99 protein-coding genes, 12 tRNA genes, 1 other RNA gene and 1 other annotated feature (1 of these 113 only partly in view) are annotated in these 102,824 nt (G+C 39.8%); of the genes, 94 read left to right on the top strand and 18 right to left on the bottom strand.

Annotation, left to right across the window (positions count from 1 at the left end; all coding sequences use genetic code 11):
• Positions 1 to 82 precede the first annotated feature (82 nt).
• From IV80_RS05520 to IV80_RS05420, 21 genes are all read left to right on the top strand, one after another.
• Positions 83 to 155, top strand: a tRNA-Thr gene (locus IV80_RS05520).
• Between the two features lie 112 nt (positions 156 to 267).
• Positions 268 to 1,758: a peptide MFS transporter gene (locus IV80_RS05515; RefSeq protein WP_236699574.1), complete on the top strand. Its 1,491-nt coding sequence runs from the start codon at positions 268 to 270 to the stop codon at positions 1,756 to 1,758.
• A gap of 112 nt (positions 1,759 to 1,870) precedes the next feature.
• Positions 1,871 to 2,695, top strand: a complete 825-nt coding sequence (locus IV80_RS05510; RefSeq protein WP_057750694.1) for a metallophosphoesterase — start codon at positions 1,871 to 1,873, stop codon at positions 2,693 to 2,695.
• A 143-nt stretch (positions 2,696 to 2,838) separates the two neighbouring features.
• Positions 2,839 to 2,928, top strand: a tRNA-Ser gene (locus IV80_RS05505).
• Between the two features lie 14 nt (positions 2,929 to 2,942).
• A tRNA-Glu gene (locus IV80_RS05500) sits at positions 2,943 to 3,015 on the top strand.
• A 4-nt stretch (positions 3,016 to 3,019) separates the two neighbouring features.
• Positions 3,020 to 3,092: transfer RNA gene (locus IV80_RS05495), tRNA-Val, on the top strand.
• 11 nt (positions 3,093 to 3,103) lie between these two features.
• Positions 3,104 to 3,178, top strand: a tRNA-Asp gene (locus tag IV80_RS05490).
• Between the two features lie 35 nt (positions 3,179 to 3,213).
• A tRNA-Phe gene (locus IV80_RS05485) sits at positions 3,214 to 3,286 on the top strand.
• A 6-nt stretch (positions 3,287 to 3,292) separates the two neighbouring features.
• Positions 3,293 to 3,375 (top strand) — tRNA-Tyr (locus IV80_RS05480).
• A gap of 10 nt (positions 3,376 to 3,385) precedes the next feature.
• Positions 3,386 to 3,459 (top strand) — tRNA-Trp (locus tag IV80_RS05475).
• A gap of 6 nt (positions 3,460 to 3,465) precedes the next feature.
• Positions 3,466 to 3,538, top strand: a tRNA-His gene (locus tag IV80_RS05470).
• 54 nt (positions 3,539 to 3,592) lie between these two features.
• Positions 3,593 to 3,678 (top strand) — tRNA-Leu (locus IV80_RS05465).
• Positions 3,679 to 3,954: 276 nt separating this feature from the next.
• A complete protein-coding gene (locus IV80_RS05460) occupies positions 3,955 to 4,335 on the top strand; it encodes a hypothetical protein (RefSeq protein WP_057750692.1) in 381 nt (126 codons plus the stop codon).
• Positions 4,336 to 4,781: 446 nt separating this feature from the next.
• Positions 4,782 to 4,853 (top strand) — tRNA-Gln (locus IV80_RS05455).
• Positions 4,854 to 5,105: 252 nt separating this feature from the next.
• Positions 5,106 to 5,513, top strand: coding sequence for a GNAT family N-acetyltransferase (locus tag IV80_RS05450; RefSeq protein WP_057750690.1), 408 nt, complete (start codon positions 5,106 to 5,108; stop codon positions 5,511 to 5,513).
• A 278-nt stretch (positions 5,514 to 5,791) separates the two neighbouring features.
• Positions 5,792 to 7,567 (top strand): SLC13 family permease, encoded by a 1,776-nt coding sequence (locus IV80_RS05445; RefSeq protein WP_057750687.1) that lies wholly within the window; start codon positions 5,792 to 5,794, stop codon positions 7,565 to 7,567.
• A gap of 21 nt (positions 7,568 to 7,588) precedes the next feature.
• Positions 7,589 to 9,091 carry a sulfotransferase family protein gene (locus IV80_RS05440; protein ID WP_057750683.1) on the top strand — a complete coding sequence of 501 codons (1,503 nt, stop codon included), beginning with the start codon at positions 7,589 to 7,591 and terminating at the stop codon, positions 9,089 to 9,091.
• Between the two features lie 18 nt (positions 9,092 to 9,109).
• Positions 9,110 to 10,276 (top strand): sulfate adenylyltransferase, encoded by a 1,167-nt coding sequence (sat, locus tag IV80_RS05435; RefSeq protein ID WP_057750682.1) that lies wholly within the window; start codon positions 9,110 to 9,112, stop codon positions 10,274 to 10,276.
• Positions 10,269 to 10,883: an adenylyl-sulfate kinase gene (gene cysC, locus IV80_RS05430; RefSeq protein WP_057750680.1), complete on the top strand. Its 615-nt coding sequence runs from the start codon at positions 10,269 to 10,271 to the stop codon at positions 10,881 to 10,883. The genes sat and cysC overlap by 8 nt, the downstream gene beginning before the upstream one ends.
• Positions 10,884 to 10,902: 19 nt before the next feature.
• Positions 10,903 to 11,832, top strand: coding sequence for a DHH family phosphoesterase (locus IV80_RS05425; protein WP_057750678.1), 930 nt, complete (start codon positions 10,903 to 10,905; stop codon positions 11,830 to 11,832).
• Positions 11,833 to 11,885: 53 nt separating this feature from the next.
• On the top strand, positions 11,886 to 13,628 hold the full coding sequence (locus tag IV80_RS05420; protein ID WP_057750675.1) for an aryl-sulfate sulfotransferase: 1,743 nt from the start codon (positions 11,886 to 11,888) through the stop codon (positions 13,626 to 13,628).
• 249 nt (positions 13,629 to 13,877) lie between these two features.
• Here the strand turns inward: IV80_RS05420 and IV80_RS05415 are convergent, their stop codons facing one another.
• From IV80_RS05415 to IV80_RS05400, 4 genes are read right to left on the bottom strand one after another with little or no spacing between them, the layout of a single operon-like run.
• Positions 13,878 to 15,746, bottom strand: coding sequence for a CDP-glycerol glycerophosphotransferase family protein (locus IV80_RS05415; RefSeq protein WP_057750673.1), 1,869 nt, complete (start codon positions 15,744 to 15,746; stop codon positions 13,878 to 13,880).
• The gene (locus IV80_RS05410; RefSeq protein ID WP_057750671.1) at positions 15,743 to 16,873 is read right to left on the bottom strand and encodes a CDP-glycerol glycerophosphotransferase family protein; all 1,131 of its coding nucleotides are present in this window, start codon (positions 16,871 to 16,873) and stop codon (positions 15,743 to 15,745) included. Before IV80_RS05410 ends, IV80_RS05415 begins: the two co-directional genes overlap by 4 nt.
• Positions 16,861 to 17,886, bottom strand: a complete 1,026-nt coding sequence (locus IV80_RS05405) for a ribitol-5-phosphate dehydrogenase (protein ID WP_057750669.1) — start codon at positions 17,884 to 17,886, stop codon at positions 16,861 to 16,863. The genes IV80_RS05410 and IV80_RS05405 overlap by 13 nt, the downstream gene beginning before the upstream one ends.
• Positions 17,886 to 18,596 (bottom strand): IspD/TarI family cytidylyltransferase, encoded by a 711-nt coding sequence (locus IV80_RS05400; protein ID WP_057750667.1) that lies wholly within the window; start codon positions 18,594 to 18,596, stop codon positions 17,886 to 17,888. The genes IV80_RS05405 and IV80_RS05400 overlap by 1 nt, the downstream gene beginning before the upstream one ends.
• 205 nt (positions 18,597 to 18,801) lie before the next feature.
• On the opposite strand from IV80_RS05400, the gene proC reads away from it, so the two are divergent.
• From proC to IV80_RS05385, 3 genes are all read left to right on the top strand, one after another.
• The gene (gene proC / locus IV80_RS05395; RefSeq protein WP_057750664.1) at positions 18,802 to 19,593 is read left to right on the top strand and encodes a pyrroline-5-carboxylate reductase; all 792 of its coding nucleotides are present in this window, start codon (positions 18,802 to 18,804) and stop codon (positions 19,591 to 19,593) included.
• Between the two features lie 71 nt (positions 19,594 to 19,664).
• On the top strand, positions 19,665 to 20,810 hold the full coding sequence (gene nagA, locus IV80_RS05390) for an N-acetylglucosamine-6-phosphate deacetylase (protein ID WP_057750662.1): 1,146 nt from the start codon (positions 19,665 to 19,667) through the stop codon (positions 20,808 to 20,810).
• 66 nt (positions 20,811 to 20,876) lie between these two features.
• A complete protein-coding gene (locus IV80_RS05385) occupies positions 20,877 to 21,578 on the top strand; it encodes a GntR family transcriptional regulator (RefSeq protein ID WP_057750660.1) in 702 nt (233 codons plus the stop codon).
• An 80-nt stretch (positions 21,579 to 21,658) separates the two neighbouring features.
• Here the strand turns inward: IV80_RS05385 and IV80_RS05380 are convergent, their stop codons facing one another.
• Positions 21,659 to 22,384: a WecB/TagA/CpsF family glycosyltransferase gene (locus IV80_RS05380; protein WP_147186306.1), complete on the bottom strand. Its 726-nt coding sequence runs from the start codon at positions 22,382 to 22,384 to the stop codon at positions 21,659 to 21,661.
• Between the two features lie 115 nt (positions 22,385 to 22,499).
• Between IV80_RS05380 and IV80_RS05375 the strand changes: the two genes are divergently transcribed.
• The 7 genes from IV80_RS05375 to IV80_RS05345 all read left to right on the top strand — a co-directional run bounded on the left by IV80_RS05375 (position 22,500) and on the right by IV80_RS05345 (position 31,197).
• Positions 22,500 to 23,972, top strand: coding sequence for a nicotinate phosphoribosyltransferase (locus IV80_RS05375; protein ID WP_057750656.1), 1,473 nt, complete (start codon positions 22,500 to 22,502; stop codon positions 23,970 to 23,972).
• A gap of 15 nt (positions 23,973 to 23,987) precedes the next feature.
• Entirely contained in the window at positions 23,988 to 24,809 is an 822-nt protein-coding gene (gene nadE / locus IV80_RS05370) for an ammonia-dependent NAD(+) synthetase (RefSeq protein ID WP_057750654.1), read from the top strand.
• Positions 24,810 to 25,056: 247 nt separating this feature from the next.
• A complete protein-coding gene (locus IV80_RS05365; protein WP_057750653.1) occupies positions 25,057 to 27,720 on the top strand; it encodes a cation-translocating P-type ATPase in 2,664 nt (887 codons plus the stop codon).
• 23 nt (positions 27,721 to 27,743) lie between these two features.
• Positions 27,744 to 28,181 (top strand): hypothetical protein, encoded by a 438-nt coding sequence (locus IV80_RS05360; RefSeq protein ID WP_057750651.1) that lies wholly within the window; start codon positions 27,744 to 27,746, stop codon positions 28,179 to 28,181.
• Positions 28,182 to 28,406: 225 nt separating this feature from the next.
• Positions 28,407 to 30,581, top strand: coding sequence for a Tex family protein (locus IV80_RS05355; protein ID WP_057750648.1), 2,175 nt, complete (start codon positions 28,407 to 28,409; stop codon positions 30,579 to 30,581).
• A 4-nt stretch (positions 30,582 to 30,585) separates the two neighbouring features.
• Positions 30,586 to 31,053, top strand: coding sequence for a SprT family protein (locus IV80_RS05350; protein ID WP_057750645.1), 468 nt, complete (start codon positions 30,586 to 30,588; stop codon positions 31,051 to 31,053).
• A gap of 58 nt (positions 31,054 to 31,111) precedes the next feature.
• Positions 31,112 to 31,197, top strand: a tRNA-Leu gene (locus IV80_RS05345).
• Between the two features lie 66 nt (positions 31,198 to 31,263).
• On the opposite strand, the gene IV80_RS05340 is transcribed toward IV80_RS05345, so the two are convergent.
• Together IV80_RS05340 and IV80_RS05335 are read right to left on the bottom strand one after the other, a co-directional pair.
• Positions 31,264 to 32,052: a D-alanyl-D-alanine carboxypeptidase family protein gene (locus IV80_RS05340; protein WP_236699576.1), complete on the bottom strand. Its 789-nt coding sequence runs from the start codon at positions 32,050 to 32,052 to the stop codon at positions 31,264 to 31,266.
• Positions 32,053 to 32,072: 20 nt separating this feature from the next.
• Positions 32,073 to 32,417 (bottom strand): hypothetical protein, encoded by a 345-nt coding sequence (locus IV80_RS05335; RefSeq protein ID WP_057750639.1) that lies wholly within the window; start codon positions 32,415 to 32,417, stop codon positions 32,073 to 32,075.
• 225 nt (positions 32,418 to 32,642) lie between these two features.
• On the opposite strand from IV80_RS05335, the gene IV80_RS05330 reads away from it, so the two are divergent.
• The 12 genes from IV80_RS05330 to accA all read left to right on the top strand — a co-directional run bounded on the left by IV80_RS05330 (position 32,643) and on the right by accA (position 44,572).
• The gene (locus tag IV80_RS05330; RefSeq protein WP_057750637.1) at positions 32,643 to 35,573 is read left to right on the top strand and encodes a sigma-54-dependent transcriptional regulator; all 2,931 of its coding nucleotides are present in this window, start codon (positions 32,643 to 32,645) and stop codon (positions 35,571 to 35,573) included.
• Positions 35,574 to 35,825: 252 nt separating this feature from the next.
• Complete coding sequence (locus IV80_RS05325; RefSeq protein WP_057750634.1) at positions 35,826 to 36,806, top strand: mannose/fructose/sorbose PTS transporter subunit IIA; 981 nt, start codon at positions 35,826 to 35,828, stop codon at positions 36,804 to 36,806.
• 25 nt (positions 36,807 to 36,831) lie between these two features.
• Positions 36,832 to 37,638 carry a PTS mannose/fructose/sorbose transporter subunit IIC gene (locus IV80_RS05320; RefSeq protein WP_057750631.1) on the top strand — a complete coding sequence of 269 codons (807 nt, stop codon included), beginning with the start codon at positions 36,832 to 36,834 and terminating at the stop codon, positions 37,636 to 37,638.
• 21 nt (positions 37,639 to 37,659) lie between these two features.
• Positions 37,660 to 38,574, top strand: coding sequence for a PTS system mannose/fructose/sorbose family transporter subunit IID (locus tag IV80_RS05315; protein WP_057750629.1), 915 nt, complete (start codon positions 37,660 to 37,662; stop codon positions 38,572 to 38,574).
• Positions 38,575 to 38,783: 209 nt separating this feature from the next.
• Entirely contained in the window at positions 38,784 to 39,164 is a 381-nt protein-coding gene (locus tag IV80_RS05310; protein ID WP_057750626.1) for a DUF956 family protein, read from the top strand.
• 58 nt (positions 39,165 to 39,222) lie between these two features.
• Positions 39,223 to 39,633, top strand: a complete 411-nt coding sequence (locus IV80_RS05305; RefSeq protein WP_057750624.1) for a PTS sugar transporter subunit IIA — start codon at positions 39,223 to 39,225, stop codon at positions 39,631 to 39,633.
• Positions 39,633 to 40,133, top strand: coding sequence for a PTS sugar transporter subunit IIB (locus tag IV80_RS05300; RefSeq protein ID WP_057750622.1), 501 nt, complete (start codon positions 39,633 to 39,635; stop codon positions 40,131 to 40,133). The genes IV80_RS05305 and IV80_RS05300 overlap by 1 nt, the downstream gene beginning before the upstream one ends.
• A 166-nt stretch (positions 40,134 to 40,299) precedes the next feature.
• A complete protein-coding gene (locus IV80_RS05295; RefSeq protein ID WP_057750619.1) occupies positions 40,300 to 41,280 on the top strand; it encodes a beta-ketoacyl-ACP synthase III in 981 nt (326 codons plus the stop codon).
• 13 nt (positions 41,281 to 41,293) lie between these two features.
• On the top strand, positions 41,294 to 41,686 hold the full coding sequence (locus IV80_RS10185) for an acetyl-CoA carboxylase biotin carboxyl carrier protein (RefSeq protein ID WP_057750616.1): 393 nt from the start codon (positions 41,294 to 41,296) through the stop codon (positions 41,684 to 41,686).
• On the top strand, positions 41,679 to 43,022 hold the full coding sequence (locus IV80_RS05285; RefSeq protein WP_057750613.1) for an acetyl-CoA carboxylase biotin carboxylase subunit: 1,344 nt from the start codon (positions 41,679 to 41,681) through the stop codon (positions 43,020 to 43,022). Before IV80_RS10185 ends, IV80_RS05285 begins: the two co-directional genes overlap by 8 nt.
• The gene (locus IV80_RS05280) at positions 43,006 to 43,794 is read left to right on the top strand and encodes an acetyl-CoA carboxylase carboxyltransferase subunit beta (RefSeq protein ID WP_057750609.1); all 789 of its coding nucleotides are present in this window, start codon (positions 43,006 to 43,008) and stop codon (positions 43,792 to 43,794) included. The genes IV80_RS05285 and IV80_RS05280 overlap by 17 nt, the downstream gene beginning before the upstream one ends.
• Before the next feature lie 4 nt (positions 43,795 to 43,798).
• Positions 43,799 to 44,572, top strand: coding sequence for a carboxyltransferase subunit alpha (gene accA / locus IV80_RS05275; RefSeq protein WP_057750605.1), 774 nt, complete (start codon positions 43,799 to 43,801; stop codon positions 44,570 to 44,572).
• A gap of 111 nt (positions 44,573 to 44,683) precedes the next feature.
• Here the strand turns inward: accA and IV80_RS05270 are convergent, their stop codons facing one another.
• Complete coding sequence (locus tag IV80_RS05270; RefSeq protein WP_236699573.1) at positions 44,684 to 45,817, bottom strand: LCP family glycopolymer transferase; 1,134 nt, start codon at positions 45,815 to 45,817, stop codon at positions 44,684 to 44,686.
• A gap of 159 nt (positions 45,818 to 45,976) precedes the next feature.
• Between IV80_RS05270 and IV80_RS05265 the strand changes: the two genes are divergently transcribed.
• Genes IV80_RS05265 through IV80_RS05255 form a run of 3 tightly spaced genes read left to right on the top strand, consistent with a single transcriptional unit; the run spans position 45,977 to position 48,701 of the window.
• A complete protein-coding gene (locus IV80_RS05265; protein ID WP_083490521.1) occupies positions 45,977 to 46,930 on the top strand; it encodes an AEC family transporter in 954 nt (317 codons plus the stop codon).
• Positions 46,931 to 46,983: 53 nt separating this feature from the next.
• Complete coding sequence (locus tag IV80_RS05260; RefSeq protein WP_057750598.1) at positions 46,984 to 48,027, top strand: DMT family transporter; 1,044 nt, start codon at positions 46,984 to 46,986, stop codon at positions 48,025 to 48,027.
• A gap of 2 nt (positions 48,028 to 48,029) precedes the next feature.
• Positions 48,030 to 48,701: a 2,3-bisphosphoglycerate-dependent phosphoglycerate mutase gene (locus IV80_RS05255; protein ID WP_057750595.1), complete on the top strand. Its 672-nt coding sequence runs from the start codon at positions 48,030 to 48,032 to the stop codon at positions 48,699 to 48,701.
• A gap of 427 nt (positions 48,702 to 49,128) precedes the next feature.
• Here the strand turns inward: IV80_RS05255 and IV80_RS05250 are convergent, their stop codons facing one another.
• From IV80_RS05250 to IV80_RS05240, 3 genes are all read right to left on the bottom strand, one after another.
• Positions 49,129 to 50,472, bottom strand: a complete 1,344-nt coding sequence (locus IV80_RS05250) for a C1 family peptidase (RefSeq protein WP_057750592.1) — start codon at positions 50,470 to 50,472, stop codon at positions 49,129 to 49,131.
• Positions 50,473 to 50,557: 85 nt separating this feature from the next.
• Positions 50,558 to 51,244, bottom strand: coding sequence for a ribose-5-phosphate isomerase RpiA (gene rpiA / locus IV80_RS05245; RefSeq protein ID WP_057750589.1), 687 nt, complete (start codon positions 51,242 to 51,244; stop codon positions 50,558 to 50,560).
• Positions 51,231 to 51,554, bottom strand: coding sequence for a GNAT family N-acetyltransferase (locus IV80_RS05240; protein WP_057750586.1), 324 nt, complete (start codon positions 51,552 to 51,554; stop codon positions 51,231 to 51,233). Before IV80_RS05240 ends, rpiA begins: the two co-directional genes overlap by 14 nt.
• A 196-nt stretch (positions 51,555 to 51,750) precedes the next feature.
• Between IV80_RS05240 and IV80_RS05235 the strand changes: the two genes are divergently transcribed.
• The 16 genes from IV80_RS05235 to IV80_RS10090 all read left to right on the top strand — a co-directional run bounded on the left by IV80_RS05235 (position 51,751) and on the right by IV80_RS10090 (position 63,867).
• Positions 51,751 to 52,287 (top strand): dCTP deaminase/dUTPase family protein, encoded by a 537-nt coding sequence (locus tag IV80_RS05235; RefSeq protein ID WP_057750584.1) that lies wholly within the window; start codon positions 51,751 to 51,753, stop codon positions 52,285 to 52,287.
• 76 nt (positions 52,288 to 52,363) lie between these two features.
• The gene (gene radA, locus IV80_RS05230; protein ID WP_057750581.1) at positions 52,364 to 53,734 is read left to right on the top strand and encodes a DNA repair protein RadA; all 1,371 of its coding nucleotides are present in this window, start codon (positions 52,364 to 52,366) and stop codon (positions 53,732 to 53,734) included.
• Positions 53,735 to 53,768: 34 nt separating this feature from the next.
• Positions 53,769 to 54,884: a PIN/TRAM domain-containing protein gene (locus tag IV80_RS05225; protein WP_057750578.1), complete on the top strand. Its 1,116-nt coding sequence runs from the start codon at positions 53,769 to 53,771 to the stop codon at positions 54,882 to 54,884.
• An 86-nt stretch (positions 54,885 to 54,970) separates the two neighbouring features.
• A complete protein-coding gene (gene gltX / locus IV80_RS05220) occupies positions 54,971 to 56,458 on the top strand; it encodes a glutamate--tRNA ligase (protein WP_057750575.1) in 1,488 nt (495 codons plus the stop codon).
• 154 nt (positions 56,459 to 56,612) lie between these two features.
• Positions 56,613 to 58,019, top strand: coding sequence for a cysteine--tRNA ligase (gene cysS / locus IV80_RS05215; RefSeq protein WP_057750572.1), 1,407 nt, complete (start codon positions 56,613 to 56,615; stop codon positions 58,017 to 58,019).
• A gap of 4 nt (positions 58,020 to 58,023) precedes the next feature.
• The gene (locus tag IV80_RS05210; RefSeq protein ID WP_057750569.1) at positions 58,024 to 58,437 is read left to right on the top strand and encodes a Mini-ribonuclease 3; all 414 of its coding nucleotides are present in this window, start codon (positions 58,024 to 58,026) and stop codon (positions 58,435 to 58,437) included.
• Positions 58,424 to 59,212: a 23S rRNA (guanosine(2251)-2'-O)-methyltransferase RlmB gene (rlmB, locus tag IV80_RS05205; protein ID WP_057750564.1), complete on the top strand. Its 789-nt coding sequence runs from the start codon at positions 58,424 to 58,426 to the stop codon at positions 59,210 to 59,212. Before IV80_RS05210 ends, rlmB begins: the two co-directional genes overlap by 14 nt.
• A gap of 195 nt (positions 59,213 to 59,407) precedes the next feature.
• A complete protein-coding gene (locus IV80_RS05200) occupies positions 59,408 to 60,004 on the top strand; it encodes a sigma-70 family RNA polymerase sigma factor (protein WP_057750563.1) in 597 nt (198 codons plus the stop codon).
• A 141-nt stretch (positions 60,005 to 60,145) separates the two neighbouring features.
• The gene (gene rpmG / locus IV80_RS09995; protein WP_083490520.1) at positions 60,146 to 60,295 is read left to right on the top strand and encodes a 50S ribosomal protein L33; all 150 of its coding nucleotides are present in this window, start codon (positions 60,146 to 60,148) and stop codon (positions 60,293 to 60,295) included.
• A 12-nt stretch (positions 60,296 to 60,307) separates the two neighbouring features.
• Positions 60,308 to 60,475 carry a preprotein translocase subunit SecE gene (gene secE / locus IV80_RS05195; RefSeq protein WP_057750562.1) on the top strand — a complete coding sequence of 56 codons (168 nt, stop codon included), beginning with the start codon at positions 60,308 to 60,310 and terminating at the stop codon, positions 60,473 to 60,475.
• Positions 60,476 to 60,575: 100 nt separating this feature from the next.
• On the top strand, positions 60,576 to 61,121 hold the full coding sequence (gene nusG / locus IV80_RS05190) for a transcription termination/antitermination protein NusG (protein ID WP_057750561.1): 546 nt from the start codon (positions 60,576 to 60,578) through the stop codon (positions 61,119 to 61,121).
• A 128-nt stretch (positions 61,122 to 61,249) separates the two neighbouring features.
• Positions 61,250 to 61,675, top strand: coding sequence for a 50S ribosomal protein L11 (gene rplK / locus IV80_RS05185; protein WP_057750558.1), 426 nt, complete (start codon positions 61,250 to 61,252; stop codon positions 61,673 to 61,675).
• 88 nt (positions 61,676 to 61,763) lie between these two features.
• On the top strand, positions 61,764 to 62,453 hold the full coding sequence (gene rplA, locus IV80_RS05180; protein ID WP_057750555.1) for a 50S ribosomal protein L1: 690 nt from the start codon (positions 61,764 to 61,766) through the stop codon (positions 62,451 to 62,453).
• Between the two features lie 50 nt (positions 62,454 to 62,503).
• Positions 62,504 to 62,624: a sequence feature (ribosomal protein L10 leader region), on the top strand.
• A 23-nt stretch (positions 62,625 to 62,647) separates the two neighbouring features.
• The gene (gene rplJ, locus IV80_RS05175; RefSeq protein ID WP_057750552.1) at positions 62,648 to 63,154 is read left to right on the top strand and encodes a 50S ribosomal protein L10; all 507 of its coding nucleotides are present in this window, start codon (positions 62,648 to 62,650) and stop codon (positions 63,152 to 63,154) included.
• A gap of 33 nt (positions 63,155 to 63,187) precedes the next feature.
• Positions 63,188 to 63,556 carry a 50S ribosomal protein L7/L12 gene (rplL, locus tag IV80_RS05170; RefSeq protein WP_057750550.1) on the top strand — a complete coding sequence of 123 codons (369 nt, stop codon included), beginning with the start codon at positions 63,188 to 63,190 and terminating at the stop codon, positions 63,554 to 63,556.
• A gap of 137 nt (positions 63,557 to 63,693) precedes the next feature.
• Entirely contained in the window at positions 63,694 to 63,867 is a 174-nt protein-coding gene (locus IV80_RS10090; RefSeq protein WP_157048828.1) for a hypothetical protein, read from the top strand.
• A 433-nt stretch (positions 63,868 to 64,300) separates the two neighbouring features.
• Here the strand turns inward: IV80_RS10090 and IV80_RS05165 are convergent, their stop codons facing one another.
• The 4 genes from IV80_RS05165 to IV80_RS05150 all read right to left on the bottom strand — a co-directional run bounded on the left by IV80_RS05165 (position 64,301) and on the right by IV80_RS05150 (position 68,487).
• Complete coding sequence (locus IV80_RS05165) at positions 64,301 to 64,879, bottom strand: LOG family protein (RefSeq protein ID WP_057750546.1); 579 nt, start codon at positions 64,877 to 64,879, stop codon at positions 64,301 to 64,303.
• A gap of 63 nt (positions 64,880 to 64,942) precedes the next feature.
• The gene (nrdF, locus tag IV80_RS05160) at positions 64,943 to 65,956 is read right to left on the bottom strand and encodes a class 1b ribonucleoside-diphosphate reductase subunit beta (protein ID WP_057750543.1); all 1,014 of its coding nucleotides are present in this window, start codon (positions 65,954 to 65,956) and stop codon (positions 64,943 to 64,945) included.
• A 25-nt stretch (positions 65,957 to 65,981) separates the two neighbouring features.
• Positions 65,982 to 68,147 (bottom strand): class 1b ribonucleoside-diphosphate reductase subunit alpha, encoded by a 2,166-nt coding sequence (gene nrdE / locus IV80_RS05155; protein WP_057750540.1) that lies wholly within the window; start codon positions 68,145 to 68,147, stop codon positions 65,982 to 65,984.
• Positions 68,148 to 68,256: 109 nt separating this feature from the next.
• Positions 68,257 to 68,487 (bottom strand): redoxin NrdH, encoded by a 231-nt coding sequence (locus IV80_RS05150; protein WP_057750537.1) that lies wholly within the window; start codon positions 68,485 to 68,487, stop codon positions 68,257 to 68,259.
• 252 nt (positions 68,488 to 68,739) lie between these two features.
• On the opposite strand from IV80_RS05150, the gene IV80_RS05145 reads away from it, so the two are divergent.
• The 17 genes from IV80_RS05145 to IV80_RS05070 all read left to right on the top strand — a co-directional run bounded on the left by IV80_RS05145 (position 68,740) and on the right by IV80_RS05070 (position 81,520).
• Positions 68,740 to 69,348 (top strand): class I SAM-dependent methyltransferase, encoded by a 609-nt coding sequence (locus IV80_RS05145; protein ID WP_057750535.1) that lies wholly within the window; start codon positions 68,740 to 68,742, stop codon positions 69,346 to 69,348.
• 1 nt (position 69,349) lies between these two features.
• Positions 69,350 to 69,880, top strand: a complete 531-nt coding sequence (gene tadA, locus IV80_RS05140) for a tRNA adenosine(34) deaminase TadA (RefSeq protein ID WP_057750532.1) — start codon at positions 69,350 to 69,352, stop codon at positions 69,878 to 69,880.
• A 12-nt stretch (positions 69,881 to 69,892) separates the two neighbouring features.
• An RNA gene (gene ffs, locus IV80_RS09990) (signal recognition particle sRNA small type) lies at positions 69,893 to 69,979 on the top strand.
• A gap of 82 nt (positions 69,980 to 70,061) precedes the next feature.
• A complete protein-coding gene (dnaX, locus tag IV80_RS05135) occupies positions 70,062 to 71,831 on the top strand; it encodes a DNA polymerase III subunit gamma/tau (protein WP_057750529.1) in 1,770 nt (589 codons plus the stop codon).
• 24 nt (positions 71,832 to 71,855) lie between these two features.
• On the top strand, positions 71,856 to 72,170 hold the full coding sequence (locus tag IV80_RS05130) for a YbaB/EbfC family nucleoid-associated protein (protein WP_057750526.1): 315 nt from the start codon (positions 71,856 to 71,858) through the stop codon (positions 72,168 to 72,170).
• A 16-nt stretch (positions 72,171 to 72,186) separates the two neighbouring features.
• Positions 72,187 to 72,786: a recombination mediator RecR gene (gene recR, locus IV80_RS05125; protein ID WP_057750524.1), complete on the top strand. Its 600-nt coding sequence runs from the start codon at positions 72,187 to 72,189 to the stop codon at positions 72,784 to 72,786.
• A gap of 27 nt (positions 72,787 to 72,813) precedes the next feature.
• Entirely contained in the window at positions 72,814 to 73,455 is a 642-nt protein-coding gene (gene tmk / locus IV80_RS05120; protein WP_057750701.1) for a dTMP kinase, read from the top strand.
• A 25-nt stretch (positions 73,456 to 73,480) separates the two neighbouring features.
• A complete protein-coding gene (locus IV80_RS05115; protein WP_057750521.1) occupies positions 73,481 to 73,810 on the top strand; it encodes a cyclic-di-AMP receptor in 330 nt (109 codons plus the stop codon).
• Positions 73,811 to 73,838: 28 nt separating this feature from the next.
• A complete protein-coding gene (gene holB / locus IV80_RS05110) occupies positions 73,839 to 74,843 on the top strand; it encodes a DNA polymerase III subunit delta' (RefSeq protein WP_057750516.1) in 1,005 nt (334 codons plus the stop codon).
• Between the two features lie 39 nt (positions 74,844 to 74,882).
• Complete coding sequence (locus tag IV80_RS05105) at positions 74,883 to 75,227, top strand: DNA replication initiation control protein YabA (RefSeq protein ID WP_057750513.1); 345 nt, start codon at positions 74,883 to 74,885, stop codon at positions 75,225 to 75,227.
• A gap of 11 nt (positions 75,228 to 75,238) precedes the next feature.
• Complete coding sequence (gene rsmI / locus IV80_RS05100; protein ID WP_057750511.1) at positions 75,239 to 76,114, top strand: 16S rRNA (cytidine(1402)-2'-O)-methyltransferase; 876 nt, start codon at positions 75,239 to 75,241, stop codon at positions 76,112 to 76,114.
• Positions 76,115 to 76,154: 40 nt separating this feature from the next.
• On the top strand, positions 76,155 to 76,910 hold the full coding sequence (locus tag IV80_RS05095; RefSeq protein ID WP_057750509.1) for an acyl-[acyl-carrier-protein] thioesterase: 756 nt from the start codon (positions 76,155 to 76,157) through the stop codon (positions 76,908 to 76,910).
• Positions 76,911 to 76,975: 65 nt separating this feature from the next.
• Positions 76,976 to 77,965, top strand: a complete 990-nt coding sequence (galE, locus tag IV80_RS05090; protein WP_057750507.1) for a UDP-glucose 4-epimerase GalE — start codon at positions 76,976 to 76,978, stop codon at positions 77,963 to 77,965.
• 209 nt (positions 77,966 to 78,174) lie between these two features.
• The gene (tsaB, locus tag IV80_RS05085; protein ID WP_057750505.1) at positions 78,175 to 78,900 is read left to right on the top strand and encodes a tRNA (adenosine(37)-N6)-threonylcarbamoyltransferase complex dimerization subunit type 1 TsaB; all 726 of its coding nucleotides are present in this window, start codon (positions 78,175 to 78,177) and stop codon (positions 78,898 to 78,900) included.
• Positions 78,884 to 79,459: a ribosomal protein S18-alanine N-acetyltransferase gene (gene rimI, locus IV80_RS05080; protein ID WP_057750499.1), complete on the top strand. Its 576-nt coding sequence runs from the start codon at positions 78,884 to 78,886 to the stop codon at positions 79,457 to 79,459. The genes tsaB and rimI overlap by 17 nt, the downstream gene beginning before the upstream one ends.
• A gap of 7 nt (positions 79,460 to 79,466) precedes the next feature.
• Positions 79,467 to 80,504: a tRNA (adenosine(37)-N6)-threonylcarbamoyltransferase complex transferase subunit TsaD gene (gene tsaD, locus IV80_RS05075; RefSeq protein ID WP_057750492.1), complete on the top strand. Its 1,038-nt coding sequence runs from the start codon at positions 79,467 to 79,469 to the stop codon at positions 80,502 to 80,504.
• Positions 80,505 to 80,524: 20 nt separating this feature from the next.
• The gene (locus IV80_RS05070; RefSeq protein ID WP_057750489.1) at positions 80,525 to 81,520 is read left to right on the top strand and encodes a serine hydrolase domain-containing protein; all 996 of its coding nucleotides are present in this window, start codon (positions 80,525 to 80,527) and stop codon (positions 81,518 to 81,520) included.
• A 213-nt stretch (positions 81,521 to 81,733) separates the two neighbouring features.
• On the opposite strand, the gene IV80_RS05065 is transcribed toward IV80_RS05070, so the two are convergent.
• A complete protein-coding gene (locus tag IV80_RS05065; RefSeq protein ID WP_057750487.1) occupies positions 81,734 to 83,671 on the bottom strand; it encodes an ABC-F family ATP-binding cassette domain-containing protein in 1,938 nt (645 codons plus the stop codon).
• A 112-nt stretch (positions 83,672 to 83,783) separates the two neighbouring features.
• On the opposite strand from IV80_RS05065, the gene IV80_RS05060 reads away from it, so the two are divergent.
• On the top strand, positions 83,784 to 84,407 hold the full coding sequence (locus IV80_RS05060; RefSeq protein WP_057750484.1) for a redox-sensing transcriptional repressor Rex: 624 nt from the start codon (positions 83,784 to 83,786) through the stop codon (positions 84,405 to 84,407).
• Between the two features lie 2 nt (positions 84,408 to 84,409).
• Here IV80_RS05060 and IV80_RS05055 read toward each other — a convergent pair whose 3' ends face one another.
• Positions 84,410 to 85,072 (bottom strand): CPBP family intramembrane glutamic endopeptidase, encoded by a 663-nt coding sequence (locus IV80_RS05055; protein WP_057750481.1) that lies wholly within the window; start codon positions 85,070 to 85,072, stop codon positions 84,410 to 84,412.
• 196 nt (positions 85,073 to 85,268) lie between these two features.
• Here IV80_RS05055 and groES point away from each other — a divergent pair, with 196 nt between their 5' ends.
• The 4 genes from groES to IV80_RS05035 all read left to right on the top strand — a co-directional run bounded on the left by groES (position 85,269) and on the right by IV80_RS05035 (position 90,702).
• Positions 85,269 to 85,553, top strand: coding sequence for a co-chaperone GroES (gene groES, locus IV80_RS05050; protein WP_057750478.1), 285 nt, complete (start codon positions 85,269 to 85,271; stop codon positions 85,551 to 85,553).
• Positions 85,554 to 85,583: 30 nt separating this feature from the next.
• The gene (gene groL / locus IV80_RS05045; protein WP_057750475.1) at positions 85,584 to 87,212 is read left to right on the top strand and encodes a chaperonin GroEL; all 1,629 of its coding nucleotides are present in this window, start codon (positions 85,584 to 85,586) and stop codon (positions 87,210 to 87,212) included.
• Between the two features lie 297 nt (positions 87,213 to 87,509).
• Complete coding sequence (locus tag IV80_RS05040) at positions 87,510 to 89,345, top strand: APC family permease (RefSeq protein WP_057750472.1); 1,836 nt, start codon at positions 87,510 to 87,512, stop codon at positions 89,343 to 89,345.
• Positions 89,346 to 89,520: 175 nt separating this feature from the next.
• On the top strand, positions 89,521 to 90,702 hold the full coding sequence (locus IV80_RS05035) for a glycosyltransferase family 4 protein (protein ID WP_057750469.1): 1,182 nt from the start codon (positions 89,521 to 89,523) through the stop codon (positions 90,700 to 90,702).
• 86 nt (positions 90,703 to 90,788) lie between these two features.
• Here IV80_RS05035 and IV80_RS05030 read toward each other — a convergent pair whose 3' ends face one another.
• Complete coding sequence (locus IV80_RS05030) at positions 90,789 to 91,433, bottom strand: YigZ family protein (protein ID WP_057750467.1); 645 nt, start codon at positions 91,431 to 91,433, stop codon at positions 90,789 to 90,791.
• Between the two features lie 46 nt (positions 91,434 to 91,479).
• Here IV80_RS05030 and IV80_RS05025 point away from each other — a divergent pair, with 46 nt between their 5' ends.
• The 10 genes from IV80_RS05025 to pstA form a co-directional block, all read left to right on the top strand.
• On the top strand, positions 91,480 to 92,814 hold the full coding sequence (locus IV80_RS05025; RefSeq protein WP_057750464.1) for an ATP-dependent helicase ComFA: 1,335 nt from the start codon (positions 91,480 to 91,482) through the stop codon (positions 92,812 to 92,814).
• The gene (locus IV80_RS05020; RefSeq protein WP_057750460.1) at positions 92,795 to 93,484 is read left to right on the top strand and encodes a ComF family protein; all 690 of its coding nucleotides are present in this window, start codon (positions 92,795 to 92,797) and stop codon (positions 93,482 to 93,484) included. Before IV80_RS05025 ends, IV80_RS05020 begins: the two co-directional genes overlap by 20 nt.
• Before the next feature lie 140 nt (positions 93,485 to 93,624).
• Positions 93,625 to 94,191 carry a ribosome hibernation-promoting factor, HPF/YfiA family gene (hpf, locus tag IV80_RS05015; RefSeq protein ID WP_057750457.1) on the top strand — a complete coding sequence of 189 codons (567 nt, stop codon included), beginning with the start codon at positions 93,625 to 93,627 and terminating at the stop codon, positions 94,189 to 94,191.
• 277 nt (positions 94,192 to 94,468) lie between these two features.
• Positions 94,469 to 96,835, top strand: a complete 2,367-nt coding sequence (gene secA, locus IV80_RS05010; RefSeq protein ID WP_057750455.1) for a preprotein translocase subunit SecA — start codon at positions 94,469 to 94,471, stop codon at positions 96,833 to 96,835.
• 83 nt (positions 96,836 to 96,918) lie between these two features.
• Positions 96,919 to 98,035, top strand: a protein-coding gene (prfB, locus tag IV80_RS05005; protein WP_147186303.1) for a peptide chain release factor 2 whose coding sequence is annotated in 2 segments (ribosomal slippage) — positions 96,919 to 96,990 and positions 96,992 to 98,035 — 1,116 coding nt in all. Because the reading frame shifts where the segments join, the coding sequence is not laid out codon by codon here.
• 28 nt (positions 98,036 to 98,063) lie between these two features.
• Positions 98,064 to 98,783, top strand: coding sequence for a response regulator transcription factor (locus IV80_RS05000; protein WP_057750450.1), 720 nt, complete (start codon positions 98,064 to 98,066; stop codon positions 98,781 to 98,783).
• Positions 98,752 to 100,182 (top strand): sensor histidine kinase, encoded by a 1,431-nt coding sequence (locus tag IV80_RS04995; protein WP_057750447.1) that lies wholly within the window; start codon positions 98,752 to 98,754, stop codon positions 100,180 to 100,182. The genes IV80_RS05000 and IV80_RS04995 overlap by 32 nt, the downstream gene beginning before the upstream one ends.
• 201 nt (positions 100,183 to 100,383) lie before the next feature.
• Entirely contained in the window at positions 100,384 to 101,250 is an 867-nt protein-coding gene (locus IV80_RS04990) for a phosphate ABC transporter substrate-binding protein PstS family protein (RefSeq protein ID WP_057750444.1), read from the top strand.
• A gap of 5 nt (positions 101,251 to 101,255) precedes the next feature.
• The gene (pstC, locus tag IV80_RS04985) at positions 101,256 to 102,179 is read left to right on the top strand and encodes a phosphate ABC transporter permease subunit PstC (protein ID WP_057750441.1); all 924 of its coding nucleotides are present in this window, start codon (positions 101,256 to 101,258) and stop codon (positions 102,177 to 102,179) included.
• Positions 102,176 to 102,824 carry the 5' portion of a phosphate ABC transporter permease PstA gene (pstA, locus tag IV80_RS04980; RefSeq protein ID WP_057750439.1) on the top strand. Its footprint extends 239 nt past the window's final position, so the window shows 649 of its 888 coding nt (coding positions 1–649); its start codon is at positions 102,176 to 102,178; its stop codon lies off the right edge, out of view. The genes pstC and pstA overlap by 4 nt, the downstream gene beginning before the upstream one ends.

Below are 102,824 nucleotides of genomic sequence, written 5' to 3'. Positions count from 1 at the left end.
TTGTCGACGGTTCGAGTCCGCCTGCCGGAGTAGTGATAGATGTTAACCTTCTCAACAGAAAGTTAACATCTTTTTCTATAGTGCCGGCTTAGCTCAGTTGGTAGAGCATCGGTATCGTAAACCGAGGGTCGGGTGTTCAAGTCGCCTAGCCGGCATTTAAAAGACACCATTAATGGTGTCTTTTGTTGTTTTTGGGAGGATTTGGGAAGCTGTACCTCTAAAAATGACTTTATTGTTTACCAAGAGATGTTTGGAGGAAGAAATAAATTGAATAACGCAAATGATGTGAATAATGATAAATCCTTCTTTGGACAACCAAGAGGACTTTCTACATTATTCTTTACTGAAATGTGGGAACGTTTTAGTTACTATGGAATGCGCGCCATTCTACTTTTCTACATGTATTATGCTGTGTCAAAGGGTGGATTAGGTTTTAGCCAGACAACATCCGCTTCGGTGATGTCCATTTATGGCTCACTGGTTTATCTCACTAGTGTTATTGGTGGCTATGTCAGTGACCGGATTCTAGGACCAAGAAAAACGGTCTTTTGGGGCGGGGTTTTCATCATGTTTGGTCATATTGCTTTGGCCTTGCCATTTGGAGCACCGGCATTATTTATCTCTATTGCCTTGATTGTGATTGGAACTGGTCTTTTAAAACCAAACGTTTCTGAAATGGTCGGTGGCTTATATACAGAAGAAGACATTCGTCGTGATTCTGGGTTTAGTATTTTTGTTTTTGGTATTAACCTAGGTGCTTTAATTGCACCATTACTTGTTGGTTGGGTGGGCTCACATGTTAACTTTCATGCTGGCTTCTCATTAGCCGCTATCGGAATGTTCTTTGGCTTGCTTCAATATTACTTAGGTGGAAAGAAGTACCTGAGTAAAGATAGTCTATATCCTTCTGATCCAATTGAACCTAAAGATGCACGTAAACTTGGTTGGCAAATAGGGATTGGCGTAGTTATTTTAGCGTTAATTCTTGGTGTGATGGCCTTAGCTAATGCTATGACAGTGGATAACGTAGTTCTGTTGTTAAGTATTGTTGCTGTGGCAACGCCTGTGGTCTATTTTGTTTTAATGTTTTCTAGTAATAAGGTCACTAAAATTGAGCGATCACGTCTTTGGGCTTATGTGCCACTATTCATTGCAGCAGTTATTTTTTGGGCCATTGAGGAACAAGGATCTGTTGTCTTAGCGTTATATGCTGCACAAAGAACGCAACTACATTTACATTTAGGACCATTGGCCATTAATTTGGCGGCTTCCCAGTTTCAGTCATTAAATCCGTTATTCATCATGTTATACACACCGTTCTTTGCTTGGATGTGGATTAAACTCGGAAGTAAACAGCCAACTTCGCCACATAAGTTTGCCTATGGTTTAGCATTTGCCGGCATTTCATATTTATTCATAGCTTTACCTGGAATATTATTCGGTACAGCTGGGAAAGTAAATCCATTATGGTTGGTCGGTAGTTGGGCAGTGGTTGAAATTGGTGAAATGCTTATTTCTCCAATTGGTCTTTCCGTGACAACAAAATTAGCACCCAAGGCTTTCAGCTCACAAATGATGAGTATGTGGTTCTTGGCAGATGCAGCCGGACAGGCGATTAATTCTCAGATTGTTCGCTTCTACACAAGTGCTACAGAAGTTTCATACTTCTTAATTGTTGGTGCTGTAAGTATTGTCTTTGGTATTTTATTATTGTTATTATCTAAATGGATTTCATCTAAGATGGTTGGTATTAATTAAATTTGATGTAAAGAATGACTTTTATTTTAGTCGTTCTTTTTTTATGCTCTGAAACAGACAGCAATGTTATTTTAAGTTAGAATGAAGATTAGTTAAGAAAAGAGGAATCCCTATGAAAGTTGCGGTGACGAGTGACAACCATTTTGATGTCAATCGATTAGATGTTGGCGAAACGATCAAGTATCAAGCAGCGTATTTGGCGCAACAGCATGTGGATATTTATTTGATAGCGGGCGATCTATTTAATGATTTTCAGAAAAGCTTGGATTATGTCCGTCATCTCCAACAGGAGTTAGGCAACCAGACGATAGTTAAATTTATCGCAGGTAATCATGATATGGTTCACGGTGTCAGTTTTGAGGAATTAGAAGCGCCATTGGACAAAACTTATATGCATAACCAGTATTTGGATGTTCCACAGACCAACTGGCGCATTATTGGCAATAATGGCTGGTATGATTATCAATTTGCGGATAATCTCCCTGAAAAGACAGAAGCTAATTTTTTGACCTGGAAACATGCTTACTGGATAGATGGGTCTATTAAGCAACCAATGCCCGATAGCAAACGAATGGACTTAGTTTTGAATGAGACTACCCAGCAGCTTAAAAGCGCTCAGAAGGCTCATAAACATGTTCTGTACTATACCCATTTTGTACCACGCAAGAATTACATTCGTTATGCCCCAGCTGGAAATCTATGGAATATGGCAAATGCGTATATGGGTAGTCCACGACTTGGAAAATTGTTGGAAGACTTTTCAACTGATGCTGTAGTTTTTGGACACATGCACATTCATCCACGTCCCCAGCAGTTTCAAAAAACGACTTATTACAATCAAGCGGTAGGCTATCACACACATCGTATAAACGAATGGCAGTACCAAGATTTCTTGAGTGAATGGCAATCAAGATTGGCTTACTTACAGCTTTCGTAAAATAATTTTAAAAAAATTTACTCAAAACCCTTGATATTTGTCCGAATTTTCGTTATTATATTTTAGTCGGATGCGTTAGAACTTCTGATGTTAATGATTAANGTTGTCGACGGTTCGAGTCCGCCTGCCGGAGTTAAGGATATGGAGAGTTGTCCGAGCTGGCCGAAGGAGCATGACTGGAAATCATGTAGACGGATTTATCCGTCTCAAGGGTTCGAATCCCTTACTCTCCGTTGTAATTAAGTATGACCCGTTGGTCAAGTGGTTTAAGACACTGCCCTTTCACGGCAGTAACATGGGTTCGAATCCCGTACGGGTCATTATGGAGGGTTAGCTCAGTTGGGAGAGCGTCTGCCTTACAAGCAGAGGGTCACAGGTTCGAGCCCTGTACTCTCCATTCAAAGTTTTGGTTCCATGGTCTAGTTGGTTTAGGACGCCTGCCTGTCACGCAGGAGATCACGAGTTCGAGTCTCGTTGGAACCGTTAAAAATGAATATTTTTATTAATGTCATTTTTATGGCGCAGTAGCTCAGTCGGTAGAGCAACGGATTGAAGCTCCGTGTGTCGGCAGTTCGATTCTGTCCTGCGCCATATTATGGAAGGGTAGCGAAGTCTGGCTAAACGCGGCGGACTGTAAATCCGCTCCTTCGGGTTCGGTGGTTCGAATCCACTCCCTTCCATTTTAATGATAGGGATATAGTTTAATGGTAGAACTACGGTCTCCAAAACCGTCGGTGTGGGTTCAACTCCTACTATCCCTGCCATTGATGGCGGTAGTGGCGAAGTGGTTAACGCACCGGATTGTGGCTCCGGCACGCGTGGGTTCGATTCCCACCTACCGCCCTAAGGATTACGTTAAGTTTTCCTTGAGGTTTTGTATTTCACAATAAGTTAGATGCCGCTGTGGCGGAATTGGCAGACGCGCTGGACTCAAAATCCAGTTCCCTTTACCGGGAGTGTGGGTTCGACCCCCACCGGCGGCATTTTAGCTCCCCTGGGAGCTTTTTTTTTACATCAAAAGCCTATTAAACCGGATTTTTGTTTTTGTGGGTAATTGAAAATCACCTAAAAACCCTAAAAGATCAATTAAGTGTGTGAAGTGCTTCATAATTGTTAGACAAACAGTCTAATGATTGTGGGGCACTTTTTGTATGGTCAAATATAATCCCGAGTTAAAAGCACAAGTCGTGGTCAATATCCTAACGACAAGATAATATTGCTCGACTAACTATTATGAATTCCATTGATTTAAAGAAGTATTGGAATCACAACTACAGAATATTAATGCAGATAATACCTACAATGTAGGCACAGATGCTGATACAACAACTGCTATGAACAATGACTTAAATCGACAACCGGTGTTGTTTAGCAGTAGTCAGTTAGATCAAAATGCGTTTATGCAAACTGTCGAGGACGCCTATTTAGATGCACTGAGCCAAAAAGATACTGACACAACACTTTCAATCAAATTAAACAAAATATTCGAGACGAACGTGGACATTTCTTTACGGTCCCGCCACATAATTAAATTAATTGGTTACAAAATCAATTGGGTACTAATTATGAAAGTTTTGTGGACATTGTTAATAATACGACATAAAAAGGCTATAAAAGGAACGATAAGTTTAAGAAAATGAACTTAAAAAGTATTAATTTTAACTCGGAAGAATATGTAAATGTTCTTCTATTTTTTGCCAATCTTTAAATCATGACTACTTTAGTAATGAAATCCTTTTAGAAAGGAACGTGATCTACTGATTAATCAATTATTATTCAAATTTACATCGTATAAAGTTTGCTTGTGGCAATGCCAACAGGTTTAAAGGGTGCGAACAATTCAAAAGGTGCCATTCAATTCTATACAGAATAGAATCATTATCTAGATCCGGCGACCTCTATCATTGCAAAAATTATTAATTACTTATTGGGTCACTTATTGATTTTTGTATACGGCTTGGTTAGTTCAACTGAGAAAGTTTTTTCTGGCTACATTTAAACTGATCGGTTTAACTGACAAGTTTAATGATTAAGGATCGGTGGTGTGNTTCGGTGGTTCGAATCCACTCCCTTCCATTTTTATGAATGGGCTATAGCCAAGCGGTAAGGCATCGGGTTTTGATCCCGTGATGCGCTGGTTCGAATCCAGCTAGCCCAACTTATATTAAAACTGTTGTGATGACTGTCAAAAGTCACTACAACAGTTTTTTTTTACAAAAAGAAAGTTTTGCCTTAGAAAATGTTATTTATTGTCAAAAGTAGTTCGAAGCGATTTAATATAGAGTTAACGAATGTTTTGGAAAAAAGCGCTAGCGTGGAGGTTTACAAATGGCAAAAATTGGGTTGTGAGATGCACTGATATTAAAAGATAACCGTAACTTTTGATAGAGGAAAGCGTGAAAATACAAAAATGATCACATATTCAAAACAAGTACCTAATCAGACGCAACTTGTGAATTTGTATGCTTCTGTTGGATGGCTAGCTTATACGAAAGATGCAAACAGTTTAGTTCAAGCTGTTTCCCATTCGGTATTCATTTCAGCTTGGCAGGAAAATACGTTAATCGGATTAATTCGTGGCGTTACTGACCAACATAGCATTTTGTTTGTGCAAGATTTATTGGTGTTGCCTGAAGTTCAGCGTCATGGTATTGGCAAACGCTTGATGGAGGAGTTAGTTAAGGCGTATCCCACTGGACAACTGGTATTGATTACAGACGATGAACCTGCCACTAAGGCCTTTTACCAAAAGATTGGTCTTTTAGACACAAGGCAAAACCATATTTGTGCCTTTTTTAAGGATACACGTTGGTCGTGAGTCGCAAGTCCTAATTGCCACGTAATTGAAATAAATAACTGAATCCCATAAAATTTAAATAAACCATACAGCCTAATCAAGGTAGATTTTATATCTGCTGCGATTAGGCTTTTTTTTTCGAAAATTTTCAACTTAAAAAATTATGCCAAAAAGTTGCGTGATATTTATCTTGATTTAATCTAAGCAAGTTAAACTTTTTTTCGTATTAGTAACACACATCAGTTTTTTTAGGTTAATTGTTAAGTTTGTAAATTTCTGAAAATAGAGGTGATTAATAAATGACGTTACAGATTGCAATTGTGTTGGCCACATTGGCCGTGACATTTGTTCTAATGGCTTTAGAGGTCACGACGCCAAATGCCGTTATCTTAAGTGCACTGGCCTTTTTTATGATTATCGGTATTCTGAGCCCGAGCGATGCGTTATCCGGATTTGCCAACGAGGGGTTAGCCACGATTGGATTAATGTACATTATGGCCCATGCAATTGCCAAAAGTAACGTCATGACTCATTTTTTTACGCATACCCTGGGTTCCGGAAAATCCGAAAAAAAGTCCCTTTTGCGCTTGTTAACTACGGTTAGTTTATTTTCACCCTTTATCAATAATACGCCAATTGTGTCTACCTTAACGCCCATGATCCAGAAGTGGTGTAAAGAGAAGAACTTGGCCATTTCAAAATTTTTGATTCCTTTATCTTACGTCACCATTCTAAGTGGTCTGATTACTGTTTTGGGGACTTCCACAAATTTGGTTGCACAAGGATTGCTTTCTAAATATCATCTTCATCAATTTGGCTTTTTTGATTTTGCTGTCATTGGTATTCCCATTACACTGGTCGGCATCGTGTACTTAATGACAATCGGCTATCGACTATTGCCTCGTTATAAAAATAATAATGTGGATAGTATCATGCAATCTCATAGCGATTATTTAATTGAACTCTCAATTGGCCCAAATTTTCCTTACCTAAATCAGACCGTGACTCAAGCGGGCCTAGGAAACTTGGAACATGTTTTTTTGGTTGCAATTAACAGAAAAGGTCATCCAATGGTACCTGCGACTGAAAATATGACGCTTAAAAAAAATGATCGTCTTTATTTCACCGGTTCTGTAAATGAAATTAATGACTTATTGCAAATTCCAGGCTTGCAACCCAGTACCCAACAAATTGATATGAGAGATGTGACAAATGAGCACGCGCATCTCGTAGAACTATCTATTCCGGATAGTTCAGCACTTATTAACCAAACCGTCAAATCGGCCCGTTTTCGTGATGCTTACGGTGGTGTCATTGTGGCTATTCACCGCGATGCAGCTAAACTGAATGGTCAAATTGGTCGGATTAGTTTGAAAGCTGGTGATGATTTAGTAGCGATTACGACCAATGAACCTAAACAGCTGGATGCCATGAAAGATTTACATGTCTTCAATGCCCAGTTAGCACGAGCTGTCAAAAAAAGCTATAAAGATTTTTTGCCCGTTTTATTACTAATGGGCGCAATCCTGATCGCAACACTCAAAATGACTGATTTATTTGTGGCTTTGGCAGCAGCTTGTGTCATTTTGTTTTTAACTAAGTGTGTGACGGTTCAAGACATCGTTCAGGCGGTAGATATGAATGTGTTACTGCTGGTAGCTAGTAGTTATGGCCTGGGGTTGGCCATGTCAAACGTAGGAGCTGACAAGTTGATTGCACATCAACTGGCAGTGTTGACTGGCACCTCAAATCCTATTTTGTACATGTTTTTGTTGTATTTTATTACTAACTTTTTAACGGCTGTTTTATCTAATGCAGCCTCACTATCCTTGATGTTTCCCATTATCGTTTCTGCAGCAGATGATATGAATTTACCGGTCATGATGTTAGCCATGCTGATTACCATTGCGGCGACCGCAGATTTTTCTACACCGATCGGCTATCAAACTAACCTCATTGTTTATGGACCGGGCCATTATAAATTTACGGATTATTTTAAGGTAGGCATTCCACTAAATGTGATTTGTATGATTATTTGTGTTTTTGTGACATATACCGTATATGTCGTTTTGTAAGGCAAAGAAAGGAAGTTGTAGATGAACATTCATTTTTTAAAACGATTTTTTTCTAGGGCTCAACATCCCAAGCAGGCTGTATTGGTATTAGGAAGTGGTCGCTCGGGCACGTCAGTCCTAACTAAGTGTATTAATTTTATGGGAATTTCGTTAGGAACAGATAACCTGTTGGCTCCCAGTAAAAAAATTAATCCTAAAGGCTATTTTGAAAACAAAGATATTATTAATATTCATAAAGCCATTGGGAGCAAAATTCGTTATCGTCCAGCTTTTGAAGGGTATTATGATAGTCCCAAAATTAAAAAAGATCGGGCCAATTTAACGAAGTACTTAACTGATAAATTTCATGAAGCGCAATATCTAGTAATTAAGGATCCGCGAATGAACGACTATATCGAGTTGTGGCAACATGTTTTGGATGACATTCATGTGAAACCAGCTGAAATTATTTTAATTCGTAATCCGTTGGACGTGGTCGCTTCTAATTCAAGAGCTTGGCATCGTGATAAAACGATGGCGCTACGGCAATGGCAAGTTCGAACCCTGCTTTCTTTACGAGATACTAAGGGACAACCAAGATTGGTTGTGAGTTATGAAGATTTATTTCACAAAACGCTCCCAACCCTTAAGCGGGTTGCCACTCAACTAGATTTACCCTGGCCCAAAGATGAAAATGAATTACAAAAAAAGATCGATGGTTTTATTGATCCCAAATTGCAAAAAAGCGACAGTGGTGGAAGTCTGGAAGCTTTTAAAGCTGAAAAAAATCTGACCGATGACGTAAAAAATTTGTATCTGCTGGCAGTTAAGGCGTCAAATGATGATCACTTTTTGGCTTCAAAAGAATTTGATGACCAAATTAAACATTTAACAACACGTTATGTTGAAAAGTATGGTTCATTATATCGAGATTTCAATACCAACATTCCAGGGAAGACAGTTTACGTTTACGGGACTGATACCCAACAAGTTAATTCAGTAAATGAGTTATTAGCTGAAAAAGGAATTCCTATGGACAATGAAAATACAAAGAGAATCCATGATTTGTTAAGTCAAGTAAGCCAACAACTTGAAAACAATCCTCAAGAAACAGATACCTATGCCGATGATTTTGCCTATTTAGAGGAAAAAGAAGATATCAATAATTATGTCCGAAAATCAGCTAAAAAGAAGGTGGTCTGGGGAATTGGAGATGTCTTAACGAGTAAAGTGATTGAAATGTTAATGACGGTGAGCGAAGAAATGAATCTTAATACCCGCAATATTTTAATTGTTGATGATAAAAAAATGGCACGTGATACGCGGCAAAAAAGCCAACTTCTCGAGACGTACGAACGAATTTTGAAGCGGTTGAACAAGCACCCGCATTTGGTTATTTACGCTTCAGAACTCACTAATCCAGGAATTAAGCAGCAAGTTAGTGAGTTCGTAGAAAGTAGTCAGGAAGTGGCGAAAGGCTTCGATTACCAACAGCGCGTCACTCATGAAGTCGTCCAGTTAAAAAAACTGGGATCAGCATTATAAAAAAGGATGGTAAATGAAATGGAAAAAGTATATGGCATCACACCTCATGGCGGTAAGTTAGTAAATTTAAAAGATTTATCAGTATCAAGTTTAGAGGCGGCTAAAAAATTGCCTAAATTGACTATTAATAACTGGACCATTTCAGATATAGAGCTTTTAGCCATTGGTGGTTTTAGTCCACTAACTGGATTTATGTCGAAAACTGATTACGAAGCGGTTGTCAATCATATGCATTTGGCAAATGGAATCATTTGGAGTATTCCCATTACCTTACCAGTTAGCGAAGAAGATGCCGAAAAAATTGAAGTAAATGAAAAAGTTACTTTAGTAGATGCAGATGGTGCAATTTATGCGACGATGACCGTGACCGATAAGTACCGGCCGGATAAGACTTTGGAGGCTCAAAATGTCTATGGGACAACTGAAGAGGCTCATCCTGGTGTTAAAAAAATGTACAGTACCGGTCCCGTTTATTTAGGGGGACCGATCAATCTTTTAAAGATGCCGTCTCATGGTGACTTTAATGATTACTATATGGAACCAATTGAGACGAGAAAGTTATTTCATGATTTGGGCTGGCAGACGATTGTTGGTTTTCAAACACGAAATCCGATTCACCGCGCACATGAATTCATTCAAAAAACAGCACTGGAAAGTGTCGACGGTTTACTTCTCAATCCGCTGGTTGGAGAAACCAAAGCTGATGATATTCCAGCCGATGTCCGCATGAAGAGTTATGAAACAATTTTACATTATTATTATCCTAAAGATCGTGTCAGATTAGTCATTTACCCAGCGGCTATGCGGTATGCAGGTCCTCGAGAAGCCATTTTACATGCCATTGTACGAAAAAACTATGGCTGTACACACTTTATAGTCGGTAGAGACCATGCTGGTGTGGGTGACTATTATGGCACGTATGAAGCCCAAGAGTTAATCACTTCAGTTGAAGATGAGATGGGGATGCAATTCTTTAAATTTGAAAATGCCTTTTACTGCAATAAATGTGGTTCTATGGCCACTAACAAAACCTGCCCACACGATGAGAAAAACCGTATTTCATTAAGCGGAACTAAAGTTCGTAAAATGTTACGTGATGGGATTGTGCCACCTAAGGAAGTTTCACGTCCCGAAGTGGCAAAGGTATTAATTGAGGGAATGCGAAAGCAGGTGGCACATGAATAAAGCAACCAATATTACTTGGCAGACAACCAAAATTGATAAAAAACAACGACAAGCATACTTTGGTCATAAAAGTGCCGTGCTGTGGTTCACTGGGTTATCTGGTTCTGGAAAATCAACGCTGGCCGTTGAGGTAGAGCGACAGTTATTCGAACACCATGTGAACAGTTATGTACTAGATGGCGATAATGTCCGTTTTGGGTTGAATCAGAATTTGGGCTTCTCTGCAGAAGATCGAACCGAAAATATTCGGCGCATTGGCGAGGTTGCGAAGCTATTTGTCGATGCGGGGACAATTGTTTTAACGGCGTTCATTTCACCTTATCGTGAAGATCGCAGACGCGTCCGTGAGCTATTGGATGACGGTGAGTTCGTTGAAATTTTTGTGAATACACCGATTGAAGTATGCGAAAAACGTGATGTAAAGCAGTTGTATGCTAAAGCACGTCGAGGTGAAATTAAAGGATTTACGGGAATTGATGCGCCTTATGAGGCACCACAAAAACCTGAACTTACAATTGATACCTCTACCCAAACCTTGGAAGAATCGGTGAAGCAAATTATCGATTATTTGAGCAGTCATCATTATGTGCCATCTTTCCAATCATGATGAAAAATGAGGTGATGCAATGATTTCAAAAATTATGGCCTTAATTCTACAACATCAGCGTATTTTTGTGTATCGACACGTTAACCCCGATTTTGATGCCATTGGCACTCAATCAGCCTTGACGGCTATGTTACGTCTTTCATTTCCAGAAAAACAGGTCATCGCTGTTGGTTTGCCTAAGCCATCTTTAGCCTGGATAAGTGAGGATATGACGGTTGAAAAATTGCCCAGCACAGTAGATTTGACCATAGTGGTTGATTGTGCAAATCGTGCGCGGATTGCGGGACCATTACCAGTATCACCCACCGTTAAAATTGATCATCATCCTGATTTAGATCCCTATGCCCAACTCAATTGGGTTGAGCCACAGATGGCTAGTTGTGCAGAGATGATCTATAAGTTATATCAAACTTATCCAGAAAGATTAAAAATCAATGCAGATATTGCCGGCAAGTTATATGCCGGCATTATTGGAGATACGGTTAATTTTTCAACGACAGATACCACTAGCCAAACGTTTGATGTGGCTTCAAAGTTGTATCAATTGGGAATAGATGGGGCCAAAATTAGTCAACAAGTTACAGCAGTTGATCTTAAGCTCAGTAAACTGATGGGGTTTGTTTTCGAAAATATCAAGATTAATCAGCGGGGGCTGGCCACCTTAGTGATCCCCCAAGCACTTTTAAGGCGGCTGCAGATTCCTTGGGGTTCAGAAGACAGTATTGTCGCTTTGCCTGCTAGGCTAAAGGAAGTCAAAATATGGTTGCTGTTTATTGAGAGCCCAGAAGGCCAGTATCGTGTACATCTACGTTCAAAATTTGTGCCAATTAATGCCGTTGCACAACAATTTGGTGGTGGGGGACATTTACTGGCAAGCGGTACCTATGTGAAGAATTTGCAGGTAGGTGAGCAGCTAATTGCAGCAACCAATCGCTTACTAGTGATGTAGGCAACTTGTCCACTACTTTAAATAAAGATGACAAAAAGAAGAGAGGTCATGCCATGCGCAAAAAAATTAAATGGCTATTGGTTACGATTGTGGCTGTCATGGTGGCTGGAGGGGTTATTTACGATAAAATATCCCAGACCCAGGCTACAAGTACCACTGAAACCACCGGGAAAGTTCGTTCGGCCAGTGCAGTAAAAAAGGATATCAATTCTCGATTCAGCTATGGTGAAAAGAAGGCGCAAAAATCTGTGACGACGCGTCTGAAACAGAAAGCGTCAAGTAGCCAATACACGCTTAACCATAGTTATACAAAGCTAAATCCATACAAAACGTCACCGTTAACAGCAGTCACAATTTTTCAGACCAAAAGTGCGGCCAAGGTTTCATACACGGTGGTGGGAAAATCTAATAAAACTTCGATTACACATCCGACAAAGACGTACACGAAAAAACATACGTTACAAATTTTAGGCCTTTACGCCGGTTATAATAATAAAATCAAAATCAAAGTGACGTACAAGAATGGACAATCAGTAACGAAAACGATTCGAATTAAAACAGCCAAGTTACCTAGTTCTTTAGCTGCCATTAATGTTAAAGTGACCAAGGCAAATAAAAAGAAAATGGCACTCGGAAAAGGAAATGCCAAGTTAACTTTTATGGTGCGAACCACGATCTCTGGGAAAAATGAATCCAAAAACTTTTCTTTTGGGATTGATGCGGACGGGGCGATTCGGTGGTATACTACACGACCAACGTCACATATCTTTAAGCAACTAACTAATGGTCATTTACTGATTTGGACAAAATCCAAGGCCGCGAATTCATACTTTAACGAATTAGTTGAAATGGATTATACGGGTAAAATTAGTCGTGTTTATCGGTTAAATCACAAGGCTTGGGGAAAAGCCAAAGGGTCCAAAAAACAAAATCATAATCAGATTCATCATGATGTGACCGAATTGCCTAACCAAGATTTGATTGCGACAGTATCGGATGGTGGGCGTACCTATGTGGAAGATACGATGATTGTGATTTCTCATAAAACAGGAAAAATCACTAAGGTTATTAACATGAAAAATATTTTACCAAGTAAATTTTATAAGTTTTACAAGGCAACCAAGAGTCATAAATACATGGGTAAACGCGATTGGTTCCACCAAAACTCGGTTTACTATGACAAAACGGACAAAAGTTTGATCATTTCCAGTCGAAATCAAAATTTAGTCATGAAAATCGATTATAAGACTCAAAAAATCAAATGGATTTTATCTGGTAAGAAACGTTCAGCTTGGCCGAAAGCGTATCGCAAATATTTGTTGAAGGCTTCGGGAAAGATTTCTTGGCCAGGTGGGCAACATGCAGCAATTGTGACGCCTGATTCATTAAAAAAGAAAAATAGATTAAATGTGTTAATTTTCAATAATAACATTGCAGTTGGTGAAACCAAAAAATCACTGTCACAATCCTCTGGAAAATATTCAGAAGGGGTTGAGTATGAAATCAACGAGAAGAACAAGACCATTAAACAGGTCGATAGTTTCGGTAAATCATTAGGAAAACAAAATTTTGCAAATATCATCGGTTCTAATCGTTATTTAAATAAAACTAACCGATTAATAGATTTTGGTTGGTTAGACAATGGGGATGCGGCTAATGTGATTGAATATAATCGTAAAACGAATAAACAAATCTTTAATGTAAAGCTAACTAATCTTGGAACAGGGGGTTACGTGTACCGTTCAGAACGTTTTTCGTTGTTTCCAAGCAAACATAGTTATGGCATAAATGAATAAGAAAGATCGAAAAATGATAGGAGTGACAAAAATGCTTTAACTTTGAGCCTGTGACGCTGTCCAGACAACCAAAATTACGTTGCCATGGCAGCGTAGGAAATCGAATGAATCGCCCTTTGAAGCGTTTGGTTTTCGTAGCTAAGCAGAAAAGTCATCATTTTTCTTGATTACGACTCTTAAAGTTCAGAGACAAAAAGAGGCTGGAAATTTTTCCAGCCTCTTTATTTATCTATTTGGCGGTGCTACAAGTTATTTCTGTTGACCCCAGTGAGGAACTACTTTTCCGTCTGGGGAAACTTCAGGGTCGTTTGTTTTGTTGACTGACACGGGTTCTTGATCGGCAAATCCATTGATTAAGTTATCTACAAAACGTTCACTTGCTTTTCCATCAGGTTGATCAAAGAAGTAGTTCACGAAGGTGTCGAGCTTGTGACGATTGAAGTTGGGCTGTTTAATTTGTTGGATTAACTCAGGCGTATTTTCTGCTAACGGTCCTGGAATAAAGTCTAAGTAGTCAAAATAAAAACTACGCTTTTGCATATAATCAGCTAAATCAGGGGCAAAGAAAATTATAGGTCGCTTCAAAAGGGCATATTCGAAGCAAACGGATGAGTAATCAGTGATGAGTTCATCTGCAATTAATAAAAGATCATTAATTTCACGGTAATCAGAAACATCGTGGAAGAAATCAGCATATTTATAAGGTATGTTGGGCTTATTTTGCACAAATGGATGAATTTTTAATAGAAATACGTAATCCTCATGCAGTGCCTCATAGATTTTTCTGAAATTAATTTCCTCAAACGGATAGTAGGCTGATTGCTGTCCATTTCCACGGAAGGTTGGTGCAAAAAGAACCACTTTTTTACCTTTAATAAAAGGAAGATCCTTCTGCAATTTCTGGCGAATCTGAGTTTCGTAATCATGGTCGAAAAAGATGTCCGTGCGTGGAATACCAGTGGTTACAATATTGTTTTCCGAGATACCGAATCCTTCAGCATACTTATCTGCCACATGCGTGGAAGAAACTAAAGCCTTTGTATAATTACGATGATTTAGTGAATCCAACTTTGGACCACCAGGCATCCCCACACGACTATAACCAAAAGTCTTAAAAGCACCAACTGCATGCCAAACTTGAATAAGATCGGTATTTTGCCGGATTTTTAACGGATAAATGAGTGGATAAAAATCATCAAGAAGGATATAGCGACTGGTGGCGAAAGCTTTGGCTAGTGTGAAAACTTCGTGCCAAGATTTTCGTGCCTTGATACTGGGTTTCAGATAGAAGGAAATCTTAAAGTTTGTATGCCGTCGCAATAACTCCTTATAAATAAACTCAAAATTGCCGGAGATGCTCGTGCGACTGTCTGAAACAAACGAAATTTTCTTTGGGTTGACTGGAAGCAAGTGGTACCAGTTGTAAGCAAGTTTCAAGACGCGCCGCTTTAGAGAATGCATGAATGGACTTTCTAAAACGAATTCGGTATCCAGTTCATTGGTTAAGGGATCAATTTCGCTGAGAATGTTTGATTCGACTCTTAGCGCATTGGCAGCAAAATTATATTTAAAAATTAAACGATATTCGGAATTCTTTTTGGCCGAGTAACTTGTCATCTTGGTAATATAGCTTAGATCATGATCACAATTGGCAATTTTTCCTAAGGTGGTCCGCTGGATTAGCCATCCGTCTGACAAATATTGCTTGAGTTGGATTTGAATGTCATATTGACCAGGGGCGAGCGGTTTACCATGATTGAGAACAGAAAAATTGACGACTCCCGAATAACCGGCCACTGGAAACCGGTTATCTTCATTTGAGCGGTTAACTAAAGGAATTTCAATTTCTGGACTATCTTCTGTAGAGAGAATCAAGCTTTTAATAATTTTCTCTTCATCCTTTTCAGGGAATTTTTCAAAATAAGCGATTCCTTTGATGGTTAAGTAAGCACCGTTAAAGTCTATTGAAGAAACCTGTCTTTTAATCAAAGAATCCACGCCCTCAACAAGGTGAGGCGTGGTATAAGTAGGCGGAGTAACTTCAGACGTTTGGGTAGTTGCGGGCGCTAGGAACGTTCGCCGAATTCTGTTTTTGACTCTTCTTAATATATGTTTCATTTTTCTTTTTCACCATACCTATTAATTGATGTTAAAAACCGATAAATACGATCGCTGTTATGACCGTCTCGGTTGGGGAAATTTTTTTGTTTTAATTGGCGCACATAAGTTAAGTCTAAGTGTGCTAAATCTTGATTGATAAAGGACACTAAGTTTTCTGCCGATTGAAAATGAGGCGCCTTCAAATAGTTAAAGTAATCCACATAAAATCCCTGTTGTTGCTGATATTGCTCGTAATCTGGTGTAAATAATAAAATCGGACGTTCAAAATAACTAAAGTTAAGCAAAAGTGACGAGTAATCCGTAATAAAAACGGCTACGGAGGGTAACAGTTTCTTTACTAAGCCGGGGTCTTGAAAAAGATGAATATTTTTAGGCAGTTCCCGCATATTTATTTTCATATTAACATAAGGATGCACCGAAATATAGATTTCCCAATCACTGTTTAGGGTGCCTGAAGCCCGAATGAATGCGGAAATGGCCGCCTTAACTTGCTGAACATTATTTGCGCGGTATGTTGGTGAATAAAGAACCCGTTTTTGAATACCTTCGGGCAAATTTATTTGGCAATCCGCAAACGAATCTAACATGGGTTCTCCTAGGGCCAAGACGTGACTTTTTTTGATGTCAAAGGCTTCTGAATACGCTTGACGGTCAGTTTGCGTATTGACCATTACCCAATCGTAATTTGTGTGCGGTTTAATGACACTTTGCTGAGCGGTGGGTAGGCTTAAGCCGAATTTCTTAAGCGTCCCAATAGCATGCCACAATTGGATGACTACGTTTTTACGGTGCTTAGTGATCGCGTACAAGGGGAAAAAGTAGTCATCAATGATGAACAGATGTGAAGTGGCGATATAATATACTGAGATTAAAGAATACCAAAAGAATTTGAGACGACTGAACCAAGAGCGATCATAGTGAAAGCAAAAGACTTTAAGTTCATAGTTACCATTTTTCTCAAAAGTGTCATGAACTTGCTGTAAGTTATCCACAAGTTGGGTGTTGCGCATTGTTGCAAATGTGACCCGTTTTGGTCGTGGTCGGAAAGCAAGGTAACAGAATTGATAGCTAATATTATATAAATGTTTTAAAAGCTTGAGTTTGAATACTTTTAGACTTCCCACCGCATCACGGCCTTTCCCCAGGAGCTTGTACTGTCTTTTTCAAAGAAAGAGACAACCTCTCTAATAGATGTGACTTTTTGTGTAGTCCCAATTAAGTTGCACAAACGGTCATAAGTTTGACGATCTTTCGACAAAATATCAATGACTGTTTGAAAATCATGGTGCCCACTACGACTGGATCCTCTTAATGTAAGCCCACGCTCTAAGACTAAACGTGTGTTAATTTCAATTGGATTTTCGGAAACACCCAACAGGATAATAGTTCCCATCGGCTGAATATGATCAATAATTTGATCGATGGCAATTTGACTTCCAGAACCACCCGTACATTCCAATGCTTGGCTGACTTTTAATTCAGGTGGAATGTCATTGACAAGATAAGTTTGATCCGCAAATGAAAAATAATCTAATTTGTATTGATGCCGGCCAAACACGATCAGTTGGCTGTTAGGGAAAAATGCTTTAGCCAGCGAGGCAATGATATAGCCGAGATTGCCATCTCCCCAAATTCCTAAAACGGATTCATCGTTGTCCATGGTTTCTTTTAAATTGGTAAGTGCTTGAACGCCTACTGATATCATTTCGGTAAAAGCTGCCATGTGCGGTTCAAAGCTTTTAGGAACCTTAACGGCGCGGTCACGCCGCAGAAAAACATATTCTTGCATAAAACCGTCATACCCGCTGGAACGAAAGTGACTATTTGTAAGGTAATTTTCTTTAATAGTTGAACTTTTCTCATGTGGGGTATTTGGCACCATGGCCACGGTATCTCCAACAGCAAATTGGTTTTGTGGGTCAAAAACGACTTTCCCAATTGCCTCGTGAATAAGCGCCATTGGTAATTTTTTGTCCAAAACGGTTTGTGAGCGATTGCCAGAAAAATAGCGTTGATCAGCTTTGCAAAGGGATAGATAGGTTGGACGCACAATAATTTCGTCAGAGCTTAAATTCTCATCAATTGTTTGCGCTTCAAATTGGTGGGCACTAACGAGTCGATAAACTTGATTCAACATTAAATATTCACCCGCGTTTCTATAATAGCTCGTGCAATTTTGAGATCATAAGGAGTCGTGATTTTGATGTTGGCGAGTTCACCACGGACCACATGAACGGCCTCACCGGCTAAAAGACAGATTTTACACGAATCTGATAAGATGGCTTTTTGCTGATCTGTTAATTGATTGAAAGCTGCCTTTAAGTGTTTGATATTGAAGCTTTGTGGTGTCTGTCCTTGATACATATAATCACGAATCGGAATTTCTTCAACCTGGTCATCTTTCCCGCGAACAATGGTGTCAATTGCGGGGACCACGGTGTCAACCGCAGGGTACTTCATAACGGCTTTAATATTGTCATCAATAATTCGTTTCGTAATAAAAGGGCGAACCGCATCATGGGTGACAACTGCATCGTCATCTTGTAATCCAAAATTTTCCTCAATGTATTTAATTCCGTTCATTAAAGTATCATTTCGCTCAGCACCACCGGTAATGACAACCACCCGTTGATCCGTTACATATTTGTGAACCAGATCTTGTGTGTGTGTTAACCAGTCGACTGGGCAAACAACAAGAATTGCCTTGAACCGCTCTTCTAACACGAATTTTTCAATAGTTTGAATAAGAATTGGCTTTTTGCCAAGGGGTAAAAATTGTTTGGGCATTGCGGTGTTTCCCATGCGAGTGCCCTTACCACCTGCGAGTATTTGTGCATAAACTGTCATAAGCTTGAGCTCCGTTTCTTTGGTTAATTTTAAATTAATTTTAAGTGTCTAAAGACTTTAATAATGGCGTCTACTAGCACTATAAAAGGGACAGATTAAATCAACTTTAAATTGGTCAAAAGAAATGAACGCTTCACATAGATGAAGGTTTTAAAGGGAAGCATGCTAAAATGGAACTAAATAAAGAAGAAAGTGAGCGAATGTTATGAAAGTTGGTTTTATTGGTGTCGGTAATATGGCAAAGGCAATCATTGTGGGACTACGCAAAGCAGGATTCAAAGGAGAAAATATTTTGGTACATAGTGGTCACTTGGCCCATTATCAAGCCTTTGCAACTGAGCAACAGTTAGTCATTGAAGAGAGCAATGAAGCGGTGGCCAGCAAAGCAGATGTCGTGATTTTGGCAGTGAAGCCTGATATTGCTGAAAAAGTACTTAGTTCGATTAAATCAGAATTGCGTGGCACGTCTCAATTACTGGCGTCGGTGGTATCTGGATTAAGTATTGCGCAAATTCAGCATGTGATAGGCCAGAGACCGGTATTGCGGGTGATGCCAAACGTGAACGTCGAAATTGGTGAAGGAATGACGGCTTTAGCAGCTAGTGGTGATTTACAAGAGACACCCTATAAAGATGGCCAAAAAGTTTTTGAGCGGGTGGGCAAAGTGATGGTCATTTCAGAAACTGATTTTCCAACGTTCAGTGCCATTGCTGGTAGCGCCCCGGCGTACGCATATTTCTTTATTGATGCACTGTCGCGTGCCGGTGTGAAATATGGGTTGACCAAAGAAGCCGCAACGGACATTGCTGCACAAGTTGTTAATGGCAGTGCTCAAATGGTGCTACAAGCAAATGAAAATCCAGCTGCTTTAATTGATAAAGTTTCATCGCCAGGAGGCACAACAGTTGCTGGTTTTTTAGCTATGGAAGAAGCTGGGTTCATGACAGCGGTGGTCAAAGGAATTGATGCGACGATTGCCAAAGAACGAGAAGACTAAATTTTGGCTTGAAGTTTTGGTCTATACCGATTATAATGAACTTAAACAAAATTGAGGAGGATTTTTATCAGATGAGTACTGTATTGAAACATGCCACAATTTATACGGGTTTAGAAAAAATCGATGACGGCTTTATTCGCTTTGGTAAACAGATTGAAGCGGTTGGCCCAATGAGCGAATTTCGGCCATTGCCTGATGATGAAATTCACTTTGCTGCAGAGACCATTGTGACACCAGGATTTATTGATGTGCACAGTCATGGTGGTTATGGATTTGATGCCATGGATGGGGATGCTGATCAAATTAATGAAATGGTCACTAAAATGACCCAAAATGAAGGAATTACCACTTATTTCTGTACCACAATGACACAATCAAATGAAAATATTGATCATGCCATGAAAGGTGTCGCAAAAGCAGCAGCTGTCAACCCAGTGATTAAGGGTGTGCATTTGGAAGGACCTTTCATTTCAGCAACATTTAAGGGTGCTCAACCAGAACAGTACATTAAAGATCCTGATATCAGTTTGTTAGAACAATGGAATAAGTCATCAAATGGCTTAGTCAAATTGATTACAATGGCACCAGAAGACAAAGGTGCTGACGAATTTGAATCTTACTGTTTAGCACATGGAATTGTGCCATCTGTTGGTCATAGTAATGCTAAGCGGGCTGACTTGTTGAATAGTAAAGTGAGTCATGGGACACATTTATACAACGCACAACGTGAGTGGAAACATCGCGAACCTGGTGTGACAGGACACGTGATGTTAGAAGACAACATTTATGCCGAACTCATTTGTGATGGCTTTCATATTGTGCCTGACATGTTACGCCTCGCTTTTGAAGTGAAGGGACCAGAACGCATTGAATTAGTCACAGACTCCATGCGTTCTAAGGGAATGCCAGAAGGTGAAAGCGAGCTTGGTGGTCAAAAAGTTTACGTGAAGGACAAACAGGCACGTTTAGCAGATGGCACTTTGGCAGGCTCAGTATTGGAATTTACAGATGCCTTCAAGAACGCCATGAAGTTTATGGGATGCAGTATTGAAGATGCTGTTCAAATGAGTTCTGTCAATCAGGCTGCTGAATTTGGGCTCGATAGCAAGGGAACCCTTGAAGTCGGTAAAGATGCTGACCTGAACTTATTTGATGATAATTTGAATAAATTGGCAACTTACAGTTATGGCCGCGAATTTTCAAATGCCAAAAAATAAATTTCACGTTTTGACACGATAATTCGCTATAATAGACTTAACAGAGTCTTCTCAGGAGGTGGCATTATGGGATCCCCCATTTATATACAAATTCATAATGAAATCAAAAAAGCAATCGAAGCGGGTAAATGGACAGTTGGTGACCGGATTCCAGCAGAGCGTGAGTTGGCTGAACAATTCAATGTGAGCCGAATGACGCTTAGGCAAGCTATTCAGACCTTGGTTGATGAAGGAATTTTGGAACGCCGCGTGGGTTCTGGAACTTTTGTGGCCAACCAAAAGGTACAAGAAAAGATGTCGGGGGTTACGAGTTTTACAGATTTAATGTTGGCCCAAGGGAAAACACCTTCTAGTAAAACAATTTCGTATCATGCTGGACAACCTTCGATGAGTGAAAGCGAGAAGCTGCAGTTAAAAGATGGCGAATTAGTGTTGCGCATGGAGCGAATTCGGTATGCAAATGATGTCCCCATTTGTTTTGAGACAGCTACGGTTCCTGAGAGATTGGTGAAGGATTTTAGTAAGGCTGAAGTGACCAGTTCCTTGTACGGAACATTAGAAAAAAAGGCAGGACTAATTCCTGGTAAGGCGACACAGACCGTTTCGGCTATGTTGGCTTCGGAAAAAATTGCCGAATATTTAGACATTAAACGTGGTGAAGCCATTCTACGTTTACGACAGGTTTCTTACTTACAGGACGGACAGCCGTTTGAGTATGTACGGACACAGTATGTTGGTGAACGTTTTGAGTTTTACCTGAATCGTTAATAAAAACTGAAGCAAAATTAGGTTCGAATTCATAATCCAGGATGTGGATATGAGATTTGAATGCCAATTTTGCTTCAGTTTTATTTTTTTAATTTATGAATGGCCCACATGAATTTAGGGATCACAAGTTGACGTTTTAGACGTTTAGGGTCAGTAAGGAGTCGATAGAACCACTCTAAGTGATGCTTTTGCCAAAATTCAGGGGCACGTTTAACAGCTCCCACAAAGACATCAAAACTACCACCAACTCCCATCCAGAGCCCATTGGTTAACTGGCGATGCTGAGCAATAAATTGTTCTTGTCGTGGAAACCCAGTTGCGACAAAGACGATATCGGGCTGGCTTTCTTGAATGGTTTTTGCGACTTTGGTGTCATCGTTGAAATAACCGTCTTGAGCCCCAACTACCTGAATGTGCGGATATTGGGTAGCAACTTTTTTAGTTAAAGCCGCAATTACAGCTGGTTTAGCTCCAAGAAAGTAAATTTTTCGGGATTGTGATTCAGACCACGACATGAGACTTGCAAAAGTTTCATAACCTGTAACGCGTTCTGGCAAGGGGGTATGGAGCGTTTTAGCAGCTTGCACAATGCCAATGCCGTCTGCAGAAATATAATCTGCTGTTAACACGATGTCACGATATTTTTGATTTTGAGCTGCGTACATGACAATTTCGGGATTTGCAGTGACAACGAACGTATTCTGCTGAGCCACAATTCGTTTTTGCAATTGACGCACAAATTGTTGTTGCGTGGCATTAGCAAATGGAATTCCCATGATTTCAACGCTGGAAAATGAAGCGTTTATCATAAAATCAATCCTTTCGGGTAATGAAAATGACGCACCATAGAAAAAATGATAAAATAGGTGCAACTACTGTTAATAATATTAAAACACTAACTAACTGAGGAGTACACTCGTCATGACTAAAAAATATCCGGATGACAGTTTAACGTTACATACGGATGCTTACCAAATTAACATGATTCAAACATATTGGGAACAAGGAATTCATAACAAGAATGCTGTCTTTGAAGTATTCTTTCGTGACATGCCATTTCACAATGGGTACGCTATTTTTGCCGGTTTAGAGCGCGTGGTTAAATACGTGCAGCAATTGCATTTTACTGATTCGGATCTGGACTATTTAAAAGAATCAGAGCACTATCCTGATGATTTTTTAGACTACTTAAGGCATTTTAAGTTCAGTGGCACGATTCGTTCTGCCGTAGAAGGTGATTTGGTCTTTAACGGTGAACCTATTATGCAAGTAGAAGGGCCGCTAGCAGATTGTCAGTTGGTGGAAACGGCTATTTTGAATGTTGTCAATTACCAAACTTTAATTGCGACGAAAGCCTCACGCATTAAATCAGTTGTGGGTAATGATGCGTTACTAGAATTTGGCACGCGTCGTGCGCAAGAAATGAGCGCCGCAATTTGGGGCACACGTGCAGCTTATATCGGTGGTTTTGATGCTACTAGCAATGTCCGTGCAGGAAAGATTTTTGGCATTCCGATCAGCGGGACGCATGCGCATGCGCTTGTTCAGTATTATCGAAATGATTATGATGCATTTAAAGCCTATGCACAAACGCACCACGATTGTGTTTTCTTAGTGGATACTTATGACACACTAAAAAGTGGCGTACCCAATGCCATTCGGGTGGCTAAGGAAATGGGAGACCAAATCAATTTCTTGGGTGTGCGAATCGATAGTGGTGATATGGCCTACTTATCAAAACGTGTGCGTGAACAGTTGGATGAAGCTGGCTTTCCCAATGCAAAGGTGTATGCCTCTAATGATTTAGATGAAAAAACTATCCAAAACTTAAAAATGCAAGGAGCAAAAATTGATGTTTGGGGAGTTGGCACAAAGCTAATTACAGCTTATGACCAACCGGCATTAGGTGCGGTTTACAAAATGGTTTCAATTGAAGGTTCAGATGGTAAGATGGTGGATACCATAAAGCTATCTAATAATGTAGAGAAAGTTTCAACTCCTGGAAAGAAACAGGTTTGGCGCATTTCAAAGAATGCAGATGGCAAGTCAGAGGGGGACTATATTACGTTGTGGGAGGAAGATCCCCGTAAACAACCTTCCATTTATATGTTCCATCCAAACTATACTTACATTAATAAAACGGTGAGTGATTTCAATGCGCGCCCATTACTGCATAAAATTTTTGAAAACGGAAAGCTTGTTTATCAACTGCCTGAACTAAAAGATATTAAGGCATATTCTAGGAAGATGCTTGATTCTTTGTGGGATGAGTATAAACGTGATTTGAATCCTCAAGATTATCCAGTTGATTTGTCACAAGAGTGCTATGACCGTAAAATGGCCAGCATTAAGGGTGTTCGTGATTATGTTAATTCCTTAAAATTTGGGGAATAAGAGAGGAAGATACGATTGAGACCTTTACAAAAAGAGATTATTGCAAATTTGAAAGTAGCGCCAGAAATTGACCCGGAGAAAGAAATTCGCCGAAGCATTGATTTTTTGAAGGCTTATTTACACAAAAATACTTTTATTAAAAGTTTAGTATTGGGGATTTCTGGTGGACAAGATTCCACTTTAGCTGGTAAGTTGGCTCAAATGGCAATCACTGAAATGCGTGAAGATACCGGTGATCGCAGTTACCAATTTATAGCTGTTCGATTACCCTATGGCGTTCAGGCGGATGAATCTGATGCCATGGCGGCCATCGAGTTCATTCAAGCAGATCAAGTAAAAAGAGTGGATATTAAACCAGCAGCGGATGCCATGGTGCAGGCACTGGAAGCAAATGATTTAAAGATTAGTGATTTTAATAAGGGAAATATCAAAGCACGGCAGCGAATGATTGCCCAATATGGAATTGCGGGTGCTATGTCAGGTATTGTCATTGGCACAGATCATGCAGCGGAAGCCGTGACTGGTTTTTACACTAAATTTGGTGATGGCGGGTCTGATGTGACACCAATTTGGCGTTTGGATAAACGGCAAGGCAAAGCGCTTTTGAATCACCTTGGGGCGCCTAAACATTTATATGAAAAAGTCCCAACAGCTGACCTTGAGGATAAGCGTCCTGCATTGCCGGATGAGGTGGCCTTGGGCGTTACGTACGATGATATCGATAACTATTTAGAAGGTCATGAAGTAGCCCCACAAGCAGCTGAAAAGATTGAAAATTGGTACGCAAAAACAGCACATAAGCGCCATTTGCCTTACAATGTGTATGACCATTTCTAAGCTGTATTTCGTAAAAGAGACGATAAAAGGTGCTTAATTGCTTGCTATTACGTTTGCTTATAGTTATAATAAATTAACAACAAAACATGAGGGAGTAACTAGCAGTTATTTCTGCGGTAACGTCATCAACAAGATTAAATCTGGTGTTGCCTGAAAAAGTGAGACTCGTGGATGTTCGCATTTTAGTGTGGGCATGCATGAGTCTCTTTTTTTAAGACATGTGTGCCAAAATATGAGGAGGAAAGTAATGAAAGAGACTAAGATTAATTATTACAATCAAAGCGTGTCAGAAGTTCTTAAGGGTCAAGAAAGTTCTCAAGATGGTTTATCCCATACACAGGTTGAAGAGAATCTGACGAAATATGGTCATAACCAATTGGAAACCAAAAAGAATACAACTTTGTTACAAAAGTTTATCGCCCAGTTTAAAGACTTAATGATCATTGTTTTGATTGTGGCAGCCGTCATCTCGGTTTTCGTGGGTGAAGGGGTTGACGCCATTATTATTTTGTTAGTGGTCGTTTTGAATGCTATTTTCGGTGTTTTTCAGGAAACAAAAGCTGAGGAAGCGATTGCGGCTTTAAAGGAATTATCGGCGCCACAAGCACATGTCAAACGTGATGGTAAAGTCGAAACAATTAAAAGTGAAGATGTAGTACCAGGTGATATTGTCTTATTAGAAGCAGGTGACATCATTCCTGCTGACTTGCGTTTGCTGGAATCGGCCGGATTAAAAGTCGAAGAAGCTGCTTTAACCGGTGAGTCCGTGCCTGTTGAAAAGCAAGTTAATGTCTTAACTGATACAAATTTGCCAATTGGCGATCAAAAAAATATGGCGTTTATGAATAGTAACGTCACATATGGGCGTGGAAGTGGCGTTGTGGTTGGCACGGGGATGAAGACCCAAGTTGGGCAAATTGCTAACATGATCAATAACGCGGAAGAGACAACGACACCACTTCAAAATAACTTGACTCAATTGAGTAAGGTTTTAACGGGCTTAATTTTAGTTATTGCGGCTATTGTATTCGTTGTGGGTATGGTACGTGGTAACGAGAGCTTGATTAACATGTTCTTGACCGCTATTTCGTTGGCAGTGGCTGCTATCCCAGAAGGATTACCTGCCATTGTGACTATTACTTTGGCTCTTGGAACCCAACGAATGGCCAAACGACATGCCATCATTCGAAAATTGCCAGCTGTGGAAACCTTAGGAGGCACGCAGATTATTGCTTCTGATAAAACGGGAACTTTGACCCAAAATAAAATGACGGTAGAAAAAGTTTTCGTGAATAATCAGTTGCATGATACTGCTGATGTGCAATTTAAAGACTATCCTTATAATCATTTATTTGAACTTATGGTACTGAATAATGACTCCAAGCAGACCGGTGAAGGCTTGATTGGGGACCCGACCGAAACAGCTTTGGTCCAGTTCAATTTGGATAAGGGCGAAGATGTTGACAAGCTTGTCCAGGCTGAAAAGCGGGTAGCTGAGGTTCCTTTTGATTCAGAGCGAAAATTAATGTCTACATTTAATGAATTACCTGATGGTCGTTATTTGCAAACAGTGAAAGGGGCTCCTGACGAACTATTACAGCGTGCTACCTTTTATGAATTTGAAAATGACGTTAAGCCAATGACCGATGAAGAGCGCAACCTGATTTTAAAAACCAATCATGATTTAGCGACGCAGGCTATCCGAGTACTTGGTTTTGCCTATCAAATTGTTGATGAAGTACCAACTACATTGACGTCAGAGGCAGTGGAACAAGAACTGACTTTTGCTGGGTTGATTGGGATGATTGATCCTGAACGACCAGAAGTGGCACAGGCCGTTGAAGAAGCAAAACAGGCTGGAATTAGACCGTTAATGATTACTGGTGATCATCGAGATACGGCCGCAGCAATTGCAAAACGGTTGGGAATCATTGAAGAGGGACAAGATGACGCAGTGATTTCTGGTACTGAGTTGGATGCTTTGGATGATGAGACATTTGCTAAGCAAGTCAAGCAATATTCTGTATATGCCCGTGTAGCACCAGAACATAAAGTTAGAATTGTAAGTGCTTGGCAAAAGCAAGGAAAAGTTGTGGCAATGACTGGTGACGGTGTAAATGATGCCCCATCTCTCAAGCAAGCTGATATTGGAATTGCAATGGGGATCACGGGTACCGAAGTTTCCAAAGGTGCCAGTGACATGATTTTAGCCGATGATAATTTTGCCACCATTGTGGTTGCGGTTGAAGAAGGGCGTAAAGTATTTGCCAATATTCAAAAAGCTATTCAATATTTATTGTCAGCTAACTTAGGGGAAGTCTTAACCCTGTTTGTTATGACGATGATGGGTTGGCAAATCTTGGCTCCGGTTCACATCTTATGGATTAATTTGGTCACAGATACTTTTCCTGCCATTGCGTTAGGCTTAGAGCCCGCAGAAAAAAATGTGATGAAGCAAAAGCCACGTGGACGCAAGAGTAATTTCTTGTCTGGTGGTGTGTCCACCAATGTGATCTATCAAGGTCTTTTAGAAGGTATAATTACTTTAGCTGTTTATGGCATTGCAATCTGGTTCCCAGTGCATGCTTCATATGCGCAGTCACATGCAGATGCTTTGACGATGGCTTTTGCTACGTTGGGACTTATTCAACTATTTCATGCCTTCAACTCTAAATCGATTCATGGCTCAATTTTCAGTGCAACCACTTTGAGAAATAAGTTCTTTAACTGGTCAATTGTGGTATCGTTTATACTGTTAGCAGCCACAATTGTCATTCCTGGGTTAAATGACATTTTCCACGTAAGTCATTTGGATCTTTATCAATGGGCAATTGTTGGTGGCGCATCGTTATCGATGATTGTAATCGTTGAAATTGTAAAATGGTTCCAACGTCGATTTGCGACCCGCTAATCATTAAGATTGGAGATTTAAAAATGCGTAAGAGTAATCCACAAGGTTATGCAAATTTATTAAGTCGTGTCATGGAATCCTCCGAAGAAATGGGCGAGCAAGTTGATCCCCATTTTCAGGATTTTAAGAAAGCTATTACTTTAAAAGGAATCGAATCCTTAGGGAACCGTGAGTTGCATGAAACGGTACTAGCCTTTAAAAAAGCGGTAGATTTGTATCAAAAAAATGCCGTCAGTTTAAAAAATGCTAAACCGCCCGTTCAGGTTTTGGGACGACACAAGCAATTAGTTGCCGCTTATCAAAAGTACGCGGCAGACTGCGCACTCATGTTACAAAGTGTTGATGAAGACAAACATAGTGTGAATGCGGATCAGTTTAGTAAAGCAGAACAAGCGCAAGATAAGGATATGGATTTGGTATCCAAATCCTTTGATCGCATTATGGCGCTATTGATGCGCTAATCTTAAAAACAGCTCGTTTTAATCATTTTAGTCACCTACCTGGAGACAGGGGGAAACTAGTTCGGTGATGAAGCGCGTTGTTTTTTTATTTGCCTAATTTGCAAAAAGACACGTCTTAAATCTTGGGGTGTTACAAAGAAGCGTGATACTTTTAAGATGAGTAAATATGCTATACTGAGAGGGATGTCTTGAAGAAAGTAACGTTTAGATTTGGAGTGGAATTTTTTGGAAGATCGCATTGTAAAGATTGTCGAAAAACAGTTGTCAGATTTACGGCCTAAACAGATTCATGCTGTGTTAGATCTTTTGGGTGAAGGAGATACGGTCCCTTTTATTGCCCGTTATCGAAAAGAACGTACCGGCAGTTTAGATGAAGTACAAATTCGTGATATTCAGAGCAGTTATAATAAAGCCGAAAGTTTAGAGAAGCGACGCGATGAAGTTTTAAAATTAATTTCGGAACAGGATAAACTGACGCCAGCTTTGGAAAAACAACTTAAAGCAGCTGATAAACTTCAAACTATTGAAGACTTGTATTTGCCATACAAACAAAAACGGCGTACCAAAGCAACTATTGCAAAGGAGAAGGGGTTAGAACCATTTGCTTATTGGTTATTAACTTTTCCACAGGATGGGCTGAAAGAAAAAGCGGCAGCATTTCTCAATCCTGAAAAAGAAGTTGCCTCAATCGAAGAAGTATTTTCCGGGGCCCATGAGATTTTAGCTGAAGCCTTTGGAGACAGCGCAGGATTTCGGGACTGGATTCGTAACCATACGAGAAAAAATGGGCGATTTGAGTCCAAAGTAAAAGCAAAAGGTGAACAGAAAGATGAACAAGGGGTTTATCAACTCTATTACGATTTTGATGAATCACTTGCGAATATGGTGTCACACCGGGTGTTAGCGATTAATCGTGGTGAAAAAGAAGGTGTGTTAAAGGCGCAGATCAAGGTCGACGATGCTGCAATTATGCGTTATTTGCATTTTCGTATTATTGGTAGCCATAATGGGCCAGCTGTATCGTATTTGGAAGCAGCCTATGAGGACGCCTATAAACGTTTTATTGGACCGGCAATTGAACGCGAATTACGTAATGAATTGAGTGACGAAGCAAATACGCAAGCAATTCATGTTTTTGGCGAAAACTTGTATCATTTATTAATGCAAGCGCCAATTAAAGGCAAAGTGGTATTAGGCTTTGATCCAGCCTATCGGACGGGCTGCAAGTTAGCCATAATGGATCCTAACGGGAAATTTTTAGCGAAAAAGGTTATTTATCCGCACAAACCAGCATCAGATGCCAAACGAAAAGCGGCAGCTGGTGAATTTAAGCGGTTCTTGGAAGACTATCATGTTGAAATGATTGCCATTGGAAATGGGACAGCCAGCCGAGAATCAGAAGAGTTTGTTTCTTCGGTTTTAAAAACAATTGATCGTAAAATTTATTATGTCATTGTTAATGAGGCAGGTGCTTCGGTATATTCTGCAAGTAAAGCAGCACGTGATGCTTTTCCAGAATTGCATGTTGAAGAACGCAGTGCCATCAGTATTGGTCGGCGGCTGCAGGATCCACTTGCGGAATTAATTAAAATTGATCCTAAAGCTGTCGGGGTTGGACAGTACCAGCATGATGTGCCTCAAAAGGAACTAACCTCTCAATTAGATACTGTGATCGAAACAGCGGTTAATCAGGTGGGTGTCAATTTAAATACGGCAAGTCCGCAGTTGTTGGCACATATATCTGGTTTAACCAAGACAACGGCTCAAAATATTGTCACCTGGCGCGATGAAAATGGGAGCTATGAGGCTCGAAACCAGCTAAAGAAAGTCCCACGTTTAGGACCGAAAGCATATGAACAATCAGTCGGTTTTTTGCGAATCGTTCAAGGAAAAAATGCACTTGATAATACGGATATTCATCCCGAAAGCTACAAAGCAGCTAAAAAATTATTGAAAAAAGTGGGCCTTTCAATCGATCAGATTGGCACGCAAAAAGCTGTCGAAACCTTTAAATCAATTGATCTAACTAAAACAGCCACCGAACTAGAGGTTGGATCAGAGACGTTAAAGGACATCATCGCTGGCTTGGAAAAGCCTGGCCGTGATTTACGTGATGAAATGCCGGCACCACTGCTAAGAAGCGATGTTTTGACATTAAAAGACCTAAAGCCTGGCATGAAATTACAAGGGACCGTCCGTAATGTGGTTGATTTTGGGGCCTTTGTGGATATCGGTGTCAAACAAGATGGGTTAGTGCACATTTCTAAACTGACTAAGAAGTATATCAAAAATCCTGGTGATGTCGTCTCGGTTGGTGACGTGGTTACGGTTTGGGTGGAAAGTATTGATTTGGATCGTCAACGTATTCAACTCACAATGCTGGATCCGGAAGAAAAATAAGGCGATGACAGATAATGAACTGCAAAAGCTAGTGACCGATATTTCGCTCACAACGTTCCACCAGCCGTTTAAACACCGAGCTTTTTTTAACAGCCGATTGAGAACAACGGGCGGCCGTTATCAGCTGCAAAGTCACGATATTGATATCAATCCACGTATGTTAACAGAACATGATATGACAACTTTAATTGGTGTTGTGAAACACGAACTGTGCCATTATCATCTTCATTTACACCATTTGGGTTATCAGCATCGAGATCGAGATTTTAAAAAATTACTGAGCCAAGTTGGTGGGTTACGTTACGCCCCGGCAGGCCCTAAAACGCGTCGAAAGAAAACAATTTTGACTTATCAATGTCAGGATTGTGGCTTAGTTTTTCAACGCCAACGCCACATTAATTTACAAAAATACCGATGTGGAAGATGCAGAGGAAAACTTCACCTTATTCAGGAAACCCATGGTGTTTTTTAAGAAAAAGGTTGTAACTATTACCGTTTTTTGCTAATATAGTTTAGGTAATAGTTTTGTTGCACCCATGGCGGAATTGGCAGACGCGCAAGATTAAGGATCTTGTCGGGAGTTTTCCCGGTGGAAGTTCGAATCTTCTTGGGTGCATAAAATAAGATAGACAAAAGGAGCTAGGAATAAAATCCTAGCTCCTTTTTCGTATGGTGCGTCAGTTTACCGTAAGCGATGGGTCTTATAAATGTGTGTCATTAATGCGGTAGTATCACTACTCATATCGTCATCATGAATGATGACAGTAATAAGCTTATGATAGCCTGGTTTACAACTCGAACCAACTAAGCAGTAGCCAGCTCGTGGAGTATAACCATTTTTAAGACCGTTGATGTGTAGCGACGCGACATTATATTTTCGTCCTGGGAGTGTGGTGTTCACATTGTGAATCCATTGTCCGTGGACCCTTGCGTGATTAATTTTAGTGGTGTTTGTCACTTCTGGATATTTGTAAACCAAGTTTCTTGCCACAACCGCTAAATCTTGTGCAGAAATTGTGTTCTGTGCGTAATATCCAGAACCGGGGTAACGATAGCCATACCGGCTTAAGTCACCATTGTCTAGGCCGCTCACTGAAATTATATAGTTGCCACGAAGTCCCCAACTGCTGAGTTGTGTCCGCATTTTACGAATTTGCTTGGCATTGCTTCCAGCTACCCAGCGCCCTAAGGCAATTGTGGCGGCATTTGAAGAATCAATTAAAGCTGCCTGATACAGTTTCCGTACGGTGTATTTTACGTGATGTTTAAGGACAAAACCACCGCAAGCTTGACTTTGAGACATTTGATACAATCCCGTGCCCGAAGTATTAACAATGGAATTCCAGGTGTATTTCGCCGTGTGAACCTTTTGTAAAACGTTATAGATCGTTAATAACTTGATGCATGAAGCAACTGGCACCTTTGCTGTGGCATTTTTAGTGTATAAAAGATGCCCTGTCTTGACATCAATAGCGGCCGCGTGAGTGGCTTTTATCCAAAAAGGGGCTGCTCCTTTTTGCAGGTAGTGTCGCCATACCCAACCGGCATATTTTTGTTGCCACTTTTAACATAATAGTAGACGGCATTTTTTCCGTGATAACGCAACGTTTCTTGATAGGTGACATGCCAGGTCGTGTGGGGATGTTTTCTAAGATAGAATAATCGCTTAGAATGTGTTCGATTATAAACAGCGCCTGTATTTTTAGCATTGTGGAAAGTTTGTGAACGGACTTTGGTTACAGAAATGCGCTTATAAGTCGATTTTGCGTTTGCCGTTGTCGTTGAAACAACACACAAACAAAGAATAGTTAAAGTTAAAAGAACTTTGCGAAACATAGGTAAGCTTCTCCCTTAATAATAGATTTTATAATTTTAGTTAACCGTCTAAAACTGTATTTTAGGCGTGATTTGTTCGAATGACAAATTCACATAATTTGGCCACATCACGAATTACTTTTTTAAAACGATTGCATCAATTCTGTATAAATGAGTAGTGTATGTTAAACTGATACTGTATTTAAGTGTATCAACACAGTATCAGTAAAATTGGAGACTGGTAAAATGAGAAGAAAAGAACGTATTCATCAGTTTGTGCTAGAAAAAACACAGACGAGTACAGTGACTGAATTGACCACTGGAAAGGCGCTGACCACTGAAGAAGTCGCTAACGCCTTAGATTTAATTCGGTCAAATGTTAGTAAGGAATTAAACCAATTAGTGCGTGAAAAAAAGCTGAGTAAAATACCCGGTCGCCCAGTGCGATACTGCCGATTAATTGATGCCGGAACAGACCAGGAAAAAGAAGTAGACTTTTCTCCTCTTGTGGCGGGAAAAAGACGCATTCATAGTGGCTTGGAAAAGCCCAGTCGTGTCTCGCTAAGTGAAACGTCGAACGAAATAAGCGACGTTTTTGAGCATATGATCGGCAATAGTTCTAGTATGCACAACCAAATTGAACAGGCTAAGGCCGCCATTTTATATCCACCACGTGGTTTAAATACGCTCGTGATTGGACCGACTGGTTCGGGGAAAACCTATTTTGCCAATGCCATGTTTCAGTTTGCTAAAAATCAAAATCTGATCAAAAAAACCGATGAACTTGTGACCTTTAATTGCGCTGACTATTCCCATAATCCAGAATTACTGATGTCACATCTATTTGGTTATGTCAAAGGAGCCTTTACTGGCGCTAATGAAGATAAAGACGGTCTGATTCAAGAGGCCAATAATGGCATGCTTTTTTTGGATGAAGTCCATCGATTGCCCCCGGAAGGTCAAGAAATGATCTTTTATTTCATGGATCATGGGACATACAGTAAATTGGGTGAAACGTCAAAAATTCACCATGCCAATGTTCGTTTGGTATGTGCTACCACCGAGGATCCGGAAAGTTCTTTGCTCAAGACTTTTGTACGGCGCATTCCTATTACGATTCAGTTACCGGCGTTTAATAAACGAAGTCCTAAAGAGCGGATCGAACTGCTAAAGGCGTTGTTAAGCATTGAAGCGAAACGAACCCATAAACAAATTACGTTGACTGAAGACGTGGTTCAGTCCTTATTAGGCAGTGTGACTTATGGCAACGTAGGACAATTAAAATCAAATATTCAGCTAGTATGTGCCCGAGGGTTTTTGAATAATATTGAAAACAAGGGCGAAATTATGATTACAGTGGATGACTTGCCGGCCAATATTAAAGACGGACTGGTTAATTTGGCATCTAATCGAAGGGATTCGGGAGACATTTCCAAATTGTTGGAACCCTATATGACCATTCGACCGGATTCTGATAATCATGTTTTACCAAATCGTAATGATAGTTATGAGTTGCCATATAATCTTTACGAAATCATTGGGGATAAAGCCACCTTGCTGCGCCAACAAGGTCTAGATCAAGAACACATTAATCATTTTATTACCACGGATATTAATTTACATTTGAAGACCTTTACGCCCGATGAAAATGAAGGACGTTCGGAAACAAAATTGGCTGAGATTGTAGACCAAGATATTATTGATTTTACAAAGGCTATTCAAACTAAGATTGAGCAAGAATTAGAGTATCATTTTCGGGATAACTTTTTATACGCAATGAGTTTGCATATCAGTTCATTTATCAAACGGATCCAGTCTGGAAAACCAATGCGGACGATGAGCCGTGACTTGGTGGCCATGGTGGATGAGTATCCACATGAAATGCAAATTGCTCAGAAAATAAAGTCAAAACTAGAAAATCGCTATAACGTACCTATTCCAGAATCCGAGAGTTATTATTTAGCAATTTTGTTGGTTTCTTTAAAAGACGCGCCAACATCTGGAAAAGTGGGTATTGTGGTTGCCGCTCATGGTAGCAGTACAGCAACCTCAATGGTACAAGTTGTCTCTCAACTGTTATCTGACAACACCATTCAGTCCTTTGATATGCCTCTAGACATGGAACCAAAAGTGGCCTATAAAGAAATTGAAAACTGTGTGAAACGAGCAGACGAAGGTAACGGTGTGTTACTTCTTGTGGATATGGGATCTTTAAGTACATTTGGACATAAAATTACGGATGAAACCCATATTCCGGTGAAAACCATCGATATGGTCACAACCGCTATGGTTTTAGAAGCCGCTAGAAAAGCCTCTTTTATTGATACCGATTTGGCTGCCATTTATTCTGAGTTACGTGAATTTCGCGGTTATTCTCGAATCAATGCTACGGAATCTAATGAAGCCGAGTCCGCGGCCGTTAAGCAGATGGATGGTGTTCCAGAAGTGGCGCGTCCCAAAGCCATTATTGCGATTTGTTCAACTGGTGAGGGGACGGCTAAAAAAATCAAGCACGTTTTGGATCAACTTTTAGTCGAAAACTTAATTGATGACATTAAGGTCATCCCAATTTCCTTAGTGGGAATGGCACATCATTTGGAACAAATTCAACAAAAGTACCAAATTATTGCAACGACAGGGGTCACTCATCCAAAGATTCAGGTGCCTTTTATGCCGTTACAAAAGGTTTTACAGGGTGGCGGTGAAAGCTTTATCCATAAAGTCATTGAAAGAGACTCGTTGAGCGTCTTGGATGACCATCAGGATTTAAAGTTAACTAAAGAACTGTGTTGGCAGTATCTGGATGAATTTTATACATTTATTAATCCACACAAAATTACAGATGTGTTGTGGCAATACATTGATGAGTTACAAAATGATACACAAACCAAGTTTACAGGGTCCTTCAAAGTGAACTTAATTATGCATATCGCAGGTGCCATTGAGCGCACATTGACGCATGGTGAAATATCAGCTCCTCAAGAAGAACTGAAGAAAATTAAGCAATCAAATTGGTACAAACCGGTTTTGGCAGCCAATGAAACGTATTTGAGAAAGATTCGTATTACTTTGGCACATGCCGAAACGTATTATGTTGTAAAACTGTTAGAAACTTGGCAACTGAAGAGTGTGACTAAAACAAGCGAGTCAAAGTCGGTTATGGGCCAAAATAATTAAATATTGACAAAATGACACACAAAAGCTGATACACTATTTCTGTATCAAAGATTGTGTGTCATTTTTTTAGTGTTGAAGTAGGCGTTTTCACGTAGTGTATCTTGGCACGGTTTTTGCATATATAAGGGTGAGTGCAAAAATGATGGTCTTGTACTTAAGTATCAACGTCTGATTCAAAAATTAGTTACAGGGTATAGAGAACTTATTTATTAATTTTATTTACTGTAACAATCAAAATTAGGAGGTATAGAAATGGTAGGGATTATCATTGCTAGTCATGGTGAATTCGCCAATGGTATTTTGCAATCCGGATCAATGATTTTCGGTGAACAAAAAGACGTCAAGGCTGTTACGTTAAAACCCAGCGAAGGACCTGATGACATTAAAGGAAAATTGGAAGCGGCGGTTGCCACTTTCGAGAATCAAGATGAGGTATTATTCTTAGTTGATCTATGGGGCGGCACACCTTTCAACCAAGTTAATAACTTATTTGAAGCTCACAAAGATACGTGGGCAATTGTTTCTGGATTGAATTTGCCAATGTTAATTGAAGCATATGCTTCCAGAATGTCTATGGATAGTGCGCGTGACATCGCAGCTCATATCCTCGAAACTGGTGTAGAAGGAATCAAAATTCGACCAGAAGAATTACAACCAAAACCAAAGGCAGCTGCTAAAGCAAACGCACAACCATCAAATGCAGGCGCGCCTGGCAAGCTTGAATATGTTTTGGCACGAATTGATTCTCGTTTACTTCATGGTCAGGTTGCAACAACTTGGACAAAGACGACGAATCCAACACGGATTATCGTTGTTTCCGATAATGTGGCACACGATGAATTGCGAACCAATATGATTAAGCAAGCTGCTCCTTCTGGTGTTAAGGCTCATGTGGTTCCAATCAATCAAATGATTAAGTTGGCTAAAGATGATAAGCATTTTGGTGGTCAACGAGCTTTATTACTTTTTGAAACTCCACAAGATGCGCTTAAGGCCATTGAAGGTGGCGTGCCAATTAAGACTTTAAATATTGGTTCTATGTCACATTCTGTAGGAAAGGTTCAACCTAACAAAGTTTTGGCTTTTGACCAAGATGATATTGATACGTTTGGAAAATTAAAAGCTGATGGAGTGACATTCGATGTTCGTAAGGTTCCTGCTGATTCAAAGGAAAATATGGATGCAATTCTTCAAAAAGCTCAAAATGAGTTGAACAAACAAAAGAAAGCTTAAGTTTTAAGAAATTGGAGGAATAATCATGACTTTAAACGCTATTCAAGTGGTATTAGTTATTTTAGTATCATTTCTAGCTGGTATGGAAGGAATTTTGGATGAATTCCATTTTCATCAACCAGTAATTGCTTGTACTTTAATTGGTTTGGTAACAGGAAACTTAGTTCCTTGCATGATCTTAGGTGGTTCACTTCAGATGATCGCTTTGGGTTGGGCAAATATCGGTGCTGCTGTCGCACCTGATGCTGCTTTAGCATCTGTTGCATCTGCAATTATTCTTGTTCTTGGTGGACAGGGCAGAGCCGGAGTTTCATCAGCGATTGCGATTGCAATTCCACTATCTGTTGCCGGATTACTTTTAACTATCATTGTTCGTACCATTGCAACTGGTGTTGTTCACTTGATGGATGCTGCAGCTAGCCGTGGAAGTATTCGTGGTGTTGAAGGCTGGCATTTATTTGCTGTTTGTTTACAAGGTGTCCGAATTGCAGTTCCTGCCGCATTAATCTTAGCAATTGGTGCTGGTCCTGTTAAGGGAATGTTAGATGCAATGCCAAGCTGGTTAACAGATGGTTTATCAATCGGTGGTGGTATGGTTGTGGCCGTTGGATATGCAATGGTTATTAACATGATTGCTACCCGTGAAGTTTGGCCATTCTTTGCCATTGGTTTTGTTTTAGCAACCATTAGTCAATTAACTTTAATTGCACTTGGTGCTATTGGTTTGTCCCTCGCTCTTATTTACCTTTCACTTTCACAACAAGGTGGATCTAATAATGGTGGCGGTTCAAATACTGGCGACCCTGTTGGCGATATTATTGATCATTATTAGAGAAAAGGAGGAGCATAGAAAATGGCAGATAAACAAATAAAATTAACACGTGGCGATCATATTTCTATCTGGCTACGTCAAACATTCATTCAAGGTTCATGGAACTACGAACGTATGCAAAATGGTGGCTGGTGTTATTCATTAATTCCAATGATTAAACGCTTGTATAAGACAAAAGAGGAACGCTCTGAGGCCTTGAAGCGTCATTTGGTATTCTTTAATACTCATCCTTACTTGGCTTCACCAATTATTGGTGTCACAATGGCCCTTGAAGAGGACCGTGCAAATGGTGCTCCAATTGATGATGCCACGATCCAAAACGTTAAAGTTGGTATGATGGGTCCTTTAGCTGGTATTGGTGATCCTGTGTTCTGGTACACTGTTAAACCAATTATTGGTGCCGTTGCTGCTTCACTTGCAATGGGTGGAAATATCATGGGACCAATTCTTTACTTTGTCGCATGGAACGTCATCCGAATGGGCTTTATGTGGTATACACAAGAGTTTGGCTACCGAGCAGGTAGTGCGATTACGAATGATTTATCCGGTGGCTTATTACAAAACGTCACTAAAGTTGCTTCCATCGTAGGTATGTTTATCATTGGGGCGTTGATTAACCGCTGGGTAGTTGTGAAGTTTACGCCGATTGTTTCAACAGTGCGTCAACAAAAAGGTGCCTACATTGACTGGAGTCATCTTCCATCAGGAGCTGCTGGTATTAAGGAAGCCTTGATTCAACAAGCTGCAGGTCGTTCATTAACACTTGATAAGGTGACTACCTTACAAGATAACTTGGATCTTTTGATTCCAGGTTTAGCAGCTGTTCTTTTAACTTTCTTATGTATGTGGCTCTTAAAGAAGAAGGTTTCTCCATTAGTTGTCATTCTTGGCTTGTTCGTTGTCGGTGTTGTATTCCACGTTATTGGTTTAATGTAAAATTAATCACTATATTGGGATAGGCTGATAACCAGTCTTAAGGAAAAGACAAATTTAAAATAAGTAAAGTCAGAAATGATTTTACTTATTTTTTTAAATTTTAAGTGATGCAGGTAAAACAATTTGATTGAATCATAAATTATTTTGCTTAAATGACCGAAACGCCTTATAATGGTGGTCATTAAGAGGAAGAAATGGAGTAAAATTAAATGCCACAATCGATTAATACAAAGGTTGATCTCGTAGTAGAAGGCACTTCTTTTTTAGGAATGACAGACTATGGAAAAATTATGATTGGCGATCGCGGGTTCGAGTTTTTTAACGATCGAGATGTCAGAAAATTTGTCCAAATTCCTTGGGATGAAGTGGATTATGTGATCGTTTCTGTGATTTTCAAGGGCAAGTGGATTCCTAGATTTGCTATGAAGACAAAAAAGAATGGCACGTATTCTTTTGCAGCAAAGGATCCTAAGCAAGTCTTACGTGCGATTCGCAATTATGTAGACCCAGACCGCATTGTACGTTCATTAGGAATGTGGGATGTGATTAAACGCGGGGTCAAGCGCCTAGTTACACGGAAAAGTCATTAATCGAGACAACTGACAGACTTGAGCATCAAGAGACAAGCAGACAAGGGGAGTGAAGTGTATGATCGCATATATTGTCGCCAGTCATGGTGAATTGGCGGAAAGTATTTTAAAATCGTCTTTTATGATCTTTGGAGCACAAGAAAAAATAGTTGCAGTCAATTTTCAACCTGGTGAAGATCCAGAGAAACTAATGCAAGATTATCAAAAGGCACTTGCTGGTTTTTCAAAACAGGACCAGGTTGTCTTGCTGGTCGATTTATATGGTGGCACACCCTTTAATGTGGCTACCCAAATTGTATCTGAACATGCAGAGAACATGGCGTTACTTGCGGGCCTGAATTTACCCATGTTGGTTGAAGCTTATACGGTGCGCGATCGTACATTATCAGAAGTTGTCATGCACTTGGAGGCAACTGCCAAAGCTGGCGTGCGTCACTTGGAAATTCAAGATGACGGAGACGGTAGGTAATGGCAATGGAAATTTTATTAGCTCGGGTGGATAGTCGTTTACTACACGGACAAGTTGCGACCTCATGGACAAAAAATATTCATCCAAACCGCATTTTGGTGGTATCTGATAATGTTGCCAATGATGCGTTACGTAAGACGTTAATCACGCAGGCTGCACCGATGGGCGTACCGACTAATGTGATTACGATTGAAAAAATGTTGCGTCTCTATCATGATCCTATGTTTGATTCATTTAAAATTCTTCTGTTAACGGAGACGGTCCAAGACATGTTAAGGTTGGTTCAGGGCGGTGTCAATCTAAGCCATTTAGGTATTGACATTGGTAGCCTGGCTTATTCAGAAGGAATGACCATGTTAAATGAGACCATTGCAGTGGGTCCTTTGGAAGTGAAGGCCATTCGTACTTTGCATGAATTGGGGTTAGATGTTTTTGCACAGAAAGTTCCAAGTGACGGCAAAAAAGAAATTTTACCGATGTTAGAAAAATATCATCTTTAATCAATAAATAGTGACATCTGGGAATGTTCATTTCTGGGTGTTACTATTTTTTATTGGGCCAAAAACTAATAAAGTGTAAAAATTTAACGTGGAAGCCATTCCAAATTACCCAAGAATCGCAAAGATTGTTAAAATAAAGAAAACAGGAATAAGTGAGGAAGTTAGTATGACGGTGAACGTTAAGATTTCAGCAACTGGTCATTATGTCCCTAAACGGGTTGTGGACAATTTTGAACTAAGTAAAATCATGGATACCAGTGATGAATGGATTCAAACGCATACGGGTATTCAAACACGACACTATGCGATGAATGACGAAGATACTTCTGATTTGTGTACGCAGGTTGCTCAGCAATTACTTGAAAAAAGTGGCTTACAAGCGGCCGACATTGATTTAATTTTGGTTTCAACAATCACACCGGATAGCTTAACACCGGCTACGGCTTGTATAGTTCAGGACAAGATTGGCGCTAAAAACGCGTTTGCAATGGATATTTCAGCAGCGTGTGCTGGATTTGTGTTCGGCTTGAGCACAGCGGAAAAATTTCTGCGTACAGGACGCTATCACAATGCCATGGTGATTAGCGGGGAAACAAATTCTAAAATGATGGATTTTACAGATCGAACGGCAGCGGTTTTCTTTGGTGACGGAGCTGGTGGGGCACTTTTAGAGGTCACTGAAAATTCAAACGAAGAATTTTTAATTGATGAAAAATTACAAAGTGTAGGTAGTGAACACCAAACTATTCATAGTGGCCGGGTGCAGCCAATCAAAGAAATTGCCGCAACAAATTATCCAAAAATGGATGCCTTTTTTCAAGATGGCCGCTCGGTGTTTACATTTGCAACTGAAAAAGTACCCGTTCAGATGCAGCACATTCTTGCCAAAAATCACTTGGATGCTACGACCATTGATGCTGTGATTTGTCATCAAGCTAATTTGCGTATCATTGAAAAGATTAGCCAGACTCTAGGCATTCCGATGCAGAAATTTCCGGTTAATGTTGTGCAATATGGCAACACTTCTTCAGCGGGAATTCCTATGGCACTGGACCAATTGAAACGAGATGCACAGGCACCGAAAAAAATTCTTTTAACAGGATTTGGTGCTGGGTTGGATTATGCAAGCATGCTTATCAATTTCTAGGAGGTTGATTAGTTTGAATATAACGGATGTTGATCACTTACTGGACAAATTAGAGAAAATGAATTTCAGTGAAGTGGATTTAGAATTTGATCAAGTCAAAATACATGTCAAAAAAGAAAAATCAGGTGTTTCTTCAAATACTGAGAGGACTGTTAATCTTCCCAATACGAATGAGGTCGTTATTAAAAGTCCCATGGTAGGGGTTGTTCACCTTGAAAAACAACTTAAGGCAGGAAAAGCGATCAAACAGGGTGAAGTAGTCGCACAAATTGAAAGTATGAAGTTGTTTAATGACGTTACCAGTACACAAGCCGGGACCATCGCGACTATTCACGTTAAGAACGGCGATCCAGTCGCTTATGATCAGCCCCTCATGACTTTAGTAAAAGGAAATCAGAATGTTTAAAAAAGTATTAATTGCAAACCGTGGCGAAATCGCGATTCGTATCATTCGTGCCTGCCAAAAAATGGATATTGCGACTGTTGCCGTCTTTTCAAAAGCTGATCAGGGCGCAATGTTTGTTCAGCTGGCCGACGAGGCTATTTGTATTGGTCCGGCAGCGGCTAAGGATTCCTATTTAAATCGTGAAGCCATTTTGATGGCAGGCATTAATATACATGCAGATGCGATCCATCCTGGATATGGATTTTTATCTGAGGATGAACTGTTTGCTCAGATGTGTGAAGAGTGTGGTATGACTTGGATTGGCCCACAAGCAACACACATTCGAGATTTTTCTGATAAGACGCATTCCCGAAAAATTGCCCTAAGCCGGGGACTCACGGTTATTCCGGGTTCTGAGATGATTTCAAGTGAACCTCAACTCTATGCAGCGGCTAACAAACTAGGATATCCAGTACTCTTAAAAGCCAGTCATGGTGGCGGTGGCAAAGGCATTCGCAAAGCTAACTCAGCAAAAGAATTATTAGCCAAATACGAAACCGTTAAAGAAGAAGCAGGAATGTCCTTTTTGGACAGTACAGTATACTTAGAAAGAGATTTTGAAACCGCTCGTCATATTGAAGTGCAAGTGTTGGGGTGGCGTGACCACTTGATGATTCTAGGTGATCGTGATTGTAGCTTACAAAAACATCGTCAAAAAATCATTGAAGAAAGTAATGCGAGCGTTTTGAATCAAGCCGAACGTCAACAACTTTATCAACTTGTTCATCAATTATTGGATGGTGCCCATTATGAAAGTCTTGGTACAGTTGAATTCTTATTTGTGCATCATCAATTCTACTTTTTGGAAATGAACACGCGTTTACAAGTGGAACATGGCGTTACTGAAGAAACTAGTCAAGTTGACATCGTGCAAGCACAAATTCAGGTGGCGGCTCGTGAAACACCAAATTTGCGAACGATTCATTTTAAAGGACATGCCATTGAATGCCGGTTAAATGCCGAAAATGACTTAGAGGAAGGTCAGTTTGAAACGGGGCGTTTGGATCAATTCTGCCTTCCTGAAAAAGCACGAGTAGATACCGGCTTAAAGGCAGGCGATCAGGTGACGCCATATTATGATCGCCTACTTGCGAAAATTATTGTGAGTGCTAAGACCAGAAAAATGGCCATTCTAAAGATGCAAGATGCTCTTGAACAAGTGAGAGTTGAAGGCATCGGGAGCAATCTGAGTGAGTTGAGACAACTCGTTCACAGCAAGGCTTTTATGGAAGATCACTATACAATCCATTCAGTTGAAGAATTAATGGGAGAAACCAAAAATGAGTCATATGCCTAAAAAAAATCGCTGGCAAGTTTGTAAGCACTGTGGCAAGCATGTCCATGAACTTCAGTGGGCACCGTATTTTCGGTGTCCTTTTTGTCATTACTTGCAACGGTTAAGTGTCCCTCAGCGCTTAAAAATCAGCGTGGATCCAGAGAGTTGGCAGCCAATGGTATTGCCAAAGCAGACATCAGATTCTTTGCAGTTTCCTGGATATCAAGACAAACTTAAGGATGCTAAAAAGATATCCGGTGAATCAGAAGCAATCGAAATTGGCACGGCAAAAATTGACAACTATCCGGTGGCGCTAGGAATTATGGACAGCCACTTTATGATGGGAACACTGAATACCGCGGTAGGTGCAGCGCTAAAACAGATTATGCAGGTTTCTTTGACACAAAAAATACCGTTGATATTGTTTGTTGCATCTGGTGGGGCACGCATGCAAGAAGGCATTTATTCGCTTTTGCAGATGAATTCAATTTTAAACGAGTGGCAAGCGTTGTTAGATGCAAAAACCCTCGTTATTAACGTTTTAACGGATCCTACGATGGGTGGTGTTTCTGCGAGCTTTGGATTTAAAGCAGATTATGTGTTAGCCGAGGATAAGGCTCAGATTGGGTTTGCTGGTAAACAGGTGATTGCCCAAACTTCGCATGAAATTTTGCCAGCCAATTTTCAGACGGCTGAAGATTTACTGACGCATGGTCTGGTTGACCAAATTGTCCCACGTGAGCGCCTGCGCAGTAGTTTAGCTACTTTGTTGAAATTACATCGGGGGAAATGAAAGCATGCCAAAAAAGTTAGAAGAAAAAATAGCCCTTGTGCGTTCTGCCAAGCGCCTATCTGCACAACAGGTGATTAGTCAGTTAATAACCGATTTTTTCGAAATCCATGGGGATCGGCAATTAGGGGATGACAGGGCACTTACGGCCGGATTGGGCTTCTTTCACGGGCGACCGGTCACACTTTTAGGGGTCAACCGTGGGGCCAATATTCAACAAAGGCAGGAAATGAATGCAGGCGCGGTTCGCGTGACAGGGTATCGTAAGGCCTTAAGGGTGATTAAAACTGCTGAAAAGTTTAAACGACCAGTTATTTCGATGCTCAATATGCCAGGAGCTGACGCCAGTGTTTTCTCTGAACAGCATGGTCAAAGTCAAGCCATTGCAGATTTAATTTTGGCGATGGGTCAGCTGACAGTTCCTAATGTGACACTCTTTTTAGGTGAGGGACATAGTGGAGGAGCTTTGGCATTTAGTAATGTTAATAAAATTTTGATGCTAGAAAATGCCTTGTTTTCGGTTGCCTCTCCGGAAGCCGTTCAAGCTATTTTAAAAAATCAGAACCAGACCCGTGATGCTAGCGAATATATGCCGATGACGGCACAACAGTTAGCGGGTATAGGGCTGGTTGATGGAATTATTGCTGAAACGCCGGCTAAAACACTTTATGAAAGAATTGATGCGGGATTGCTGGCAGCACTTAAGCGTCTTGAAAGCTTGGATGCGGATGCGTTGAAACGGCAAAGACAGCAGAAGTTTGCTCGCCTTTTGTCATGTTAGCACAATATTGATTATGCCAAAATAGAGTTAATTGGCGGGTTAGACGGAAAGTAACACATAAAAATAGGAGCCTTGGAAAAGATATCAATTTCCAGGCTCCTATTTTGAATTTTAAGGTGTTGCAGGCGGTGTACCAGAGTTATTGTATTGATTGGTGGTATCCGTTGTTGTACTGTATCCATAACTTGATGAATCAGAAGTTGTTGTCGTGTCTGTTGTGGTTTGCGTACTTTGGTCAGACGTATTTGTTGAGGAACTTGCCGTTGAAGAACTAGTTGAAGTCCCATTTTTTAACTTGGTTGTTTTGGATAGTCCCAACTCTTGGCGAATTTTATTAGACACGCGGCGCCTTTCCGTCATGGAAGCAACCTGATAAGAAAGGCCATCAATCATTTCGCCATCACCTTCTAATGTGGTCGATTTGATGTGGTGAGAAGCATTTTTATAGCTAAAACGTAATGCCAGCATATCATTAAATGTAAGGTTGGTTTTCATATTTTTCTGAACAGAGTTTAGAATGGTTTGGAAACGCGTCACAGAACTAATTGAGAGGGCCTTACGTACAACGGCTAAAATGACTTGTCGCTGTCGCTTTTGACGACCATAGTCGCCGTTAGGATCGTCATAGCGCATTCGCGAATAAGACAGCGCTTGTTTTCCAGTTAGATGCGTTTTAACACCCTTTTTCACATTGGCAGAACCATATTTAAAGGTTAGGGGTGGTGTAACGTCAACGCCACCGACAGAATTCACTAGTTCTTTAAGCCCTCCCATGTTCATCACAATATAAAAATCAATGGGAACATCTAGCAGGTTTTGGACAGTTTTAATGGACTGTGATGCGCCGCCGATCGTATAAGCCGCATTTATTTTTTGCGAAGTATTATTAATGGTGACTTGAGTATCTCTTGGAATACTTGTCATATAGGTAGTTTCTTTTTGTGCATTTAATGAAGCTACGATCATTGTATCGCTCAGGCCTTTGGTTTTGCGTCCTAAGGCTCCCGTGTCCGTTCCCAAAATTAAAACATTCAGGGGCTTTTTATTTTTAATCACTTTTGAAACGTTACGTGCAGTTGGTGTTTTGGCTTTTTGGTAGGTTTGTTTAGCCACGTGTTGGGCACCTGTATACATGGTGTAGGCTTTAATGCCGCCAGCAATCACTAAAATTAAAGCCACGATTCCTGCAATTATCCAAATCTTTTTGCGCGAGAGCTTGGGCGCTTTCATGTGTTTTTCGCTCACTAACAGAGACCTCTTTTCGGTTAATAGTTTTTTAAAAATTAAAACGTTTTCCCTATGCTTACATCAGATTTCATAGGCCAAATCATGAAAATGGACTATGAAAATATGCTATACTAATCATTGTTGCACTTATCATACACCAATTAGGGAAGCGATAAAATCACAATTTTCTTACATAGTATTCAAGGGGTCATTATTATCATTGTGATGATTGCCATTGGCTATATGCTGTCATGGCGTAAATGGTTTGATGAGCAATCCTCACGTTTAATAGCTAAATTAGTTACCCAAATAGCACTGCCAGCTTATATGATTAGTACGATTACTCATGATTTTACTGCAAAAAGACTTTTAAGTACACTACCAGATTTACGTTTTCCAGTTTTGTCGATGTTAATTTTATTTGCATTGGCGGCTGTGTTGATACGTGTCATGCAAATTAAAGAGGAACATCGCGGGCTATTTGAGTCTATGTTTTTAAACTCCAATACCGTTTTTATTGGTTTGCCAGTCAACATGGCATTGTTTGGAAACCAAAGTTTGCCCTATGTTTTAGTTTATTATATGGCCAACACGACCATTTTTTGGACACTAGGTGTTTGGCTTATTCAACGCGATGGGACACATAAACAAGCATTTAGCCTGAAAACAACTTTAGAAAAGATCTTTTCGCCGCCACTACTGGGATTTATTGTGGGGGTTTTATTGGTTCTTTTTCATATTCAACTGCCGCAGTTTATTTTGACAGATTGTTCGTATATCGGTGGATTAACGATTCCACTTTCGATGTTTTTCATCGGGATTGCGATTCAACGTGCTGGCATTCAAAACGTATCGTTAAATCGTGATAGCTTAGGTGTGTTGTCAGGTCGATTTATTTTTGCTCCGCTGTTGATGACACTATTAGTGCTTCCAATGCCCGTGCCGATCTTAATGAAGCAGGTATTTATTTTACAGTCTGCCATGCCGGTCATGACAAATGCACCGGTGGTTGCCAAATTGTATCATGCTGATGAGCAGTATGCAGCAATTATGGTGACGGAAACGACTTTATTAAGTCTAGCCGTAATTCCGTTGTTGATGATGTTTGTGAAATCAGGATTCATAACTTAAAGAATTATTTGTTGGTAAGAACTTAGTTATAAGATTTGGAGATAATAAAGAAATTGAAAAAAACAGTCGCTTATATTAGTTTTTCTACTTTAATGTTTAGTTTAATGGAAATTGCCCTTAAACTAGCTGGAGGTGCATTCGACCCCATTCAGTTAAATCTCATTCGTTTTGCTGTCGGGGGAATTGTTTTACTGCCCATTGCCTTATCGGCATTAAAAAAGCAAAAACGACAACTCAACTGGAAAGATTTAGGATTATTTACCATTACGGGATTTGTTTGTGTCATCATTAGTATGACCCTGTACCAACTTGCAATTGTCTATTCACCAGCAGCGACAGTTGCGGTGTTGTTTAGTTGCAATCCCGTTTTTGCCTTGATTTTTTCTTACTTAATTTTGCACGAACGTTTAGGACGTGCTAATTTAATTTCGGTAGTAGTCTCAGTAATTGGTCTTTTGATTATTGTCAATCCTGCTCATTTAACAAATGTCGTAGGATTAACGTTGGCAGTTACTTCAGCATTAACGTTTGGTTTGTATAGCATTATTTCTCGTTATGGTTCACAGAAACGGGATTTAAATGGTATTGTAATGACTTGTTTTACTTTTTTGACCGGAACTGTAGAGTTACTTGCCATTGTGTTAGTGACACATATTCCTTTGATTAGCCAGTCTATGAAACAAGTGGGTTACCTAAAACCGTTCGCTAACATTCCGATTATTCAAAATATAAGTTGGCAATATGCACCGTTACTATTCTTTATTGGTGTGTGTGTGACTGGTGGTGGGTTTGCTTTCTACTTTTTGGCTATGGAAACTTCCGATGTTTCAACTGCTTCATTGGTCTTCTTCATAAAACCGGCTTTAGCACCGATTTTAGCAGCATTTATTTTAAGCGAGCAAATTAACTTACCAACGATTGTGGGAATTGTTATTATCTTATTGGGATCAGTGATTACCTTTATTGGGAATCGTTCAAAATCTATTCGTTCAGAAATGGGACAACCTGTTTATCCTGAAAAACAAACAGATCTTGAAGCTTCGAAGATACTTGATAAAGTTAAGGATCTTAATTCAAATATTGAAGATGAGGACTAAAAATGACGTACTTAGTTTTGTTACGACACGGACAAAGTGTTGCCAATCGCGACAATGTGTATACGGGATGGAGTGACGTCCCACTAACGGAGCAGGGGAAAAAAGAAGCTCAGCAGGCTGGTAAACTGATTTTGCAGACACAGATTCAATTTAGTGCTGTGCATACTTCATTACTCAAACGAGCGATTGTAACGGCTAATATTGTGATGGACCAAATTCACCAAAATTGGTTGCCAGTTCATAAAGCTTGGCGGCTGAATGAACGCCATTACGGGGCTTTACGTGGGCAAAACAAGGATGAAACCAGAAAAACATACGGGACACATCAGGTAGCCCTATGGCGACGTAGCTTTAAAGCTGTGCCACCTTTATTGAAAGAAACAGAATCAGACAGGCGATACATGGAATTAGGGGATATTGAGCCACGCGGCGAGAGCTTAGAAATGGCTTATCATCGTTTACTTCCTTATTGGACAGATCACATTGCCCCCCAATTGCTAGCAGGTAAAAACCAGTTGATTGTCGCACACGGAAGTACTTTGCGTGCATTAATCAAATATCTAGAACAGATTAGTGATGAAGGCATTGATGGTGTGGAAGTCGCCAATGGAGAGCCAATTGTTTACCAGTTTGATGAACAATTAAATATTATTAGTAAAGAGGTTTTGGTGTAACGTTCACCGCGTTCCTTGTTTTGATGTTAAAACAGGACCGGTGGCTTGATTTTTAAGTGATGGTGAACGAACTAGGCTTTATTAGTTGCATTTCATACAGTTTTGAACTAAGATGCAATTATTAAAACGAAAGGGGGTGATGCTTTTTGAGTACCAATGGTAATCTTAAAGTATCAGCCTTGCCCCTTAATGGAGACAAGTTCTGATACCTCTAAGAGAAAGCTGGCCAGTAAAATGGCTGGCTTTTTTGTTTGGAAATGTTTTTAGCATAAAAAGGTAAACAAATTGGGTAATTCCATGCCTATCAAGGCATAAAGTATAAAGGCTCAGTTGAGTCTTATTTTGAATTACAGTAATTTTAATAGGCATCCAAAGCAAAAACAGGGTCTCATCCGATTTGGATGAGACCCTGTTGCGTTTTGAATAATTAGTCTTTATATGCCAAGGCACCCATTGGATCCCATGGTAATAATTTTGTTGGTTCTTCGGCTTGTGCTTTACGTTGGTCTTCGGTCAAAAATTGCTTGTCCACAACAACTTGGTAGCAGTATTCGCTCATCCATTCATCTGTCATGACCATGTAACCTTTTGTGCCGACTTTTTCGCCCCAACTGTTTTCAACTTTCCATTTCTTAGGTTCGCCGTCAACAAGGTCTACACCAGTGATGACCATGGCATGAGTCATTAAACTTTCACTGTAATCTAAACGTTCAGCTTTTGACATCGAAAGGTCAATATCGAAAAGAGATTCTTCATCGTAAACGCCGAGATCTAACAAGCCACGTTTTCTTGGCTCTGAGTGTTGGCCAACATCACAACCAAACCAAACACTGTGTCCAGCTTTGAGTTGGTTGATAGCAGCTTGTTTAAAGTCATGCATATTCAAGTTTAAATGTTTAACCTGACGACCGCCCACAACGTTACCTAACATTTCAATAGTGTAAGTGTGGTTAAATGGTTTGTCATCTGTAGGAGCATTGATGATTGAGACATAGTTTTCAAGATCCCAACCAACAAACTTTTCGTAGAAAGATTTAGGAGTTAATCCAGCTTCACGATGGTAATTCTGATCATCATCACGATATTCCCAATCAAAAGTTGTTGGTGGCTCACCGAAGCTGTATGAAGCCATTCGGTAAACTTCTTCCAACATTTTTTCTTTACGTGATTGGATTTGTTCCTCAGAAGTCTTTGCATTCACAAGTTCACGTAATTCAACGGCATCTTTACGTAACTTTTCGTTAAATAAAGTGTTGAATTCGTTGGACTTGTTACTGTTATAAGTTTCTGGATAAACAGATTCCGGTACGATACCATACTTATCAATAATGGCACAAAGCATATCCCATTGGCCACCATCACCTTGAGGTTCATTTAATAACCATGAAACTTTGCGGTCAGAGGTTGGTTTGTCCGCAGTTGTAATGATATTTTCATAAAACCAGTTGGCTTTTTCAAATTTATCCCAGAAAAAGGTATAGTTTTGAGAAAGTTCAAAATCCTTTAGCTTAAATTCATCAGAAAGATGATGACGCATCGTGTTCAATGCGGCAAACATCCAACAACGACCACTTTGTTTTTGGTTGGCAACGGCGCCAGTCTTTAAATCAATAGAAAAGACGGGACTGTAATCAGCACCACCACGAAGGCCTTCGCTAGCAGCTAAAATACCATTTTTAGTAACCGCGCGTTCAAGGACTTTTGATTTGTTTTGATCGTTATAATGTTTTGCGTAACGGTCAATTTGTTCTTTAGAAATACTATTACTCAATTTATTCACTCCTCACCTAAGTTATATAAACATTGTAGTCGAAAACGAATAATTAGTAAATGCTTAAATATTGATTAAAAAAGGTTTAGGGACGAGCTTGAATGACTTCCGGTCCATTTTGACGGCCGACGATGATTGTGTTGACCATATCTAAAAAGAGACCCTGTTCAACGATACCTACTTGTTTAATTAAATAATCGGCTAATTTGTGAGGATGCTCAATTTGTCCTAAATGAAGGTCAATGACATAGTTTTTTGAATCAGTCAACACGTGGTTGCCGTTCTCATCTAAGCGGAATTCTGGATGTAAACCTTTAGCTGCAAGTTTTTTTAAAACTTGTTGACTCCCATAAGGAATGACTTCCAAGGGTAGTGGAAATTTGCCTAATGTTTTTACCATTTTGGATTCGTCTACAATCCACATGACTTTGTCTGAATTGGTCGCTACAATCTTTTCGAATAGATGAGCGGCACCCCCACCCTTGATACCTTGGTAGTCTGCACTGATTTCATCAGCACCATCAATTGTCAAATCGATGTGGTCTACTTCATCAACAGATTTGACTTCAATGCCAAGTGCTTTGGCTTGTTCTGCGGTTCGATTGGAAGTCGGAACACCTACGATATGCAGATGTTCGTTTTTGACACGTTCACCTAACGCATCTACCATGAACTTGACAGTGGAACCGGTACCAAGTCCGACAACAGTATTATCTTGAATAAAGGTGACAGCTTTACGACCGACTAATTTTTTTAATTCATTTTGATCCATTATTTTTCTCCATTTCTGTTTGAATATCATTGGTCTGCAGATCAACTAAATTATGGTATTCGGGATGCTGCTTTAAGAATGCTTGTGCGTAGGGGCACAGAGGATAAATGAGTTGACCTTGTTTTTTGGCGAATCGAATTGCGGCTAACATTAATTGCTGGGCAAAGCCTTGTCCTCTCAAGTCAGGATTCACAAATAGGTGTTCAATCACCAAAGTCTTCTCATTTCGAATTGGAAAATAGGTTAAGCGACCACCTAAATTATCTTGATAGTCAAAGCTGATTTGATGACCATCATTGCTAAATTTCATCTCTTCACTTCCTTGTATAATTGGTTTTCTGTCTTCAATTGTCGCCTCTGTTTTTTGGAAAGTCAATTAGATTCTTAAGTTTATCTATTTACCTAGCTGAATTGGTTTACAAAGTGCGCTTATAAACGGATAATATAACAAGATTAACCTTTTTAGACGTATTTACATGATAGGGAGTAGGAAAGGATTTGAACTTATGAAACGTGGCTTTGAAATTGTTTCAAAATATAAGCATCAAGATTTAACGTTGCCTTATCGATCTACAAAACATGCTGCGGGTTACGATTTTGAAGCAGCTGAGGATTTTGTATTACCTTCAATTTGGAAAACCAATTTTTTGAAGGTGCTTTGGCAACTGCATCATAATCAATCCGTTAGTGAAACGGATCTTATTAATGGTAGTCGCGATTTAAAGCCCTTTTTAGTTCCTACTGGCATTAAGGCATATATGCAAGATGATGAATATTTGTTGATGGCAAACCGGTCGAGTAATCCCTTAAAACGGAATTTAATTCTGCCAAATGGTGTTGGAATCATTGACGCAGATTATTATAATAATGACGCGAACGAAGGCGAAATTTTTGTTCAACTTATTAATATGGGATTGAAGGATCTCACCATAAAGAAAGGTGAGCGAATTGGTCAAGGTATTTTTATGCCTTATCTACAAGCTGATGGCGAAGATGAACGCGCGATCAAACGGACAGGTGGGTTTGGATCCTCAGGACGCTAAATGATGTCTTAAAAAAGTGATGAGATCTGTAAGCGTTGTGTGAACAGTATGCTAAAATTAAGGAGGACTATACCAAATGGCAAAGGCGAAAACACAGTTTGTGTGCCAAAATTGTGGCTATGTATCCCCACGCTTTTTGGGCCGGTGTCCCAGCTGTGGTCAGTGGAACACTTTAGTTGAAGAACGTGTTGAAAGTGAAAAAGAAAACCATCAGGCGCGTGTCAGTTTTGAAGGACAACATGCAAAACCTCAATTAATAAGTCAAGTTGATATGAGTGAAACACCACGTGTGAAGACGGGATTAGAGGAATTTAATCGTGTTTTAGGTGGTGGCATCGTTTCGGGTTCCCTGGTTTTAATTGGTGGGGATCCTGGAATTGGAAAATCGACCCTTTTACTGCAAATTTCTGGCCAGTTAAGCGAAACAAAGCATCGGGTTCTTTACGTTTCGGGTGAAGAAAGTGCGGCTCAAATCAAGATGCGAGCGGATCGATTGCATGTTGCGAGTGAAAACTTTTATTTGTTTCCAGAAACAGATATGACGAGTATCAAAGCGGCTATTAAAGAACTAAAACCTACGTATGTGATCATTGATTCCATCCAAACAATGCAAGAACCTGATATTCAGTCAGCAGTCGGAAGTGTGGCTCAGGTTAGAGAAGTGACCTCAGAACTCATGCAAATCGGCAAAACTAACAATATTACGATTTTTATAGTGGGCCATGTGACAAAGGGCGGTGCCATTGCGGGACCAAAGATTCTGGAGCATATGGTAGATACTGTTTTGTATTTTGAAGGGGATTTGCATCATACTTATCGAATTTTGCGAGCTGTTAAAAACCGGTTTGGTTCTACTAATGAATTGGGTATTTTTGAAATGCGTGAAACAGGTCTGCATGAAGTTGCTAATCCTTCGGAGATTTTCTTGGAGGAGCGTTTAAAAGATGCGACAGGTTCAGCAATCGTTGTTTCTATGGAAGGCACACGACCAATTTTGGTTGAAGTTCAGGCCTTAATTACGCCCACAACATATGGAAATGCCAAACGGACTGCAAGTGGGCTGGATCATAATCGCGTTTCTTTACTGATGGCAGTCCTTGAAAAGCGAGCTAATTTCTTACTGCAAAATCAAGATGCTTATTTAAAAGCAGCTGGTGGCGTGAAATTAGATGAACCGGCGATCGATTTAGCGATTGCCATGAGTATCGCATCTAGTTACCGTAATAAAGGTACGGATCCTATGGATGCATTTGTGGGCGAAATTGGCTTGACAGGTGAGATTCGCCGCGTGAACCGAATTGAACAGCGGGTAGCCGAAGCACAAAAGTTAGGTTTTAAGCGGATTTATTTACCTAAAAATAATTTGCAAGGCTGGACACCACCAAAGGGGATTCAAGTTGTCGGCGTAGCTACTTTGAGCGAGGCTTTGCGGAAGGTTTTCAATTAATCTAAAGTGTCGAAGTTGAGAGGAGGGAAGTTTAATGAAAAGAAGAATCATTAAAGCAGTCTTTGCGTTGGCAGGTGGGGCACTTGGTGTCATTCTCTTGCCACCGCTTTGGATTTTACTATCGTTGGGGAATCATTGGTGGCTAAGCAACTCAGTAACAAATTTTTTAGTCGGTGCAATTATTTTCTTTATTATTTCATTGTTCTTAGCCGGTTATGTGGAACGATTAGTAAGTCGCTTAGAAAAGCAAATTTCTAAAATTCCACTAGTTAAATTATTGTACGGAAGTATGTCGACGGGGATAGGCTTGATTTTAGCAATCTTAATTTCGACCTTATTTTATCGACAACAAATCTTCTTTTTAAATACAGTAGTACCGATTATTTTGATGCTCATTTTAGGTTATTTAGGATTTCGAATTGGGACGACGCAAGCAGATGAGTGGCGCAAGCTCTTTACGAGACGTAAAGAACCAGAAAGTGCTAAAAATGTGTTGGATCGAAAAGTTTCTGATAATTTTCACCACTATAAGATTCTCGATACCAATATTTTAATTGATGGTCGTATTTACGACTTGATCAAAACGGGATTTATTGAGGGCACCTTGTTGGTTCCTAATTTTGTGCTTTATGAATTGCAGTATATCGCAGATTCATCCGACAGTATTAAACGGGTTCGTGGCCGTCGTGGCCTAGACATTTTAAATAAATTGCAAAATGAGCGTATTGTGCCGATTGAAATGTACGAAGGCGATTACGACGAAATCGAAGAAGTTGACAGTAAACTGATTCAACTTGCTAAAGATAAAGACGCGGTGATCGTGACGAATGATTTTAATTTGAATAAAGTCAGTCAATTTCAAAATGTACAAGTCTTAAATATTAACGCGTTGGCGAATGCTTTGAAGCCTCGAGTGATTCCTGGTGAGGGGTTGCACGTCATGGTCGTTAAAAACGGAACTGAACGGCAACAGGGAGTTGCTTACTTGGATGATGGCACAATGGTTGTGGTTGAAGAAGGTAAGTACTTTATTAATCAAGAATTAGATGTTGTTGTCACCAGTGCGCTTCAAACGGATGCAGGAAGAATGATTTTCGCCAAACCGGCGCATTCAACTAGAGGAATTACCGATCAGCATTCAGAAAAATAGCGTGATTGTACCTTTATTTATTTGAATGGCAATTGTACAATTGATTAAGCAATAAAATGTGAAAAATGAAGAAAGAGGCGTTAATTTTGGCAAAAAGTAAGATTCGTGTTCGTTATGCACCAAGTCCTACTGGTCATTTGCATATTGGTAATGCGAGAACAGCTCTATTTAATTATTTGTTTGCGCGACATTACAAAGGCAAGTTTATTATTCGAATTGAGGATACGGATACCAGCCGCAATATCAAGGATGGGGAACGTAGCCAGCTTGAAAATCTGAAATGGTTGGGTCTTGATTGGGATGAAGGTCCTGATAAGCCAGGTGATTATGGTCCTTATCGTCAATCTGAACGAAAAGCAATTTATGAACCCCTAATCCAAGAATTAATGGATAAAGATTTGGCTTACGAATCTTATGAGACCGAAGAGGAACTTCAAAAGCAACGTGAAGCTCAAAAAGCACGTGGCGAGATGCCTCACTATGAGTATGAGTATGCGGGAATGACTAAAGAACAAATAGCCGCTAAAATTGCAGAATCAAAAGCCGCTGGTTTAGAGCCTGTTATTCGTTTCCGGGTCCCAGAACATAAAACATATAGCTGGGATGATATTGTTAAAGGCAATATTTCCTTTGATTCTAGTACCATTGGTGGCGATTTTGTGATTCAAAAACGCGATGGTATGCCAACATATAATTTTGCGGTTGTCGTTGATGATCATAAAATGGAAATTTCTCACGTTTTCCGTGGCGATGACCATGTTGCCAATACGCCAAAACAATTGATGATTTATGAAGCGTTTGGCTGGCAACCACCTAAGTTTGGTCACATGAGTTTAATTATTAATACTGAAACCGGTAAAAAGCTAAGCAAACGAGATGAAAGTGTGCTTCAGTTTATTGAACAATATCGTGACTTGGGTTATCTTCCAGATGCCATGTTAAACTTTATTGTCTTACTAGGCTGGTCACCAGTTGGCGAAAGTGAAATCTTTACGCAACGTGAATTAATTAAGATGTATGATGAAAAACGGTTGAGCAAATCCCCTGCTGCTTTTGACGGTAAAAAACTGGAGTGGATTAATAACCAGTATGTAAAAGCTGCAGACGAAGACCGCGTTATGGATTCTGCATTACGTCAGTTAATTAAAGCGGGTAATATTGAAAAGAATCCGGCACCGGAACGTGTGGAATGGGCTCGAAAGTTAATCAATGTGTATAAACGACAAATGAGTTATACCGCACAAATTAACGAAATGGCTGATTTGTTTTTCAATGGACCAGATGAGATTGATGAAGAGTCACGTCAGGAAATTTCTGCGGATACAGCTTTACCAGTCTTAAAGGCTTTATATGCCAAGTTTGAACAAATGGTTATTTTTGATACGGTTGAAATTTTGGCAGCAATCAAGTCCGTTCAAAAAGAGACGGGCGTAAAGGGACGCGCGCTTTGGATGCCAATTCGAATTGCGATTACCCATGAAATGCATGGCCCTGAATTACCAGAAACAATTGAGTTATTAGGCCAAAAAACGGCTATGTCACATCTTAAAGCTATGATTGATGAATTGGCATAATGATTCAAGAAGAACAACTGATTTAAAGGTACAAACCTTTGAATTAGTTGTTTTTTTAAGTGCTTTGAATTTGAAAAAGGGAGTTTTCTATATTGCATATTGCGATATGTGATAAAATCAAAGCAGAATGAAAACAGGAAAGAGGGCCGCTTTTATGATAACTCTATATAATACGATGACGCGCAAAAAGGAGGTTTTTCAACCGATTACACCTCATATTGTGAACATGTATGTGTGTGGACCCACAGTCTACAATTATATTCATATTGGCAATGCGCGTAGTATCATTGCGTTTGATACTATTCGGCGCTATTTTGAGTATCGAGGTTACAAAGTAAATTTTGTGTCTAATTTTACAGATGTTGATGACAAAATGATTCATACAGCCAAAAAAGACCATACAACTGTACCTCAATTAGCTGAAAAATATATTAAGGCGTTTATGCAGGATAGCCAAGCAGTTAATGTGGAACCTGCAACGGTTAATCCGCGGGCAACCGAAAATATTCCGGAAATCATTGATTTTATACAGGTTTTGTTGGATAAAGGCTATGCTTATGTTTCAGAAGGGGACGTTTACTATCGCACCCGGAAGTTTCAGCATTATGGTGAACTGTCAGGTCAGAATATTGACGATCTTGAGCAGGGGGCCAGTGAGCACGTGAGCGATGAAGAAACAGCCCGCAAGGAAGATCCCATTGATTTTGCATTATGGAAAGGGGCAAAAGGAGACGAGATTTCCTGGCAGGCACCTTGGGGAAAAGGCCGACCGGGTTGGCACATTGAGTGTTCTGTAATGGCCACCAAGTATTTGGGAGAAACAATTGATATTCATGCTGGTGGTGAAGATCTTGAATTTCCGCATCATGAAAATGAGATTGCCCAAAGTGAGGCAAAAACAGGTAAAACTTTCTCAAATTACTGGATGCACAATGGTTTTGTGACCGTTGGTGATGAAAACGAAAAAATGAGTAAATCGCTTGGTAATTTTGTGACTGTTCATGATATTGTACAGCAAATGGATCCTCAGATTTTACGATTGTTTATGGCGACGACACAGTATCGTCGACCTATTCAATATACGAAGGCAAACTTAGCAGAAGCGGGCAACAACTTAGCCAAATTAAAGAACGCCTTCACAAATCTCAATTATCGTTTTAAAGATGCCACACCTGGGACGGATCCTGAAGTGACACAACAAGTTGAGACGTTAGTGGGGCAATTTAATCAGGCCATGGATGACGACTTTAATGCTCAAAACGGGATTGCTGTGGTTTATGAACTAGCTAAGGTTTTAAATGTATACAGTGAGCGTGTAAACGTGAAACAAGACACATTGGCCTTTTTGAAATCGAAATTTACGCAATTAGTTGGTATTTTTGGAATTCAATTAGCTGATGATCATTTGGAAGATGACACCATTAAAGCACTCATTGAACAGCGAAATGCGGCTAGAGATAATAAAGATTTTCAACGCAGTGATGAAATTCGTGATCAACTTAAAAGTCAAGGGATTGTCTTAGAAGATACGCCTCAGGGCACAAGATGGAAAAGGATATAGGTAAATGACAGAAGATTATCGACAACTAAATGGTATTGCGCTCGCTTATTTAGGAGATGCCGTGTACGAAGTTTATATAAGGAGACATTTGATCCAAAAAGGGTTAACTAAGCCTACTAAACTGCATCATACGGCAACCAATTTTGTTTCTGCTAAAGCACAGGCAGCGTTGATTGGCGCCATGACAGAGCAAAAAATTTTGACGGAAACCGAACAAGAGTATTTTAAGCGAGGACGAAATGCCAAAAGCCACACATCGGCCAAAAATACTTCGGTGCTGACTTATCGAATTTCAACAGGATTTGAAGCACTTATGGGCTACCTTTCGTTGAGCGGTCAGCAAGAACGATTAGATTGGCTAGCCAATTGGTGTATCGACCAAGTCGAGGAAGGAATTATCACGCATGACACAAAATAAACAAAATGAGCAGCAGACTTCTAATGAAACATCTGAAGCATCAGGTGATTTTATCATTGGCCGGCATCCTGCTGTGTCCGCTCTAAAATCACAGCAAACGATTAATAAAGTGTTTATTCAAGAAGGATTGAAAGCGGACGCTATCCACGACATTGTGAAGTTAGCGGAAAAAAGAAAGTTAATTGTGTCGCAAGTTCCCAAACATAAATTAGACCATTTAGCTGATGGACAAAATCATCAGGGTGTTGTTTTGGCAATTGCAGCTTTTGAATATGCAGACTTGGAAGACGTGTTCAAAAAAGCGGCCGCTAAAGATGAAGCCCCGTTTGTCCTCATTTTAGACAGCATTGAGGATCCTCATAATTTGGGATCAATATTACGAACAGCTGATGCAGCTGGGGTGCATGGCGTTATTATTCCTAAGCATCGTGCGGTTGGATTAACCAGTACGGTTGCAAAAACATCTGCCGGGGCCATTGAACATGTGCCGGTGGTTCGGGTGACCAACTTGGTTAATACAGTCAAAGAATTAAAGAAACGAGGCATGTGGATATTCGGGACCGATATGAACGGGACCGATTATCGACGTTGGGATGCCACAGGCTCGGTTGGCTTGGTGATTGGCAATGAAGGAAAGGGAATTTCACCACTATTGAAAAAACAGGTGGATGAGACCTTAACGATTCCAATGGTTGGCCAAGTGCAAAGTTTAAATGCCAGTGTTGCAGCTAGTTTATTAATCTATCAGGGATTTTCAACTCGGCATTTATTGTAGAAGTAGGAAGTTTTTGAAAAATAGTACGCAAAATTAACGAAAAACTGCGAAAAAGGTTGTTATTGAGCACCTTTTTTCGCAGTTTTATTTTCTGTAAAAAACAACATAATTCTCCCATTTAAACGTACGTTCTCTTGATGTATGAGCAGCTATTTTGGTATATTATTTTTCGAGGAGGCTGGTTAGGAGCCTTAAATGACTAACAATGTACGTAAAATTGAATATGCACGTGAACAAAAACTAATTGAAGCCAGTAGAGCAGGCGATTCAGATAGTTTTGAGTATTTATTTCAGCAGTATCTCCCAATCGTCATGCGTGTCAAAGCCAAGTATTTTTTGAGAGGTTATGATCGTGACGATTGGTTGCAAGAAGGCCGAATCACTTTTTTTAATACGATTGCTAATTTTGATGGTCAGCGCCATATCACTTTGGGAAAATTCTTTCAAACCAACTTTCAAAATCGGATTTATAGTTTGATTCGCCGAGAAATGGCGTTTAAGCGGCGGTCGAATTTACTTTGTAGTTCACTGGATGCCATGCAGAATGAAAGCAGTGAATATGAAAGGTTATTTGTGACCAAGCACGGTGGTCCGCATGAACTTGCCGTTTTGAAAGAGGATTGTCGGAATTATTGTGCGGATCTTTCTAAGTTTGAGTCGCAAGTGTCAGGACTTTTTTTCGCGGGAAAAACTAGTGCTCAGATTGCAAAGATTTTAAATTGTGAAGAGTCACAAGTATTAAACGCGATTAATCGGTGCCGAAATAAATTTACACGACGTGTGTTTCAATGATATGTGATTAAAATAGGGCTTCGGCTCTATTTTTTGATTACTCAGTTTATTTTGATCAGGTCTAGTCACAAAGTAATGAAATTGACATGCTGACAACGGCATGATAAAGTTAGGTTTGATTAATTAGGGAGATATATAATAATGGCGCAAAAACAAATTGCCTTAGCATGTTCGGTTTGCGGATCACGAAATTATACAGTGGCCGCAAACCCTAATCGTACGACAAGATTAGAAGTTAAAAAATACTGTAAACATTGTAACAAACACACGCTACATCGAGAAACTCGCTAGGAGGAAAGTTCAATGAAATTTATAAAAAGTGTTATTCATGAGATGCATGAAGTTACTTGGCCAAACGGACGTCAATTACGTAAAGATTCTTCTTCTGTCATTGGACTGTCCGTATTCTTCGTGGCGTTTTTCGCTTTAGTAGATTGGTTAGTTCAACTTTTTCTTGGTTTATTCCAGTAAATCGATGGCACTAATTGTTTTTTTTTGATACAATACTTGTGATGGAACTTCGTGGAGACGGAGTTTTTTTATTTTGGTCAACATTCAAAGGAGAAATAAATTGGAATCTGCAGCAAAAAATTGGTATGTGCTACATACGTATTCAGGTTATGAAAACAAAGTAAAGGCGAATTTGGAGTCTCGTTCTCAATCAATGGGGATGCAGGATAACATTTTTCGAGTGGTAGTACCTGAAGAAGAAGAGCATGAAAATAAGAATGGTAAAGATAAAGTTACAATGAAAAAAGAGTTTCCTGGATATGTACTTGTAGAAATGGTCATGACAGACCAGTCTTGGTATATTGTCCGAAATACGCCTGGTGTAACAGGCTTTGTCGGCTCACATGGTTCAGGTAGTAAACCATCACCATTATTACCAGATGAAGCAGAGCGTATTTTAAGACATTTAGGGATGTCTGTACGGCATGCTGATATTGATGTTGAAGAAGGCGAGACGGTTAAAATTGTTGATGGTGCCTTTTCTGGCTTAACAGGTAAAATTACTGAAGTTGATAATAAGAATATGAAGTTAAAGGTCAACATCAATATGTTTGGACGAGAAACAAGTACTGAGCTTGATATGGATCAGATCGATAAGCTTGATTAAATCTGTGTTTGTTCTTTTGAACATTACATGGTATACTCTTGGGGTATGCTTTTGTGCATATATAAGCGTGGGAGAGGAAATTTAAATCCTCATCATACCACACACGGACTTATAAGGAGGTATGTCTCGTGGCAAAAAAAGTAGCAAACGTTGTTAAATTGCAAATTCCCGCCGGAAAAGCAACTCCGGCTCCACCAGTTGGTCCTGCATTAGGGCAAGCAGGTATTAATATCATGGGATTCACAAAGGAATTTAATGCACGTACAGCTGACCAAGCTGGCATGTTAATTCCTGTCGTAATTACAGTTTATGAAGATCGTTCATTTGACTTTATTACAAAGACTCCACCTGCTTCTGTTCTCTTGAAGAAAGCTGCCGGTGTTGAACATGGTTCTGGTGAACCTAACACGAACAAGGTTGCAACTGTAACCAAGGATCAAGTTAAGGAAATCGCCGAAACAAAAATGCAAGATCTAAACGCTGCAAATGTTGAATCTGCAATGCGCATGGTCGAAGGTACTGCACGCAGCATGGGCTTTGAAGTTAAAGACTAGGTTGTTGTAGTCGGATACTCCATTAAAGTGGATGTATCAAGTGGGAGGAAAATCCGATAAAACCACATTTGCAAGGAGGAAAACACAGATGGCAAAAAGAGGTAAAAAGTATCAAGACGCTTTAAAGCAAGTTGATACCACAAAAGCATATGCACCAAAGGAAGCTTTGGAATTAGTCAAAAAGGTTGATTTCGCTAAATTTGATGCAACTGTTGAAACAGTTTTTAAATTAAATGTAGATACAAAACAAGCAGACCAACAATTACGTGGTGCGGTTGTTTTACCAAATGGTACTGGTAAGGAACAAACTGTAATCGTATTTGCTAAAGGTCAAAAAGCTAAAGACGCACAAGCAGCTGGTGCTGATGTTGTGGGTGATGATGATTTGGTTCAACGCATTCAAGACGGTTGGCTAGATTTTGATGTTGCTATTGCAACACCTGATATGATGGCTCAAGTTGGTCGTTTAGGCCGTGTCCTTGGACCTAAAGGCTTAATGCCTAACCCTAAGACTGGCACAGTTACTATGGATGTAACTAAGGCTGTTGAGGAATCAAAAGCTGGTAAGGTTACTTACAGAACAGACCGTGACGGTAATGTTCATGTGCCAATTGGTAAAGTATCATTTGATGCTGACAAGTTGTTAGGCAACTTGAATGTGATTGAAGATACAATTGTACGTGCTCGTCCAGCATCTGTTAAAGGAACTTATGTGAAGAACGTTTCTGTAGCTTCTACATTTGGTCCTGGCGTTCATGTTGATTTGGCCCAATTCTAGTTTGAATTGTAGGTTGACATGTATTAAACGCTATGGTAACTTGGATAAGTAAATTATAATAAAATTTGCCTAAGACTCAGGTGACGATTTCGTCTTAATATTACCTGCCGAGGAACGTAGAAATGTAAATTTCCGTATCCCAGGTCTGGGTGCGGATTTTTTTATAATTAAAAAATTGCTGGAGGTGAAAATTAATGAGTAAAGAAGCAATCGCTAAAAAAGCAGCAATTGTTGATACAGCTGTTGATTATTTTAGCAAAGCCGCTTCCGCAATCGTTGTTGATTCTCGTGGATTAACAGTTGCAGAAGACACTGAGTTACGTAAGGAATTACGTGATGCTGGTGTTACATTGCATGTGATTAAAAACAAGATTTTGACTCGTGCTGCAGAAAAAGCTGGTTATAAAGACTTAAATGATGTCTTTGTTGGACCAAGTGCTGTTGCATTCTCTGATGAGGATCCAGTAGCTCCTGCAAAGATTTTGAAGAAATTTGCTGATGAACATGACGCACTTACACTTAAGGGTGGCATGATCGAAGGTAAAGTAGCTTCAATCGAAGAAATCAACACATATGCTTCAATGCCAAGCCGTGAAGACTTGCTCAGCATGCTTGCTAATGTATTACAAGCACCTGTTCGTAATGTGGCATACGCTGTTAAAGCTGTTGCAGATAAAAAGTCTGAAGAAGACGCTGCATAATTAAATTAGACATACAAATGGAGGAAACAAAAAATGGCATTAGATAAAGACCAATTTATTGAAGACTTAAAAGGCGCTTCAATTACTGACTTAAATGACTTAGTTAAAGCTATCGAAGACGAATTCGGTGTTTCTGCAGCTGCTCCTGTTGCAGCTGCAGGTGCTGCAGGTGGCGATGGTGCTGCTGCTAAGACATCATTCACTGTTGAATTAACAGAAGCTGGTTCAGCTAAGGTTAAGGCTATCAAGGCAGTTCGTGAAATCACAGGACTTGGCTTGAAAGATGCTAAAGACCTTGTTGACAAAGCACCTTCAGCAATCAAAGAAGATGTTTCTGAAGAAGAAGCAAACGATGTTAAAGCTAAGCTTGAAGAAGCTGGCGCATCAGTTACAATTAAATAAGCACTTTACATTTGAAAAGAACTCACTTTACGGTGGGTTCTTTTTTTATCTTCAAAAGGACGTATGTACCATTTTTGTTATTGTGATTGAATTCAATGTGCAAAAGCGAACTTTGCTTTGGAAAAAACTTGAGATTTATGAGACAAACTAATTCGAATACAAAAGTTTGCTGGTTACTGGTTTTGAACAAAATCAGAAAGCTGATTATGCAGCAGTCACGTTATATAAATAGCGAGCAATTTGATGCTGTCATTGTGAGTGCAAGTAATTTAAAAATTGGGTCGATGGTTATGAGCGAGCCACAGCGTTAGGCCTGACGATCAAACTAACTGTCATAGCACAGAAAAAGATTCAGGCTCTTTATACATTGGTATGCCCAATTGCAGTTGTGAAACACCATCTTTTAGTAAATATGAGCGGTGCTGACGACGGTATTGAAAAGGGAGTACCGTAGAAACCGCAGCCTTTACAGAGGCTATAGTGTGGGTCTGAGCCCATCGCCAATAGTATCCTGATGATTTATCGCGGTTTATGCGAATAGAGTGGTGGAAATTTTAACTTTTTCTCAAGTAGTGTTATGAAGCACTTACAGCTGAACAAAAGGTAAAAATTTTTTGCCACAGAAGTGTGAGAATGGTCAAGTTTATCCAATTCTAAATAAAGTTGTTTCAAAAAAATACCGATAAAGCCCTAAATTAGTAGGTAAATATCGGTATTTTTGTTGTGCTATAAAAGTATGAGTCGCTAATTAGTCCATTTAGTAGGCTGGGTATGACGAAATGATCCCATCTTTTCGAATAATTCTGGAATGTGCTTTGCAGTCACAAATAGATCTAAGTTTTCCTTGGGTGCAAAACCAGCCTCTGCAGCTTGGTTGAGTAATTGAATCAATGGCGCGTAAAAACCATCTACATTTAAGAGCGCGAGTGGATTCTGGTGGAGATTGATTTGGCTCCAAGATAACATGGTGAAAAATTCTTCGAAGGTACCAAAGCCACCAGGTAAGGCGATAAAAGCATCTGAGGCATCCAACATATATTGCTTACGTTCTGAAATATCGGCAGTGGTGATAATCTTGTCGTTCGGAATCCGAGCTAATTTTTCATTTACAAGTACTTTGGGAATGACACCTAAAACATCGCCACCCTTATCAAGCATCTCGTTACCCAAAACACCCATTAGACCCAGACGGCCACCACCATAGACTAATCGATAGTGATGAACGGCCAGGTAGTCAGCTAATTCAATGGTTATTTTTTTAAAATTATCGTCATAACCGGTATTCGAGCCACAAAATACGCAAATTGATCGAATCGATTTCATCGTTTTTACCTCCTAATAAAAAAACGCCAATAAGTTCGCAAACTTATAGACATTTTTTAGAATTTATTTGTGATCTTTAGGTTCCCCAATATTATAATCTTTATCAGACATGGTTTCGAGTTGTCCCAGGCGGTAACCATTACCAACCTGTGAGAAGAAGTCATGGTTGGCCGTCCCAGTTGAGATACCATTCATCACGATGGGATTTACATCGGCTTCTGTATCAGGGAAGAGTGGGTTTTGTCCCAAGTTCATTAAGGCTTTGTTGGCGTTGTAACGTGTGAAAGTTAGAACTTGGTCTGTCCAACCAACTTGGTCATACAGAACGTGTACATACTTTTCTTCGTTATCATAGAGTTCATAAAGGAAATTAAACATCCAGTCCTTCAACTCCTGTTGTTTACTTTCTGGGAGTTCTTTCATAGCTAATTGGAATTTATAACCAATATAAGTGCCATGAACAGATTCATCACGTAAGATAAGTTTGATGATTTCAGCAACATTTGTTAGTTTGTTGTGGCCCAAATAGTAAAGTGGGGTAAAGAAACCAGAATAGAACAAGAAGGTTTCCAGAAAGACACTTGAAATTTTCTTCTTCAAAGGATCGCCGTCATCATGATAAAGGGTGTAAATTTTTTTCGTTTTATTTTGCAAAAATTCTTCGGTGTCGCTCCAAGAGAAAATTTCGTCAATTTCCTCAGGTGTATTTAAAGTTTCAAAAATAGAAGAGTAACTCTTAGAGTGAACAGATTCCATAAATTGGATATTGTTTAAGACGGCTGTTTCATGTTGGGTACGGACGTCTTTTCGTAGGGCTGCCATTCCGTCTTGTGACTGAAGTGTATCAAGTAAGGTCAAGCCACCAAAAACATGGCCTACAACCCACTTGTGATCCTCGTCTAAAGTTCGCCAGTCGTCAAGATCGTTTGAAATAGGAATTCGGGTATCTAACCAAAATTGTTCGGTTAATTTTTCCCAAGTAGCCTTATCAATTTCATCAGAAACTTGATTCCAATTAATTGCCTTGTAATTACCTTTGGGAGTCCATTTTAATGGATTTAGCTTTGCATCTGCCATAAGTATTGTTCCTTTCTCACTTTAATTAAATTGAGCAACTTTCGCATTGATTAACACCAACTTCGCCATCATTATCAGTAAACGTCCGAATATAATAAATTGATTTAATCCCCTTATTATAAGCATAATTACGTAGAATGTTCAAATCGCGTGTTGTCATTTTATTAGTACGGCCATCTTTCCATTCGTAAAGGCCTTCTGGAATGGTAGAACGCATAAAGAACGTCATACTCATCCCTTGGTCAACGTGCTGTTGAGCTGCAGCGTATATGTCCACAACTTTACGCATATCAATGTCGTAGGCGGATTGATAATATTTTAAAGTACTGTTATCCAAATATGGAGCTGGAAAATAAATTTTACCAATTTTCTTTTCTTGGCGTTCCTCAACCCGATTGACAATGGGTTGTAAACTAGCAGTGGCGTCGTTAATGTATGAAATGGAACCTGTTGGTGCGACGGCCATCCGGTTTTGGTGATAAAGGCCATCTTTCATAACAGCTTCTTTTAAAGCTTGCCAGTCTTCTCGGCTTGGAATGGTAATACCCGCAAAGAGATCTTGAGCCTTTTTGGTTTTAGGTCCCCAGTCTTGAGAAGTATATTTATCAAAGTAACTACCATCGGCATACTTACTCTTTTCAAAATTATGGAAGGTAGTCTGACGTTCTCGAGCGATTTTGTTGGAGGCTTTTAAGGTCCAATAATTGAGAAGCATAAAATAAACACTAGTGAAATCCAAAGAATCTTGATTTCCATAATACATATGATTTTTTGCTAAATAACCATGTAGACCCATAGCACCTAAACCAATTGTGTGAGCAAGTGAATTGCCATTTTGAATAGATGGGACCACATTAATATTGGAGTGGTCGGTCACAAAGGTAAGTGCGCGTACCATTGTTTCCACAGAATGCCCAAAGTTAGGCGTATTCATCATATTTACAATGTTTGTAGAACCTAAATTACAACTAATATCAGTTCCAAGCTCGGTATATTCCTGTTTATCATCAATTTGTGAAGGTGTTTGCACTTGCATAATCTCGGAACACAAATTACTCATTACAATTTTTCCGTAAATTGGATTATCACGGTTTGCGGTGTCCACATTAACAATATAAGGATACCCAGACTCTTGTTGGAGTTTTGAAAGTTCATTTTCTAGATCACGAGCCTTTAATTTGGTCTTTGTAATGGCGGGGTTGGCCACCATATTATCATATTCGGCCGTAATGTCGACGTAAGAAAATGGTTTGCCATAATACTTCTCTACAGAGTAGGGACTAAAAAGATACATGTCTTGATCCTGACGGGCAAGTTCATAAAATTTATCGGGGACAACAACTCCAAGCGATAATGTTTTAACCCGAATCTTTTCATCTGCATTTTCCTTTTTAGCTGATAAGAAAGCAATAATATCTGGATGAAAGACATTTAGATAAACTACGCCGGCGCCTTGACGCTGACCCAATTGATTTGCGTAAGAAAAACTATCTTCTAAGAGCTTCATAACAGGGACAACACCACTTGCAGCTCCTTCAATCCCCTTGATTGGGGCACCTGCTTCACGAAGATTACTAAGGTTAATGCCAACACCACCACCCAATTTGGATAGTTGTAGCGCAGAGTTGATCGTTCGACCAATGGCGTTCATGTCGTCTGTGGCTTGAATAAGAAAACAAGATACGAGTTCACCACGGTGTTTTCGACCAGCGTTTAAGAAGCTCGGTGTTGCTGGTTGATAACGCTGATGAATGATTTCATCGGCAATATCTAACGCAAGTTGTTCATCGCCTTCTGCAAAGTAAGTTGCATTCATAGCCACACGATCGATGAAATTTTCGAGATAATAACTATTATCATTCGTTTTTAAGGCGTACTGGGCATAAAATTTGTAAGCTGCCATAAAAGAGCGGAAATGAAAATCTTGTGCTTTTAAAAATTTGTACAGCTTTTCTAAAAATGCCAGCGAATATTTCTTGATGGAGGCTTCGTCTATGTAATCGTTTTGTATAAGATAGTCAAAACGATCCTGTAACGAAGCAAATTTCATCGTATTGGGTTTGACGTTTTGCTCTAAAAAAGCAGCCAGAGCTTCATGATCCTTATTTAAAGGGATTTGGTTATCAACGGGGATGTTGATTTCGTTATTTAAGTCATAATAAGTGACATCTTTAAGGTTTTTAAGACTCATAATTTCCACGCCTTTCTGTGATTATCATAAAAATAAGCAAAAATAAAAAACGCCTAGCTGTAATAGGCAGCATGATGCGTTTTTGTTATCCTGATAATTGATGCTTCTACTAGATAGCAAGTTGTTTCAAAATATCAGGCCGGAAGCCAGCGATAGGCTCATTGCCATTTGATTCGACAACCGGAACCGCTTGAAAGCCTTGAGATTTCAAGTAGTCAATATAAGCTGGGTTCGTATTAATATTACGTTCTTTAAAAGGAATATTATGTTCACTTAGGAAACGTTTTGTCATCTTGCATTGCATACAGTTGTTTTTTGTATAAATTGTTACTTCACTCATACTATTCACCCTCAGTTCTCTGTTTCTTTTATGTTTAACGAATAAATTCAGTATACAGCATATAATGTAAATTTCAATGAAAAGACCACCATATTTAGTATTTTTTTTGATACTCATACTAAATATGGTGGTCTGATAAGGTTTTGAAGAAAAACAATTTTGGTTCACTTTTTAGTAATCGACCTAACGCTAAGTTAGTTATGTATTTTGATTGATAATTCGATATAATAGGTTCAAAAGAGGAGCTTATTTATGACTGAATATTATTATACACAAAATCCAGAAGTTTTACATGAAAAAAGACAGTGGCAATTCACATTATTAGGACAAAATCTGACTTTCCATTCGGATAACGGTGTTTTTTCAAAGGATACAGTTGACTTTGGCACACGCGTTTTATTGGAAACACTGAATTTGAAAAAAATTGATAAGGGGCCAGTTTTAGATGTGGGTTGTGGTTATGGTCCCATTGGCTTAGCCCTGGCCAAAGTTTTACCACAAATATCGGTTGACATGGTAGATGTGAATCGCCGTGCTTTAGAATTGTGTCAGCAGAATGCCCAACAGAACCAGATTGAAAATGTCCGCATTTGGGAATCTAATGTGTATGACACAGTGAAGTCCGCAGATTATCAAACGATTATTTCTAATCCTCCCGTACGAGCTGGGAAGGAAGTTGTGTCCAAAATATTGGTTGAAGCTAAAAATCATCTTCAAATCGGTGGGACGTTAACGATTGTGCTTCAAAAAAAGCAGGGTGCACCGTCGGCTAAAAGAACCATGACTAGTACTTTTGGAAATGCCGAAATTCTCCGTCGTGAAAAAGGCTACTATATTATCCAGAGTGTTAGGGAGGCGTAATATGCCAAGTTTAGCTACTAATCAAGAACTCTATTTCATGAGCTTGGCCCTAGAAGAGGCTCGGAAAGCCAAAGAAATGGGTGAGGTCCCAATAGGTGCGGTCGTCGTCTGCCAGAATCAAGTTATCGGACGCGGACATAATTTGCGTGAGCAAAATCAAGATGCTACGGCACATGCTGAAATCATTGCCATTCAACAGGCTTGCCAAAAAATATCAAGTTGGCGGCTGTGGGAGTGCCAATTATTTGTTACCATTGAGCCGTGTATGATGTGTAGTGGGGCAATTATTAACTCACAAATTCCTGAAATTTATTTTGGAGCTCGTGATCCGAAAGCTGGTATGGTACAAAGTTTATATCAGTTGTTATCTGATCAGCGTTTAAATCATCAAGTTACAATTCACGAGGGACTTTTTGGGCGTGAGGCGAGTCAGATTATGCAGGATTTTTTCCGTGAAATACGGGCCCAAAAAAAAGTCGCAAAAAAAATAAACAAATTAGTAGAAATTTTGAGTGAATTCGAGTATTATTAATAGTGCCGAGAGGCCTTAAGGCAAGGGTGGACTTACGAATTGTGTCAGGTCCGGAAGGAAGCAGCACTAAGTCTGTTCTGTCTTGTGCCTTAAGTTATTAGGAAATTGAGAAACTCTTAGTCACTACTATGGCTAGGAGCTTTTTATTTAGTTTGCAAAAATGATTGAGGGGAAATTCAAAATGAGCTATCAAGCTTTATATCGCGTTTGGCGGCCCCAACGGTTTGATGAAATTGTTGGGCAACAAGTTATCACCCAGACCCTAAAAAATGCGCTCATTACCGGGCAAACCAGTCATGCCTATTTATTTACCGGCCCACGAGGCACAGGTAAAACGTCGGCGGCTAAGATTTTTGCCAAGGCAATTAATTGCCATCACCTTAAAGATGGAGAACCGTGTAATGAGTGTTCAACGTGCAAGGCGATTACGCAGGGACGTTTAAATGATGTCATTGAAATCGATGCGGCTTCCAATAATGGGGTTGAAGAAATCCGTGATATTCGTGATAAAGCTAAGTATGCCCCCACAGAAGCGGATTATAAGGTTTATATTATTGATGAAGTTCATATGTTATCGACCGGGGCTTTTAACGCACTGTTGAAGACTTTAGAAGAGCCACCAGCAAACGTTGTCTTTATCTTAGCCACAACGGAGCCACAAAAGATACCATTGACCATCATTTCTAGAACCCAACGATTTGATTTTCGACGCATTTCAACGCAAGATAGTTACAAGCGAATGGTTTACATTTTGCAACAGAAACAAATCACTTTCGATGAAAAAGCGTTAATGATTATCGCTAAAGCAGCTGAAGGTGGCATGCGGGATGCACTTAGCATCTTGGACCAAACCTTGTCTTTTGGAGATAATGAAATCACTTTAAAAAATGCCTTGCAAGTGACAGGCAGCGTGAATCATGAGTTGCTGAATACGTATGTTGATGAGATCAGCAGTCAGCAAGTTAGTCAGGCACTAGAGACTTTAGAGAAAGTTTTGGCTGAGGGTAAGGACGCTAATCGATTTATCGAAGATCTCATTAATTTTTGTCGCAACTTGCTTTTGTATCAGCAGGATCCGGCTTTGATTGTGGACCAGTCATTGGGCGATGTGGATGATCAGTTTAAGACGTTTGCCAAAACACTGAGTGCTGAACAGATTTATCAAATGATTGATTATTTGAATGAAACTCAACAGCAAATGCGTTTTACCACTCATCCGGATGTATATATGGAAGTCTTGACGATTAAGCTTGCGAAACCCCAAACGCGTAATCAGCCACAAAAGACTGAGCTACCAGTTGAAGGTGAGACCAATGCAGAAATAAATCAACTCCAAAATCAGGTTAAAAAGTTAACTGACCAGATTAAACAACTTGAAACTAAGACGATTTCTAACACTGGATCGCAACCACAAAGCCAAGCTGTGGCACGTGTAAATAAGGCACGTAGTCATAAAGTTAAACCAAATCTTTCCAAAATATATCCGGTCTTAGCCAACGCAACAAAGCAAAATTTGGTACAATTAAAAGAGATTTGGCCAGACTTAATGTCTATGTTGGATGTAACGCAAAGGGCCCTAATGCATGTCGCGCAACCTGTAGCGGCGAGTGAGGAAGGGGCTGTTATTGCCTTTAATTATGCCTTTTTGTATGAACGTGCAGCTGATGATGGCGAATTACGTGACTTGCTGAGCAAAGATATCGATCAATTGGTTGGTCATGATCTCAAGATTGCTTATGTAGATGCTGAACAGTGGCCAGAAATCCGGCAGAGCTATATTCATCAACATAAAGAGGATTTACAAAATAATGAAGGTACTACCCAAGAAGAAAATGGGAATCCTTCAGCAGATGAAGTTAAAGAATCAAGTGAAAACCAAGAGCCGGATCCAATTGTTCAAAAGGCACAAGACCTATTTGGCACGGATACGGTGGAAGTCAAAAATGATTAGTCAAAAATGAAAGGTGGAACTAAAATGCGCGGCGGAATGGGAAATATGCAAAATATGATGCGCCAAATGCAAAAAATGCAAAAAAAGGTGACTGAGGAACAGAATACATTAGATGCAACTGAGTTTACCGGTGTAGCTCCTGATGATATGGTCAAAGTTACTTTTACAGGTAATAAGATTATGAAAGATATTGCCATCAAGCCTGAAGCGGTAGATCCAGATGATGTAGACATGCTCCAAGATTTAGTTGTGGCAGCTGTTAATGACGCCATGAAGCAAATTGATGAGCAAACTAGTAAAACGATGGGTAAGTACACAAAGGGCCTACCTAGAATGTAAGAATGAGGGCTTTTAAATGCAGTATCCAGAGCCAATAGCAAAATTAATTGATAGTTATATGAAATTACCGGGAATCGGTGAAAAAAGTGCCACACGATTGGCCTTCTTTACGATTGACATGCAGGCAGACGACGTGACGGAGTTTGCAAAAGCGCTAGTTTCTGCCAAACGTGACTTACATTTTTGTAGTGTTTGCGGCAATATCACTGAGGAGGATCCTTGTGAAATTTGCCGAGATAAGTCGCGTGATCAATCAACAGTATTAGTGGTTGAAGATCCTAAAGATGTGATGTCCATGGAAGACATGAAGGAGTATCATGGCCTCTATCACGTGTTACAAGGTGTTCTTTCACCAATGGAAGGTAAAGGCCCAGAAGATTTGAATATTTCGAGCCTTTTGAAACGCTTGCAGACTAATCAAGCAATTAAAGAAGTTATTGTGGCAACAAATGCAACACCAGAAGGGGAAGCTACAGCCATGTATTTATCACGACTGATTAAGCCGGCGGGTATTAAAGTAACACGTCTGGCTCATGGCTTATCTGTTGGTAGTGATATTGAGTATGCAGACCAAATGACCTTGTTTAAGGCTGTTGAAGGCCGAACGGAAATGTAGTAAAAATAGGTGAAACGAGATGGCATTGTGAAAGGAAAGTTTATTTCATTTGAAGGACCAGATGGGGCGGGAAAAACAACTGCGCTAAATAAGGTAGTTACCGATTTAACACCTGTTTTAAAAGACAAATTAGTGGTCACAAGAGAACCTGGTGGCAACCGAATCTCAGAAGCAATTCGTCACATTATTTTGGATCGCAAGAACACTGAGATGGATGACCGAACAGAAGCTTTATTGTACGCAGCCGCTCGCCGTCAGCACATTGTAGAAACCATCCAACCAGCATTAGATGAAAATAAATTGGTTTTGTGTGATCGTTATATTGATAGCTCGGTGGCTTATCAAGGGGCTGGTCGTCAAATTGGAACAACTGAGGTTTATCAAATGAATCTGTTTGCCACAGGGGGACTGTTGCCCAATCTGACCATTTATTTTGATGTCCCGTCCGAGGTAGGTTTGCAGCGCATCATGACCCACCGAACTGATGAAATTAATCGTTTGGACGTGGAACAACTCTCGTTTCATCAACGTGTCCGTAAATCTTATTTAGAAATTGCTAAGGCACAACCGCAACGAATTAAGGTTATTGACGCCACCAAAAGTAAAGATCAAGTTGTTCAGGATGTTGAAAAGATAATCTATGCTGCAAATCAAGAATTTTTTAATTAGTTAATTAGATGGGAGCGCGAATGTTATGAAATTAATTATTGCCATTGTACAAGATAAAGATGCGAGTCAATTGAGTGACCAATTTATTGATGCCAATATTCGAGCAACAAAGCTATCTACAACTGGCGGCTTTTTAAAGTCAGGTAATACCACGTATATGATTGGGATTGATGATCAGCGAGTGGATGAAGTTTTAGCAATGATCAAAGAAGCTTCTCACAGTCGTGAAGAATTCATGACACCACCTGTAAATCTAGATGCTAGTATGGAAGGGACGACAGCTTATCCAGTGAAAGTCCAGGTTGGTGGTGCAACCGTGTTTGTGATGCCAATTGAGAAATTTCAGCAGTTTTAAAGCTTAGCAATAAAGGAGCAGCAACTAAATGACGGCCGATGATATCAAAACGGTAATTTTTAACAAACAGCCCGCCTTGGTGCAACACTTTGCTAAGGTGATTGAAAACCACGAATTGGCGCATGCCTATTTATTTGCAGGTGAAACCGGGATTGGAAAAGACGAGTTGGCAACATGGATTGCAATGCGTCTTTTTTGTTTAAATCTTCAAGATGGGCAACCGTGTGGGGTGTGTCAAGAATGTCGTCGAATTAGCACAGGACAGCACCCGGATGTCGTCATGGTAAAGCCTGATGGACAAAGTATCAAGGTCGACCAAGTGCGATTTTTGAAGGCTGAATTTACTAAGAGTGCAGTTGAAGGAAATCAAAAGGTTTTTATAATTTCTGATGCAGATAAAATGACTGCTGGGGCAGCTAACAGCCTCTTAAAGTTTATTGAAGAACCAAGCCCAAATGTGACGGCCTTCTTGTTAACAGCTAACAAAAATTTAATGTTACCAACCATTATTTCGCGAACTGAAGTGGTTGAGTTAAAACCGCTATCACAGGATCAATTTCAAACAGAATTGCAAAGCCAGAACATTGCGCCGAGTTTAATTGCCATGGTAATGAACTTGACGAATAGTGTGGCAGAAGTGGAAAATTGGGTGAAGGATGATTGGCTGTCCCAAGTTCAAACGGCATTAAGTCGTTGGTTTTTAATGAGTTATCAAAAAGACATGCGTGCTTTTGTAGAGGTACAAGCCAAAATTGTTGGTTTAGCTAAAACCAAAGACAATCAACAATTGATTCTGGACGTTGTGATGCTCTTTTGTCGAGAGGCACTGATTTTAAAAGTGAATCCACAAAGCACACGTCTGAGCTTCCCTAATCAAGACCCGCAAATTAACGCGAAATTAGCAACGAAATCAATGTCGTCGTTACTTCTGGCCACTCAAAAGGCGCTGGAAGCAAAAAATCTATTGAATCGAAATGTCAGTTTTCAAAATGTAATGGAAGCCTTGACAATTCGATTATGTCAAATTTACTGATGCATTTTAAGCGTAGTGATTGTGCAATGAGGTGAAATTGTGAATAAACGGGAGATATACGAAAGTTTCAGTGGTATTCAGGATGAAACTCAGCGAATGTTGGATCAAATCAAAGAGCTTCAAAATGGAATGACAGAAATATTAGAGGAAAATGCTGAACTCGTGATTGAAAACGAGCATTTACGTGAGCGTCTCAGTAAATATGAACAGCCTTCCAAAAAAGAAGAGCAAAAAAGTACGAAACACGGCCTTTCAAAATCACGGAAAAATTTAGAAAAGTTGTACGGGCGTGGTTATCATGTGTGCAATGAGTGGTTTGGCAAGCACCGTGAAAACGATGAACCATGTGCTTTTTGTCTTGATGTAATTTATGGAGACCGGTAAGGAGTAAGACAGTGCAATCACAAAAAAGTTTTGCAAAAAATCAAGCAACCGGTACGTTGTATTTAGTGCCAACTCCAATTGGTAATCTGGGAGATATGACTTTTCGCAGTGTGGAAATTTTAAAAACGGTTGATTTAATTGCTTCTGAAGATACACGAAATACACAAAAGCTGCTGAATCACTTTGAAATCGAAACAAGGCAAATTAGTTTTCATGAGTACAATACCAGAGAACGGGTTCCGGAACTGGTTTCTAAATTAGTGCAAGGAACAAATATTGCTCAAGTGAGTGATGCAGGAATGCCCTCGATTAGTGATCCTGGGCACGATTTAGTGGTTGCTTGTATTAAAAATCAGGTTCCAGTTGTGCCCTTACCGGGGGCAAACGCCGGGTTGACGGCTTTGATTGCTTCAGGTTTAAGTCCACAGCCGTTTTATTTTTTTGGCTTTTTAAATCGCAAGCCCGCAGAGCAAAAACGACAATTGGAAAAACTGGTTCCCAAAAAAGAAACGCTTCTATTTTATGAGGCACCACATCGATTGAAAAAAACTTTGAAAAATATGGTGGCAATTTTTGGTGGCGAGCGTCAGGCCGTGCTGTGTCGGGAACTCACTAAGAAGTTTGAAGAGTTTTTGCGAGGAAATTTACAGGAATTATTGACGTGGGCCAGTGATAATGAAGTTCGTGGTGAATTTGTGGTTATCGTTGAGGGTAATCAACAAGAAGAGCGTTTGACGGAGTCTCTGCCTGAGATGTCTGTTGAAGACCAAGTAGCTAATTTAATTAGTACTGGTGAAAAGCCTAATGATGCGATCAAACAGGTCGCAAAGTTACGTGGACTTAAAAAGCAGGATGTTTATAATAATTACCATCATCTAAAAGAATAAAACATTAACAAATAAATTCGACAGAGGGGAAGAATGACCAGTGGCAGGAAAAAAATTTAGCGAAAAACATCGTCTTGTTTATTATGATGGTGATCGTACTTATCACGCTTCGATCCCCATGCTCGTTAATTTAATGGTTTTAGCATCTGAAGATCAAAGCGAACAGTTAGGTGTTGGAACCAGTGAAGTCATGAAATACGGAGTGGGCTGGGTTGTCACCCAGTATGTGATGGAAATTGCGAAACTTCCTAAAATTGGAACAACCATTCAATTAGGGACAGAAGCCACAGCTCGTAATAAGTTCTTTTGTGAACGTCACTTTTCAGTAACAGATGATCAAGGTCAAACCTTAATGCGAGTTAATAGCAATTTTGTTTTGATGAATCATAAAACACGTCGAATGGGAAATTTGATTCCAGAATTGGTTGATCCATACGGTAGTGATGAAGTGAAACGATTGGCGCGTTTGCCGCGTGTTCGCAAAATACCAGATGATCAACAAGAAGTGATGGTTAAAACGTACCCAGTTCGATATTTTGATTTGGATACCAATGGTCATGTCAATAATTCTCATTATTTTGAATGGTTACTTGATGTGTTACCGGCCGATTTTTTACAAACGCATATGCCTACCCGGCTTAATATTCAGTACCACAAAGAGATTCAATATGGACATGTGGTCACTAGTCAGGCGATTAAAACGACTGATGAAAAAGGTAACATGCAAACCTTACATAAGATGCTGGTTAATGGTGAAACTTACTGTGAAGCTGAGTGTACTTGGCAATCGCTATAAATCAGGATTTGGCGGAGGAGCTATGCTATAATAGGGGCATGTATACAGATTAGAGGAGGCATATCATGGCGGTTTTGGTACTTGGTGGCGCAGGATACATTGGTTCCCACATGGTAAAAAGATTGGTTGAACAAGGTGAAGATGTGGCAGTGGTTGATAATTTAGTAACAGGTCATCGACAAGCTGTTTCCAAAAAAGCACGCTTTTACAAAGGTGATGTACGTGACCGGGCCTTTTTGGATGATGTTTTTCAAAAAGAATCAATTGATACGGTGATTCATTTTGCGGCATTTTCAATTGTTCCGGAGTCCATGAAGGATCCGTTAAAATATTTTGATAATAACACGGGTGGTGTGATTACTTTACTCGAAGCAATGCATGCTAACCATGTCAACCGGATTGTCTTTTCATCAACGGCTGCTACTTATGGGAATCCTGAAAATGCAGTCATTAAAGAAACTGATGTACAAAATCCGATTAATCCATATGGGGAAAGTAAACTCATGATGGAAAAAATCATGCATTGGGCGGACGTGGCCTATGGCATTAAGTTTGTAGCCTTACGTTACTTTAATGTTGCGGGTGCAGCGGAAGATGGCACAATTGGTGAAGATCATCATCCAGAAACCCATCTGATTCCGATTGTTTTGCAAGTGGCTTTGGGAAAACGATCTGAGCTACAGATTTTCGGGGATGACTATCAGACCCCGGATGGTTCAAATGTGCGGGATTATGTTCACGTCATGGATTTAGCAGACGCCCATATTCTTGCCATGAAATATCTACAGGCAGGGCATGAAAGCGCCGCATTTAATCTAGGCTCATCAACAGGATTTTCAGTTAAACAAATTGTTGCAGCAGCTCGGGAAGCAACTGGTGAGCGCATTCCGGCAAAGGTGGCTCCTAGGCGCCCTGGAGATCCTGATACCTTAGTTGCAAAAAGTGATAAAGCACGTGAGATTTTACATTGGCAACCTAAGTATGATGATGTTCATGAAATCATCAAAACAGCATGGAATTGGACGCAAAAGCATCCAAATGGTTTTGAAGACTAGTTAAGTTTGAGGAACTCGTGAATCTTAAGTGATTTCCGAGTTCTTTTTTATGGGTGCTTACCCAAACGTAAAATTGTGATAAGATATTTAGGGAAAAGCATTACTTGATTCAAATGATGTGTGATTAATGCTGTGAAGTTGAAACGCTGAAAAAAAGCGTAATTATTTAAGTGACAGCTACAAAAATTTATAAATGAGGAAAATGAGTAATGAAATTATTGGCATTAGACACTTCGAATCGACCACTAAGCGCTGCGGTCTTAGAGGATGATCGCTTGTTGGCAATGACTACCACGAACATTGGGCGCAACCATAGCGTGCAATTACTTCCAGTTGTTGAAACTCTTTTGCAACAAGCCGGCGTGCATGCAAGTGATTTACAGCGGATTGTTGTGGCTGAAGGCCCAGGATCATATACAGGTTTACGGATTGCAGCAACCACCGCTAAAACACTAGCTTATACGTTAAATATTGATTTAGTTGGTATCTCGAGTTTAACTGCATTGGCTGCAAATGTGAGTGATGAAGGCCGCTTAATTGTCCCAATGTTTGATGCTAGACGCCAAAATGTTTTTGCTGGTGTCTATCGTCGCACTAAAAATGGGTTAGAGGCGGTAATGGCAGATCGTCATATCTCGATTGAAAAACTGGTGGCACAATTGGCTAGTCAACAAGAACCTGTTTGGTTTGTTGGTCAAGATGTGGCGGTGTACGCCGAGATTTTACACGAAGCACTCGGAAATAATTTCAGACGGGTTGCCGACGCACAGAATTTACCAAATGCATTTGTACTTGGACAGCTTGGTTTAGATGCCAAACCAGTTGCACATCCGTTCAATTTCATTCCAAAGTATTTACGTCTTACACAAGCTGAGGTTGAATGGAAGAAACAACATCCACAAGAGGATACGAAGCCGTATGTTGAAAAAATTTAAAGCAATTATTAAAGACCGATTTTTTAATCGTACAAAACAATTAAGAGAGCAAGCTTTTGAGATTCGAGATCATGTCATTCGCATTGAAGATGACACTTACTTTATCGCCAAAGCCATGATACCTGACATTCCTGATATTTTAAATGTGGAACGCTCGGTTTATGAAGGGCAAACACCCTGGGACAGGACGGCATTTGCTAATGAACTACGTCGAAAGTATGACCGGCTATATTTGGTAATTCGATATCATGATCGTATGTTGGGATTTATTGGCGCATCGTTTGATGATCGGAGTAAAACGGCTCATATTACGAATGTGGCTGTTGTAGAAGATAAACAAAATCGCGGCATCGGTGGTTATTTGCTTGATACAATGATCAAGAAAGCCAAGTATATTGGTTATCAAAAAATGACCCTTGAAGTAAGACGCAGTAATTTGCGTGCGCAGGCATTATATTTGAAGTTAGGCTTTGAGAAAACAGGCGTTAAAGCTCATTACTACTTTGGTGATCATGAAGATGCCATCGATATGACCTTAGACTTGACCCGTGGAGATTAGGAGAGTTATGAAAAAAAAGAATTTGATTTTAGCATTTGAATCTAGTTGTGATGAAACCAGCGTGGCCGTGATTGAAGACGGTCAAAAGATTTTATCAAATGTGATTGCCACGCAAATCAATAGTCACAAGCGATTTGGTGGGGTAGTTCCTGAAGTAGCTAGTCGGCATCATATCGAACAAATTACCATTTGCATCGATGAAGCCTTAAAGGAAGCCCAAATCAAAACAGAACAACTCACAGCTGTTGCTGTCACATATGGTCCAGGATTAGTTGGTGCTTTATTGGTTGGTGTGGCGGCTGCTAAAGTTTTTGCTTATGCCAATGACTTGCCACTTATTCCGGTTAACCATATGGCCGGACACATTTATGCGGCTCGATTTGTGAAACCCATTGTTTTTCCAGCGATGGCATTGTTGGTTTCTGGTGGTCATACGGAACTTGTCTATATGCCTTATGAAAATGAATTTCAAATTATCGGTGAAACACGTGACGATGCAGCCGGAGAAGCCTATGATAAAATAGGGCGTGTATTGGGAATCAGCTATCCAGCTGGTAAGCAAATCGATGAACTTGCACATCAAGGAAAAGATAATTTTCATTTTCCTCGGGCCATGATTCATGAAGACAATTTAGATTTCAGCTTTAGCGGCTTGAAGAGCGCTTTTATTAACACAGTACATCATGCTGATCAAATTGGCGAAACTTTGGACAAAGCTGATTTGGCAGCTAGTTTTCAACAAAGTGTAATTGATGTGATTGTGCAAAAAACTTTGACAGCTTGTGCTAAGTTGCCGGTTAAACAACTTATTTTAGCAGGTGGTGTGGCCGCCAATCGTGGATTGCGCGAGACACTTGACAAGCAGTTGGCAAAAAGTCAGCCAGAACTTGATTTTGTGAAAGCACCTTTAAAACTGTGTGGAGATAATGCAGCGATGATAGGAGCTGCTGGTTATGTTGCGATGAATCATCATATTTTTGCAGATGCAAATTTGAATGCTGAACCAAGTTTAGAGTTTGACTGGGTACCAGACGCCGTTAAATAAAACGAATTGGGGACAAAGTTATGACAGAAGATAGATTTACAAAAATGAAAAATGAAATCGATGCCATCATTGACCGTGGCGATGTCTATGGAGCATCCTTTAGTTTTATTAATGAAAACCAAATTGATAGTTTTTATCATGGCTTTCAAGGAAAAGATACGTTTGCAGAACGATTAGACCCCTCCATGATCTATGATTTATCTTCCTTAACAAAAGTAGTGGCGACAACAACTCGCGTCTTTCAGCTTCTCGCTGTTCATGAATTAGGATTGAAAGACTCGGTAACAGCGTATTTACCTGGCTTTTCTCATCCAGAAGTGACTATTGAAAACTTACTCTTGCATAACAGTGGGTTGCCGGCTGATGTGTCTAATACACATAATTTGTCTGGTGTTGAGCTTATAAAGAAAATATATGAAGATCCGCTGGCTTATCAAGCAGGGACAAAAACAGTTTATTCAGACTTAGGCTTTATTCTGTTAGGACTGATTATTCGTACGCTAAATGGCTCACTTGATAGAAGTGTGCAAGATCACATTTGGTATCCTTTGGCCATGACTAATACGGGTTATAATTTAAACCGACCTAAATCGCGCTTTGTACCTACAGAAGTAGATGTACAACGTGGACAGATTCAAGGTCAGGTTAATGATTATAAGGCGTTATTGTTAAATGGGGAAAGCGGTCATTCAGGGTTGTTTTCAACTTTAAGTGATTTAACGGTTTTCACCGAAATGATGATTAACCGAGGCAAGTATCAGCAAAAAGAAATCTTAGATCCGAACTTATTCGATTTGATGGCCAGTTACGATGAAGCTGGGCGAACATTAGGTTGGCGAAGAATTAACCACCAGGAACAGTATGTGCAAACTGGTTATACTGGAACAATTTTAGCATTTGATCCTGCACGAAAAAGAGGTTTTGTGTGCTTAACTAATCGCATTTATCCGACACGCAATAATTCGCGCTGGCAATCGGACTGTGATCGACTAATTGATATATTTTTCCAAGCATAAAAAGAGGGGAAAAAGGTATTTTGATTGCAAGCAGCCGACGTTGTCCATGTAACTAAAATTGCTATGGCAGACTAGGAAACCGGATGATTCACTCAACGAGTCGTGTATTTTCCGTAGTTAAGTGAGGAAGGCAGCATTTTCTTCAATTTCGACTATTAAAGTTCAGAGACAAAAAGAGACCAGCTTCCTGGTCTCTTTTTTTGTGGCAAGAAATTAATTTTCCTCTAGTTCTTCACTCTTTTGTGTCCAAGCATTTTCAGTTTGAGTGATATCGGTTTGAACGAGAGTTAATTGTTTTTGCAATTCTTCTAGTTTGAGATGATCATTGAAAATCGTTGGGTCGGCCATTTGAGTTTGAATGTGCTTTTCTTGATCAGCTAAATGATCAAGTTCGGTCTCCAATTTGTCAATTTCACGCTGAAGTTTTCGCTGACTTTTTTGTTTTTCCTTAGAAGCCAGATAATTTTGTTTGTTTGAATCAGGTTGCTGATTATGGACTTCCGGATTCTTGTACGCTTCCTGTGCATTTGCAAGCTGCTCTTGTTGCTTCATTAAGTAATAATCATAGTCCCCCAAAAAGAGTTGACTGCCCTGTGTTGAAATTTCCAGAATTTCTGTCGCTACTCGATTAATAAAATAACGGTCATGTGATACAAATAAAACGGTGCCATCAAATTCATTTAAAGCATTTTCCAAAACTTCACGGCTATCAATGTCCAAGTGATTGGTTGGCTCATCCAAGATCAGAAAATTATCCCTTTGCATGGTAAGCTTTGTCAAAAGTAAGCGCGCACGTTCGCCACCGCTTAAATTTTTGACTTGTTTTGCGACATCATCTCCAGAAAATAAAAAACTCCCGAGTAAAGAACGGATATCTTTTTCATCCACGAGTGGATGCTCATCCCAAAGTTCATTTAAAACCGTCTTTTTATCGTCAAGATTGTGTTGTTCCTGATCGTAGTAACCAATTTGTACACCAGTTCCTAGTTTGTAAGTGCCGCGCAAAAAAGGAATTTGGCCCAGAATACTTTTTAACAAGGTAGATTTACCGATTCCGTTGGGGCCAACAATACCTAATACATGGTGTTTGTTAAGCTCGATATTAATTGGGCTTGATAAGATATGTTGATCATACCCAATGGCTGCATCTGTGACGGTCAACACAACGTTACCACTGGCTTGCTTAACAGCAAAATGAAAATGCATCTCGCCATTGGTCTCAGTGGGACGTTCAAGAACTGTCATTTTTTCTAGTTGTTTTCGCCGGCTTTGGGCACGTTTAGTGGTTGAGGCACGGACGATATTGCGATTGACAAAATCCTCTAGTTTATTAATTTTGGTCTGTTGTTTTTCATAGGCTTTCCATTCTGTTTTTAAACGACTGGCCTTTTGATCAATGTAATTTGAATAGTTACCTATATAATTGGTTACTGTTTTTCGATCTAAGTCTAAAACACGCGTCACAACGTGGTCTAAGAAATAGCGATCATGTGACACAATTAAAAGGGCGCCATGATAGCTTTTGATGTAATTCTCTAGCCAATTAAGGGTGCTCATGTCTAAATGATTAGTCGGTTCGTCTAGCACGAGTAAATCATGTTGTTCCAGTAAAAGTTTTGCAAGGGCTAATTTAGTTTTTTGTCCTCCTGATAAATTTTCAACTGGGTGCTTGTAGGTGGCCTCCTCAAAACCAAAGCCATGCAAAACGCCACGAATCTCTGCTTGGTAACCAAAACCATTTTCAGCTTTAAATTGTTGTTGTTTTTGGTCATATAAGGTAGAAAGACGGGTAAACTCAGTTTGATTGGCAATGATTTGTTCAGAGCTAAGTTCATGTTCAATTTCATGAATTTCATTTTCCAGCACGATAAGCGGTTGAAAGACACTGAGCATCTCGTTCCAAATCGTTTTTTGCGTATCTAAACCTTGGTTTTGGGCTAAATAACCAATAGAAAGTCCCTTTTTAGAAGTGATTTGTCCAGAATCAGGAACAGTTTGTCCGATAAGCATCTTTAGGAGGGTGGTCTTGCCAGCACCGTTTCTGCCAACTAAGCCAATCCGGTCTTGGTCTTGAATGTCAAACGTAACGTTTGCGAAGAGTGGGTCACCGCTAAATTCGCGACTGACATTTTGGGCCTGCAATAAAATCAAAATGGATCATCCTTTCCGAAATATAATTTGTTCTGAATGAAATGTAGCGGATCATCGTTAAGTGGTAAAATAAGTTTGTTATTTATTCACAAACTTGAAGAGAGGGGCAACTATGAATAAAAAAATTCCTGAAGCAACGGCTAAAAGATTACCGTTGTATTATCGATATTTAAATAATTTGCTTTATGCTAATAAATTGCGTGTTTCATCTGCAGAACTGGCAGAATCCATTCAAGTCGATGCTGCCACTATTCGCCGCGACTTTGCCTACTTTGGACCAATGGGAAGACGTGGTTATGGCTACGATGTCCGTAAATTAATTACTTTTTTTGAAAAGATCCTCGACCAGGACACACTGACCAGCGTGGCTTTAATTGGGGTTGGAAATCTTGGGCATGCCTTATTAAACTTTAACTTTCACAAAAACAGTAACGTCCGAATTAGTGCTGCTTTTGATATTAATCCTGAATTGATTGGTTCAGTTCAAAGTAATGTTCCCGTCTATGCAATGGCAAATTTACAAGAGCAACTGAAAGACCAGCGAATTGAGATAGCCATTATTACAGTCCCAGCTGCAATTGCTCAAGCGGTAACTGACAAATTGGTGGACGCTGGTATAAAAGGTATCATGAATTTTACGACTGTCAGACTTAGTGCACCAGATGATGTCCGAATTCAAAATATTGATTTGACTAATGAATTACAGACACTAATCTATGCTGTGAATCACGAGTAAGTTTATACGGTTGTCATTAAAATTGGAAGAACAACTAGCGTGTTCATCAGGATGTGAGCAATCATTGACGTTTGAATGCGACCGGTGTGTTGATATAACCAACAAAACCAAAGGCCAATCGCGCCGTATAAGATCAGGTGACCATCTGCATGTGCAAAGGCAAAAAGACCACTGGCAATGAGGGCGGTGACCACTTGGGAGACTTTAGGATTCATAAAGTGTAAAGCCGTCGCCAAATTACCAAAGAGAACTTTTCGAAAGACAATTTCTTCCATCACTGGTGCACCAACCACAATGGCCAGGGTGTACAGTGGGTAACGCTTGATAATTGCCAGCAAGCTACTTGTATTTTGAGAGGCAGTTTGACCACCCATTTGTGCGATGAGTCGTAAAATCACGGACTGAAGAAAAATGACCACGATAAAGCCTAAAAGCCCCCATAAAATGGTTTGCCACACACTGCGTTGGTGTTGTTCGGGAAGATTGTGGGGCATGTTGTGAAAAGCCAAAAAGCTTAAAATAATGGCACCCAAGACGTAATCGATAATTTGAACATTAAAAATCATGGTTGTGCTTAATTTAAAAAAACTATTTAAAAAACTAGGCAAAAGATAAACGATAATGTACGTAATTAAAATATAGATAGATTTTTTTTCAAGCTGCATGCTAAACACCTCACAAAAATTCCTTTCCCATAATTATTCCTTTAGTATAGCATGTTTAGCAAGGTGCTGAATCCTTTTGTCAAAAAAGGTCAGTAAAAAGCTTGCATTCTAAATTGAGAATGATATAGTAAATATTGTTGTTAGCACTTAGACATCAAGAGTGCTAAATCATTATAAATAACTGGAGGGATTTATATTGTTAAAACCATTAGGAGATCGCGTGATTTTAGAAGCTCAGGAAGAAGAAGAACAAACCGTTGGTGGCATCGTCTTGGCAAGTAATGCTAAAGAAAAGTCACAAAGCGGTAAAGTTGTTGCCGTGGGTGAGGGACGCGTATTAGATAACGGTGAAAAGCTTGCACCTTCTGTTAAAACTGGTGATACAGTGATATTTGATAAGTATGCTGGCACTGAAGTTTCGTATGAGGATAAAAAATACTTAGTGCTCCATGAAAAAGATATTGTCGCAATTGTTGACTAATCAAAATAAAATTATGAGGTGAAATGATTTATGGCAAAAGAAATTAAATTTTCTGAAGATGCACGAACAAGAATGTTAAAAGGTGTCGACAAATTAGCTGACACAGTTAAATCTACAATTGGTCCTAAAGGACGTAACGTGGTTTTGGAACAATCTTATGGTTCACCCACAATCACAAATGATGGGGTTACGATTGCAAAGGCCATTGATTTAGAGGATCACTTTGAAAACATGGGTGCAAAACTTGTTTCCGAAGTTGCTTCAAAGACCAACGATATTGCTGGTGATGGTACAACGACAGCTACAGTTTTGACCCAAGCAATTGTGAACGAAGGTATGAAGAATGTGACAGCTGGTGCTAACCCAGTTGGCATTCGTCGCGGGATTGAGAGAGCTACTAAGGCAGCTGTTGAAGGCCTTCACAAAATGTCACACGTTGTTAAAACTAAAGATGATATTGCTCAAGTTGCTTCAATTTCTGCCGCTAATGAAGAGGTAGGTAAGTTGATTGCTGACGCAATGGAAAAAGTTGGTAATGATGGTGTCATTACAGTTGAAGAATCACGTGGTGTGGATACCACCCTTGACGTGGTTGAAGGTATGCAATTTGATCGTGGCTATATGTCACAATACATGGTTACTGATAATGATAAGATGGAAGCTGATTTAGATAATCCCTACATCTTAATTACGGATAAGAAGATTAGCAATATTCAAGACATCTTGCCATTATTACAATCAGTTGTAGAACAAAGTCGTTCACTTTTAATTATTGCTGACGATATTACTGGTGAAGCTTTACCAACGTTGGTATTAAACAAGATGCGTGGTACGTTTAATGTTGTAGCCGTAAAGGCACCTGGTTTTGGTGATCGTCGAAAGGCACAACTTGAAGACATTGCTATCTTAACTGGTGGAACAGTCATTACAGATGACTTAGGCTTAAACTTGAAAGATGCTACAATCGATCAATTAGGTCAAGCTAATAAAGTGACAGTTACAAAAGATGATACGACAATCGTTGAAGGTGCTGGCAACAAAGATCAAATTGCTGAGCGTGTAGCAACCATTAAACAACAAATTTCTGAAACAACTTCAGATTTTGACAAAGAAAAGCTCCAAGAACGTTTGGCTAAATTAGCCGGTGGTGTTGCTGTTGTTCGAGTTGGTGCTGCTACAGAAACAGAATTAAAAGAAAAGAAATACCGAATTGAAGATGCTTTGAATGCCACACGGGCTGCAGTTGAAGAAGGCTTTGTTCCTGGTGGTGGTACTGCACTTGTTAATGCCATTTCTTCACTTGAAGGCTTAGAGGCTGAGGGCGACGAAGAAACTGGAATCAACATTGTCAAACGTGCTTTGGAGGAACCAGTTCGTCAAATCGCTGTAAATGCCGGTGCAGAAGGTTCAGTTGTTGTTGAAAATCTTAAGAAACAAAAACCTGGTGTTGGTTATAATGCCGCTACAGGTAATTGGGAAGACATGGTTAAAGCTGGAATTGTGGACCCTACTAAGGTAACACGTTCAGCATTGCAAAATGCAGCTAGTGTTTCTGCTTTGCTTTTAACTACTGAAGCTGTTGTTGCAGACAAGCCAGATCCAAAGGCTGACGTTCCTGCTGCACAACCACAAGCAGGTGGCATGGGCGGTATGATGTAAAGAAAAATTTAGATTTTAAAGCTTCAGAATCGATGATAGGTCGATTTTGAAGCTTTTTTTGATTTCTAAATGGGGATTAGACAAACTGACATGATCCAATTTAAGCATTTAGATTGTGGATATTAAAGTTGCACTTCATGTATAGATGTGGTTGAATGGACTGCGTAGAGGGGTTTACGAAGGAAACAATAAATTAGGATGGCATAACAAGTTTATTTGTAGTAAACTTGTGTTTGATTTGCAGTGCCCGGGTTTATGACTCGGGTTAATTTTATTTTTGTAGAGGAGCATTATAAAATGTGGCGTTATTTAAAACGACTCTTGATTGGTAAACCACTTAAAACTTTGGATGAAGGTGGACAAGCCCTAACTAAATTTAAGGCTTTAGCGTTATTATCATCTGACGCTTTGTCATCTATTGCATATGGTACTGAACAGATTACATCGGTATTACTTGTGCTTTCGGCAGCAGCTACTTGGTACGCCTTGCCAGTCGCTGGAATTGTTTTAATTCTTTTGTTTGCCATTACGTTGTCTTATCGACAAATTATTCAGGCTTATCCTTCCGGTGGTGGCGCCTATGTGGTGGCAAGTACTAACTGGGGAAAATCAGCTGGTTTAGTTGCCGGTGGTTCTTTGTTAGTTGATTATATGCTAACGGTTGCTGTTAGTGTCACTTCAGGAACAGAAGCCATTACTTCAGCAATCCCAAGTATGCATCCCTATTCTGTACCAATTGCAATCTTGATTGTGCTGGGAATTATGGCACTAAACCTCAGAGGCTTACGTGATTCAGCTTCATTTTTAACTTTTCCAGTTTATTTCTTTATTGTGATGATCACAATAATGGTGGGAATTGGCTTCTTCAACATTGTAACTGGAAGGGTAGTGGCACATGCCGCTGCCAGTGTTGGGACGGCTGTTCCAGGAATGACAGTGGTACTCTTCTTAAAAGCCCTGTCATCCGGGTCTTCATCATTAACTGGGGTTGAAGCTATTAGTAATGCGGTTCCTAATTTTAAGAAACCCAAACGAAGAAACGCAGCAAGTACATTAACAATTATGGCTTTGATTTTGGCAGTCTTCTTTGCGGGCATTACATTCTTGAGCTATGCTGGCGGTATTTTGCCAAATAGCCAGCAGACAGTTCTTTCACAAGTCGGTGAAATGGTGTTTGGTCATGGGCTGTTCTACTATTTACTACAACTATCAACGGCTTTAATTTTGGCGGTAGCTGCTAATACTGGATTCTCAGCGTTTCCAATGTTGGCATATAATTTAGCTAAAGATAAATATATGCCACATGCCTATATGGATCGTGGGGATCGACTCGGATACTCAAATGGGATCATTTCTTTGGCAGTGGGTGCCATTGTCCTAATCCTGATTTTCCATGGGCAAACAAGTTTGTTAATTCCTTTATATGCAGTTGGTGTTTTTGTGCCATTTACTTTGTCTCAATCGGGGATGATTATTCATTGGTTCCGAGAACGGACAGGGCATTGGTTATTAAAATCTTCAGCTAATCTTCTAGGCGCAGCGTTATCATTTGGACTTGTTGTTTGTTTATTCTTCTTACACTTTGGGAACGTTTGGCCATATTTGATTGTGATGCCAGTCTTATTACGCTTGTTCTTCAAAATTCACCAGCATTACGTGAAAGTTGCTAAACAATTGCGAATTGCAGCTAAAGGTAAAGTGCAATTGCATGACTATGATGGTTCAACTGTGATTGTGTTGGTCAGCAATGTCACGCGTGTGACTGCAGGCGCAATTAATTATGCGAGGTCTATTGGAGACTACGTCATTGCGATGCATGTTTCCTTTGACGCAGATCCCAAGAAAGAGCATAAGACGGCTGTTGAATTTAAAGCAGAATATCCAGATGTACGGTTTGTAGATATCCATTCTTCATATCGTTCAATTGCTAATCCAACACTACGTTTTTGTGATGTCATTGCCAGACGAGCCGCGGAACGAAACTACACGACAACTGTTTTGGTGCCACAATTTGTACCAAGGCGACCTTGGCAAAATATTCTGCATAACCAAACTGGGTTACGACTCAGAGCGGCGCTAAACTCACGTGAAAATATTATTGTTTCTACTTATCATTACCATTTAAATGAGTAGGACACGAAGTTAAATTTAAATATAATTTAGGCTTTTAAAAGCTGGCTATGTTAACGAGTTTTAGGCTCCATAGCCAGTTTTTTAATTTCATTTTATTTGGGAGTGCTATCATGGACCTTGTGTTACTTCTGTGGGGTTTGTATAATAAGAATATTGACGAGAAAAGGGGTCTAACATGCGATTTGAAATTATTGTAAGTTTATTTGCGACAGCGATCATTTCTGCTGTGCTAACACCGTTTGTTAGACGGCTTGCTTTTAAAGTTGGGGCGGTCGATGAACCTACTGCAAGGCGAGTAAACAAGATCCCCATGCCCACAATGGGCGGTTTAGCAATTTTCTTAGCTTTTAACTTTGCTATTTTCTTTTTATTGCGTGATCAAATTCCAACGCGTCAGCTGTGGGGAATTTTTGGTGGTGAATGTCTCATTGTGCTAACCGGGATTATAGATGATATTTTTGTCTTAAAGCCTTATCAGAAAATGATCGGAATTTCCCTGGCAGCGATTGAAGTTTTCATTTTTGCTGGTGTTCGAATGACAACCTTAACCATCCCGTTTGTAGGAACGATTGGTTTGGGATGGTTAAGCTTTCCAATTACGTATCTGTGGATTGCCGCCATTACCAATGCGATTAATTTAATTGACGGTTTGGATGGGTTAGCTACGGGTGTTTCAATTATTGCTCTTTTTACAACCGGAGTTACGGGATTGTTTTTCTTACCCACGCCAAATGTCTATACGGTTATCATGATTTTTACTTTGGCAGCAGCAGAGATTGGCTTCTTGCCTTATAATTTCTTTCCGGCACGGATTTATTTGGGGGATACAGGTGCCTTATTTATTGGATTTATGATCTCGGTGTTCTCATTATCTGGACTGAAAAATGCCACTTTTATTTCAGTGATCATTCCGGTGATGATATTGGGAGTACCAATCACGGATACCGTGTTCGCCATGCTTAGACGAATCTTAAATAAGGAGTCCATTTCACATGCAGATAAACGCCATCTTCATCATCGTTTGATGCAGATGGGTCTGACCCATCGGCAGACCGTTTTTGTCATTTACGGTATTTCTCTAATCTTTTCGTTTATTGCATTGCTATATCCGATTTCTCCAATTTGGGGATCTGTCCTGTTAACCATTGGTATCTTAATCGGCTTGGAGCTTTTTGTCGAAGCAATCGGTCTGGTTGGTCGAGACCGGAGACCATTCCTGAATTGGATACAAAAAATTGTAACTTCCACAACTTCCAAAGAGGCAAGTGATCGTTTGGAAAATGAACGTGAAAAAAGAGAGATTCGACATATGAAACAAAAACAAATGGATAAAAAAAATAAAAAGAATCAAGACTAGTATTGGTTTGTAGTGAATCAATCAAGCCCTTTAAAATGATGAAATTTGAGCAGAGAGTCAGCTCATCATCATTTTAAAGGGCTTTTTTAGTCGTCATTCTTAAATGGAATTTCATTATATTGTGTACCTTGTGGTTGAAAGGCGATTTGTCCACGAAAAAGGTTCTTTAAAGCCTCTTGAAAAGAGTCAACATCGTGGGTGGTCACCGCAACTGCTACCACCACTTGATCAGTATACTTGGTATCTTGAATCTGATAGGCATGCGTTTTTAACCAGTGGGTGAGCTGATCAAGTTGGGCGTAGGTAATAGTTAGATGTAAGAGCGTTTGTTCAACACGGTTGACTAATCCAGTTTGTTCTAACAGTTGGGAAGTAGCATTACTGTATGCACGAATGAGACCACCGGCACCCAATTTGATGCCCCCAAAATAACGTGTCACGACTACCAAAGTGTTGTGCACGTGATTTTTTTGAAGGACTTCTAATATTGGAACGCCAGCTGTCCCAGAGGGTTCGCCATCATCGCTTGCTCGTTGAATGTGGTCGTCTACACCAAGCATGTAAGCGAAACAATGGTGATTCGCTTTATGGTGCAAGGACTTGATTTCTGCTATGAATTTTGTGGCTTCTTGTTCTGTTTTGATGCGAAAGCCATTTGCAATGAAACGTGATTTTTTAATATCGAGTTCATGTTGGTCGTTTTGAGTAATGGTAATAAATTTAGTTTCCATAAAAGAATTGCCTTTCGTTAGCGTATTTAAAATTAGGTGATGAATAATGGAAGAATCCGAATTTTATGGACGGTTAGTCATTAAACCACGTTACTGGAAACGTGACTCTAAAAAAATGCGGACACTAGAAACGTTTCAGCAAACACAATCCCGTGTCTGTTGCCAACGCTGCCAGACATGGTTTAGTAAGGATACGGTTGCGTTACCACGTGGCGAATATTACTGTCCGGGTTGTATTCAATTGGGACGGGTCTCTACATTGGATAAATTTGTGACAATTAACGAGCCAAACGACTTCAAAACACTACCAACGTATCTGACGTGGCAAGGGCAACTAACTGCAAGTCAAGTGCGATGTTCAAGCGAAGTGCAAGCCTCCTTTGATGTGGGGCGTGATCATTTGCTATGGGCGGTTACCGGTGCCGGCAAAACAGAAATGCTTTTTCCAGGTATTAATGACGCCTTACAAAAAGGTAAACGTGTTTGCTTAGCCTCGCCCAGAGTTGATGTTTGCTTAGAACTGTTTCCACGTCTAAAGGCGGCATTTCAGGAAGTGGAAATTGCATTGTTACACGGCCATCAAGAACAGCCTTATCGATATACCCAGTTGACAATTGCTACGACCCATCAGTTACTTCGATTTTACCATGCTTTTGATATTTTGATTATTGATGAAGTGGATGCCTTTCCTTATGCCCAGAATAAAAAGCTGCTGTTTGCCACGCAACAAGCCAAAAAGAAAACAGGATCGTGCCTGTTTTTGACGGCGACTCCTGGGGATGATTTATTAAAAAAAGTTCGGCAAAAACAATTACAAGTGAGCTATTTGCCACGACGGTTTCATGGGCATCCACTACCAGAAATTAAGCCTGTTTTAGTTTTAAATTGGTATCAAAAATTGGGTAAAAAGCAATTGCCTACGTCTGTCAAAAAATTACTTACAGAGTGTCAACAGGCCAAACGTCAATTTCTGATTTTTGTGCCACATATTCGTCATCTACCGTTAGTTTTAACTGCAGTAAATTGCTTATTTCCGCATCTAAACGTTAAAACGGTCTATTCTGCAGATGAACAACGGTTGGAAAAGGTACAACAAATGCGCGAACAGCAACTTGATGGTCTTATTACAACAACGATTTTGGAGCGTGGCGTCACGTTTCCAGGAATCGATGTGTGTGTCTTGGGGGCGGATGATGCTACATTTTCTTCAGCAGCATTGGTTCAAATTGCTGGTCGGGTCGGACGTAATCCGAAACGGCCAACAGGTAATGTCGTCTTTGTGTGTGCAGGAATTTCGCGAAGTGTAAAAAAAGCGATGCAACAAATCCGGTTTGTGAATCGAAAGGCTAAGGAGGAACTATATGAATTGTCTACTGTGTAATCGAGTCATCCGATCGGCTTGGCCACTCAGCTTTTTGTTATTACCTCAAAAGTATCAGATGGTGCCAACATGTGAGCAATGCTTATCAACCTTTCAAAAAATTGAAGCTGCTAAGAGTTGCCCAGTATGTGGGCGTATTCAAAGTTCAACAAATTTGTGTCACGATTGTCAAAAATGGCAAGTTAAATCAAATTACGTGTTTCATAATCAGGCACTGTACACGTATAATGCGGCTATGAAACAATACATGCACGATTATAAATTTCAAGGGGATTATCGTTTACGTCACGTCTTTTGCCAACAATTTGAAATGTTTATAAAAGCACAAAAGCCTTCAGATTTCGTTGTACCACTGCCTATTGATGAACAAACGTGGCAAACACGTGGTTTTAACCAAGTGATCGGCTTGATAGGTGATTTAGCGGTGACTAATTTGTTAGTTATGCATCGAAAAAAAGATGAAAAACGGCAATCTCAAAAGAAACGACAGGATCGTTTACGGACGATTAATCATTTTCAAATCGCCGAAAATTGGCAGCCAAAAGTTAAAAACAAAAAAATTCTGTTAGTAGATGATGTCTACACAACGGGGCGCACATTGCGACATGCGGCAGAGACACTTTATACAGCAGGAGCTGGTCTGGTTGAGTGTATCACTTTGTGTCGATAAAGGTGTTTTTTCCTGTTTTTTATTTGTTTAAAATAGCGTTTTCATTTATAATGGGGTTAAGCAAGATATTAGAAGAGTGGTCCTTTCAATATCGTGTTTGAGCGAGCAAGAATGCTTGCTACTGAAGGGAGAGAAGATTTATGCTTGATTTTAATGTACGTGGCGAAAATATTGAAGTGACAGAAGCAATTAGAAATTACGTGGAAAAACGTATTAGCAAGCTAGAAAAGTATTTTGATACGAGTGTTAATGCGAAGGCACATGTAAACCTCAAAGTACATCCTGATAAGACGGCTAAAGTTGAGGTTACCATTCCGCTTCCATATTTAGTACTAAGAGCTGAAGAAACATCACCTGATCTGTACGCAAGCGTTGATTTGGTAACTGATAAGTTGGAACGCCAAATCCGCAAATATAAAACAAAAATTAATCGTAAATCTCGTGAAAAAGGCTATAAAGGTGTTGAAATTTCTGGGGCAGAACTTGACATTGATGAGAGTGATGAGGATGAAACACCAGAAAGTAAATTTGACATTGTGCGCACAAAGCGAGTTTCTCTAAAACCAATGGATAGTGAGGAAGCCGTTTTACAAATGGATATGCTTGGACATGATTTCTTCATTTATCAAGATGCGGAAACCGACGGCGTAAATATTGTTTATCGACGTAATGACGGTCGTTATGGCTTGATTGAGTCGGACGACTAACTTAAGATTTTTAATTTAAAACTGAATGGAAAGCTTAATTAGGACAGATGTGGACTAATTGGCTTCCGTTCAGTTTTTTTGTTTTGAAAACTCTTGTGATTGCCTAGTGGCAAGAAAAAACTTCACGTATGCTCTTTTTCTTCAAAAAAATGCCTTGTGGCTTACTCTTTTGTTTAAAAATAGCTTTACTAATGTTAAAATATGATATAGTTTACAAGTTTTTATAATCACAAATAAGTAATTTAAAAAGTTTTGTTTTTAAGAGAGGAACAATTGAATGGCTAATCTACTAAAAAAATGGGTTGAAAGTGACAAACGTGAGCAAAAACGCTTGGATCGTTTAGCAAACAAGGTTGAAGCTTATAAAGATGAGTATAGTCAGTTATCTGATACAGACTTACAGGCTAAAACGCCTGAATTTAAGAAACGTTTAGAAAACGGAGAAACGCTTGATGATATCTTGCCAGAAGCTTTTGCAGTAGCTCGTGAAGGTGCAAAGCGGGTTTTAGGACTTTTTCCATTTCACGTTCAAATCATGGGTGGAATTGTCCTTCATGAAGGTAACATTGCTGAGATGAAGACTGGTGAAGGAAAAACGTTAACGGCCACGATGCCAGTTTACTTAAATGCGTTGGCTGGACAGGGTGTCCATGTGGTAACGGTTAATGAATATCTTTCTGGCCGTGATGCCACTGAAATGGGCGAATTATACAATTGGCTTGGATTGAGTGTGGGGCTAAATGTGTCTGAAAAATCCCCAGAAGAAAAACGAGCTGCTTATGCTGCTGATATTACGTACTCAACGAACAGTGAAATTGGGTTCGATTATTTGCGTGATAATATGGTGGTGTACAAAGAGGATATGGTGCAACGACCATTAAACTTTGCCATTATTGATGAAGTTGATTCTATTTTAATTGATGAAGCTAGAACGCCATTGATTATTTCGGGACAATCAGAAAACGGCACACATATGTATCGTCGCGCCGATCGTTTTGCCAAGACGTTGACGGCAGAAAAAGACTATAAAATTGATTGGGAATCAAAATCCATTTCCTTAACAGATACAGGAATTGAAAAAGCCGAAAAGTATTTCAATCTTGCCAATCTTTATGATGTTGATAATGCTTCATTAACTCATCATCTGGACCAAGCTTTACGTGCAAACTACATTATGCTAAAGGATAAGGATTATGTGGTTCAAGATGGCGAAGCACTAATCGTGGATCAGTTTACAGGCCGTGTCATGCAGGGACGACGTTTCTCAGATGGGTTACATCAGGCGATTGAAGCCAAAGAGAATGTTGAAATTCAAGAAGAAACAAAGACGATGGCCAATATTACTTACCAAAACTTATTCCGGATGTACAAAAAATTATCTGGTATGACTGGTACGGCCAAAACAGAACAAGAAGAATTTCGTGAAATTTACAATATGGAAGTCATTTCCATTCCAACGAACCGACCAATGATTCGTGATGACCGTCCGGACTTGTTGTACCCCACTTTGGAAAGCAAGTTTGACGCGGTAATTGAAGAAATCAAGAATCTACATGCTAAAGGCCAACCCATGTTAATTGGGACGGTTGCGGTAGAGACTTCAGAGCATCTTTCACATTTGTTAGACCAAGAGAAGATTCCACATGTGGTTTTGAACGCAAAAAACCATGCTAAAGAAGCCGAAATTATTATGAATGCAGGCCAAAAGGGTGCCGTTACAATTGCCACGAATATGGCTGGACGGGGAACTGATATTAAATTAGGACCGGGAGTCAAAGAGTTAGGCGGGTTAGCCGTCATTGGGACGGAACGTCATGAGTCTCGACGAATTGATAATCAGCTGAGAGGCCGTTCTGGGCGTCAAGGTGATCCTGGTATGTCACAATTTTATCTATCATTGGAAGATGATTTGATGATTCGGTTCGGTTCTGAACGAATCAAAAATCTCTTGCAACGATTGAAAGTTTCTGACGATGATGCAGTTATTCAAAGTCGTATGATCACCAAACAAGTTGAGTCCGCACAAAAACGTGTTGAAGGTAACAACTATGATTCTCGTAAAAACGTTCTGCAATATGATGACGTGATGCGTGCACAACGTGAAGTCATCTATGGAGAACGGCAACAAGTCATTATGGCTAAAGAGTCTTTGGAAAATGTTATGGTGCCTATGATTCAACGTACGGTTGACCGAGTGGTTGACGTGCATACACAGGGCACTGACCAGAAAAAGTGGGATCTCGAAACGATATTAGACTTTGCTAAATCCAATATGGTTAATGAAGATAGTATTTCACTTGGCGATTTAGTAGGAAAAACACCTGACGAGATTAAAGCGTATCTTTTAGGACGAGCAAAAGAAATTTATGCTCAAAAAGAGAAGCAACTTTACGATCCTGCACAAATGTTGGAATTTGAAAAAGTTGTTATTTTACGTGTTGTTGATGCACATTGGGAAGAACATATTGATGCCATGGATCAACTTCGTCAGTCAATTGGTTTGCGTGGGTATGGGCAGTTAAACCCATTGGTAGAATACCAAACTGACGGTTACCGGATGTTTGAGGAAATGGTTTCCGATATTGAATATGACGCAACTCGGCTCTTTTTGAAGTCTGAAATTCGTCAAAATATTCAACGGTAGTAAATGATTTGAAAAGATTGGCATCAAAACGATTTGTTTTGACCAATCTTTTTTTGAAGTGAAAGTTAAGGGAGTTTGATAAAATGGAATTAAGCGAAGCAAAAAAACAAATTAATCAAATGAATAAAGAAGTCACTGACTTTAGGGGGTCGCTTTGACTTCGATAAGTTAAGTGAAAGCATCTCAATTAATGAAGCTAAAATGGGGGAACCGAATTTTTGGAACGACCAAGAAAAGGCCCAAAAACTAATTGATGAAACCAATCTGTTAAAGCAAAAGTACGATCAGTTTCACGATCTACAAGAAAAAGTGGCTAACTTGGAAGTAACTGAGCAACTGCTGGAATTAGAGGATGATGCAGATATGCATACCGAGTTTAACCACGACTTCGAAGATACGCAAAAGGCTCTTCGTGAGTACCGTTTGGGACTGTTACTAAATGGCAAATATGATGCCAATAATGCCATTCTTGAAATTCACCCTGGTGCAGGCGGGACTGAGTCTCAGGACTGGGGGTCTATGTTACTCAGGATGTATACCAGATGGGCAGAGCAGCACCATTTCACGGTAACAATTGAAGATTACCAAGCGGGTGATGTGGCTGGGCTTAATAGTGTGAGTGTCATGATTTCTGGGCATGATGCGTATGGTTATTTACGCTCAGAAAAGGGTGTTCATCGGCTAGTACGGCTATCACCTTTTGATGCGGCAGGGAGAAGACATACCTCATTTGCCTCGGTGGATGTCATGCCAGAATTGGATAATTCTGTCGATATTAACATCAATCCGGATGACTTACGTGTCGATGTTTATCGCTCAAGCGGAGCAGGGGGACAACATGTAAATAAAACTTCCTCAGCTGTGCGAATTACGCATTTACCAACTGGAATTGTGGTGGCAAGTCAGGCACAACGCTCACAACTGCAAAACCGGCAAACAGCAATGTCAATGCTACGTGCCAAATTATACGAACGAGAGGAACAAAAGAAAGCCGAACAACGGGCTGCCATTGAAGGGCAGCAGTTGGAAATTGGCTGGGGTTCACAGATTCGCTCGTATGTTTTCCATCCTTATTCAATGGTCAAAGATCATCGCACAAACTATGAGACCGCTAACGTTCAAGGTGTGATGGATGGCAATTTAGATGGATTTATTAGTGCGTATTTGCAGTGGAAATTACAACAAGCTAATCCTAAGTAAAGGCACTGCCAAAACGGAGGCCACCAGTATGAATGAAGAAATTTTGGTCGTAGATGATGAACCGTCAATTGTTACTTTACTAACTTATAATCTAGAAGAAGCCGGTTTTCACGTGGCAAGCGTGACTTCAGGGACACAAGCGTTAACATGGTTGGACAACAATCAATCAGACTTAATTGTAATGGATTTGATGTTACCCGGAATAGATGGTTTGGAAACCATTAGGCGGATTCGAAAAAAACAAGAAGATACTCCAATTATAATTTTAACGGCTAAAAATAACGAATTAGATAAAATTGTAGGATTTGAAATTGGCGCCGATGATTATCTAACTAAACCGTTTAGTCCTCGAGAATTAGTGGCCAGAATTAAAGCTATTTTGCGACGCACTGAACGAGGTAAACAAATACAGGCCACAATCAAAACTGGGCATGCGCTTCGGCGGGTGGGCAACCTGGTTTTGGACGAAGATCGTTACGAAGTTTTAAAGAACCAAAAAAAAGTGGCACTCACACCTAATGAATATAAATTATTGGTTTACTTGTGGGACCACGCAGATCATGTATTGAATCGGGATCGCATACTAAACGCCGTATGGGGATATGATTATGCAGGACAAACTAGAATGGTAGATATTCACATTAGTCATCTTCGTGATAAAATTGAAGATGACCCCAAAAATGCACGACTAATTTTAACAGTGAGAGGCTTTGGCTATGAATTCAATACAAAAGAGAATGCTGAATAGGACCCTACGTTTTAGTTTAACTAGTTTTGTGGGTAACTTACTAATGGCATTTTTGGTTCTTAAAGCAGTCCAAAAAGGACAACACAGTTTTAGTACCCAAGAAATCAACTACATTTTGTTATTTGCAATCACGATTTTTGTGACAGCGATTGAAGTCGTCGTTTATTGGAGTAACTTGCGCCAATCGCAGTTGCGTCAGGATGCGCTAAATGAGAAGTTACAAGAAGTCTTAAAGGGCGAAAAAGCCAGTCAAATTTTGTTGCCTAAAGATGACCCGTTTTATGAGTTAACCATGACAGTCAATAAAATTGAGTCTCATGATCGGCACCAAATTCATAACTTGACTAACCAAGGCAATGAGTTAAAGGCTATTGTAAATAATTTGCCAGTTGGTGTGTTAGTGATTAATCGACATCGTGAAGTGCAATTAGCTAACCCGGCTACGATAGATTTATTGCAACTACAAATTCAAAAGGATCCACATCCGTATACTTTAGATATTAAGCAAGATGATTTACGGGCCCTGATTGAACGTACTTTTGAAACTAAACGGGATCATCATCGAACAATTCATCTAAAACGCGAGCCAAGTGAAAAGGTAATTGAAGCTACGGTAGTTTATAACAAACAGGTGCATCATCGTTATGAAGTGATTGTGCTCTTATACGATATTACTGAGGCTTGGACGGTCGAGCAAATGCAACTGAATTTTGTAAGTAATGCTAGCCATGAACTACGCACACCAATTACAGCTATTTCTGGATTTGCAGAAACATTGATGAATGGGGCAAAAAATGATCCGGATAAGCTAGATGAATTTTTGGCTATCATTCAAAAAGAAAGTCGGAAACTTGTGCGATTGACGGAAGATATTTTGTCTATTTCACGTACGCAGTCGGATGATCCGCAATCTTTAGAGATTACGGAAAGTTCACTAGCAGATTTAGCGCAAGAGGAGATTAATCTCCTTCATTCAGGTATGCAACTACATCAGGTGGAAGTAGTTAATGACATTCCAAAAAATGTGAAGGTGCAAACCGATGCGCAACAACTCGGTCAAATTATTAAAAATTTAGTTGCGAATGGTATTCGTTATAATCGTCCTTCAGGTCACGTTTCCTTATCTTATCAGGAGACGACGAATCGTTGGCAGTTAATTGTGAGTGACAATGGAATTGGAATTGCAACCGAAGAGCAGCCTAAAGTTTTCGAGCGCTTTTATCGAGTAAGTGCAAATAAACCTGGAGAATTAGTTAGTGGAACGGGATTAGGACTGCCCATCGTGGCTGAAAGCGTAAAAAATCTAGGTGGTGAAGTTCGTTTGAAGTCTGAACTTGGTAAAGGCTCAACCTTTATTTTAACTTTTCCCAAACAATGGCGACCTAGCGCTGAATATTAACCTTTTTGAAATGAATAATTGAGAGTGGTATTGAGAAAATTGTCTTTTCTCGATACCACTTTTTTGTCTGAAATAAGCCGTCACAAATCATCACATGCTTGTTTCAAATTAGACCTTTACCTAATCTTTACATGAACAACACAATAACAATACACGTGCTTGTTAGACTGACAGTGTAGAATCGAGAGGGGATGACGAAAAGTGCGAAAAATTAGCTGGATACTAGGTGTCTTAATTGTGGGTCTTATTGGCCTTTCCGGATGTGGAAGACGCCAAAGTCAAACCATTACGGTTGTTGGTTCAACAGCTTTACAGCCCTTAGTTGAACGTGCAGCAAGTAATTTTCAAGTAAAAAATTCAGCAGTTAATATTACTGTGCAAGGGGGTGGTTCTGGCACTGGGTTGAGCCAGGTGCAGGCTGGTGCTGTGACTATCGGCAATTCTGATGTTTATGCGGAAGATCAGGATGGTATTAAAGCGAGCTCATTAATTGATCATAAAGTCGCAGTTGTGGGGATCACCCCGATTACGAATAAAGAAGTCACCGTCCGTAACCTAAGTAAACGACAATTAGCACAAATTTTCACTGGAAAATTGACAAATTGGCGGCAGGTAGGCGGCAAAAATCAAAAAATCACCGTGATCAATCGCGCTCAAGGTAGCGGTATACGCAATACCTTCGAAAAGATTGTACTGAATGGTCGTCAACCGGTGCAAGCACAGGAACAGGATTCTAACGGGACAGTTCAAAAAATTGTCTCGGCAACACCGGGAGCAATTAGTTACACCTCTTTTTCTTATGTGAATGATCAAGTACGTGCAGTGAAATTAGATAACGTTAGTCCTACTGCAAATCACGTAGAAACAAATGCTTGGCCAATTTGGTCTTATGAGCATATGTATACCAAAGGTAAACCGAATGCACAAACACAAGCCTTTTTGAATTATATCCGATCCAAAAAGATGCAAAAAGAATTAATCACGGACCTTGGATATATCTCAATTCATGATATGCAGGTGACACGTAACCGCAAAGGACAAATTTTAACTGATGAGAAAGGGGTGTAAGTGGAATGGATGAAATCAAACGACAATTAACGAAAGCTTCAAAAGCTACGCGTCAAGATCGTTATGGAAAATGGATTGCATTTATATGTACGTTTTTAATCGGTTTGTTAGTGGTTTCTATTTTTTATTTGGTTGCCTCTAAAGGGTTAGCAACATTTTTTAGGGGTCACATTTCACTTTGGGACTTTTTAACGCACCAAGATTGGAATCCAGGACAGGTTAGTAAAAATGGTGTTCCGTCAGTCGGTGCGTTACCAATGATCGTGGGATCGTTTTCGGTCACAGTCCTTTCCGCTATTTTAGCGACACCGTTTGCGATTTCAATGGCGTTATTTATGACAGAAATCGCACCTAAGCGTGGTCAGAGATTTTTACAACCGGTCATCGAACTATTAGTGGGTATTCCGTCGGTAGTGTATGGTTTTGTAGGACTAACGATCATTGTTCCCGTAATCAGAGCTATCTTTGGTGGCACGGGTTTTGGTATTTTAGCTGGGACTTTGGTTTTGTTTGTAATGGTACTACCCACGATTACGTCCATGTATGTGGATAGTTTACGGGCTGTGCCTCGTTTTTATCGAGAAGCCGCGTTGGCTTTAGGGGCAACACGTTGGCAGTCAATTTACAAAGTTGTTTTACGAGCTTCCATTCCGGGCCTACTTACTGCGATTATTTTCGGGATGGCACGTGCATTCGGCGAGGCTTTAGCCGTCCAAATGGTTATTGGAAACGCGTCATTATTGCCACACAATTTAATTTCACCGGCCTCAACTTTGACCAGTGTTTTAACCACTGGCATTGGAAATACGGTTATGGGCACGTTACCGAATAATGCACTATGGTCATTAGCTTTGATTCTTTTATTGATGTCCTTAGGCTTTAACCTATTAGTTCGCTTAATTGGACGCCAAGGGAGGTTCACAAAATGAATGCAAAAATAATTGATAAGATTGCCACAGCTATTATTAGTTTGTTGGTTGGAGTCGTCGTTTTGATTCTGGTCGCGTTAATCGGTTATATTCTTTTCACTGGATTACCACATGTTTCTTGGCATTTTTTAACTTCACCGTCGCAAGCTTTCTTAAGTGGTGGTGGTATCGGGGATCAGTTGTTTAATTCGTTTTATCTGCTGATTTTAACCCTTCTTATTTCATTTCCAATTGCATTAGGGGCTGGTATTTACCTATTTGAGTATGCACCTAAAAACTGGGTGACAAATACTATCCGGGTGGCAATTGAAGTTTTAAGTTCATTACCTTCTGTCGTCGTAGGTTTGTTTGGTTTTCTTTTGTTTGTGGTAGAGTTCCAACTCGGATTTTCTATTCTTTCCGGTGCAATTGCGCTCACGTTTTTCAATCTTCCTCTTTTGACAAGAAGTATTGAAACCTCCTTAAGCTCAGTTCCCAAATTACAGCGGGAAGCCGGATTGGCATTGGGATTTTCACGATGGCAAACGGTCTTAGGTGTGATTTTTCCAGAAGCTTTACCGGGAATCTTGACGGCTATTATTTTAAGTGCCGGCCGAATTTTTGGGGAAGCAGCAGCCTTAATCTATACTGCAGGACAGAGTGCAC

Origin of the sequence: Pediococcus cellicola (genome assembly GCF_001438655.1) — a bacterium.
Classification (GTDB): domain Bacteria; phylum Bacillota; class Bacilli; order Lactobacillales; family Lactobacillaceae; genus Pediococcus; species Pediococcus cellicola.
This window is presented reverse-complemented; position numbering and strand designations above follow the sequence as displayed.

Coding starts and splice junctions, on each gene's coding strand:
- IV80_RS05510 (WP_057750694.1), top strand. CDS start 1,871: ATGAAAGTTGCGGTGACGAGTGACAACCATTTTGATGTCAATCGATTA.
- IV80_RS05450 (WP_057750690.1), top strand. CDS start 5,106: ATGATCACATATTCAAAACAAGTACCTAATCAGACGCAACTTGTGAAT.
- IV80_RS05445 (WP_057750687.1), top strand. CDS start 5,792: ATGACGTTACAGATTGCAATTGTGTTGGCCACATTGGCCGTGACATTT.
- IV80_RS05440 (WP_057750683.1), top strand. CDS start 7,589: ATGAACATTCATTTTTTAAAACGATTTTTTTCTAGGGCTCAACATCCC.
- sat (WP_057750682.1), top strand. CDS start 9,110: ATGGAAAAAGTATATGGCATCACACCTCATGGCGGTAAGTTAGTAAAT.
- cysC (WP_057750680.1), top strand. CDS start 10,269: ATGAATAAAGCAACCAATATTACTTGGCAGACAACCAAAATTGATAAA.
- IV80_RS05425 (WP_057750678.1), top strand. CDS start 10,903: ATGATTTCAAAAATTATGGCCTTAATTCTACAACATCAGCGTATTTTT.
- IV80_RS05420 (WP_057750675.1), top strand. CDS start 11,886: ATGCGCAAAAAAATTAAATGGCTATTGGTTACGATTGTGGCTGTCATG.
- IV80_RS05415 (WP_057750673.1), bottom strand. CDS start 15,746: ATGAAACATATATTAAGAAGAGTCAAAAACAGAATTCGGCGAACGTTC.
- IV80_RS05405 (WP_057750669.1), bottom strand. CDS start 17,886: ATGTTGAATCAAGTTTATCGACTCGTTAGTGCCCACCAATTTGAAGCG.
- IV80_RS05400 (WP_057750667.1), bottom strand. CDS start 18,596: ATGACAGTTTATGCACAAATACTCGCAGGTGGTAAGGGCACTCGCATG.
- proC (WP_057750664.1), top strand. CDS start 18,802: ATGAAAGTTGGTTTTATTGGTGTCGGTAATATGGCAAAGGCAATCATT.
- nagA (WP_057750662.1), top strand. CDS start 19,665: ATGAGTACTGTATTGAAACATGCCACAATTTATACGGGTTTAGAAAAA.
- IV80_RS05385 (WP_057750660.1), top strand. CDS start 20,877: ATGGGATCCCCCATTTATATACAAATTCATAATGAAATCAAAAAAGCA.
- IV80_RS05375 (WP_057750656.1), top strand. CDS start 22,500: ATGACTAAAAAATATCCGGATGACAGTTTAACGTTACATACGGATGCT.
- IV80_RS05365 (WP_057750653.1), top strand. CDS start 25,057: ATGAAAGAGACTAAGATTAATTATTACAATCAAAGCGTGTCAGAAGTT.
- IV80_RS05360 (WP_057750651.1), top strand. CDS start 27,744: ATGCGTAAGAGTAATCCACAAGGTTATGCAAATTTATTAAGTCGTGTC.
- IV80_RS05350 (WP_057750645.1), top strand. CDS start 30,586: ATGACAGATAATGAACTGCAAAAGCTAGTGACCGATATTTCGCTCACA.
- IV80_RS05335 (WP_057750639.1), bottom strand. CDS start 32,417: ATGTTTCGCAAAGTTCTTTTAACTTTAACTATTCTTTGTTTGTGTGTT.
- IV80_RS05330 (WP_057750637.1), top strand. CDS start 32,643: ATGAGAAGAAAAGAACGTATTCATCAGTTTGTGCTAGAAAAAACACAG.
- IV80_RS05325 (WP_057750634.1), top strand. CDS start 35,826: ATGGTAGGGATTATCATTGCTAGTCATGGTGAATTCGCCAATGGTATT.
- IV80_RS05320 (WP_057750631.1), top strand. CDS start 36,832: ATGACTTTAAACGCTATTCAAGTGGTATTAGTTATTTTAGTATCATTT.
- IV80_RS05315 (WP_057750629.1), top strand. CDS start 37,660: ATGGCAGATAAACAAATAAAATTAACACGTGGCGATCATATTTCTATC.
- IV80_RS05310 (WP_057750626.1), top strand. CDS start 38,784: ATGCCACAATCGATTAATACAAAGGTTGATCTCGTAGTAGAAGGCACT.
- IV80_RS05305 (WP_057750624.1), top strand. CDS start 39,223: ATGATCGCATATATTGTCGCCAGTCATGGTGAATTGGCGGAAAGTATT.
- IV80_RS05300 (WP_057750622.1), top strand. CDS start 39,633: ATGGCAATGGAAATTTTATTAGCTCGGGTGGATAGTCGTTTACTACAC.
- IV80_RS05295 (WP_057750619.1), top strand. CDS start 40,300: ATGACGGTGAACGTTAAGATTTCAGCAACTGGTCATTATGTCCCTAAA.
- IV80_RS05285 (WP_057750613.1), top strand. CDS start 41,679: ATGTTTAAAAAAGTATTAATTGCAAACCGTGGCGAAATCGCGATTCGT.
- IV80_RS05280 (WP_057750609.1), top strand. CDS start 43,006: ATGAGTCATATGCCTAAAAAAAATCGCTGGCAAGTTTGTAAGCACTGT.
- accA (WP_057750605.1), top strand. CDS start 43,799: ATGCCAAAAAAGTTAGAAGAAAAAATAGCCCTTGTGCGTTCTGCCAAG.
- IV80_RS05255 (WP_057750595.1), top strand. CDS start 48,030: ATGACGTACTTAGTTTTGTTACGACACGGACAAAGTGTTGCCAATCGC.
- rpiA (WP_057750589.1), bottom strand. CDS start 51,244: ATGGATCAAAATGAATTAAAAAAATTAGTCGGTCGTAAAGCTGTCACC.
- IV80_RS05240 (WP_057750586.1), bottom strand. CDS start 51,554: ATGAAATTTAGCAATGATGGTCATCAAATCAGCTTTGACTATCAAGAT.
- IV80_RS05235 (WP_057750584.1), top strand. CDS start 51,751: ATGAAACGTGGCTTTGAAATTGTTTCAAAATATAAGCATCAAGATTTA.
- radA (WP_057750581.1), top strand. CDS start 52,364: ATGGCAAAGGCGAAAACACAGTTTGTGTGCCAAAATTGTGGCTATGTA.
- IV80_RS05225 (WP_057750578.1), top strand. CDS start 53,769: ATGAAAAGAAGAATCATTAAAGCAGTCTTTGCGTTGGCAGGTGGGGCA.
- cysS (WP_057750572.1), top strand. CDS start 56,613: ATGATAACTCTATATAATACGATGACGCGCAAAAAGGAGGTTTTTCAA.
- IV80_RS05210 (WP_057750569.1), top strand. CDS start 58,024: ATGACAGAAGATTATCGACAACTAAATGGTATTGCGCTCGCTTATTTA.
- rlmB (WP_057750564.1), top strand. CDS start 58,424: ATGACACAAAATAAACAAAATGAGCAGCAGACTTCTAATGAAACATCT.
- IV80_RS05200 (WP_057750563.1), top strand. CDS start 59,408: ATGACTAACAATGTACGTAAAATTGAATATGCACGTGAACAAAAACTA.
- rpmG (WP_083490520.1), top strand. CDS start 60,146: ATGGCGCAAAAACAAATTGCCTTAGCATGTTCGGTTTGCGGATCACGA.
- secE (WP_057750562.1), top strand. CDS start 60,308: ATGAAATTTATAAAAAGTGTTATTCATGAGATGCATGAAGTTACTTGG.
- rplA (WP_057750555.1), top strand. CDS start 61,764: ATGGCAAAAAGAGGTAAAAAGTATCAAGACGCTTTAAAGCAAGTTGAT.
- rplJ (WP_057750552.1), top strand. CDS start 62,648: ATGAGTAAAGAAGCAATCGCTAAAAAAGCAGCAATTGTTGATACAGCT.
- rplL (WP_057750550.1), top strand. CDS start 63,188: ATGGCATTAGATAAAGACCAATTTATTGAAGACTTAAAAGGCGCTTCA.
- IV80_RS10090 (WP_157048828.1), top strand. CDS start 63,694: ATGAGACAAACTAATTCGAATACAAAAGTTTGCTGGTTACTGGTTTTG.
- IV80_RS05165 (WP_057750546.1), bottom strand. CDS start 64,879: ATGAAATCGATTCGATCAATTTGCGTATTTTGTGGCTCGAATACCGGT.
- nrdF (WP_057750543.1), bottom strand. CDS start 65,956: ATGGCAGATGCAAAGCTAAATCCATTAAAATGGACTCCCAAAGGTAAT.
- nrdE (WP_057750540.1), bottom strand. CDS start 68,147: ATGAGTCTTAAAAACCTTAAAGATGTCACTTATTATGACTTAAATAAC.
- IV80_RS05150 (WP_057750537.1), bottom strand. CDS start 68,487: ATGAGTGAAGTAACAATTTATACAAAAAACAACTGTATGCAATGCAAG.
- IV80_RS05145 (WP_057750535.1), top strand. CDS start 68,740: ATGACTGAATATTATTATACACAAAATCCAGAAGTTTTACATGAAAAA.
- tadA (WP_057750532.1), top strand. CDS start 69,350: ATGCCAAGTTTAGCTACTAATCAAGAACTCTATTTCATGAGCTTGGCC.
- dnaX (WP_057750529.1), top strand. CDS start 70,062: ATGAGCTATCAAGCTTTATATCGCGTTTGGCGGCCCCAACGGTTTGAT.
- IV80_RS05130 (WP_057750526.1), top strand. CDS start 71,856: ATGCGCGGCGGAATGGGAAATATGCAAAATATGATGCGCCAAATGCAA.
- recR (WP_057750524.1), top strand. CDS start 72,187: ATGCAGTATCCAGAGCCAATAGCAAAATTAATTGATAGTTATATGAAA.
- IV80_RS05115 (WP_057750521.1), top strand. CDS start 73,481: ATGAAATTAATTATTGCCATTGTACAAGATAAAGATGCGAGTCAATTG.
- holB (WP_057750516.1), top strand. CDS start 73,839: ATGACGGCCGATGATATCAAAACGGTAATTTTTAACAAACAGCCCGCC.
- galE (WP_057750507.1), top strand. CDS start 76,976: ATGGCGGTTTTGGTACTTGGTGGCGCAGGATACATTGGTTCCCACATG.
- tsaB (WP_057750505.1), top strand. CDS start 78,175: ATGAAATTATTGGCATTAGACACTTCGAATCGACCACTAAGCGCTGCG.
- rimI (WP_057750499.1), top strand. CDS start 78,884: ATGTTGAAAAAATTTAAAGCAATTATTAAAGACCGATTTTTTAATCGT.
- tsaD (WP_057750492.1), top strand. CDS start 79,467: ATGAAAAAAAAGAATTTGATTTTAGCATTTGAATCTAGTTGTGATGAA.
- IV80_RS05070 (WP_057750489.1), top strand. CDS start 80,525: ATGACAGAAGATAGATTTACAAAAATGAAAAATGAAATCGATGCCATC.
- IV80_RS05060 (WP_057750484.1), top strand. CDS start 83,784: ATGAATAAAAAAATTCCTGAAGCAACGGCTAAAAGATTACCGTTGTAT.
- IV80_RS05055 (WP_057750481.1), bottom strand. CDS start 85,072: ATGCAGCTTGAAAAAAAATCTATCTATATTTTAATTACGTACATTATC.
- groL (WP_057750475.1), top strand. CDS start 85,584: ATGGCAAAAGAAATTAAATTTTCTGAAGATGCACGAACAAGAATGTTA.
- IV80_RS05040 (WP_057750472.1), top strand. CDS start 87,510: ATGTGGCGTTATTTAAAACGACTCTTGATTGGTAAACCACTTAAAACT.
- IV80_RS05035 (WP_057750469.1), top strand. CDS start 89,521: ATGCGATTTGAAATTATTGTAAGTTTATTTGCGACAGCGATCATTTCT.
- IV80_RS05030 (WP_057750467.1), bottom strand. CDS start 91,433: ATGGAAACTAAATTTATTACCATTACTCAAAACGACCAACATGAACTC.
- IV80_RS05025 (WP_057750464.1), top strand. CDS start 91,480: ATGGAAGAATCCGAATTTTATGGACGGTTAGTCATTAAACCACGTTAC.
- IV80_RS05020 (WP_057750460.1), top strand. CDS start 92,795: ATGAATTGTCTACTGTGTAATCGAGTCATCCGATCGGCTTGGCCACTC.
- hpf (WP_057750457.1), top strand. CDS start 93,625: ATGCTTGATTTTAATGTACGTGGCGAAAATATTGAAGTGACAGAAGCA.
- secA (WP_057750455.1), top strand. CDS start 94,469: ATGGCTAATCTACTAAAAAAATGGGTTGAAAGTGACAAACGTGAGCAA.
- IV80_RS05000 (WP_057750450.1), top strand. CDS start 98,064: ATGAATGAAGAAATTTTGGTCGTAGATGATGAACCGTCAATTGTTACT.
- IV80_RS04995 (WP_057750447.1), top strand. CDS start 98,752: ATGAATTCAATACAAAAGAGAATGCTGAATAGGACCCTACGTTTTAGT.
- pstC (WP_057750441.1), top strand. CDS start 101,256: ATGGATGAAATCAAACGACAATTAACGAAAGCTTCAAAAGCTACGCGT.